The 112,027-nt window shown below is 65.4% G+C and carries 106 protein-coding genes and 1 tRNA gene (1 of these 107 only partly in view); 50 read left to right on the forward strand and 57 right to left on the reverse strand.

Going from position 1 to position 112,027, the window contains the following annotated elements:
* Window positions 1-151: the 5' end (the start) of a DUF7059 domain-containing protein gene (locus M1E07_RS16750; RefSeq protein WP_461187754.1), read on the reverse strand. Its footprint begins 1,511 nt before the window's first position; 151 of the gene's 1,662 nt are visible here — the first part of the coding sequence; it begins with the start codon at window positions 149-151; the stop codon falls past the left edge of the window.
* A 65-nt stretch (window positions 152-216) separates the two neighbouring features.
* Here M1E07_RS16750 and M1E07_RS16755 point away from each other — a divergent pair, with 65 nt between their 5' ends.
* Both M1E07_RS16755 and M1E07_RS16760 read left to right on the forward strand, forming a co-directional pair.
* The gene (locus tag M1E07_RS16755; protein WP_461187755.1) at window positions 217-693 is read left to right on the forward strand and encodes a hypothetical protein; all 477 of its coding nucleotides are present in this window, start codon (window positions 217-219) and stop codon (window positions 691-693) included.
* A 38-nt stretch (window positions 694-731) separates the two neighbouring features.
* Window positions 732-1,304 carry a hypothetical protein gene (locus tag M1E07_RS16760; RefSeq protein WP_461187756.1) on the forward strand — a complete coding sequence of 191 codons (573 nt, stop codon included), beginning with the start codon at window positions 732-734 and terminating at the stop codon, window positions 1,302-1,304.
* A gap of 45 nt (window positions 1,305-1,349) precedes the next feature.
* Here the strand turns inward: M1E07_RS16760 and trhO are convergent, their stop codons facing one another.
* Entirely contained in the window at window positions 1,350-2,243 is an 894-nt protein-coding gene (trhO, locus tag M1E07_RS16765; RefSeq protein ID WP_461187757.1) for an oxygen-dependent tRNA uridine(34) hydroxylase TrhO, read from the reverse strand.
* 135 nt (window positions 2,244-2,378) lie between these two features.
* Between trhO and M1E07_RS16770 the strand changes: the two genes are divergently transcribed.
* Both M1E07_RS16770 and M1E07_RS16775 read left to right on the forward strand, forming a co-directional pair.
* Entirely contained in the window at window positions 2,379-3,071 is a 693-nt protein-coding gene (locus M1E07_RS16770; RefSeq protein ID WP_461187758.1) for a GNAT family N-acetyltransferase, read from the forward strand.
* An 82-nt stretch (window positions 3,072-3,153) separates the two neighbouring features.
* On the forward strand, window positions 3,154-5,529 hold the full coding sequence (locus M1E07_RS16775) for a DEAD/DEAH box helicase (RefSeq protein WP_461187759.1): 2,376 nt from the start codon (window positions 3,154-3,156) through the stop codon (window positions 5,527-5,529).
* A 134-nt stretch (window positions 5,530-5,663) separates the two neighbouring features.
* Here M1E07_RS16775 and M1E07_RS16780 read toward each other — a convergent pair whose 3' ends face one another.
* The 7 genes from M1E07_RS16780 to ssd all read right to left on the reverse strand — a co-directional run bounded on the left by M1E07_RS16780 (window position 5,664) and on the right by ssd (window position 10,922).
* Window positions 5,664-6,020 (reverse strand): Rv3654c family TadE-like protein, encoded by a 357-nt coding sequence (locus M1E07_RS16780; protein ID WP_461187760.1) that lies wholly within the window; start codon window positions 6,018-6,020, stop codon window positions 5,664-5,666.
* A gap of 8 nt (window positions 6,021-6,028) precedes the next feature.
* Window positions 6,029-6,340: a TadE family type IV pilus minor pilin gene (locus M1E07_RS16785; RefSeq protein WP_461187761.1), complete on the reverse strand. Its 312-nt coding sequence runs from the start codon at window positions 6,338-6,340 to the stop codon at window positions 6,029-6,031.
* Window positions 6,341-6,554: 214 nt separating this feature from the next.
* Window positions 6,555-6,905 carry a DUF4244 domain-containing protein gene (locus tag M1E07_RS16790; RefSeq protein WP_461187762.1) on the reverse strand — a complete coding sequence of 117 codons (351 nt, stop codon included), beginning with the start codon at window positions 6,903-6,905 and terminating at the stop codon, window positions 6,555-6,557.
* Window positions 6,906-7,115: 210 nt separating this feature from the next.
* Window positions 7,116-7,739, reverse strand: coding sequence for a type II secretion system F family protein (locus tag M1E07_RS16795; protein ID WP_461187763.1), 624 nt, complete (start codon window positions 7,737-7,739; stop codon window positions 7,116-7,118).
* Window positions 7,736-8,599, reverse strand: a complete 864-nt coding sequence (locus M1E07_RS16800) for a hypothetical protein (RefSeq protein ID WP_461187764.1) — start codon at window positions 8,597-8,599, stop codon at window positions 7,736-7,738. The genes M1E07_RS16795 and M1E07_RS16800 overlap by 4 nt, the downstream gene beginning before the upstream one ends.
* Window positions 8,596-9,861 carry a TadA family conjugal transfer-associated ATPase gene (locus M1E07_RS16805; RefSeq protein WP_461187765.1) on the reverse strand — a complete coding sequence of 422 codons (1,266 nt, stop codon included), beginning with the start codon at window positions 9,859-9,861 and terminating at the stop codon, window positions 8,596-8,598. Before M1E07_RS16805 ends, M1E07_RS16800 begins: the two co-directional genes overlap by 4 nt.
* On the reverse strand, window positions 9,858-10,922 hold the full coding sequence (gene ssd, locus M1E07_RS16810; RefSeq protein ID WP_461190422.1) for a septum site-determining protein Ssd: 1,065 nt from the start codon (window positions 10,920-10,922) through the stop codon (window positions 9,858-9,860). The genes M1E07_RS16805 and ssd overlap by 4 nt, the downstream gene beginning before the upstream one ends.
* A gap of 267 nt (window positions 10,923-11,189) precedes the next feature.
* Here ssd and M1E07_RS16815 point away from each other — a divergent pair, with 267 nt between their 5' ends.
* A complete protein-coding gene (locus M1E07_RS16815; RefSeq protein ID WP_461187766.1) occupies window positions 11,190-12,908 on the forward strand; it encodes a bifunctional 3'-5' exonuclease/DNA polymerase in 1,719 nt (572 codons plus the stop codon).
* 174 nt (window positions 12,909-13,082) lie between these two features.
* Window positions 13,083-13,274: a YegP family protein gene (locus M1E07_RS16820; RefSeq protein WP_461187767.1), complete on the forward strand. Its 192-nt coding sequence runs from the start codon at window positions 13,083-13,085 to the stop codon at window positions 13,272-13,274.
* A 64-nt stretch (window positions 13,275-13,338) separates the two neighbouring features.
* Here the strand turns inward: M1E07_RS16820 and M1E07_RS16825 are convergent, their stop codons facing one another.
* The 3 genes from M1E07_RS16825 to M1E07_RS16835 all read right to left on the reverse strand — a co-directional run bounded on the left by M1E07_RS16825 (window position 13,339) and on the right by M1E07_RS16835 (window position 16,223).
* Window positions 13,339-14,016, reverse strand: coding sequence for an NUDIX hydrolase (locus tag M1E07_RS16825; RefSeq protein ID WP_461187768.1), 678 nt, complete (start codon window positions 14,014-14,016; stop codon window positions 13,339-13,341).
* On the reverse strand, window positions 14,013-14,807 hold the full coding sequence (gene nth, locus M1E07_RS16830) for an endonuclease III (RefSeq protein ID WP_461190423.1): 795 nt from the start codon (window positions 14,805-14,807) through the stop codon (window positions 14,013-14,015). Before nth ends, M1E07_RS16825 begins: the two co-directional genes overlap by 4 nt.
* 66 nt (window positions 14,808-14,873) lie before the next feature.
* Window positions 14,874-16,223, reverse strand: a complete 1,350-nt coding sequence (locus tag M1E07_RS16835; RefSeq protein WP_461187769.1) for a reticulon family protein — start codon at window positions 16,221-16,223, stop codon at window positions 14,874-14,876.
* Between the two features lie 404 nt (window positions 16,224-16,627).
* On the opposite strand from M1E07_RS16835, the gene acs reads away from it, so the two are divergent.
* Window positions 16,628-18,637 carry an acetate--CoA ligase gene (acs, locus tag M1E07_RS16840; protein WP_461187770.1) on the forward strand — a complete coding sequence of 670 codons (2,010 nt, stop codon included), beginning with the start codon at window positions 16,628-16,630 and terminating at the stop codon, window positions 18,635-18,637.
* Window positions 18,638-18,741: 104 nt separating this feature from the next.
* Window positions 18,742-19,530: a DeoR/GlpR family DNA-binding transcription regulator gene (locus M1E07_RS16845; protein WP_461187771.1), complete on the forward strand. Its 789-nt coding sequence runs from the start codon at window positions 18,742-18,744 to the stop codon at window positions 19,528-19,530.
* 11 nt (window positions 19,531-19,541) lie between these two features.
* On the opposite strand, the gene M1E07_RS16850 is transcribed toward M1E07_RS16845, so the two are convergent.
* Window positions 19,542-20,564 carry a LacI family DNA-binding transcriptional regulator gene (locus M1E07_RS16850; protein ID WP_461187772.1) on the reverse strand — a complete coding sequence of 341 codons (1,023 nt, stop codon included), beginning with the start codon at window positions 20,562-20,564 and terminating at the stop codon, window positions 19,542-19,544.
* Window positions 20,565-20,574: 10 nt separating this feature from the next.
* Window positions 20,575-21,780 (reverse strand): Gfo/Idh/MocA family protein, encoded by a 1,206-nt coding sequence (locus tag M1E07_RS16855; RefSeq protein ID WP_461187773.1) that lies wholly within the window; start codon window positions 21,778-21,780, stop codon window positions 20,575-20,577.
* Between the two features lie 209 nt (window positions 21,781-21,989).
* On the opposite strand from M1E07_RS16855, the gene M1E07_RS16860 reads away from it, so the two are divergent.
* The 5 genes from M1E07_RS16860 to aroQ all read left to right on the forward strand — a co-directional run bounded on the left by M1E07_RS16860 (window position 21,990) and on the right by aroQ (window position 28,187).
* Entirely contained in the window at window positions 21,990-22,931 is a 942-nt protein-coding gene (locus tag M1E07_RS16860) for a carbohydrate ABC transporter permease (RefSeq protein ID WP_461187774.1), read from the forward strand.
* A 10-nt stretch (window positions 22,932-22,941) separates the two neighbouring features.
* On the forward strand, window positions 22,942-23,865 hold the full coding sequence (locus M1E07_RS16865; protein WP_461187775.1) for a carbohydrate ABC transporter permease: 924 nt from the start codon (window positions 22,942-22,944) through the stop codon (window positions 23,863-23,865).
* Window positions 23,866-23,916: 51 nt separating this feature from the next.
* The gene (locus M1E07_RS16870; protein ID WP_461187776.1) at window positions 23,917-25,254 is read left to right on the forward strand and encodes an ABC transporter substrate-binding protein; all 1,338 of its coding nucleotides are present in this window, start codon (window positions 23,917-23,919) and stop codon (window positions 25,252-25,254) included.
* Window positions 25,255-25,410: 156 nt separating this feature from the next.
* Complete coding sequence (locus M1E07_RS16875; RefSeq protein WP_461187777.1) at window positions 25,411-27,591, forward strand: alpha-galactosidase; 2,181 nt, start codon at window positions 25,411-25,413, stop codon at window positions 27,589-27,591.
* Window positions 27,592-27,728: 137 nt separating this feature from the next.
* Window positions 27,729-28,187 (forward strand): type II 3-dehydroquinate dehydratase, encoded by a 459-nt coding sequence (gene aroQ, locus M1E07_RS16880; protein ID WP_461187778.1) that lies wholly within the window; start codon window positions 27,729-27,731, stop codon window positions 28,185-28,187.
* Window positions 28,188-28,191: 4 nt separating this feature from the next.
* On the opposite strand, the gene M1E07_RS16885 is transcribed toward aroQ, so the two are convergent.
* The gene (locus M1E07_RS16885) at window positions 28,192-29,376 is read right to left on the reverse strand and encodes a MarP family serine protease (protein WP_461187779.1); all 1,185 of its coding nucleotides are present in this window, start codon (window positions 29,374-29,376) and stop codon (window positions 28,192-28,194) included.
* Between the two features lie 184 nt (window positions 29,377-29,560).
* Between M1E07_RS16885 and M1E07_RS16890 the strand changes: the two genes are divergently transcribed.
* Complete coding sequence (locus tag M1E07_RS16890; protein ID WP_009359192.1) at window positions 29,561-30,238, forward strand: Crp/Fnr family transcriptional regulator; 678 nt, start codon at window positions 29,561-29,563, stop codon at window positions 30,236-30,238.
* Window positions 30,239-30,720: 482 nt separating this feature from the next.
* Entirely contained in the window at window positions 30,721-30,891 is a 171-nt protein-coding gene (locus M1E07_RS16895) for a hypothetical protein (protein WP_461187780.1), read from the forward strand.
* On the opposite strand, the gene M1E07_RS16900 is transcribed toward M1E07_RS16895, so the two are convergent.
* From M1E07_RS16900 to M1E07_RS16910, 3 genes are read right to left on the reverse strand one after another with little or no spacing between them, the layout of a single operon-like run.
* Entirely contained in the window at window positions 30,888-31,799 is a 912-nt protein-coding gene (locus tag M1E07_RS16900; RefSeq protein WP_461187781.1) for an NUDIX hydrolase, read from the reverse strand. The two genes, M1E07_RS16895 and M1E07_RS16900, sit on opposite strands and share 4 nt — an antisense overlap.
* Before the next feature lie 15 nt (window positions 31,800-31,814).
* Window positions 31,815-32,348 carry a RidA family protein gene (locus M1E07_RS16905; protein ID WP_461187782.1) on the reverse strand — a complete coding sequence of 178 codons (534 nt, stop codon included), beginning with the start codon at window positions 32,346-32,348 and terminating at the stop codon, window positions 31,815-31,817.
* Window position 32,349: 1 nt separating this feature from the next.
* Window positions 32,350-32,505 carry a DUF4177 domain-containing protein gene (locus tag M1E07_RS16910; protein WP_159828426.1) on the reverse strand — a complete coding sequence of 52 codons (156 nt, stop codon included), beginning with the start codon at window positions 32,503-32,505 and terminating at the stop codon, window positions 32,350-32,352.
* Window positions 32,506-32,542: 37 nt separating this feature from the next.
* Between M1E07_RS16910 and M1E07_RS16915 the strand changes: the two genes are divergently transcribed.
* The 5 genes from M1E07_RS16915 to M1E07_RS16935 all read left to right on the forward strand — a co-directional run bounded on the left by M1E07_RS16915 (window position 32,543) and on the right by M1E07_RS16935 (window position 39,841).
* Entirely contained in the window at window positions 32,543-34,867 is a 2,325-nt protein-coding gene (locus M1E07_RS16915; protein WP_461187783.1) for a transglycosylase domain-containing protein, read from the forward strand.
* Between the two features lie 4 nt (window positions 34,868-34,871).
* Window positions 34,872-35,819 (forward strand): metallophosphoesterase, encoded by a 948-nt coding sequence (locus M1E07_RS16920; protein ID WP_461190424.1) that lies wholly within the window; start codon window positions 34,872-34,874, stop codon window positions 35,817-35,819.
* Between the two features lie 228 nt (window positions 35,820-36,047).
* Entirely contained in the window at window positions 36,048-37,865 is a 1,818-nt protein-coding gene (locus M1E07_RS16925; RefSeq protein WP_461187784.1) for an ABC transporter ATP-binding protein, read from the forward strand.
* The gene (locus tag M1E07_RS16930; protein ID WP_461187785.1) at window positions 37,862-39,688 is read left to right on the forward strand and encodes an ABC transporter ATP-binding protein; all 1,827 of its coding nucleotides are present in this window, start codon (window positions 37,862-37,864) and stop codon (window positions 39,686-39,688) included. Before M1E07_RS16925 ends, M1E07_RS16930 begins: the two co-directional genes overlap by 4 nt.
* 76 nt (window positions 39,689-39,764) lie before the next feature.
* Window positions 39,765-39,841: transfer RNA gene (locus M1E07_RS16935), tRNA-Pro, on the forward strand.
* Window positions 39,842-39,973: 132 nt separating this feature from the next.
* Here M1E07_RS16935 and M1E07_RS16940 read toward each other — a convergent pair.
* The gene (locus M1E07_RS16940) at window positions 39,974-40,216 is read right to left on the reverse strand and encodes a hypothetical protein (protein WP_461187786.1); all 243 of its coding nucleotides are present in this window, start codon (window positions 40,214-40,216) and stop codon (window positions 39,974-39,976) included.
* Between the two features lie 130 nt (window positions 40,217-40,346).
* Between M1E07_RS16940 and M1E07_RS16945 the strand changes: the two genes are divergently transcribed.
* Window positions 40,347-41,612: a helix-turn-helix domain-containing protein gene (locus M1E07_RS16945; protein ID WP_461187787.1), complete on the forward strand. Its 1,266-nt coding sequence runs from the start codon at window positions 40,347-40,349 to the stop codon at window positions 41,610-41,612.
* A gap of 49 nt (window positions 41,613-41,661) precedes the next feature.
* Here the strand turns inward: M1E07_RS16945 and M1E07_RS16950 are convergent, their stop codons facing one another.
* Window positions 41,662-42,600 (reverse strand): phosphoribosylaminoimidazolesuccinocarboxamide synthase, encoded by a 939-nt coding sequence (locus M1E07_RS16950; RefSeq protein ID WP_461187788.1) that lies wholly within the window; start codon window positions 42,598-42,600, stop codon window positions 41,662-41,664.
* A gap of 1 nt (window position 42,601) precedes the next feature.
* Entirely contained in the window at window positions 42,602-43,918 is a 1,317-nt protein-coding gene (gene purD / locus M1E07_RS16955) for a phosphoribosylamine--glycine ligase (protein ID WP_461190425.1), read from the reverse strand.
* 94 nt (window positions 43,919-44,012) lie between these two features.
* Here purD and M1E07_RS16960 point away from each other — a divergent pair, with 94 nt between their 5' ends.
* From M1E07_RS16960 to M1E07_RS16970, 3 genes are all read left to right on the forward strand, one after another.
* On the forward strand, window positions 44,013-45,581 hold the full coding sequence (locus M1E07_RS16960) for a molybdopterin-dependent oxidoreductase (RefSeq protein ID WP_461187789.1): 1,569 nt from the start codon (window positions 44,013-44,015) through the stop codon (window positions 45,579-45,581).
* 36 nt (window positions 45,582-45,617) lie between these two features.
* Complete coding sequence (locus tag M1E07_RS16965; RefSeq protein WP_461187790.1) at window positions 45,618-46,634, forward strand: asparaginase; 1,017 nt, start codon at window positions 45,618-45,620, stop codon at window positions 46,632-46,634.
* Window positions 46,635-46,712: 78 nt separating this feature from the next.
* Window positions 46,713-47,090: a sterol carrier family protein gene (locus tag M1E07_RS16970; RefSeq protein ID WP_461187791.1), complete on the forward strand. Its 378-nt coding sequence runs from the start codon at window positions 46,713-46,715 to the stop codon at window positions 47,088-47,090.
* 8 nt (window positions 47,091-47,098) lie between these two features.
* On the opposite strand, the gene M1E07_RS16975 is transcribed toward M1E07_RS16970, so the two are convergent.
* Genes M1E07_RS16975 through M1E07_RS16985 form a run of 3 tightly spaced genes read right to left on the reverse strand, consistent with a single transcriptional unit; the run spans window position 47,099 to window position 50,247 of the window.
* Window positions 47,099-47,863 carry an SDR family oxidoreductase gene (locus tag M1E07_RS16975; protein ID WP_461187792.1) on the reverse strand — a complete coding sequence of 255 codons (765 nt, stop codon included), beginning with the start codon at window positions 47,861-47,863 and terminating at the stop codon, window positions 47,099-47,101.
* 59 nt (window positions 47,864-47,922) lie between these two features.
* Entirely contained in the window at window positions 47,923-48,666 is a 744-nt protein-coding gene (locus M1E07_RS16980; RefSeq protein ID WP_461187793.1) for an aspartate/glutamate racemase family protein, read from the reverse strand.
* 12 nt (window positions 48,667-48,678) lie between these two features.
* Window positions 48,679-50,247: an NCS1 family nucleobase:cation symporter-1 gene (locus M1E07_RS16985; RefSeq protein ID WP_461187794.1), complete on the reverse strand. Its 1,569-nt coding sequence runs from the start codon at window positions 50,245-50,247 to the stop codon at window positions 48,679-48,681.
* Between the two features lie 307 nt (window positions 50,248-50,554).
* Here M1E07_RS16985 and aceE point away from each other — a divergent pair, with 307 nt between their 5' ends.
* Both aceE and nboR read left to right on the forward strand, forming a co-directional pair.
* Entirely contained in the window at window positions 50,555-53,320 is a 2,766-nt protein-coding gene (gene aceE / locus M1E07_RS16990) for a pyruvate dehydrogenase (acetyl-transferring), homodimeric type (protein ID WP_461187795.1), read from the forward strand.
* Between the two features lie 83 nt (window positions 53,321-53,403).
* Window positions 53,404-54,033 (forward strand): nicotine blue oxidoreductase, encoded by a 630-nt coding sequence (nboR, locus tag M1E07_RS16995; RefSeq protein WP_461187796.1) that lies wholly within the window; start codon window positions 53,404-53,406, stop codon window positions 54,031-54,033.
* A 3-nt stretch (window positions 54,034-54,036) separates the two neighbouring features.
* Here the strand turns inward: nboR and M1E07_RS17000 are convergent, their stop codons facing one another.
* From M1E07_RS17000 to M1E07_RS17030, 7 genes are all read right to left on the reverse strand, one after another.
* Complete coding sequence (locus tag M1E07_RS17000; RefSeq protein ID WP_461187797.1) at window positions 54,037-54,684, reverse strand: uracil-DNA glycosylase; 648 nt, start codon at window positions 54,682-54,684, stop codon at window positions 54,037-54,039.
* Between the two features lie 78 nt (window positions 54,685-54,762).
* Complete coding sequence (locus tag M1E07_RS17005) at window positions 54,763-55,743, reverse strand: aldo/keto reductase (protein WP_461187798.1); 981 nt, start codon at window positions 55,741-55,743, stop codon at window positions 54,763-54,765.
* 87 nt (window positions 55,744-55,830) lie between these two features.
* Window positions 55,831-58,662 carry a molybdopterin-dependent oxidoreductase gene (locus M1E07_RS17010; RefSeq protein ID WP_461187799.1) on the reverse strand — a complete coding sequence of 944 codons (2,832 nt, stop codon included), beginning with the start codon at window positions 58,660-58,662 and terminating at the stop codon, window positions 55,831-55,833.
* 2 nt (window positions 58,663-58,664) lie between these two features.
* Window positions 58,665-59,585 (reverse strand): FAD binding domain-containing protein, encoded by a 921-nt coding sequence (locus M1E07_RS17015; RefSeq protein ID WP_461187800.1) that lies wholly within the window; start codon window positions 59,583-59,585, stop codon window positions 58,665-58,667.
* Window positions 59,576-60,784 (reverse strand): XdhC family protein, encoded by a 1,209-nt coding sequence (locus tag M1E07_RS17020; RefSeq protein ID WP_461187801.1) that lies wholly within the window; start codon window positions 60,782-60,784, stop codon window positions 59,576-59,578. Before M1E07_RS17020 ends, M1E07_RS17015 begins: the two co-directional genes overlap by 10 nt.
* 176 nt (window positions 60,785-60,960) lie before the next feature.
* On the reverse strand, window positions 60,961-62,481 hold the full coding sequence (locus tag M1E07_RS17025) for an NCS2 family permease (protein ID WP_461187802.1): 1,521 nt from the start codon (window positions 62,479-62,481) through the stop codon (window positions 60,961-60,963).
* Window positions 62,482-62,495: 14 nt separating this feature from the next.
* A complete protein-coding gene (locus M1E07_RS17030) occupies window positions 62,496-62,990 on the reverse strand; it encodes a nucleoside deaminase (RefSeq protein WP_461187803.1) in 495 nt (164 codons plus the stop codon).
* Window positions 62,991-63,394: 404 nt separating this feature from the next.
* On the opposite strand from M1E07_RS17030, the gene M1E07_RS17035 reads away from it, so the two are divergent.
* Window positions 63,395-64,762: an 8-oxoguanine deaminase gene (locus M1E07_RS17035; RefSeq protein ID WP_461187804.1), complete on the forward strand. Its 1,368-nt coding sequence runs from the start codon at window positions 63,395-63,397 to the stop codon at window positions 64,760-64,762.
* Between the two features lie 104 nt (window positions 64,763-64,866).
* On the opposite strand, the gene M1E07_RS17040 is transcribed toward M1E07_RS17035, so the two are convergent.
* Window positions 64,867-65,055 (reverse strand): hypothetical protein, encoded by a 189-nt coding sequence (locus M1E07_RS17040; protein WP_461187805.1) that lies wholly within the window; start codon window positions 65,053-65,055, stop codon window positions 64,867-64,869.
* A 349-nt stretch (window positions 65,056-65,404) separates the two neighbouring features.
* Here M1E07_RS17040 and pucL point away from each other — a divergent pair, with 349 nt between their 5' ends.
* Together pucL and M1E07_RS17050 are read left to right on the forward strand one after the other, a co-directional pair.
* Window positions 65,405-66,313, forward strand: coding sequence for a factor-independent urate hydroxylase (pucL, locus tag M1E07_RS17045; protein ID WP_461187806.1), 909 nt, complete (start codon window positions 65,405-65,407; stop codon window positions 66,311-66,313).
* Window positions 66,314-66,491: 178 nt separating this feature from the next.
* Window positions 66,492-67,997 (forward strand): nucleobase:cation symporter-2 family protein, encoded by a 1,506-nt coding sequence (locus M1E07_RS17050; protein WP_461187807.1) that lies wholly within the window; start codon window positions 66,492-66,494, stop codon window positions 67,995-67,997.
* 85 nt (window positions 67,998-68,082) lie between these two features.
* On the opposite strand, the gene M1E07_RS17055 is transcribed toward M1E07_RS17050, so the two are convergent.
* On the reverse strand, window positions 68,083-68,838 hold the full coding sequence (locus M1E07_RS17055) for an IclR family transcriptional regulator (protein ID WP_461187808.1): 756 nt from the start codon (window positions 68,836-68,838) through the stop codon (window positions 68,083-68,085).
* A gap of 211 nt (window positions 68,839-69,049) precedes the next feature.
* On the opposite strand from M1E07_RS17055, the gene M1E07_RS17060 reads away from it, so the two are divergent.
* Genes M1E07_RS17060 through M1E07_RS17080 form a run of 5 tightly spaced genes read left to right on the forward strand, consistent with a single transcriptional unit; the run spans window position 69,050 to window position 75,413 of the window.
* Window positions 69,050-70,492: a malic enzyme-like NAD(P)-binding protein gene (locus M1E07_RS17060; protein WP_461187809.1), complete on the forward strand. Its 1,443-nt coding sequence runs from the start codon at window positions 69,050-69,052 to the stop codon at window positions 70,490-70,492.
* A 37-nt stretch (window positions 70,493-70,529) separates the two neighbouring features.
* Window positions 70,530-72,128, forward strand: a complete 1,599-nt coding sequence (gene aceB, locus M1E07_RS17065; RefSeq protein ID WP_461187810.1) for a malate synthase A — start codon at window positions 70,530-70,532, stop codon at window positions 72,126-72,128.
* A gap of 3 nt (window positions 72,129-72,131) precedes the next feature.
* Window positions 72,132-73,406 (forward strand): DUF6986 family protein, encoded by a 1,275-nt coding sequence (locus M1E07_RS17070; RefSeq protein WP_461187811.1) that lies wholly within the window; start codon window positions 72,132-72,134, stop codon window positions 73,404-73,406.
* Window positions 73,407-73,417: 11 nt separating this feature from the next.
* Window positions 73,418-74,230 (forward strand): bifunctional allantoicase/(S)-ureidoglycine aminohydrolase, encoded by an 813-nt coding sequence (locus tag M1E07_RS17075; protein ID WP_461187812.1) that lies wholly within the window; start codon window positions 73,418-73,420, stop codon window positions 74,228-74,230.
* 28 nt (window positions 74,231-74,258) lie between these two features.
* Entirely contained in the window at window positions 74,259-75,413 is a 1,155-nt protein-coding gene (locus tag M1E07_RS17080) for a serine hydrolase domain-containing protein (protein WP_461187813.1), read from the forward strand.
* Here M1E07_RS17080 and M1E07_RS17085 read toward each other — a convergent pair.
* Window positions 75,410-76,585, reverse strand: coding sequence for a zinc-dependent alcohol dehydrogenase (locus tag M1E07_RS17085; RefSeq protein ID WP_461187814.1), 1,176 nt, complete (start codon window positions 76,583-76,585; stop codon window positions 75,410-75,412). The two genes, M1E07_RS17080 and M1E07_RS17085, sit on opposite strands and share 4 nt — an antisense overlap.
* A 175-nt stretch (window positions 76,586-76,760) precedes the next feature.
* Between M1E07_RS17085 and M1E07_RS17090 the strand changes: the two genes are divergently transcribed.
* Complete coding sequence (locus M1E07_RS17090; RefSeq protein ID WP_461187815.1) at window positions 76,761-77,012, forward strand: hypothetical protein; 252 nt, start codon at window positions 76,761-76,763, stop codon at window positions 77,010-77,012.
* Window positions 77,013-77,118: 106 nt separating this feature from the next.
* On the opposite strand, the gene M1E07_RS17095 is transcribed toward M1E07_RS17090, so the two are convergent.
* The 3 genes from M1E07_RS17095 to M1E07_RS17105 all read right to left on the reverse strand — a co-directional run bounded on the left by M1E07_RS17095 (window position 77,119) and on the right by M1E07_RS17105 (window position 80,052).
* Window positions 77,119-77,838 carry an HAD family hydrolase gene (locus M1E07_RS17095; protein ID WP_461187816.1) on the reverse strand — a complete coding sequence of 240 codons (720 nt, stop codon included), beginning with the start codon at window positions 77,836-77,838 and terminating at the stop codon, window positions 77,119-77,121.
* Window positions 77,838-78,128 carry a hypothetical protein gene (locus tag M1E07_RS17100; protein ID WP_461187817.1) on the reverse strand — a complete coding sequence of 97 codons (291 nt, stop codon included), beginning with the start codon at window positions 78,126-78,128 and terminating at the stop codon, window positions 77,838-77,840. The genes M1E07_RS17095 and M1E07_RS17100 overlap by 1 nt, the downstream gene beginning before the upstream one ends.
* Window positions 78,129-78,243: 115 nt before the next feature.
* Window positions 78,244-80,052, reverse strand: a complete 1,809-nt coding sequence (locus tag M1E07_RS17105; protein WP_461187818.1) for a glycoside hydrolase family 15 protein — start codon at window positions 80,050-80,052, stop codon at window positions 78,244-78,246.
* 87 nt (window positions 80,053-80,139) lie between these two features.
* Between M1E07_RS17105 and M1E07_RS17110 the strand changes: the two genes are divergently transcribed.
* Complete coding sequence (locus M1E07_RS17110) at window positions 80,140-80,871, forward strand: DUF72 domain-containing protein (protein ID WP_461187819.1); 732 nt, start codon at window positions 80,140-80,142, stop codon at window positions 80,869-80,871.
* Between the two features lie 65 nt (window positions 80,872-80,936).
* On the forward strand, window positions 80,937-82,028 hold the full coding sequence (locus M1E07_RS17115) for an App1 family protein (RefSeq protein ID WP_461187820.1): 1,092 nt from the start codon (window positions 80,937-80,939) through the stop codon (window positions 82,026-82,028).
* 70 nt (window positions 82,029-82,098) lie between these two features.
* Here M1E07_RS17115 and M1E07_RS17120 read toward each other — a convergent pair whose 3' ends face one another.
* Window positions 82,099-83,676 carry a glycoside hydrolase family 1 protein gene (locus tag M1E07_RS17120; RefSeq protein WP_461187821.1) on the reverse strand — a complete coding sequence of 526 codons (1,578 nt, stop codon included), beginning with the start codon at window positions 83,674-83,676 and terminating at the stop codon, window positions 82,099-82,101.
* A gap of 121 nt (window positions 83,677-83,797) precedes the next feature.
* Between M1E07_RS17120 and M1E07_RS17125 the strand changes: the two genes are divergently transcribed.
* Complete coding sequence (locus M1E07_RS17125) at window positions 83,798-85,186, forward strand: AAA family ATPase (protein WP_461187822.1); 1,389 nt, start codon at window positions 83,798-83,800, stop codon at window positions 85,184-85,186.
* 67 nt (window positions 85,187-85,253) lie between these two features.
* Here M1E07_RS17125 and M1E07_RS17130 read toward each other — a convergent pair whose 3' ends face one another.
* The 3 genes from M1E07_RS17130 to M1E07_RS17140 all read right to left on the reverse strand — a co-directional run bounded on the left by M1E07_RS17130 (window position 85,254) and on the right by M1E07_RS17140 (window position 86,652).
* The gene (locus tag M1E07_RS17130) at window positions 85,254-85,631 is read right to left on the reverse strand and encodes a hypothetical protein (protein ID WP_461187823.1); all 378 of its coding nucleotides are present in this window, start codon (window positions 85,629-85,631) and stop codon (window positions 85,254-85,256) included.
* A gap of 93 nt (window positions 85,632-85,724) precedes the next feature.
* On the reverse strand, window positions 85,725-86,147 hold the full coding sequence (locus tag M1E07_RS17135) for a J domain-containing protein (protein WP_461187824.1): 423 nt from the start codon (window positions 86,145-86,147) through the stop codon (window positions 85,725-85,727).
* 79 nt (window positions 86,148-86,226) lie between these two features.
* Window positions 86,227-86,652 (reverse strand): Hsp20/alpha crystallin family protein, encoded by a 426-nt coding sequence (locus M1E07_RS17140; RefSeq protein WP_461190426.1) that lies wholly within the window; start codon window positions 86,650-86,652, stop codon window positions 86,227-86,229.
* A gap of 138 nt (window positions 86,653-86,790) precedes the next feature.
* On the opposite strand from M1E07_RS17140, the gene M1E07_RS17145 reads away from it, so the two are divergent.
* Window positions 86,791-87,111: a MerR family transcriptional regulator gene (locus M1E07_RS17145; protein WP_461187825.1), complete on the forward strand. Its 321-nt coding sequence runs from the start codon at window positions 86,791-86,793 to the stop codon at window positions 87,109-87,111.
* 75 nt (window positions 87,112-87,186) lie between these two features.
* Here the strand turns inward: M1E07_RS17145 and M1E07_RS17150 are convergent, their stop codons facing one another.
* The gene (locus tag M1E07_RS17150; protein ID WP_461187826.1) at window positions 87,187-87,993 is read right to left on the reverse strand and encodes a phosphatase PAP2 family protein; all 807 of its coding nucleotides are present in this window, start codon (window positions 87,991-87,993) and stop codon (window positions 87,187-87,189) included.
* Window positions 87,994-88,129: 136 nt separating this feature from the next.
* On the opposite strand from M1E07_RS17150, the gene M1E07_RS17155 reads away from it, so the two are divergent.
* Window positions 88,130-89,242, forward strand: coding sequence for a DNA alkylation repair protein (locus M1E07_RS17155; RefSeq protein ID WP_461187827.1), 1,113 nt, complete (start codon window positions 88,130-88,132; stop codon window positions 89,240-89,242).
* Between the two features lie 13 nt (window positions 89,243-89,255).
* On the opposite strand, the gene M1E07_RS17160 is transcribed toward M1E07_RS17155, so the two are convergent.
* The 3 genes from M1E07_RS17160 to M1E07_RS17170 all read right to left on the reverse strand — a co-directional run bounded on the left by M1E07_RS17160 (window position 89,256) and on the right by M1E07_RS17170 (window position 92,697).
* Window positions 89,256-91,070 (reverse strand): S8 family serine peptidase, encoded by a 1,815-nt coding sequence (locus tag M1E07_RS17160; RefSeq protein ID WP_461187828.1) that lies wholly within the window; start codon window positions 91,068-91,070, stop codon window positions 89,256-89,258.
* Window positions 91,071-91,234: 164 nt separating this feature from the next.
* A complete protein-coding gene (locus M1E07_RS17165; RefSeq protein WP_461187829.1) occupies window positions 91,235-92,107 on the reverse strand; it encodes an NAD-dependent epimerase/dehydratase family protein in 873 nt (290 codons plus the stop codon).
* Complete coding sequence (locus M1E07_RS17170) at window positions 92,104-92,697, reverse strand: adenylate kinase (protein ID WP_461187830.1); 594 nt, start codon at window positions 92,695-92,697, stop codon at window positions 92,104-92,106. The genes M1E07_RS17165 and M1E07_RS17170 overlap by 4 nt, the downstream gene beginning before the upstream one ends.
* 292 nt (window positions 92,698-92,989) lie before the next feature.
* On the opposite strand from M1E07_RS17170, the gene M1E07_RS17175 reads away from it, so the two are divergent.
* A complete protein-coding gene (locus tag M1E07_RS17175; protein WP_461190427.1) occupies window positions 92,990-93,733 on the forward strand; it encodes a GAF and ANTAR domain-containing protein in 744 nt (247 codons plus the stop codon).
* A gap of 311 nt (window positions 93,734-94,044) precedes the next feature.
* Here the strand turns inward: M1E07_RS17175 and M1E07_RS17180 are convergent, their stop codons facing one another.
* The 5 genes from M1E07_RS17180 to M1E07_RS17200 all read right to left on the reverse strand — a co-directional run bounded on the left by M1E07_RS17180 (window position 94,045) and on the right by M1E07_RS17200 (window position 98,968).
* Window positions 94,045-94,881: an alpha/beta fold hydrolase gene (locus tag M1E07_RS17180; RefSeq protein WP_461187831.1), complete on the reverse strand. Its 837-nt coding sequence runs from the start codon at window positions 94,879-94,881 to the stop codon at window positions 94,045-94,047.
* Window positions 94,882-94,977: 96 nt separating this feature from the next.
* Complete coding sequence (locus tag M1E07_RS17185) at window positions 94,978-95,178, reverse strand: hypothetical protein (RefSeq protein ID WP_461187832.1); 201 nt, start codon at window positions 95,176-95,178, stop codon at window positions 94,978-94,980.
* A 233-nt stretch (window positions 95,179-95,411) separates the two neighbouring features.
* Window positions 95,412-96,596, reverse strand: a complete 1,185-nt coding sequence (locus M1E07_RS17190) for a fatty acid desaturase family protein (RefSeq protein WP_461187833.1) — start codon at window positions 96,594-96,596, stop codon at window positions 95,412-95,414.
* 13 nt (window positions 96,597-96,609) lie between these two features.
* Window positions 96,610-97,707, reverse strand: a complete 1,098-nt coding sequence (locus M1E07_RS17195; RefSeq protein WP_461187834.1) for a ferredoxin reductase — start codon at window positions 97,705-97,707, stop codon at window positions 96,610-96,612.
* Between the two features lie 226 nt (window positions 97,708-97,933).
* On the reverse strand, window positions 97,934-98,968 hold the full coding sequence (locus M1E07_RS17200) for an LLM class flavin-dependent oxidoreductase (protein ID WP_461187835.1): 1,035 nt from the start codon (window positions 98,966-98,968) through the stop codon (window positions 97,934-97,936).
* A gap of 144 nt (window positions 98,969-99,112) precedes the next feature.
* Here M1E07_RS17200 and M1E07_RS17205 point away from each other — a divergent pair, with 144 nt between their 5' ends.
* Together M1E07_RS17205 and M1E07_RS17210 are read left to right on the forward strand one after the other, a co-directional pair.
* The gene (locus M1E07_RS17205; protein ID WP_461187836.1) at window positions 99,113-99,517 is read left to right on the forward strand and encodes a YidH family protein; all 405 of its coding nucleotides are present in this window, start codon (window positions 99,113-99,115) and stop codon (window positions 99,515-99,517) included.
* 4 nt (window positions 99,518-99,521) lie between these two features.
* A complete protein-coding gene (locus M1E07_RS17210; protein ID WP_461187837.1) occupies window positions 99,522-99,857 on the forward strand; it encodes a DUF202 domain-containing protein in 336 nt (111 codons plus the stop codon).
* A 21-nt stretch (window positions 99,858-99,878) separates the two neighbouring features.
* On the opposite strand, the gene M1E07_RS17215 is transcribed toward M1E07_RS17210, so the two are convergent.
* Window positions 99,879-100,277, reverse strand: a complete 399-nt coding sequence (locus tag M1E07_RS17215; protein ID WP_461187838.1) for a hypothetical protein — start codon at window positions 100,275-100,277, stop codon at window positions 99,879-99,881.
* A gap of 56 nt (window positions 100,278-100,333) precedes the next feature.
* Here M1E07_RS17215 and M1E07_RS17220 point away from each other — a divergent pair, with 56 nt between their 5' ends.
* A complete protein-coding gene (locus M1E07_RS17220; RefSeq protein ID WP_461187839.1) occupies window positions 100,334-100,570 on the forward strand; it encodes a DUF2630 family protein in 237 nt (78 codons plus the stop codon).
* Window positions 100,571-100,597: 27 nt separating this feature from the next.
* On the opposite strand, the gene M1E07_RS17225 is transcribed toward M1E07_RS17220, so the two are convergent.
* On the reverse strand, window positions 100,598-101,284 hold the full coding sequence (locus M1E07_RS17225) for a DUF2848 domain-containing protein (RefSeq protein ID WP_461187840.1): 687 nt from the start codon (window positions 101,282-101,284) through the stop codon (window positions 100,598-100,600).
* Between the two features lie 148 nt (window positions 101,285-101,432).
* Between M1E07_RS17225 and M1E07_RS17230 the strand changes: the two genes are divergently transcribed.
* Window positions 101,433-102,818 (forward strand): MFS transporter, encoded by a 1,386-nt coding sequence (locus M1E07_RS17230; RefSeq protein WP_461187841.1) that lies wholly within the window; start codon window positions 101,433-101,435, stop codon window positions 102,816-102,818.
* 71 nt (window positions 102,819-102,889) lie between these two features.
* Here M1E07_RS17230 and M1E07_RS17235 read toward each other — a convergent pair whose 3' ends face one another.
* Window positions 102,890-103,546: a GntR family transcriptional regulator gene (locus M1E07_RS17235; RefSeq protein ID WP_461187842.1), complete on the reverse strand. Its 657-nt coding sequence runs from the start codon at window positions 103,544-103,546 to the stop codon at window positions 102,890-102,892.
* 31 nt (window positions 103,547-103,577) lie between these two features.
* On the opposite strand from M1E07_RS17235, the gene M1E07_RS17240 reads away from it, so the two are divergent.
* Window positions 103,578-104,372 carry a carbon-nitrogen hydrolase family protein gene (locus M1E07_RS17240; protein ID WP_461187843.1) on the forward strand — a complete coding sequence of 265 codons (795 nt, stop codon included), beginning with the start codon at window positions 103,578-103,580 and terminating at the stop codon, window positions 104,370-104,372.
* Between the two features lie 290 nt (window positions 104,373-104,662).
* Complete coding sequence (locus tag M1E07_RS17245; RefSeq protein WP_461187844.1) at window positions 104,663-106,000, forward strand: ammonium transporter; 1,338 nt, start codon at window positions 104,663-104,665, stop codon at window positions 105,998-106,000.
* Window positions 106,001-106,092: 92 nt separating this feature from the next.
* Here M1E07_RS17245 and M1E07_RS17250 read toward each other — a convergent pair whose 3' ends face one another.
* A complete protein-coding gene (locus M1E07_RS17250; protein WP_461187845.1) occupies window positions 106,093-106,719 on the reverse strand; it encodes a PadR family transcriptional regulator in 627 nt (208 codons plus the stop codon).
* A 179-nt stretch (window positions 106,720-106,898) separates the two neighbouring features.
* On the opposite strand from M1E07_RS17250, the gene M1E07_RS17255 reads away from it, so the two are divergent.
* Both M1E07_RS17255 and M1E07_RS17260 read left to right on the forward strand, forming a co-directional pair.
* On the forward strand, window positions 106,899-109,076 hold the full coding sequence (locus tag M1E07_RS17255) for a transglycosylase domain-containing protein (RefSeq protein ID WP_461187846.1): 2,178 nt from the start codon (window positions 106,899-106,901) through the stop codon (window positions 109,074-109,076).
* Window positions 109,077-109,148: 72 nt separating this feature from the next.
* Window positions 109,149-109,754 carry a GNAT family N-acetyltransferase gene (locus tag M1E07_RS17260; RefSeq protein ID WP_461187847.1) on the forward strand — a complete coding sequence of 202 codons (606 nt, stop codon included), beginning with the start codon at window positions 109,149-109,151 and terminating at the stop codon, window positions 109,752-109,754.
* Here M1E07_RS17260 and M1E07_RS17265 read toward each other — a convergent pair.
* Window positions 109,751-110,347, reverse strand: coding sequence for a DnaJ family domain-containing protein (locus M1E07_RS17265; RefSeq protein ID WP_461187848.1), 597 nt, complete (start codon window positions 110,345-110,347; stop codon window positions 109,751-109,753). The genes M1E07_RS17260 and M1E07_RS17265 overlap by 4 nt on opposite strands.
* 137 nt (window positions 110,348-110,484) lie before the next feature.
* Here M1E07_RS17265 and M1E07_RS17270 point away from each other — a divergent pair, with 137 nt between their 5' ends.
* Window positions 110,485-111,009, forward strand: a complete 525-nt coding sequence (locus M1E07_RS17270) for a PaaI family thioesterase (RefSeq protein WP_461187849.1) — start codon at window positions 110,485-110,487, stop codon at window positions 111,007-111,009.
* 124 nt (window positions 111,010-111,133) lie between these two features.
* On the opposite strand, the gene M1E07_RS17275 is transcribed toward M1E07_RS17270, so the two are convergent.
* Complete coding sequence (locus M1E07_RS17275) at window positions 111,134-111,631, reverse strand: SRPBCC family protein (protein ID WP_461187850.1); 498 nt, start codon at window positions 111,629-111,631, stop codon at window positions 111,134-111,136.
* Window positions 111,628-111,978, reverse strand: coding sequence for an ArsR/SmtB family transcription factor (locus M1E07_RS17280; protein WP_461187851.1), 351 nt, complete (start codon window positions 111,976-111,978; stop codon window positions 111,628-111,630). The genes M1E07_RS17275 and M1E07_RS17280 overlap by 4 nt, the downstream gene beginning before the upstream one ends.
* Window positions 111,979-112,027 lie beyond the last annotated feature (49 nt).

Genomic DNA, 112,027 nt, shown 5'->3' on the forward strand with positions numbered 1-112,027 from the left:
AGGCAGATTCGCCGAGAAGCCCGGCTACGCCGCTGAGCGTGTAGTCCACCCGGCGGAGGTCCGCTGCCAGCGCCGTGAGCAGCTCTGGAAGGTCGCTGCGGGGCGCGTCGGGGGTGTTGCCGGCGGTGAACTCATATGGGGATTTAGGCACCGCCCAAGTTTAGTCCGGTGCAGGAGCTGGATAACGGGCCAGGCTGGACGGGGTAGCGTGGAGGTATGCCAACACCGCTTTCCTTCCTTCCGCGCGCCCGGAAGGTGCCCGCCAGCCCGCGGCGCTTCCCGCTTACAGCCTGGGCATCCGCGGGCATGGCGGCTGTGGCTTTGGCGGGTTGCTCGCCCGTGGTCTCCATCGAGAACGCGGACGTTCCGCAGTGGCGTGCCACTGCACTGCCAACAGCCCCTGGCACCGTCATAGACGATGCCGGAAAGATCCTCAACCGGGACCGCATCATTCAGGAGGCGGCCGATGTTCCCGCCGGCCGGTACATCCTGACGGCGACCTGCGAGGGCGGCGGCAAGGCATTCTTTGCGGTGTCCCTGGACGGGAAGGCTGTGGTGGACGCCGGAGCGGCCTGCAACGGCAGCAGGGAAATCACCAAAATCACGTTGCCGCGTTCCGGGACGCTGGAAGTCAGCACCTCCAGCGTGGACTCACCCCTGATCTACGCATACCAACTGACGCCGGCAGAATAGGTATGGCCCGCAGGGGCGCACGGGCTTAAAGTCGGACTATGCCCAGTGTGCGGACGTCCTCTTCGCCTTCTCCGGGGCGGACAGCCCGGGCGCCGCTGGCGCGGAACCCGGCGGCCGCCGTCGTCCTCGGTATTGTGCTGACGGCAGGGCTGACGTTGAGCGGCTGCGAATACACGTACGACGACGGCCGAAACTTGAGCGACGCTGCAGAGGCTGGAGAGACCGTTGCCCCGGCGCCGGTGTTCACCCGGGACCCGCTGCATCGGGAGCCTGTCAGTGAGTCTGAGCTTGCAGCTTGGGTGGCGCGGACCCTGCCGGACACCGGGCATCCGGTGGTTCATGCCGGTGCCGGGCTGCTGGAAGCCGGCGAGGTCCGGACTGAGACAACAGCTGTGGTGGAAACCGGCACCTACGCACTGGCGCTGACCTGCCGAAGCAAGCGGCGGGTGACGTTCACCGTCAAGAGCGACTCACTGACGCTGGTGGACCTGGGGCTGCGGTGCGGGGTCAACCGCGAAAACGTCATCTATCTTTCTGCGGAAACTGCCTTGAGTATCACGGTAGAGGCCAGGAAGGGCGCCAATTACGCCTACCGCCTTCGGCGCCTGTGACGTCCCGCCAGCGGCGGTACTGGTACGTCCCCGGTTTGCGGATTCTCAGGCCGTGCAGCCTTCCGGGCAGCGCAGGGTTTCCGGGCTGGAAGCGCACTCGGCGCAGTACAGGGTAAGGGTGCGGCAGCTGGGGTTGGAGCAGTTCTCGAACTTGCTGGTGGGGGCTGCGCAGCGGGTGCATTCTCCGATGGTTTTGGCGTTCTCGCTGAATTCGAGGTGCATACGCTTGTCGAAGACGTACAGCGATCCTTCCCACAGGCCCTGGTCCTTGAAGGTTTCGCCGTACCGGACAATGCCGCCATCCAGCTGGTACACCTCTTTAAATCCGCGGTTGACCATAAGGCTGGAGAGCACCTCGCAGCGGATGCCGCCGGTGCAATACGTCACCACGGGCTTGTCCTTGAGGGAGTCGTACTTGCCGGACTCGAGCTCCTTGATGAAGTCATGGGTGGTGGCGACGTCCGGCACCACCGCGTCCTTGAACCGGCCGATCCGGGCCTCGAAGGCGTTCCTCCCGTCGAAGAAGACCACCTCCTCGCCACCCTGTTTTTTGGCGTCAACAAGTTCATGCAGCTCTTCGGGCTTGAGGTGCGTGCCGCCGCCCACTACGCCGTTCTCGTCCACCTGGAGTTCGCCGGGCGCCCCGAAGGAGACGATCTCATCACGCACCTTGACACTGAGCCGCGGGAAGTCCTCCGCGCCGCCGTCGGACCATTTAACGTCGACGCCGTGGAATCCCTTGTATTCGCGGGTGGTCTTGACGTACTGCTTGACGGCTCCGATCTCGCCGCCCACCGTGGCGTTGATGCCGTCCTTGGAGATCAGGATGCGCCCGGTCAGCCCCAGTTTCTCGCAGAGCGCACGCTGCCAAAGCCTCACCGCATCCGGATCCGCGATGGGGGTAAAGCCGTAAAAGAGCACAATTCGGTTCAAAGCCACGTATTTAAGGGTACCGGCTTGTTTTCCGGCAGCTGCGTGTCCGCTTTTTCGCGTCCGCCATGCCCGCGCATCACAATTGCATAAGCACCGGGCTTCCCCCTGTTGCTTGTGACCGCGCTGGAATAGTCTCATCCCATGAGCCCGGAAACCATGGTTAATGACATCACTGGCCTTCTCGAAGTATGGGTGGCAGGCTGGGCAGGCTGTCGCGGGTACCGGACATCCTCGGAGGGCCGCTTCCCCGCCGCACTCCGCACTGACACCAGCGGGGAATGGGAATTTTTCGCTTCCGAGCCCACGGATGCCGAATTCGCGGCTTTGGCTGCGAAGACGGCGGAAGTGCCGGCGAGGGTCCTGACCATCCTGACCAACGACATCGCCCGCTATTCCGTCCTTGCCTTGCAGCAAGGGCTGAACGTCACCTCCGACTCGCAGGCCATGATGATTGTGGACATGGAAACCCAGGATGCCGAGGATCCCTGGCTTTCGGATGATGACCTTGCCCTGACAACGTCCGCGCAGGACGGCGTGCACTACGCAGTGGTCCGTTCCGGGGAGACCGTTGCGGCCAGCGGCCGCGTTTTTGTAGTGGGCGATACCGCGGTGTTCGACAAGATCATCACCGAACCGGGATTCCAGCGGCGTGGCCTGGGCAGTTTCATCATGCGGGCACTGGCCGCGCAGGCTTTTGAGCACGACGTCCAAACCGGCCTCCTCCTGGCCTCCCTGGACGGCCAGAAGCTGTATTCCCACCTGGGCTGGACCACCGTCTCGCGCGTGCTGATGCTTTCGGCATCCCATGACGGGGACGATCTGTCCTTGAGCTGACCCGCCTCCCTTGGCGGCACACCCGGTTACCCCTAGGGCGAACCGGGCCTGCTGGTCTGTTGCGGGGTGAAAGAATATTCGGGTGAACCCCCATGACTCGCTGATTCCCTTGCTGGGCCGCGGCCCGGACCCGGAACAGCTCCGTCATGTCCGCACCATTCCCGCCCGCGAAGCCGTTCATGAGCAGTGGCCGGGCTGGGTTCACCCGGATTTGCTGGCTGCTTATGGTTCGCTTGGCGTCCATGCGCCTTACCGCCATCAGGTTGAAGCGGCGGACATCGCCCACGGCGGGGAGCATGTTGTGGTTGCCACTGGGACCGCCTCTGGAAAGTCCCTCGCGTATCAGCTGCCGGCGCTGGATGCCATCCACCGCTCGGAACTGCGGGTTCTCGCCGACCCCGGAAAAATCCACGACGACGGCGCGGTCACCCTCTATCTGTCCCCCACCAAGGCCCTCGCGGCGGACCAGTTGAACGCCATTAGGGCGTTGAAACTGCCCACCGTCCGGGCGGAAACCTACGACGGCGACACCGACCCGGCGTCCCGGCGGTGGATTCGCGACCACGCCAATTTCATCCTGGCCAACCCCGACATGCTGCACTTTGGTATTCTTCCCAACCACGCCTGGTGGGCAGGGTTCTTCCGCCGCCTTCGCTATGTGATCGTTGACGAGGCACACAGTTACCGGGGCGTTTTCGGCTCGCACGTAGCCAACCTGATGCGCCGGCTGCGGCGGATCTGCGCGTACTACGGTGCAGGCTCGGCCTTCCCCGAACCTGTTTTCATCGCGGCCTCAGCGACAGCTTCCGAACCTGACGTCTCCTTCGCACGGCTCATCGGGGCGCCCGTCAAGGCGGTGTCGGAGGATGGTTCACCGCATGGTGCCACCACAGTGGCGTTTTGGGAACCTGCCTTGACCGAGCTGACGGGCGAGAACGGGGCCAAGGAGCGGCGCACCGCTGTCGCCGAAACTGCGGACCTGCTGGCGAACCTGGTGTCAGCGCAGATCCGCACCATCGCCTTCATTAAGTCCCGGCGCGGGGCTGAGACGATCTCGTCCATCACCAAACGCCTCCTGGACGAGGTGGATCCCAGCCTCCCGCAGCGGGTGGCTGCCTACCGTTCGGGGTACCTTCCCGAGGAACGCCGGGCGGTGGAGAAGGCGCTGCGTTCGGGCCGGCTCCTGGGTGTCTCGAGCACCTCCGCCCTGGAGCTTGGCATCGACATTTCCGGGCTGGACGCTGTCCTGGTGGCCGGCTGGCCAGGCACCAGGGCTTCACTTTTCCAGCAGATCGGCCGGGCAGGCAGGGCAGGGCAGGACGCGATCGCGGCGTTCGTGGCCAGCGACGATCCGCTGGACACGTTCCTGGTGAACCATCCGGAGGCCATCTTCGATGTCTCGGTGGAAGCGACGGTCTTTGATCCGTCCAATCCCTACGTGCTGGGACCGCATCTGTGCGCTGCCGCGGCCGAACTCCCGCTCGGTGTCGGCGAGCTTGACCTGTTTGGGAGCACGGCGGAGGGACTCCTTGACCGTCTCGTAGCCCAGGGTTATCTTCGCCGCCGGCCTGCGGGCTGGTTCTGGACCCATCCCCAGAGCGCCGCGGCAATGGTGAACCTGCGCGCCGACGGTGGCGGGCCGGTAAGCATTGTCGATGCTGATACTGGCTCCCTTCTCGGGACGATGGACTCTCCCCAGACCCACTACCAGGCGCACACCGGTGCCGTGTACATTCACCAGGGCGACAGCTACGTGGTGGAGGACCTTAACGAAGACGACCACTGCGTGATAGTCCGCCGCGCCAACCCGGACTACTACACCACCGCACGGGATGTGACGCAGATCGAGGTGCTGGAAACCCAGCGCACGGCCAGGTGGGGCGATGTTTCACTGCACTTCGGCGACGTGAAGGTCACCACGCAGGTGGTCTCCTTTCAACGCAAGGCCCTGATTTCCAACGAGATCCTCGGCGAGGAACCGCTTGACCTTGGCGCCAGGGACCTGTTCACCAAGGCAGTGTGGTTCGTGGTGGACAACCGGTCCCTCACAGCCGCCGGACTGATCGAAGCCCAGTTTCCGGGCGCCCTGCACGCCGCAGAACACGCAGCCATCGGCCTCCTTCCCTTGGTGGCGTCCAGTGACCGTTGGGATATCGGGGGTGTATCAACCGCCCTGCACGCCGACACCGGGGTGCCCACCATTTTTGTGTATGACGGGCACCCTGGCGGGGCTGGCTTTGCCGAACGCGGTTTCGACAAAGCGAAGGTATGGCTGGCCGCAACACGGGACGCCATCAAGGCCTGCGAGTGCGAATCCGGCTGTCCTTCCTGCGTCCAGTCGCCCAAATGCGGGAACAAAAACAATCCGCTGGACAAAGCGGCCGCAATCACCCTGCTCGATGTCCTGCTGAAGGACGCCACCGAGGCCATAGCGATGAGTGCGCAAGCCCAGCGCTGACAGTCAACCCCTCAGCTCAACTCGGGGGGAGCTCCCTCCCCAAAGGCCTTCGCCTGCGCTACGGAATGTCCCTCGCCGCAAGGCCTCCGCCCGCGTTAGGGGAGGTCCTCATGGTACGGGGAAGTTCCTGCCGGCTAAGGGGGAGGTCCTGCCCGGGCGCGGCCGGTTGCTGCACCCAGGATGGTCCTCTCCGTCAGCTCGGTACGAACCTCAAGGGTGTGGCCCTCCCCCTCCGAGCAGCTGAGCACGGCGGCAGCGTGCCGGGCAGCTACTTCAGCAGCAACGGTGCAGGGTTCGCCGTCTGTGACGCCACGCAGCGCGTCCGCCCCGGCGAGCGCAGCAAGATCGGCGGCGGCTGCTGCCCTGCTGGCCATCACGGCCGACTGCGCCAGAAGCAGCAACAGCGCCATGGCCATTAACACCACCAGGGCCAGTCCCGCGGCCAGGACGGTCCCGGATCCGCGTTCCCGGCTGTCCAGGCCATGCCTCATCCGCGCGGTCAACTTGCCGTTGCCGTTTCACTACGGGTGGAAGCACGGGCCGTGAGGGTCCAGGGAATCGAGGCACCAAGTGGGCCGCCTGCCCGGTCCGTGACAGTCACGCTGAGCCACTCTCCCTCGGTTGCGACAACGGCCGATGCTGACGCCCCTGAGAGGGTCCGGACGATCCTTTCCACCGCGGCGGAGTCGTCACCGCGCGCCAAGGCCCGGGCACCCGCACGTGCGCCTTCTTCCAGACGCAGCTGGGTCACACCGGCCGCCGCACCTGCGAGCAGCATGGCCAGCAACAGCAGGACTGCAGGCAGCGTCACGGCGAATTCTGCGGTAACAGCGCCGCGGGATTCCGTTGGCCGCCGACCGCTACCGCTGTCGATGCGGCTGCGGCTGTTTGTGTGGCAGTGGCTGTGACTGTGGCAGCGATCTCCCGGCCCGCGGAAACCTGCCACTCCCGAATTCAGCAAGGGGCCCCTCCAGTGACCTTGACCCGGAGGCAGCCGACGGCGCAGCGCGTCCGGCGCGCGGCGGTCATGGCAAGGCCAGCGCCGTGCGGATCAGATTCAGCAGGAAGCCCCGGACTTCCTCGCTGCGAAGGATGAAGACCAGGAGCCCGGCAAATCCGACAGCCGCGAGAGTCGCGATGGCGTACTCAGCCGTGGCCATCCCTGCTTCAGACCCCACCAGCCGGCGCATGCCCGGACGATTGCGGGCCGCACTTGCTCCGGGGTAGAGCTCCACAACGTTGGCCGGCAGTGAAGGGGTTCCGGCCTGGTGGGCGTACCCGGACTGGGCGCCGTTGAAGCGTCGTTTGGTGTTCGATCGGGCTGCTGCGAGCGCTGCAGTTCCAGCGGCGTAGTGGCGGTCCTGGTTGATGGACATTGGGTGTTCCTTTCTGTGGGCCGGCAGGGTTGCCGGCTGCTTCGACTCTTCCGGGCCCCGACGTGTGCGATAAGGCCCGTACTTGTGTAAGTGGAAAAGTCAGGTCTGTTCCTCGCTGTGGAGGGAAGGAGTGTCCATTTCAGTTCGCCTGTAACCGTCTTCCGGCTGGCACCTATTCCGTTGACATGCTGTTCCGGCTGACGCCACTTCCTACGACGATCCGGACGGCACCAGGGCAAGCAGAACGGGTACAACGCCCAGGCAGATGAAGGCCGGCAGCGAACACAGGCCCAGCGGAACCACGAGCTTCACGCCCAGCGAGGCCGCGCGCTTTTCCGCAGCACGAAACCTTTCGCGGCGGAGCCTGGCGGCCTGGGCATAGAGAATTGCGGACGACGGCGCACCTGTCAGCGCCGCAAACCCCAAAGCGTCCCGCAGCTCCAGGATCTCGGGAAGCCGGACAGCCGAGCTGCGCCACGCAGTTTCCCAGTCCGCTCCGATCGCGAGCGCCGAAACAACCGGCCGAAGGGATTCCCTGTACTGGGTGGAAGCAGACGCGGACACCAATTCGAGTGAGCGCCCAATGCCGGACCCTGCATCCAGCATGGCCGCCACGAGTTCGAGCATCATGGCGGTGTCCTTCAGGCCATCGGGACCCGCCCGGTTCCGCGTCCGTCCGTCCGCGTCCCGCGGGTTGGTGGATGCGGCCCCAGCCTCCTCCGACGCCAGGTTGAGCAGCCGCTTCCGCACGCTGCCCTGGTTCGGACACAGGAGACGGGCTGCAGCCGCCATGAGGAGGAAGAGTGCGATTGCCACAACAAGAGGTTCGGTCATGGCACTCCCGCGCCGGCCGCTGCTGCAACCAGCTTGGCGGACCACACCCTGCCCGCCACGGTCAGCGCAATCCCGGCCGCCAGTGCTGCGAGCCCCAGCGGAGTACTCAGCAGTATGGCCAGCGGGTCCACGCCAAGGGCGATTCCCAGGCCCAGCCCCATAAGCGGAAGCCAGGTCAACAGACTGACGGTGGCTTTGGGCCCGGCCAGGGCTGTCTGCCGGGCGGCGTCGGCGTCGTCCTCCACTTCGAGTTGCCCCGCGAACCTCGTGAGCACGTCGGCCAAGGGGCAGCCGCTTGCTTCTGCGATGTCAAAGCACGCTGCCAGTTCGGACCAAATCCGGAACTCCCGATCGGGCCGCGGAAAGGCTGTGGGCAAGGAACGGCGAATGGCCTCCGATACCGGAGTCCCAGTGCCGGCAGCAGCCCGGGCTGCAGCGAGCATTACGGCCGACCCTCCGGTCAGGCTGCCGGCCTGCATACCTCCCGCTTGTACCCCGCCGGGCGCCGACGGCGGTTGCGGCCCGGAACCAGGCCCGGATACGGGCAGGGCCGCGGACCCGGCTTGAGTGGCAGCGCCGTAGACAAACCACAGCTCGTCCCATAGCCGGGCGGGCGTTCGCCCGCCTTTCAGCAGTGCGGCCAGTTGCTGAACAACGAGAGTCATGGGTACCGCTGACCCGGATGCTGCCACTTTCCTGCCGCCGGGCATGAACCGTCCGAACAGTCCGGGCCAGGCACGACCAGCCATTGCAGGAGCAGAACCGCCGGTTGCGCGGCGGAACCTCGCTGCCGCGCCCTGCGGTGGGCGCAGGACCAACACCGCGGCCAGGACCAGGGCGCCTGCAAGAACAGCGGTCACCGCGGTTCCCCCGGATCGAGTCCAAGCCGGCCGGCGAGGGCAGGCCATCCCGCGCCGGGTACGGGAACCCCTGCATGGGTTTCCAACGCAGGCAGGACCCGCAGACCGTCGGGGCTGTCGTCGATGACGCCAACACAGGTCACTTCCCTGCCGCGGATGGTCCTTTCGACATGGATCACCGCATCCAGCGCGCTGGAGGCCTGAAGCCGCACCCCGTCCGGGCTCAACCCGGCCAGCGCACCAAGTGCCGTGAGCCGCGCCGGAACTGCGGTAGCAGTGTTCGCATGGATGGTTCCGCCCCCGCCGCTATGGCCGGTGTTCATTGCAGTGAGCAGTTCCCGGACCTCAGCACCACGGCATTCCCCGACGACCAGCCTGTCCGGCCTCATGCGCAGGGCCTGCCGGACAAGCTCACCCAGGCCGACTTCCCCGCCGCCTTCAAGATTTCCATGCCGGGATTCGAGGGAAACCACATGCGGATGGACCGGGTTCAGCTCGGAAGCGTCTTCAATAAGGACCAGCCGCTCCTCCGGAGCACAGAGCCCCAGCAAGGTGGACAGCAGCGTAGTCTTGCCGGAGCCGGTGGCGCCACTGATCAGGAAACTCAACCGGCGCTCCAGGACTTTCTCCAGAATGTCCTTGACGAGGGAACCGAAGAGGCCGGCCGCCTGCAGTTCCGCCATAGTGAATACCCGTTCCCGGCGGATCCTGACACTGAGCAGGGTTCCAGCGGTGGATACCGGCGGCAGCACGGCATGGACACGGTAGCCGCCCGGCAACCGCACGTCCACGCAGGGCGAGCCGTCATCCAGTCGCCGCCCTCCCGCCGCAACCAGCCTGCGGGCGAGCGCCCGCAGTTGTGCCTCGTCGGCAAAAGTGACCGGGACGCGTTCGATGCCCCGGCCGCGGTCCACCCAGACGGATTCCGGTGCGTTGACGAAGATGTCCGTCACCGCGGGGTCGCGGGTGAGCTGCTGCAGGGGGCCCAGTCCGTTCAACTCGGCGCTGATCCGCTCCACCGCCGCGAGCGAACCCGCAGTGCCCAGCAACTTGCCGGTGGCTTGTACCGCCGCTGCTACCCGCGAGGGAGTCACCACCCCGGCGTCCGCCATCATGGACTCGCGGACCGATTCCAGCAGTCCCGAGTCCACAGGAAGGCGCGCCTCCCGCCGCGGATCACGGCGCTGGCCCTCAAGGTTCCGGACGCGCCGCCGCAGTCCGTCCGCCGGCACCGCTCCCCCAGGGAAAGGCTGCTGGTTCATCCGGGCTCCCCTGCGGGCAAGTCGTCTCCGAGGGAATCGAGCACCGAGGCAGCAAAATGCCGGACGCTCCGCCGCCTGCCCAGGTCCAGGAGGCGTCCGGACTCCATGGCCGCACCAACACCGCGGAGTTCAGGGACGCGTCCCTGAACGGTAAGCCCAATGGCCTCGGAAATAAGTGTGCCGTCCAGTGCCGCACCCGGCTTGCCCCGCACCAGAAGCCCAGCCTCAACCGGCGGAAACTCCTGCAGCAGCCGTACGGCAGCGACGGCTGCCTTCAGCTGCGCGGGAACCACCATCAGGATGCGGTCGCAGTCCCAGGCATAGGCCTGCAGCGGCCCGGTTCCCCTGCCAATGTCCACAATAACCAGCTCATAGCCGCGGCGGCCGGCATCGAGGACCCCGGCGGTGGTGGCCGCTGCTACGGGAACGGGCTGGTCCCGGCTGGCCGGCCAGGACAGGAACGAGAACCCTCCTGAGACGGGCAGCGAGTCCGATAGCTGGGCGGGATCGATGCTGCCGCGGGCTTCAGAAAGATCGGGCCAGCGCAGCCCCGGGCTCTCTTCCGCGGCAATGGCCAGCTCCAGTCCGCCACCCCAAGGATCACCGTCCACCAGCAGTACGCGCGCTCCCATCCCGGCGGCCGCCTGTGCTATCCAGATGGCGGCTGTGGTGGCTCCCGCCCCGCCGCACCCGCCGGTAACCCCGAGGATGAGTCCACCAGGCCCGGGCGATCGGGAACGGCTCAGGTGGTCGGCGAGCCAGGCGGCGGCATCCGGCAGTACGGCCACCCTCTCGGCTCCGAGCGCTGCAGCAAGATGCCACAGGCTGTCCCCTTCACCATCCAGTCCCACCAGGACAGCCGGTGCCCGCCGCCGGGGCGGCAACTCGCGGATGTCACTTCCCACCAGAACTGCCGCCGCACCCTCCCAGTACCTGCCGCCCTCAAGCGCATCGGCCACAACACGAAGGTGGGCCCCGGCCGCCGCGACAATACGCTCAACCTCTGCCCGCAGGAAAGCGGACGAGGTAACCAGCAGCACCTCTTCGGCACCGTCCGGCAGCCAGGCCCCGGCGCCCCCTCCCACAGTCCCGGCGTAATCCGCGCCCGGTGGGATCTCGTCAGCATCCCGCCGGGACAAGGGCGCGGACCGGCCCGGCTCAGAGTGGGTGTGGGTCAGCTGGTGCCTGCTCATGGAGCCACTGTCCACCGACGGGCCGGCGCGGATAAGGTGACAGCGCCTGTATGTGGACAACCCCGGTTCCAACAGCCCTGTGCAGGAAAGGTCGTCCGGGCACAAGGGCCCACGAAGACAAGGCAGAATTGGAGCATGTACCTCCTGCTGGCCGCCCACCCCCAGGGAGCGGTCCTGCAGGAACTCACGCAGGCCGGCCACCCCCATCCGTCCAATCCGGAACCCAGGCTTGTCCCCGCAAGTGAACTGGCCGCCGTCGTACGTGATCTGGAACGCCGGCCGCAGGGCGGGCAGGTTCCCCGCTGGATCTGGCACCGGACGCAGGACTGGTACCCGTCCCTGCTGGCGTCCGGGGTAGAACTGGACCGGTGCCACGACCTGAGCCTGTGCGCCAACATCCTGGCCCATTCGCAGTTCACCGCCCACACCCCCTACGCCCAGAACGCGGACCAGGTTCCGCTCGATGACCCGCAACAGCCGCCCCGGACCCTGCAGCCACCTCCGCCGCCACCCGAACAGGGCGCCCTTTTCGACGATCCGGACACCGGCACCGGACTGCGGCTTACCCTGCAGGACCTCCGGGAGGAATACGCCGCCCAGCAGACAGCACTGGCGTCCGTCAGCCTGGAGGAAAACCGGCGCAACCGGCTTCAGCTTCTCCTGGCCGCGGAATCAGCCGGCGCCATGATCGCCGCTGAAATGCAGCATGCCGGAGTTCCGTGGCGGGAGGACCTCCACGAGGAGATCCTGGCCGGTTATCTCGGCTCCCGTCCGCCCATGGGCCACCGCCCGGCGAAACTTGAGGCGTTGAACCTGGAACTGCGCGGCCTGTTGAACGCGCCTGCGCTAAACCCGGATTCCCCGCAGGAGCTGATGCGGGCCCTCCACCGGAACGGGATCGAGGTGAAGAGCACCCGGCAGTGGGAGTTGAAGGAATCCAAGCACCCCGCCATCGCCCCGCTGCTCGCCTACAAGAAGCTTTCGCGGCTGCACACAGCCAACGGCTGGGCCTGGCTGGACGCGTGGGTGGCCGGCGGCCGGTTCCGCCCGGAGTACGTCGTAGGCGGCGTCGTTTCGGGCCGCTGGGCGTCCAGGGGCGGCGGCGCCCTGCAGATACCGCGCCAGATCCGCGGCGCCGTCCACGCCGATCCCGGCTACAAACTGATCGTCGCCGACGCCTCCCAGCTTGAGCCCCGGGTCCTGGTGGCGTTGGCAAAGGACTCAACCATGGCCGAGGCTGCCAGGGACCAGGACCTCTACGCGGGCATCGCCGCCAAAGGGTTCGGCGGTGACCGCGCAAAAGCGAAAGTGGCATTGCTGGGTGCCATGTATGGAGCCACCTCCGGTGAAGCCGGGCGCCTCATGCCGCAGCTCGCCAGGACCTATCCCCGGGCCGTGGACTTCGTGGAATGCGCCGCCCGCGCCGGCGAATCCGGCGGAACGGTCACCACCAGGCTGGGCCGCAGCAGCCCGCCGCCGTCGGAACGCTGGTTCCAGAGCCAGCGCTCGTCGTCGGCCGAGGAGCAACGGCGCGCGGAATCAATCGCCCGCTCCAGGGGGCGTTTCACTCGGAACTTCGTGGTTCAGGGCTCCGCGGCAGACTGGGCAGCCTGCTGGCTTGCGGAACTACGACGGCGGCTGCGCACCCTGGGCGCGGACGGTCCGGTCCGGGCGGAACTTGTTTTCTTCCTCCACGACGAAGTGATGGTCCACGCGCCTGAGCACCTGGTGGACGCCTGTATCAAGGCAATCGAGGACGCCGCCAGCGCGGCCAAGTACCTGCTGTTCGGACCTATTCCCGTGGAATTTCCAGTGACTGTGGCAGTGGTGGATTCCTACGACCACGCGAAGTAGGACCTCCTCCGGGACTGGCATCAACGGCCCCGGGGAGCGACATATGTCGAGGAAAGTAACCTACCCGGCAGTAGCTCGCGGGGGCGCCGTGACGCGGGTTACAGTCTTGTGGTGACTGAAAAAGATCGGTCCGAAGGTTGATGCAACGACGCACACCAAGGGGAGGTCCGGCAGATGGCGGGCAGGTTTGAAATTCATCGGGTAGGGGACGAGTCGTACCGGCTTCGGCTGACGGACGGGGAAGGCAATATCGTTGCCGTTTCACCAAACTTCAAGTCCCTCAACACATTGTTGGAGGGCATCAACGCCATGCGGGAGAATGCGGCCACGGGAGTAGTGGTGGATCTGCGCCAGCAGCAGGCCTGACACCAGCCGAGGCCAAGTACGCCGGGCGAAGCCAGGCACCGGACGGAGGCCGGGCACCCGGACCTCAGACACCCATCGGGTGGAACCGGCTCCGGTCCCAGGGCACAGCCCAGCCCAGCTGTTCAAAGAGGCCGTTCAGGACAATCCCGGTAAACCCCCACACCACCACGCCGTTGACCGTGAAAGCCGGGCTGTCAAAAGTCCGCCCGGCCCGGTGGACGGTGGCCATGACCCTGTTGTCCGGATCCAGCAGGTCCCGCACGGGGATGCGGAACACCTGGGCGGATTCGGCATAGTCCACCACATGGACGGGCGACGGCGACCGCCACCACCCGAGTACCGGGGTGACGAGGAAGTTGCTGTGGGCAAGGCCGAGCTCCTGCAGGCTGCCAAGCACCTCCACACCGTCCGAGTCGAGGCCTGTTTCCTCTTCCGCTTCGCGTAATGCAGCCTGTACCGGTGTTTCCCGCGCGTCAATGCCGCCGCCCGGGAACGCTACCTGCCCGGGGTGTGATCCCAGGGTGTGGGCTCGTTCCAGTAACAGCACATCCAGGTCTGCCGGTGCCAGCGGTTTCCCGGAAACTGCCGGAACGTCATCCAGCGCACCGAAAAGCATCAGGACAGCAGCCCTGCGCGCCCGTTGCGCATCAACGGTGAGGGCGGCCCAAAGAGGGTCCGGGGAGGCAGCGGATCCAGTCTCTGCCCTGCGGGCCAAAGCGAGCAGGTCGTCACGTGCGCTCAAGGTGTCCTCTTCTGGGATTCCATCCTGATTTCGGCGGCCCTGTCCGTTTCGGCCAACAGTTGTTGCAGCAGGGCTTCGCTGCCCGGAGCGAGCTCGTACTTGAGCAGCTTGGCTGCCTCGGCGGGGTCTGTCTCGCCCAGGCCATAGCTGGGGCACCAGTTCGCCACGGGGCACGCACCGCAGGCAGGTTTTCTGGAGTGGCACACCCGCCGGCCGTGGAACACCACCCGGTGCGACAGCATGGTCCAGTCCCGCTTCTCGAAAAGCTCGGCGACATCGTACTCGATCTGGACCGGGTCCTCAGACGTTGTCCAGCCGAACCGGCGGGCGAGCCGGCCAAAGTGGGTATCGACCGTGATGCCGGGGATCCCGAAGGCATTGCCCAGCACCACGTTGGCAGTCTTCCGGCCCACGCCCGGCAACGTCACCAGGTCCTCCAGCCGCCCGGGGACCACGCCGTTGTACTCGTCCACCACACGGGTGCACAATGCGATGAGGTTCCGCGTCTTGGCCCGGAAGAACCCCGTGGGCTTGATAATTTCTTCGACAATGGCCGGATCCGCCTCGGCCAGGGATTTTGGGTCCGGGAAACGGGCGAAGAGAAGCGGAGTAATCTGATTGACAGTGACGTCGGTGGTCTGCGCGGACAGGACAGTGGCCACCAGCAGCTCGAACGGGTTGCGGAAGTCAAGTTCCGCGTGGGCATAGGGGTACTTCCCGGCCAATTCCCTGTTGATGCGCCTCGCCCGCCGCTTCAGGCCAAGCATCGACTCCGCGGAGACCACGGGCATGCCTTGAGCAGGGCCGGCGGGTGCTGCCGCTCCGCCGGCCCTTGAAGCCCGGGGCGAGGCCATGTGTTAGCCGCGCTCGATATTGCTGAGGTCGCGCAGCACGCCCAGCCGTCCATCTGTGTGCTGGACCAGGAACTCATGCCCGCGGTCTTCGAGGGCAAGCACCCAGCCACCCGGCTCGATCACAAAAGCCGGGGCCCCGGTGCGGGGATCGAAGGCGGTGCGGTGCTGCGCCACAGCAAACCAGAAAGCCTCGTGGATGGGCTGCTCCTCTGATTCCTCCGGCCGGCTGGAGGGGTCCACCGTTGCCCCGATGGGCTCTTCGGCACGGACCTGCTGGTGCACGGCTGTAGCAGCGGGCGGCTCCCACGTGCCCTGGGCCGCAGGCGCAGCCGTGGCGCCGCCGTCGTGATGGCTGGCAGACTGATTGGCCGCAGCAGCCGAGCCATCCGCCGAGGCGGCAGCAGCACCGGCCGTAGGGACGTCTCCCAGCTGCGTCTCTTCGGCGGCCGGAGCCGCAGAGGGACGGACGACGTCGGCGGCCTGGGTTGCCGGCCCAGGGTCGCCTGCAGAGGTGAACTCGGACACCTCGGGTGCGGTGGAAACTGGGGCAGCACCCGTGGCCCGGGCGCCGGGGACGGTGGAGGCCGTGGGAACCGCCGCAGTTGCGGGCGCGTGGTGGGAGGTGCCGGCCTGCACTGCAGAAGAACCGGCGCCGGTACCGCTGGACAGCCTTCCGCCCGGGGTTGCCTCGGAAGCGGAAGCGGGCACAGACTTGCCGGAGTCTGGCTTGCCGGCCTCAGCCTTCGGTGGCTTGGGTGCCCTCGGCTTCTGGACAGGAACGGCAGCTTCCCGGGCCACCACGTGCGCCGGGGCTTCGGCCCGGCCCTGGAAATCCGGGGAGATGTACGGGAGGAACCGGCCCAAAACCGTCACGGCGAAAAGCACCACAGCGCCGATCAGGGCAACCAGGAGGCTGGGAACGTAGGCTCCAGCCACGGACAGGAAGAAGAAGGCGACGGCGAAGGACGCCACCACAGAAGCGAACTGGTCAATGGACAGCGAACCGATCCGGATCTTCGTGCCCGGCGCCAGTCTCCGCGCGGCAAAGAGTGCGCTCACCGCCAACGGCAGGACGATGCCCAACCCCAGGAAGAAGAGGTTGTTCAGGTTCCACAGGTTGTACCGCCCGCCGAACATGGGGAGCAGGGAAGCGACGAACAGGATGATGGTGGCGGCAAACACAGCCAGGTCGCGGATGGTGAATGGACCCAGCACCGCCTGGTGGGCGTTGGCGCCGCCCTTGACTCCGGTCGCGGCCTTTGGGCTGGCTCCCGAAACCGGGCCGGCGCCGGTGGCGCTGGAGCCTGCTTCTGTGTCGGGGCCGGTTTTCTGGCCGAAGCTCTGCTGGTTCATTCTGTTCTCCTTAGCGTGGCGGCACCGGGCTGGTAACCCGAAACCGTGCCGTCTTACAGCGGTTCCATCCCTTCCCGGGCTCTAGCCCTGCCCGGGAAGGACGGTCCGCAGTGAAGTCACAATTCCATCTCAGCCTAGTCAACAGCCTGACTGATCACTAGCTGGGCATGGCGCAGCAGAGCAGCCGTAGGCGGGGCCGGAAACCATTCATCGCTTAATAAATGCCGTTCGCGGGCTTGTCTGTGACACCGCACACATCCGCTGCCGGCAAGCATTAGTGTTGATCCCGGAACAGCTCTTTGCGGAAGTCCGTGACCAGCCGTTGCCCGGCGTCGTGCAGGCGGCGGAGCCCGGCCCGGCGGCGGATGTCCGCGCAGCAAAGATCAATGAATGATGAGGTTCACATGTCCCAGGACACTTCAAGCTCCATGACCGCCGCTTCCGCAGGTTCCGGGCAGGGCAGCCAGCAGGGCGATGCCTTTGAAAACCTGCTGCACGAGACCCGGGCGTTTCCACCATCTGCCGAGTTCGCCGCTGACGCCGTTGTCACCGCCGGGGAGTATGAAGACGCTGCTGCTGACCGGCCGGCTTTTTGGGCCAGGCAGGCCCGTGAGCTGCTGACCTGGAGCAAGGACTTTGACCAGGCCCTTGACTGGTCCAACCCGCCGTTCGCGAAGTGGTTCGTGGGCGGGGAAGTCAACGCCGCTTACAACGCGCTGGACCGCCATGTGGAGAACGGCCGCGGTGACAGGGTGGCCATCTACTTCGAGGGCGAACCGGGCGATACCCGCACTTACACCTACGCGCAGCTGACGGAAGAGGTGAAGAAGGCCGCCAACGCGTTCGAATCCCTCGGGGTGGTTAAGGGTGACCGGGTGGCGGTGTACCTACCGATGATTCCCGAAGCCGTGATCACCCTGCTGGCCTGCGCGCGGATCGGTGCCGTGCACTCAGTGGTGTTCGGCGGCTTCTCCGCGGACGCTTTGCGGTCCAGGATCGAGGACGCCGAGGCCAAACTCGTGGTCACGGCAGACGGCACTTACCGCCGCGGCAAGCCCAGTGCTCTGAAGACGGCAGTGGACGAAGCCCTTGCCAACGACGGCCACACCGTTCAGAACGTGGTGGTGGTCAAGCGCAACGGCCAGGACGTGGACTGGCACGAGGGCCGGGACCACTGGTGGGCCGACACTGTGGACGCCGCCTCCAACGAGCACGCCGCGGTGGGCCATGATTCAGAGCACCCGCTGTTCATCCTCTACACCTCCGGCACCACCGGCAAGCCCAAGGGCATCCTGCACACCACGGGCGGGTACCTCACCCAGACCGCGTACACCCACAAGGCAGTGTTCGACCTGCACCCGGACACGGACGTGTACTGGTGCACGGCCGACGTCGGCTGGGTCACGGGCCACTCCTACGTCGCCTACGCCCCGCTCATCAACGGTGCCACGCAGGTGATGTACGAAGGCACACCCGATTCTCCGCACCAGGGACGCTGGTGGGAGATCGTGGAGAAGTACAAGGTCTCCATCCTCTACACCGCCCCCACCGCGATCCGGACGTTCATGAAGTGGGGCCGCGAAGTCCCGGACAAGTACGACCTCTCCTCCCTGCGTGTGCTTGGTTCCGTGGGCGAACCCATCAACCCGGAAGCCTGGATGTGGTACCGAAAGGTCATCGGCGGGGACCGGACCCCCATCGTGGACACCTGGTGGCAGACCGAGACCGGCGCGCAGATGATCGCCCCGCTGCCCGGCGTCACCGCAACCAAGCCCGGCTCGGCGCAGGTCCCGCTGCCCGGCATCGCCGTGGACGTGGTGGACGAAATGGGCGAATCCGTACCGGACGGCCACGGCGGCTTCCTGGTGATCCGCGAGCCGTGGCCCGCCATGCTCCGCGGCATCTGGGGCGACCCCGAGCGGTTCAAGGACACCTACTGGTCCCGCTTCGACAATATGTACTTCGCAGGGGACGGCGCCAAAAAGGACGAAGACGGGGACATCTGGCTCCTGGGCCGTGTGGATGACGTGATGAACGTCTCCGGGCATCGGCTCTCCACCACGGAAATCGAATCCGCCCTGGTATCCCACCCCGCTGTGGCAGAGGCCGCCGTCGTGGGTGCAACTGACGAGACCACGGGTCAGGCGGTCGTCGCGTTCGTCATCCTCCGTGGAGACGCCGCCAACAATGGCGACGAAACCGTCCAGGAACTCCGCAACCACGTGGGCAAGGAGATCGGTCCCATCGCGAAACCGAAGAACATCCTGGTGGTCCCCGAACTGCCCAAGACCCGCTCCGGCAAGATTATGCGGCGCCTGCTCAAGGACGTCGCGGAAGGCCGCGACCCGGGCGATGCCACCACCCTCTCGGACCCAACCATCATGCAGCAGATCGCGCAGTCGCTGAGAAAGTAAGCCAAGCAGACGCACGACCGCGGCGCCGCTCAGCCAACGGCCGGGCGGCGCCGTCGTCGTATGCTGGGAGCAGCCCCGCCCCCTGCCCCCGAAGGATCGCCCAGATGCTCGCTGTCGCACGCCACCAGGCTATTTTGGACGCTCTTCAGCGGGAACGGGTTGTCCGGGTTTCGGACCTCGCGCAGCAGCTGGGCGTATCCCTTATGACGGTCCGCCGCGACATCGAAGTGCTGGAAGAGGGCGGCCGCCTGGAGCGCATCCATGGCGGGGCCAAAATCCCGGGCGACACCAGCACGCATGAGCCTGGGTTCGACCTCAAATCCACCCAGTTGACCGCCGAGAAGCGGGCCATCGCCGTGGAAGCAGCCAGCCTGGTTCAGGAGGGCATGGCGGTAGGGCTGAGTGCCGGAACCACCACGTGGGCGCTGGCCAAGGAACTGGCCAACGGGCCCCGGATCACGGTGGTCACCAACTCGGTGCGCATCGCAGACCTGTTCCACCACGGTGCTTCCGCCGGTTCCGCCCGCTTCGCGTCCACGGTGATACTCATCGGCGGTGAGCGCACGCCGTCTGACGCTCTGGTGGGCCCTATCGCCACGGGCGCCCTCAAGCAGCTGCACCTGGACGTGCTGTTCCTTGGCGTTCACGGCATGGATGCCACTGCAGGGTTTACTACTCCGAACCTGCTGGAAGCCGAGACGGACCGGGCATTTGTGGCGGCCGCGCGCAAAACGGTGGTGCTGGCTGACCACACCAAATGGGGGCTGCTGGGCATCAGTTCCATCGCCTCACTGGAGGAGGTGGACGAGGTCATCAGCGATCCCGGCCTTGGCGCCGAAGCGCAGCGCATCCTGCAGGAGCGGGTGGGCCGGCTGCGGCTCGCGGAACTTTAGCCTGGGCGAAGTCAGGGGCAGCCGCAGGATTGCCGGACGTGCAGGGTGGTGTCGAAAATCCGGTGCCGGGGCTTCTCGCCGCGGCTGGCTCCCACCAACGCTGCCACCGCCGCTTCCGCCATGGCGGCAACAGGCTGTTCAACAGTGGTCAACGGTGGCCATGAGTATTCGGACTCGGCGGACCCGTCAAAGGAGGCCACCGCAATCTCGCCGGGGACGGCCAGCCCTGCCTCGTGCACCGCGCGGAGCAGGCCGATCGCCTGCATGTCCGAGGTGGCGAAAATTGCCGTAGGCCGGTTCACCGATGCCAGCAGGCGCTGGCCGGCAAGGTAGCCGCCGGGCCGGGTGAATGCGCTGTACACAATCGGGCCTTCGGGGAGGCCAGCTTCCTGCAAAGCCTCCCGCCAGCCCACCTCACGGCCGTCGGTGGTGCCGGAGACGTTGGTGCCCATGGCCAGGCCGATGTTTTTGTGGCCGTGGCCAATCAGGTGTTCCACGGCGATGCGGGCGCCCGCTGCGAGATCGACGCCGATGCTGTTGAACCCGGGGGCATCCCTTTCCTGGTTCAGCAGCACCGAGGGGATGTCCGCCGTCTCCAGGACCTCCAGGTCAGGTTCAAAGAGGACACTCGCCAGCAGCACGCCGTCCACCTGCCGGGCAGCGAGGTTCCGGATATTCCGCCGTTCCTTGGCGAGGTTTCCGTCCGAGTTGCTCAAAACCAGGGCGTACCCCAGGGCTGCCGCCGCATCTTCCACAGCATGGGAGAACAGGGAGAAGAAGGGGTTGGAGATATCCGGAACTACAAGCCCCAGCGTCTCACTGGAGCCCAGCTTGAGCGCACGGGCGGCCGCGTTGGGGCGGTAGCCCAGGACGCGGATGGCATCCTGCACCTTGGCTTCCGTGACAGGAGCCACCTTCTTGGGCCCGCCGTTGACCACGTAACTGACGACGGCGGTGCTGACGCCGGCATAGCGCGCCACGTCCTTGCGGGTCACGGGTCCGCCTCGCGCCGCCTGCACTGCCGGAGTTGTCATGCTGTCCATGTTAGGTACACATACCCGGAGCATCGCCGAAGTCACGGATGGGGAGCCGCGCGCCCTTCTGAAGGGCGGACTGGTGGGCCACGATTCCCGGGAGGGTAAAGCGGGCGGCCACCCAGGCGTTGACGGGAGGAAGGGTGCCATGGTTGACCGCCCTCACGAAGTCGTCCACCAGGAAGTGGTGGCTTCCTTCATGCCCGTTGGGCGCGCCGAGGAACTCTTCGGGAAGCCGCGTGGGGTCATGGACCGGGGCCAGGCCGGAAACGAAAGCGTCCCTCAGCTCAGGGGCCACGTTGGCCAGTGAGGGGTCGTCCAAGGGAATGCTGGGCCGTGTTTCCAGCTGCTCGGAGATGTCGTGGACGTTCACCTTGTCCTGCCAGACGGTGACTTTAGCCAGTTGTTCGAAACTGGCCTCCGTACCGAAGAAGCGGAATCGTGATTCGCGGATGTGTGAGGGGTAACCGACGCGGCGCATCTCGTTGGTGCGCATCACGCCGCCGTCGTTCAGTTCGAAGAGTGCTGTGGCATTGGAGAAGTCATTGCCGAACATGCTGACGTCCTTGTCGAAGACGCCGTCGTTGCGGTCATCCCTGACCCCGACGCAGCTGACGCTGACTGCGTGGGCGGGAACCGCGCCCAACACTCCCCCTACGGCATGGGTGGGATACAGCATGGGCGGGTAGCTGGCCGTTTCCTTCCAGCGGTCACCTCCGCTGTACTGGTACGCCTCGTAAAAGCCCAGGTCCATGTCATGGACGTAGTCGCCTTCGGTGTAGAAGATCCGGCCAAACTTCCCGGCGGCGTGCTGCTGGCGGGCGTAAACAGTGGCCGGGTTGTAGTAACTGGTCTCGCCCATCATGTACACCAGTCCGGTCTCCCGGACCGCCTCGATGATGCGGGCAATTTCCTCCTCGGTAACAGCCATGGGAACAGCCGAGTAGACGTGCTTTCCGGCCCGGAGCGCCTGCTCCACGAGCGGACCGTGGGTCCACCGTTGAGTGAAGATGGCCACGGCGTCAACGTCGGATGCAAGGAGGTCTTCAAAGCTCGCCTTCGAGCCGGCGAGGCGATACCGGTCCACTGTGTCCGCCGCACGCTCCGGCAGTTCATCCACCACGTGCACGGCGCCGACGCCGGGGTGGAGGTTAAAAAGGTGGGCGAACTGGCTGCCGAATTGGCCTGCTCCTACTACGCCTATGGAGAACGTCATCGTCTGCCTTCCTGAGCTGCGAAGGGGGCGCCGGGCAAGCGCTGTCCCCAAAAGGCCAGTGTGGCAGGCTCATCTACTCGAGTCAACAGGCGAAGTAAAGTTGCAAAAAACCCCTTGGCGCAAAGCCAAGTAGCTCTTGCGGCGGTCCATCTACTCGTGTAGATTGCCTTCCAGTTGTTATCCCCATCACAGTCAGGAAAGGGTCGAAGATGACCACCCTTGCCAAACACTCAAGGTCTGTTTCGCCAGTACCGGATTCTCCGAAGCCGCGCGGCGGCATCCGCCGGTTTGGGGACCTCAGGATCGCACTGCTTTTCATCGCCCCGGCCATGATCGGGTTTATCGTCTTCTACGTTGTGCCAACCATCCGCGGGGTGTACCTGAGCTTCACGGAGTACAACATCCTCGGTGACCCGGAATGGATTGGCCTGGATAACTACACGGCGATCGCCAAGGATCCCCTTTTCTGGAACTCCCTGGCCGTCACCGGACACTACGTCTTCCTCAACATCGTCCTCCAGACGGCACTGGCGCTGGGTATTGCCCTCCTGATGCACCAGGTGGCCAAGTCCACGATTATCCGCGGCGCCCTTCTCCTGCCCTACCTGATGTCCAATGTCATTGCGGCGTTGCTGTGGTTCTGGATGCTGGACTACCAGATTGGTGTGGTGAACCAGTTCATCGAGTGGACCGGGTTCTCCCGCGTCGCGTTCTTCGGGAGCGAGGAGTGGGCGATTCCCACCCAGGCCCTGATCAACACCTGGCGGCACATGGGATACACCGCCCTCCTGATCTTCGCCGGGCTGCAGGCCATCCCTGGCCACGTCTACGAAGTTGCCAAACTGGACGGCGCCTCTGCGTTCCAGACCTTCCGGAAAATCACCATTCCGCTGCTGCGCCCGGTGCTTGTCCTGGTCCTCGTGGTGACGGTAATCGGGTCCTTCCAGGTCTTCGACACCGTTGCCGTGACCACAGCGGGCGGCCCGGTCAACGCCACCCGCGTCATCCAGTACTACATCTACCAGCGGGCCTTCACCGAGTCGGACTTCGGCTACGGATCCGCCATCGCCGTCATTCTTTTCCTCATCCTCGCCCTGGTTGCCTTCATTCAAATGAAGTTCCTCAAGGGCAACGAGTCGGACCTGGACTAAGGAGTCCCGCATGACCACCACCATCAGCGGCGCATCGACGCCGGTCCCCGCCCGCCGTCGGCCCTTCAACGCCCGCCGCGCGGGGGCCTGGGCCCTCCTGGTCCTCGCCATCGCAGTCTCCGTCCTTCCGTTCCTTTGGGTCCTGCGCACGGCGCTGTCCACCAATAACGCGCTTGCCGCAAACGCAGCCAGCCTCATGCCGGCAGAGTTCAGCTTCGGCGCCTTCAAGCGGGTGTTTGGGCTGCAGTCACCGGCGGAAGCCCTGGCAGAGGGCGGATCCGGGGCTGACATCAATTTCTGGCTGTACCTGCGCAACTCGATCATCTTCTCCTCCATCACCACCGCAGGTGCCGTTTTCTTCAGCGCAATGGCCGCCTACGCCTTCGCCAGGCTGCGCTGGAAGGGCCGGAACGCGGTCTTCAGCCTCTTCCTGGGCACCATGCTCGTCCCGCCGATCTTCACCGCCCTGCCCAACTTCCTGCTGATCAAGAACCTGGACCTGCTCAACACCATGCTCGGCATGGTCCTGCCGTACGTGTTCATGACCCCGTTCGCCATCTTCTTCCTGCGCCAGTTCTTCCTGAACATGTCCCGCGAGGTGGAAGAGGCGGCAATGCTCGACGGCGCCAAGCACCTGCGCATCTTCTTCCAGATTGTCCTGCCCAACGCCGCAGCCCCCATCGCCACACTGGCCCTCCTCACCTTCATCGGTCAGTGGAACGAATACTTCTGGCCACTACTGGTGGGATCCCAGGACGACGTCCGCGTCCTCCAGGTGGGGCTCGGCGTCTTCAAGTCCCAGTCCCCGCAGGGCGCGCCTGACTGGTCCGGCCTCATGGCCGCGACCCTCATCTCGGCCCTGCCGGTGTTGGTCCTCTTCGCCGCCTTCGGCAAGAAGATCGTCAATTCCATCGGCTTCTCCGGCATCAAATAAACAACTTCTCCCCCTTGCACTCCCATCCCTTCCCGAACGGAAAGTAGAACCATGAAGAAATCCCTCGGCGCCGTTGCCGTCGCCGCAGCTGTTGCGCTCTCCCTGTCCGCCTGCAGCGGGTCCTCCTCCGAAGAAGCCGCCAAGGGCGAGATCAGCTACTGGCTGTGGGACGCCAACCAGCTTCCTGCCTACCAGCAGTGCGCTGACGACTTCACGAAGGCCAACCCGGACATCACGGTCAAGATCACCCAGCGCGGCTGGGACGACTACTGGAGCACCCTAACCAACGGCTTCGTCGGCGGCACCGCGCCGGACGTCTTTACGAACCACCTGGGACGCTACGGCGAACTGGCCGAAAACAACCAGCTGCTGGCCATCGACGACGCCGTCGAGCAGAACAACATCGATCTCGCCGCCTACAACGAGGGCCTCGCTGACCTCTGGGTGGGCCAGGACGGCAAGCGCTACGGACTGCCCAAGGACTGGGACACCATTGGCCTGTTCTACAACAAGGCCATGCTCGCCAGCGCCGGCGTTACCGAGGACCAGATGAAGGACCTCACCTGGAACCCCGAAGACGGCGGCAGCTACGAGAAGGTCATCGCACACCTCACCGTGGACAAGAGCGGCAAGCGCGGTGACGAGCCCGGCTTCGACAAGAACAATGTAGACGTCTATGGCCTGGGCCTGAACGGCGGCGGTGACTCCTCCGGCCAGACCGAATGGAGCTACCTCACCAATACCACCGGCTGGTCCCACACGGACAAGAACCCGTGGGGCACCCAGTACAACTACGACGACCCGAAGTTCCAGGCGAGCATGGACTGGTTCGCCGGGCTGGCGGAGAAGGGCTACATGCCCAAGCTTGAGACCACCGTCGGTGCGGCCATGGCGGACACGTTCGCAGCAGGCAAATCCGCAATTAACGCCCATGGCTCCTGGATGATCGGCCAGTACACCGGCTACAAGGGCATCGAGGTCGGCATCGCTCCCACTCCCGCGGGCCCGGAAGGTGAGCGCGCGTCGATGTTCAACGGCCTGGCCGATTCGATCTGGGCCGGAACCGAGAAGAAGGACGCGGCCATCAAGTGGGTCGGATACCTCGCCTCCGCTGACTGCCAGGACGTTGTTGCCTCCAAGGCCGTAGTCTTCCCGGCCCTCAAGGCGTCCTCGGACAAGGCCGCCGATGCCTTCAAGGCAAAGGGCGTGGATGTCACCGCTTTCACCGAGCACGTCAGGAACAAGACCACGTTCCTTTACCCCATCACGGACAACACGGCCAAGGTCAAGGGCATCATGGAGCCCGCCATGGACGCCGTCGTCTCCGGCAAGGCACCGGCCAGCTCCCTCACCGCAGCCAACGAACAGGTCAACGCCCTCTTCAAGTAAGCCCTCCCCAATCGGTGGCTGCCTGTGTGGTCGCAGCCACCGGCGCTGGATGCCGTCCCATCCTCCTCGCGGCGGCGGCATCCAGCCACCCCATTTCCCCTCCAGAGCTACCCGTTCCGCGTCACCGGACGCACTGTGAATACCGAAAGAGATCCTATGGACCCCCTCCACCTCCGTTCCGCCGGCACCAGCCTGGTGATCAGCTTTAGCAGCGGGGAGGCCGAGATCATTCATTGGGGCGCGGACCTCGGCAGCACCCTGCCGGACCTCGCCATCCTGGGCGAGCCGATCCCCCATTCCGCCATCGACGCCACCGTTCCCGCCGGTCTCCTGCCCCAGGCGTCCTCCAGCTGGCGCGGCCGTCCCGGCCTCCGCGGCCACCGCATTGCCGACGGCGTCTCCGGGCTGGACTTCTCCCCTCGCCTTCGCACCTTGGCAGCCCGGGCCGAGGGCAACACGGCGGTGATCAGCCAGGGCGACCCGGATGCGGGCATCAGCGTCGAATCCACCCTGACACTGCACGACGGCGGCCTGCTGGAACTGCGCCACACCGTCACCAATGACGGCACCACCCCCTACCAGCTGGACGAACTGGCGACGGTCCTCCCGGTGGCCCCGGACGCCGTGGAACTGCTTGACCTGACCGGCCGCTGGTGCCGGGAAAACCACCCCCAGCGCCGGGCCATCCAGCAGGGCACCTGGGTTCGGACCGGCCGACACGGGCGCACCGGGCACGATTCGTCCCTCCTGCTGGCCGCCGGCACTGCCGGCTTCGGGAACCGCCACGGCAAAGTCTGGGCCACTCACCTGGCGTGGAGTGGAAACCACGAGCAGTTCACTGACACCCTTGGCGACGGCCGCACCATGATCGGCGGGTCGGAACTCCTGGGACCGGCCGAAGTCATCCTCGAGCCGCAGGGCAAGTACACCACGCCAGCCCTGTTTGCCGCCTACTCCGACCGTGGCCTGGACGGCATCAGCGAGGCCTTCTACAGCTGGTTCCGGTCCCGCCCTCACCATGTCCTTCCCGCCGCCGGGGGCGGCAAGCCGCGCCCGGTGGTGCTGAACACCTGGGAAGCCGTCTACTTCGACCACAACCTGTCCACGCTGATCGAGCTCGCAGACTCCGCCGCGGAGCTCGGCGTCGAGCGCTTTGTCCTCGACGACGGCTGGTTCCGCGGACGCCGCGACGACCACGCCGGCCTGGGCGACTGGTACGTGGACGAGTCCCTGTGGCCCAACGGTCTGGCTCCATTGATCGATGCCGTTACCTTGCGGGGCATGGAATTCGGCCTGTGGGTGGAGCCCGAAATGGTCAACCTCGACTCGGACGTTGCACGTGCGCACCCCGAGTGGATCGTGGGCCCGGCAGCCCTCTCCCACAAGGACGGGGGGCGCCTGCCGCTGGAGTGGCGGAACCAGCACATCCTCGACCTGGTCAACCCTGAAGCGTGGCAGTATATTTTCGACCGCATCGACGCCCTCTTGAGTGAAAACAAGATCAGCTACCTCAAGTGGGACCAGAACCGGGACCTGCTGGAGCATGGCCACGGCGGCCGTTCGTCGGTGCACGAACAGACGCTGGCCGCCTACCGGCTGTTTGACGAGCTCAAGAAGGCGCACCCCGGCGTCGAGATTGAAAGCTGTTCCTCGGGCGGCGCGCGCGTGGATTTGGGAATCCTGGAGCGGACGGACCGCATCTGGGCCTCGGACTGCAACGACGCCCTGGAGCGCCAGACCATCCAGCGCTGGACCGGGCTGGTGGTTCCGCCGGAACTGGTGGGCGGGCATGTCGGCCCCACCACCTCGCACACGACGGCCCGCACGCATGATCTGTCCTTCCGGGCCATCACCGCCCTCTTCGGACACTTCGGCATGGAGTGGGATGTCCGGCAGGTCGCCGGCGCGGAGCGGGAGGAACTCAAGCGGTTCATCGCGCTGTTCAAGGAACACCGGGAGCTCATTCACAGTGGCCGGATGGTCCGTGCCGACGTTCCGGACGAGTCTCTGCTGCTGTATGGTGCGGTGGCTGCCGGGTCACCTGAGGCAGGCACGACGGCGGCACTGTTCGCCCTGGTCAGTACCCGCACCACGTTCGCCGAACAGCCCGGCAGAGTCACCATCCCCGGCCTTGAACCGGGCCGGACCTACCGGATGGAGGCGATCTCCCCGGTCCCCGGTGACACCGGTTACGCCCACACGTTCACCCAGATCCAGCCGCCGGCCTGGCTGGCGGACGGGGCAGTAGCCAACGGCCGCTTCCTCGCCGAGGTGGGCGTGCCCATGCCCATCCTCAACCCCGAGCACGCACTGCTGCTTCGCTTCACGGCGCTGTAGCCCCCGCGGGCCAAATAAAGGCTGCCCCGGTGTTTCCCGGTTTTTTATAAGCTGCGGGGAACGCCGGGGCAGTCTTGGTCGCTGACGGGAACCGTAAAAATGCGCGGCAGCCCCGCCCAGGCGATAGATTTGCACGCATGACCGAACCCTCTTCAGCAATCAGCCGCGGCACCATCCTGGTAATCAACGGCCCCAACCTGAACCTCCTCGGAACCCGGGAGCCGGAGAAGTACGGCACTTCCACCCTGGCTGACGTGGAGGACCTTGCCGCCCGGACTGCGGAGGGGCACGGGTTCTCGGCTGAGTGTGTTCAGTCGAACCACGAGGGCGTCCTGCTCGATACCATCCACGCAGCCCGTGGCTCCGCCGTCGGAATTGTCCTGAACGCCGGTGCCTTCACCCACACGTCTGTTGCCCTCCGTGATGCCCTGGCCGCCGTGCAGCTGCCGGCCGTGGAAGTGCACATCACCAACGTGCACCAGCGCGAGGAGTTCCGGCACCACTCATTCCTCTCACCGGTCTGCTCTGCGGTGATCGTGGGTGCGGGCGTGTTCGGTTACAAGCTGGCCATCGACTACCTGGCTGAGGTTCTTTAAGCAGCTACTTCTGGATGCACTGACCCGAGGAAACAGGCGCACTCAATGACGGCGCCTGTGCCGCCACCGGATTGAGGTCGTCCATAGTGATCGCAAAACCCATCTCTGCGTCCGACGTCGCCTTGGCAAAAATCACTCCCGCCACCTGGCCATTGGGTGTCAGCAGCGGACCGCCGGAGTTCCCGGGCTGGACGTTTCCGGCCAGCCGGTAAATCTCTTCAGGCGAGGGGTTGGTGCCGTAGATATCCGGTACCAGCACCGTGGTGATGTCCTGGACGGTGGCCGGCCGGGACTGGAAGGGACCGCCGTGCGGATAGCCTGCGAACGCGGCCGGGCTGCCGTTGGGCAGGTCAGCGCTCAGTGGCAGCGGCTGGGCAGGCAGGTCGTCCACCGCCAGCACCGCGAGGTCATGCCGGGTGTCGAAGTAGACCACCCGCCCGGGCATCGCGCCGCCGTCGGGCATCTCCACGACGGGTTGCGACACGCCCGCCACCACGTGCGCATTCGTTACCACCCGGTCCTGGGAAACAACGAAACCGGTGCCGGTCTGGTTCTGGCCGCACTGGTAAGCCGTGCCGGCAATTCTCAGGACAGATTCGGCCGCCCTGTTCAGGGCCGGGGTGTCGGTACTGGCGTCCGGCACGGGCACTGCCGGGCCCTGGTCCAGTCCCTCAATCAGGGTAGGGATTCCGTTCCCGATGACTGTCGAGCGCAACTGCGCCATGGTGGCTTTCACCGGGTCCGGCGTCAGGCCGTCGATGAAGCGGATGACCCGGGATTCGGCGAGCTGCTGGGAAACAATGGGGACGCCAAGGGAGCTGACGCTGAAGGCCAGCATGGACATAACCAGCGCGGAGACCGCCACGTTGACGGCGCCGCCGACCAGCCGGTCCACGGCCCGGAGGGGCCGGATCCGCACTGCGCCGCGGACCTGCCGGCCAATCATTGTGCCCAGGCCATGCCCCATAACCACCAGCGCGACGGCGGCGGCAATAATGGCGGTCAGCCTCCACCCGGAGTCCTCGACAAAGCCGCTCACGAGGGGAACCGCGAAGAATGCTGCAACGGCTCCTGCAGCGAATCCGGCAATACCGCCCACTGTCACAAAGAAGCCGTTGCGCAGGCCGTAGATCAGGTAGGACAGCAGCGCCAGGATCAGGACCAGGTCCAGGACAGTCAAGCCGACCACTAAGGCTCCTTATAAGCAGTTGTAACCTCATTCTAGTGGCGTAGGCTGACAATCTTCTGTGGGTTCGCTTCCCTGGCGGCGCCCGCCGTTTGGGCGTTTTGGCTGCCAAGTTCGTCACAGAACCTTGAAAATTCTGAAACAATGGCACAAGCGCCACAGCCGACACTTTTATTCAGGAGATTTTATGGACATCGAGGTACTGCGCCGAGCACCACTTTTCGCCACGCTCGACGACGACGCATTCCGTCTGCTGACGGACGAGCTCACCGAGGTGGACCTTTCCCGCGGTGCTTCGGTTTTCCGTGAGGGAGATCAGGGCGACCAGCTCTACTTCATCGTCTCGGGCAAGGTGAAGCTTGGACGCACCTCCCCCGACGGCCGGGAATCCCTCCTTGCCATCCTCGGCCCGGGTGAGCTCTTCGGCGAAATGGCCCTGTTTGATCCCAGCCCGCGCACTGCCACCGCCACCGCAGTGTCCGAGACCCGCCTGGCCGGGCTGAAGAATGAAAGCCTGAACAACCTGCTGCGCACCCGCCCAGAGGTGTCCGCACAGCTCCTGCAGGCCCTGGCACGCCGGCTGCGCCGCACCAACGATTCCCTGTCTGACCTGGTGTTCTCTGATGTTCCCGGCCGCGTCGCCAAGGCCCTCCTGGACCTGGCAGACCGCTTCGGCCGGCCCGCCACGGACGGCGTCCTGGTGGCCCACGAGCTCACCCAGGAAGAGCTGGCCCAGCTTGTCGGTGCCTCCCGCGAGACCGTGAACAAGGCCCTCGCCGAGTTCGTGCAGCGCGGCTGGCTTCGCCTGGAAGCCCGCGCCGTCGTCATCCTGGACATGCAGCGCCTCCGCCAGCGCTCCCGTTAGTCCTCACAGCACAAAGGCCGCCCCAAAGGGGCGGCCTTTTGCGTGCTCAAGCAACGCCCCATCACCTCCCGCAGCTCCCCAAGCAACGCCCCATCACCTCCCGCAGCTCCCCAAGCAACGCCCCATCACCTCCCGCAGCTCCCCAAGCAACGCCCCATCACCTCCCGCAGCTCCCCAAGCAACGCCCCATCACCTCCCGCAGCTCCCCAAGCAACGCCCCATCACCTGGATAGTGATGGCGCGTCAGCCCAAAACCCGCGGAAAGTGATGGCGCGTCAGCCCAAAACCCACGGAAAGAGATGGCGCGTCAGCCCAAAACCCACGGAAAGAGATGGCGCGTCAGCCCAAAACCCCCGGAAAGTGATGGCGCGCCAGCCCAAAACCCGCGGAAACTGATGGCGCGTCGCGGAGTCTGCCAAGGCCCCGAAAGCACAATGCGGCGGTAAAATTGGGCCTAGAGGTGCATGGGAATGTCCATAGCCATGGCTGTTGTATTGATCCTGTTGGGCCTGGCGTCGGTTGCCGCGGCAATCGGCACTGTGGTCCTGGTGATCAAGGACGGCCGCGGGGAGATTCCGCTGGAACCGACCGTCCGGCCGTGGACTGCAGGAAACCTTCCGAGCCGCCCCTACTCCACGCTCCGCCGCATTTAGCGTTCGCGCTGGGGATCCCCCGCCACCATCTTGGCGGCTTCGACTTCGAGCAGCAGCTTCCCGTCTTCTTCCACGAGCTGCGGCTGATACACGTGGGCCTTGCGCTTGTAGCTGAGATAGGCGATGCAGCCGTTGGCAGCCGCCATCTTTTCGAGCATGATTTCGGAACCTGGAACCAGCAGCCCGCCCAGGGTGCGGCCCACAGTGTTTTCCTGGCCCACCTCGTCGCCGAGGTCAGTGGTGTCACGTCCGGCAATGACGTTGGCCGCATTTACCCACCTGCCCCACACCCCCTTGCCTTCCAGCAGCGTGGGCTGCTGGTTCAGTGGCACGGTGGCGGCGAAATAGCGGGTGTCAAACCTGCGGTGTGCAAAGTCCGGGCTGCGCCAGTTCACGAGGGACTTCAGCAGGTCGGTCCGGACGGACAACCCGCGCTTGGCCAGGACCTCCGGAAAGGTCTTTTCCTGCTCGGCCACCGCAAGGCGGGCCCGCATATACTCCGGCGTGGACGTACCCTCGACGGTGCTCGCCATGTCCGCGCCGGCCAGCAGCACGCCGGTTTCCTCGAAGAGTTCGCGGATGGCGCCCAGCACGTGGCGCCGCGCCAGCCCGACGTCGTCCGTTCCCATCTGCTCAGCCCAATGCTGCGGCGAGGGGCCCAGCCAGGCGACGGGGTCGTCGTCGGCTGCGTCGAGGGAACCGCCCGGAAACGCGAGGACCCCCAGCGGCGAGGAGCCGGGCCGGTAGCCCAGCCACGTTTCCAGGCCGGTGGGGGAATCGCGCAGCAGGACAACCGATGAAGCTAGGCGGGCGGCCCGTGGGGTCCGTTCGCCGTGTTCGAGCCAGCTTTGCGCTGCCCCTTCAAGATCCTGAGGGAGTGCAAACAGGCGTCGGGCGAGCTGAGGCAAAGGAAGCGACCGGTCCTAGCTGAATTCTGCGATCAGTTCGACCTCTACCGGAGAGTCGAGCGGCAGCACGGAAACGCCGACGGCGGAACGTGCGTGCTGGCCCGCGTCGCCGAGGACGCGGCCCAGCAATTCCGAAGCACCGTTGATAACGCCGGGCTGTCCGGTAAAGGAGGGGTCGGACGAGACGAATCCCACAACCTTGACAATCCGCGTGATCCGGTCCAGGTCCCCGATGACGCTTTTAACGGCAGCCAGGGCGTTGACGGCGCAGATGGCGGCGTACCGTTGTGCATCCTCAGGGGATACGGTGGGCTCGTCAGCAAAGCCTCCAGTGCCGGCGGAAACCTTGCCTGTGGCTTCGAGTTTGCCGTTGACGAAGGGCAGCTGGCCGGAGGTGTACACATGATTTCCGGAGATCACCGCCGGGACGTAGGCGGCCACCGGTGGGGCAACCTCAGGAAGTGAGATTCCCAACTCGGCAAGCCGCTGCTCAACAGCGGAGATCGGTGCCGCGGCGGTGCCGGAGTGGGCTTCTGCGGAAGCGCTCATGCTACTGCTTCTCCCGCTTCAGGTAGGCAACCAGGCCGTTTCCGTCCGGTCCTGTGACGACCTGGACGAGCTCCCAGCCGTCATCTCCCCACTGGTCCAGGATCTGCTTTGTGGCGTGAATAATGAGCGGAATCGTGGCGTACTCCCATTTGGTCATGAGAGAAAGACTAGTCCTTGCCGGTAAAGTGGAAAACATGGCTCCTCGTAAGAACCCATTATTCGACACTGCCACCACCCTTGGAAAGATCCTAGTCTTCCTTGGCGTGAGTGCGATTTGCGGTGTCCTGGTAGCAGGCCTGCTGGTTCCCGCGGCAGCGGTTTCAGGCAGCGCAGCCAGCGGTTCGATCGACTTTTTCGATACCCTTCCGGCGGAGCTGAAAGTTGATCCGCCCAACCAGACCACCCGGATCCTGGCAGCGGACGGCAGCGAGATCGCCAGCGTCTACACGGAGAACCGCACCAAGGTTGCCCTGGACCAGATCTCGCCGTTTGTGAAGGAAGCTGTCATCGCCGTTGAGGACAGCCGGTTCTACGAACACGGTGGCGTGGATACTACGGGTATTTTGCGTGCAGTGGTCAGCACGGCACGCGGCAACAAGCAGGGCGCCTCCACCATCACGCAGCAGTACGTGAACAACGTCCTCAACTCCAATCTCGCCGCCGAGGGCCGGGATGAGGACATCAAGCTCAACGGCGTGAACAAGGGCGTGGGCGACAAACTCCGCGAGATGAAGCTGGCCATTGCCCTGGAGAAGGAGTTCAGCAAGGAGCAGATCCTTGAGGGCTACCTGAACATTGTGTTCTTCAACCGGGACGCGTACGGCATCGAAGCCGCCTCCCGCTTCTTCTTCAGCACCACTGCAAAAAACCTGACCCTTCCCCAGGCTGCGCTGCTCGCCGGGTTGGTCAACAGTCCGTCCGCGTTCGACCCCATCAACAACCCTGAGAACGCCAAGCAGCGCCGCGACCTGGTGCTGGGCCTGATGCTTAGCCAGGGCAAAATCACCAAGGCTGAGCACGACGCCGCCGTGGCTACTCCGGTGAAGCCCAAGGTGACCCAGCCCAAGCAGGGCTGCGCCTACGCTTCCTCGGCACCATACTTCTGTGATTACGTGCTGCACCTTCTGGAGAACAACCCGGCCTATGGCGCGGATATCAACGAGCGCCGGCGCCTGATCTACGGCGGTGGCCTCACCATCACCACCACCCTGGATCCGAAGGCGCAGGCCACGGCGCAGGAGCAGGTCAACGCGTCCGCCGGGGCCAACCCGGATAAGTGGGGCGCTGCCCTGGTGTCGCTGCAGCCCAACTCGGGCAAGATCGTCTCGATGGCCCAGAACACCACGTTCCTGCCCAACCGGGGTTTCGATTCCCAGCTGAACTTCAACGTGGACAAGTTGGACAAGGACGGCAACGACCTCAACGGCATTGGCGGTTTCCAGCCTGGCTCCACCATGAAGCCGTTCACCTTTGCCCAGTGGCTCAACGAGGGCAAGCCCATGAACACCGTGGTGAACTCCGCCCAGCGTGTTTACCCGGTCGGGTTCCCGTGGCGCAACAGCTGCGGCACGGTCACCGGCGCCTACAGCACCGCCGACAAGAACGCGGGCCTCGATGCCGCCGATGACCTCCAGAACGCCGAACCGCAGTGGTACCGTCCCCTGTCCGTCCTCGAAGGTCTCTACAACTCGATCAACACCGTGACCTTCGCTTCTGCAGCACAGCTGGATTTCTGCGGCATCCAGAAAGTCGTTGACGCAGTGGGCCTGCACGGCGGCCTGCCGTCGGCAGACGGCTCCGAGCCAAACCCGAAGGTGAACATGATGACGCTGGGCAACCTGCTGGGCTCCACGCAGACGTCCCCGTTGACCATGGCCAGCGCCTTTGCCACCTTCGCGAACGACGGCAAGTTCTGCGAGGCCATCGCCATTAACTCCGTCACCGACGCTACCGGCAAGCAGTTGCCGGCGCAGTCCACCAGCTGCCGCGACGCTATCAAGCCCGAAGTTGCACGAGGCGTTAATCATGCGCTGCAGGAAGTCATGAACCGTGGTTCCGGTTCGCTGATCGAGCCGCGGCTCTCTACCCGCACCAGCTTCCCCATCGGCGCCAAGACCGGTACGTCCAACAACAACGGCTCCACCTGGGTTGTCGGGCACACCACGGGCCTTGCCACCGCGGCGTGGTTCGGTGACGCCCTGGGCGCCCAGGGCCGTCCCGGCCAGAACGTCACGGTCAACGGCAAGTTCTACCAGGGCATTGACGGCTACATGATTGCCGGGCCGATGTTCTCTAACTTCATGACCCAGATCGCGCCGGCCTACGGCACGGAGCCCTTCCCGGAGCCCCCAAACGAACTGCTGTACGGCGGCGGCGATTTCACCCGCAGCGCCACTCCAGTCGAACCGCAGGCGGAGGCTCCCCAAGCGCCGGCGCCCGACGCCCCGGCAGCACCTCAGCCCGCCCCCGAGCCGAGCAACAACGGGAACGGCAATCGAAACGGGAACAATGACGATTAACCCGATGACCTCAACCAGTCCATTGGCCAGCCGCGCCCGAACCATCGGGCGCGGCTTTGCCGTCACCGCAGGAGCCGGGACCGCGGCAGGAGTTGCCGCCTTCGGGTATGGCCTATGGGAGAAGAACCAGTTTGTCCTCCGCGAAGAGACGCTGGACATCCTCCCCGCCGGGCAGGCACCGTTCCGCATCCTCCACCTGAGCGACATCCACTTTGTTCCCGGGCAGAAAAAGAAGGCTGCCTGGCTGGAGTCCCTGGCCGGCCTTGAGCCCGACCTGGTGGTCAACACCGGCGACAACCTCAGCCACGCCAAGGCGGTGGACCCGCTCCTGCAGGCCCTTCGCCCCCTCCTGGAGTTTCCCGGCGTCTTTGTCCCCGGCTCCAATGACTACTTCGCCCCCAGTCTGAAGAACCCGGCCGCGTACCTCCGGGGGCCGTCCAAGGCAAAGCCCAAACCTACGGTGCTTGACTGGCCGCGGCTCCGTTCCGGCTTCGGTATGGGCGGCTGGGTGGACCTGACGAACCGTCATCAGTCCGTGGTCCTGAAGGGCATGCGCTTCGACTTCTCAGGCGTGGACGATCCCCACTTGAACCGCGAACGCTACGCGGGATGGCCGCGGGGCACCATCAACCAGAACGCCACCCCCCACCTCAAAGTCGCAGTCATTCATGCGCCTTACCAGCGCGTGCTTGACCACTTCACGGAAGACGGGGCAGACCTCCTGCTCGCCGGCCATACCCACGGCGGCCAGTTGTGCCTGCCTGGCTACGGCGCGCTGGTATCCAACTGCGACCTCCCCACGTGGCGGGCCAGGGGGCTCAATGACTGGCAGAGCAACGGAAGTACGACGCCGGTGAACGTCTCGGGCGGCATCGGCACCTCCCGCTTCGCTCCGGTCCGCATCGCGTGCAGGCCGGAAGCAGTCCTGCTCACCCTCACCTCGCCCAACTAAATCCCTGCCCAACTGAATCCCTTGCGCCATTACTGCGGGCTTCCAACGGGCAGTTTTAGGAGCGCGTACTGATAGGGCATCCGGGGTGGGCAAGCGCTGAGTGCATTGCGGAACGCAATAACTGGCGAAGCTCCGAATGCGGTCCGCCAGCCTGTGAATCGGCTCACGCCATGGCATAGGGTTGTTGCTACGGGAAACTACATTCGTTTTAGAGCTTGAGAAGCGGGCATGGCCAAGCAGACTTCATTTTTTCGATCCATCAGCCGTCTCTACCCCCATGTCCGGCCAATCATTCCCCGGCTTCTCCTGGGCCTTCTGTGTGCACTCCTGGCCAGCGTTGTTGCCCTGGCCATCCCCCAGGTGCTGCGGGTTTTGATCAACGAATCGCTTCAGCCGGGGGGCACCGCGGAAGCAGTCTGGATCCCGGCCGGCGTCATCCTGGTGCTGGGCGTGGCGGAGGCCGGGCTGGTGGCCCTCCGGCGGCAGTTCGTCATCAACCCCGCCACCTCCGTGGAGACCCGGATGCGTGTTTCGCTGTACGGCCACCTGCAGGACCTGACGGTCTCGTTCCACGACCGCTGGGGGTCCGGCCAGCTGCTCTCCCGCGCCATGACGGACCTGAACTTCCTGCGCCGCTGGATGGCCTTCGGCGCCATCATGCTGGTGGTCACTACCCTCACAGTCATCATCGGTATCGCGGTCATGTTCGCCATGAGCTGGCAGCTGGCCCTCATCTTCCTGGCCGCTGCCGTGCCCATCATGGCCTACAGCTTCCGGTTCCGTACCCGCTTCAGCAGGGTGGCACGCCGCAGCCAGGACCAGGCGGGGGACCTTGCCACCACCGTTGAGGAGTCCGTCCATGGCATCCGCGTGCTCAAAGCGTTTGGCCGCAGCCGGGAAGCGCTCGAAAACTTCGAGGAACAAGCCGAAGAACTGCGCCAGACGGAGATTGATAAAGCACGCCAGCAGGCAACCTTCACCATGGTGGTCACCCTGCTGCCCGAACTCGCCCTCGGCGCGGGACTCGTGGTGGGCGTGATGCTGTGCGCCAGCGGCCAGCTGAGCATCGGTGCGCTGGTGGCCTTCTTTGCCACTGCCGCCGTCATCGCCTCCCCTGTTGAATTCTCCGGCATGCTGCTGGCCATGGCACTCACCGCCAAGACCGCCGTCGACCGTCACTTCGAGGTGATGGACTCGGTGAACAGCATCACCAGTCCCCCTGAACCCCGGCGGCCCAGCCAACCAGCTGGTGCGCTCCGCTTCAACAACGCCACCTTTGCCTTCGAGGACGCTCCTGACAAGCCGGTCCTGAAGGAGATCAACCTTGACCTGCGGCCCGGCGAAACGATGGCCCTGGTGGGCATCACCGGAAGCGGCAAGAGCGCCCTGATCCAGCTCGTGCCGCGCCTGTACGACGTCACGGACGGCTCCATCACCATCGACGGCGTGGACCTGCGCGACTTCGACGTGGAGGAACTCCGCCGCATCGTCGCAGTGGCCTTCGAGGACACCACGCTGTTTTCCAATTCCGTCCGCGACAACGTCCTGCTCGGGGCCCCGGTCCGCACGGAATCCGTCCTCGAGGAGGCGCTGGACGTGGCCCAGGCGCACTTCGCATACTCCCTGCCCGAAGGCCTGGACACCCTCATCGGCGAGGAAGGCCTTAGCCTGTCCGGCGGGCAGCGGCAGCGCATCGCCCTGGCCCGGGCCATCGCAGCGCGCCCCCGGGTGCTGGTGCTGGACGATCCGCTGTCCGCCCTGGATGTCCATACCGAGGAACTCGTGGAAACGCGGCTGCGGGCCGTGCTGAAGGACACCACCACACTGATCGTGGCCCACCGGCCGTCCACCGTGGCGCTGGCGGACAGGGTGGCGCTGCTGGAGGACGGGAGCATCACTGCCGTCGGAACGCACACCGAACTATTGGCCGGCAATGACCACTACCGCTACGTCATCGCCAGCCTTGACCAGGAACCGCGGGACCTGGACTCCGAACTGTCGGAGCTCAAAGATGCGGGTATCCAGGCAGAGGAAGTGACCCGATGAGCGCCGCAACCTTTGGTACGGCCAACGAAGACAACGCCCACTTGAGCAAGAGCGACAGCAGGGCCGTACGGCGGCGGTCGCTGGCACTGCTGCGCTCCCTCATCCGGCCTGTCCGGCTGCGGTTCTGGCTGACGATCGCCACCGTGGTCCTCTCCCAGGCCGCGCGTGTAGCGGGTCCGGCGCTCATCGCCTTTGGCATCGACCACTCCCTGCCCGCCCTGCAGGCCGGGAACAACCTGCCTCTGGTGCTCACCGGCGTCGCCTATCTGCTGGCGGCGGTTGCGACGGCGGGACTCACCGCCCTGTACGTCACCTCCACGGCGAAGTTAAGCCAGGCCATGCTGCTGGACCTGCGCCTTCGGGTCTTCCGGCACACCCAGCGGCTGAGCCTTGAGTTCCACGAGAAGTACACGTCCGGCCGCATCATTGCCCGGCAGACCTCCGACCTGGAGGCTCTCCGCGAGCTCCTGGATTCCGGTGTCAGCTCCTTGGCGTCCGGCCTGTTGTTCATGATCTTCACCGCGATTACCGTGTTCGCCCTGGACTGGCGAAGCGGCCTGCTGGTGCTGGCTGCCGGCGTGCCCATGTACTTCCTGGCCCGCTGGTACCAGAAGCATTCCCAGATCGTCTTCCGGGAATCCCGGGTGGTGTCTGCCCGGTTGATTGTGCACTTCGTGGAAACGATGACCGGCATCCGGGCAGTGAAGGCCTTCCGCAAGGAACGGGAGAATGCAGAACGCTACGGGAAGCTCGCGGAGGACTACAGGCTGGTCACCGTCCGCTCCATCAACCTCAACGGCATCTTCCAGCCGGGACTGGTGCTGATCGGTAACGTCTGCGTGGCCGTGGTCCTGCTCTTCGGTGGCTTCCGCGTCCTCACCGGCGATCTTGCTGTGGGTGTGCTGCTGGCGCTCATCCTCTCCACCAAGAGGTTCTTCCAGCCGGTGGACCAGATGGCGATGTTCTACAACTCCTTCCAAAGCGCCCAGGCAGCCCTGGAGAAGGTGTCCGGGCTCCTTGAGGAAGTCCCTACCGTCCGGCCGCCCAAGAACCCTGTCGCACTGAGGAACGCCAAGGGTGCCATCCACTTCGAGGACGTGGCATTCGGCTACGGCGACGGGCCGGTGATAGTCCCCACGCTGAACCTGCACATCCCGGCGGGCCAGACCGTCGCCCTGGTGGGCCAGACCGGAGCGGGAAAGTCCACGCTGGCCAAGCTGATCGCCCGCTTCTACGATGTCTCCTCCGGTTCCCTCACCCTGGACGGCGTGGACCTCCGGAATTTGAGCACCACAGACCTGAGGCGAAACATCGTAATGGTCACCCAGGAGGCTTTCCTGTTCAGCGGTTCCGTTGCTGACAACATCGCCCTGGGCCGGCCGGAAGCGTCCCGGACCGAAATCGAGGAAGCAGCGAAGGCAGTGGGCGCACACGAGTTCATCCTTGAGCTTCCGGAAGGCTACGACACGGATGTCAACAAGCGCGGCGGCCGGGTGTCTTCGGGGCAGCGCCAGCTCATCAGCTTCGCCAGGGCGTTCCTGGCCCGCCCGGCGGTGCTGATACTGGACGAGGCAACGTCCTCGCTGGATATCCCCTCGGAGAGGTTGGTTCAGAACGGTTTGGCGCGGCTGCTGGCGGGTACGGATGCTGCCCGCAGGACCGCACTGATCATCGCACATCGTTTGTCCACGGTAGAGACGGCGGACCGGGTGCTGGTGGTCCACGACGGCCGAATTGTTGAGGACGGATCGCCGGCAGAACTGATCGGTGGTGGTGGACGCTTCGCGGACCTGCACGGTGCGTGGAAGGACTCGCTGGTCTGACCCGCCCCGGCCTGCTGCGGATTTCGCATCAGGGACCAGCATCGGCTATCCTTGTAAAGTTGCTTTTGCAGCGGATCGGGATGTAGCGCAGCTTGGTAGCGCGCTTCGTTCGGGACGAAGAGGTCGCAGGTTCAAATCCTGTCATCCCGACCAAATGAAAGAGGGTCTCCTTACGGAGGCCCTCTTTTGTGTTCCCGGCTGACCGGCCCGCGTCCGCCCGGAAAGGGAAAGGCCCCGGAGCTGATGCTCCGGGGCCTCCCTCGCCTCCTTTGTTGAGGAAGCTGGTTATGCAGGATCGGGCCAGTTACCAATGTACGCGGAGTACGTGGTGTCGGTGGTCTCGGTGTCGGTGGTCCTGTCCTTCTTGTCCTTCTTGACCTTCTGAGACGCAGGATCGGGCCAGTTCCCAATAGCTACAGACGTACCGGAGCTATCAGCAACCGAACCCGCAGACAGGACAGCCGGAGCCGCCGCTGAAAATGCCAGCGCCCCCGCCAGCACGGCGGCGGCAGCAATTTTCTTGAACATATAGGTTCCTCAATACGAGTCGGATTCGTTACAAAGCCAGCACTGTCCTTGTTGACACCCATTGTAAAATGTTTTCCACAGGGACTGTCAAGCATTTGGTTAAAGACTGTCCAGATAAGGAGGACGTCCGGTGGGCAACGGATTCGGAGAGAAGCTCAGGGCGGAGCGGCTCGAACGTGGACTGACGCAGGCCGAACTGGGCAAGGACCTGTATTCACCGAGTTACATATCACTGCTGGAAACGGGCCGGAGGGAACCCACGGCCGAGGTTATAGAGGAACTGGCAAGGCGGCTTGATCTGGCGCCGAAGGCTCTTGAGGCGTGGAGCCAGCCGATCACCGTCAGCGATGCAGAGTATGTCCTTGCGGGCCTGTACGCCCGGCAGGCCTGGGACCTGCGCGATTATCCGCTGGCGGCGAGTCATGCCGCGACGGCAGCGCAAATCGCCCTCGAGGGCAAGAACACCAGCGCCTGGTGGAACATGACCTACATGCAGGCGGAGTGCCTTATGAAGGAAGGCAAGCTGCAGGAATGCCAGCAGATAGTCGAGCGTCTCCTGGAGCACCCGATGGCCACGGAATCAGTCGGTCTGGGTGTGCGGGCCAGGCAGATGCTGGCAGCCCTGTGCCATGGACAGGGCCAGTTGTCCGTAGCAGTTGACCATGCGCTCGAAGCAGTAAAACTTTCCGTTCAGTTGCCGCGGAACTCCACTGTGCTTATTGGAGCCCACCGGATTCTGATCGGGGCGTTGGCCGAGAGCGGCCGTCTGGATGAAGCTTGGAAGTTTTGCCTCGCGCTCTACGAACAAGTGGACGAGCACGCGATGTCCCAACTTGCAGGCGAGGTGGCCTGGGTTATTGGAAACGTCGCCTTTATGCGGCACGACTACTCCGAAGGCGTCAAGCACCACGAGCGGGCGGCGAAACTCCTGTCCCCCGCTAACGACATTGAGCTCTGGGCCCGGTTCAACAAGGCGTCGGCTGCTGTGCGGTTGTCCTCCGGAATTGTTGAGCCCGAGACCCTTTCTTCCATCGAACGGGCAGAGCTTGCGTTCTCCATCGTGGGCGGGACCAAGAGCGATGAACTCGAGGTCGCCTTCATCCGCGCCCGCTGGCTGTACCTGACCGGCGACATTGTTGCCGCCGTCGAGAAGCTCCGTGAACTCCACGCCGAGCGCGACGCCCTCGCCAAGCACACGGCAGGTGAGGTTTCGCTGCTCCTCGGCAAGTCACTGAAAGCGGCGGGCGAATCCGACGAAGCCCTGGTGCACCTCGAGGAAGCCCAAAAGGCCTTCAGTGCGGCAGGAGCGGCTGACCGCGTCCAGCAGGCACTGGACGCCGTCCTGGAAATAAAACTGGCCCAACAGCGGGCAGCAGCTGCCACCAAGGTCAGCTAGGCACCACACCAACCGCCGGGAGCAGCTGGGGCTCCGTCCGGCGAAGGCATCAGGCGAAGGGTCGCCCCGTCAGTTTCTCGTAGGCCTCGACATAGCGGCTGCGGGTCCGGGCGATGACCTCATCCGGTAGCGCCGGCGGAGGCATATCGGAAGCCTTGTCCCAGCCGGATTCGGCCGACGTCAGCCAGTCCCGGACGTACTGCTTGTCATACGAGGGCTGCGCCTGTCCCGGCTGGTAGGTGGCAGCGTCCCAGAACCGTGAGGAATCCGGCGTCAGGACCTCGTCGCCCAGGGTGATGGAGCCGGAGACGGCGTCGTAGCCGAACTCCACTTTGGTATCGGCGAGGATGATGCCGCGTTCGCGGGCAACCTCCTCGGCCTTGGTGTAGATCTCCAACGTGAGCTCACTCAGCCGGCCAGCGATATCGTCGCCCACCATGGAAACAACGGCGTCATACGTGATGTTCTCGTCATGCCCGCCCACTTCCGCCTTGGCCGACGGCGTAAAGATGGCCTGCTCCAGCCGCGAGCCGTCCACCAGGCCCTCAGGCAGCGGAATGCTGCACACAGTCCCCGAGGCCTGGTACTCCTGCAGGCCGGTGCCCGTGAGGTAGCCCCGGGCGATGCACTCCACCGGGAACATGTCCAGCTTCTTGCAGATCATTGCGCGGCCTTCGACAGCCGCCGGCACCCCGTCTTCCACGGTGGAGGCCAGGACGTGGTGTTCCACGTCCAGCTGGTCAAACCACCACAGGCTCAGCTGCGTAAGGATGCACCCCTTGTCCGGAATCTCGCTGGCGAGGACATGGTCGAAGGCACTGATGCGGTCGCTGGCCACCACCAGCACGCAGTCCCGGCCTACCCGCCGGCTGACTGAATCGTCCGCCGGTTCGTAGAGGTCACGGACTTTGCCGGAGTAGACGTGCGTCCATCCCGGCAAGTCCAGGGCTGTGGTATCGAAACCGCGTCCTGCAGAATTCCCGCTCATGCTAAGCCTTCCCCTTCATTACGGGCATCGATCCGGTGGCCGCTGACGATACCCGAATCTCGCCACGGGCGGCCTTGCCGCCGATGTCCGTGCGGAACTGGGAGCCTTCAAGCTGTACCAGCTCCACGCCGTCGTACGCTTTTTCACGCGCCTCCACCAGGTCGCTGCCCAGTGCGACGACCGCAAGCACACGCCCCCCGGCGGAGACAACCTTGCCGTCTTCGTCAAAGGAGGTGCCGGCGTGGATCACGTGCACGCCCTCCAGCGCTTCCACCTTCTTCAGCCCGCGGATCCGGTCACCGGTGCGTGGCGTGTCAGGGTAGTTTTCGGACGCCACGACGACGGCGACGGCAGTGTCCTTCGCCCAGCGCAGCTCTTCTGCCTTGTCCAGTTCACCCTTGGCGGCTGCGAGAAGCAGGGCACCGAGCGGCGTCTTGAGCCGGGCCAGCACGGCCTGCGTTTCCGGGTCGCCGAAACGGACGTTGAATTCGATCACGCGGGTGCCCCGCGAGGTCAGCGCAAGCCCCACAAACAGCACGCCCACGAACGGAGTGCCGCGGCTGGCCATCTCGTTGACCGTGGGCTGGGCTACGCGGTCGATGACCTCCTGGACCAGCCCTTCGGGGGCCCACTCCAAGGGAGTATAGGCGCCCATTCCGCCGGTGTTGGGCCCTTCGTCGTTGTCGAAGATCCGCTTGAAGTCCTGGGCTGGTGACAGTGCCACGGTGTTGTGCCCGTCGCAGAGGACAAAGAGGGAAACCTCGGGCCCGTCCAGGAATTCCTCGATCACCACGGAGCCGCCGGCGTCGAAGCAGGACTGCGCGTGCGCCAGGGCTTCGTCGCGGTTCCTGGTGACCACCACACCCTTGCCGGCAGCGAGTCCGTCGTCTTTCACCACGTACGGTGCGCCGAAGGTGTCCAGTGCCGACGCGGCTTCGTCGGCGTTGGTGGCGACCATCGCCATGGCCGTGGGCACACCGGCCTCGGCCATGATTTCCTTGGCGAATGCCTTGGAGGCTTCCAGCTGCGCGGCCGCCTTGCTGGGGCCGAACACCGGGATCCCGGCATCGCGGACGGCATCCGAAACACCTGCTGCCAGCGGCGCCTCGGGGCCCACTACCACGAGGTCCACGGCGAGCTTGGTGGCCAGGGCGGCGACGGCGTCGGGATCATTGCCGTTGATCTTGTGGGTGGGGGCCAGCTTGCTGATGCCGGCATTGCCGGGAGCTGCATGGACCTCGGACACGTTGGGGTCGGCGAGCAGGGAGCGGACAATGGCGTGTTCGCGGCCTCCGGGGCCGATGACGAGTACCTTCACAGTCACCAAGGGTACTTTGTGCACCCGGCCCGCTCCTAAGCTGTGTCAGCCCCGTCAAAACAATCCCCGGCGCCCTCCGCTCCGAATCTATGGCATGAAAAAGCTTCCGAATTGGCTCAAGGGTCCCACCGCCGCGGCTGCGCTGGCAGGGGTGGTGGCGGCCGCCGTCGTCCTGGCCGTGGCTGAGCTGGTGGGGGCGTTTTTTACTGCCCGTGCCACTCCCGTGGTTGCCCTGGGATCCACCTTCATCGACTTCACGCCGTCCTGGCTGAAGGACTTTGCGATCGCCACCTTCGGAACCAATGACAAAACCGCCCTCTTCGTGGGCATGGGCTCAACCATTGCCGTCCTGGCCTGCGTACTGGGCGTGGTGGCGTACCGGCGCTGGGCGCTGGGGGTTCTGGGCGTCCTGTTCATGGGCGCGGTGATCGTGGCCAGCGTGGTGACCCGGGCAGGCGTAGGGCCGGTGGACGCCATCCCGTCGCTGGCAGGGACGCTCGCGGGCCTGGCCGCCCTGCGGTTCCTTATTGTCCCGCTGTGGAAGGCGAAGGGTTGGCCTGATGCGCCCGTCGAAGCCACCGCGGACAATCCGCGGCCCAGCCGCCGTCGCTTCTTCACGGCAGCCGGGATTACCGCAGCCGCTGCCGGCATCGCTGCCACGGGGGGCCGCCTCCTGAGTGCCGCCCGCAGCAATATCGCGCAGGCGCGGGAGGCGTTGCAGCTCCCCGCGCCGATAAAGGCCGCGGCGGCCGTTCCAGCCGGCGTCCAGTCGCCGGTGCCGGGCCTCGCGCCATGGGTGACGCCCAACGGCGAGTTCTACCGCATTGACACGGCCCTCAGCGTCCCGGAAATCGATTTGGACGAGTGGGAACTCCGGGTGCACGGGCTGGTGGAGGAGGAAGTCCGGCTCACATTCCAGGACCTGCTCGACGCCGACCTCATCGAAGCGCACGTCACGCTCACCTGCGTGTCCAACCCCGTGGGCGGCAACCTCGCCGGCAACGCCAAATGGCTGGGCCTGCCCATCCGCGAGGTGCTGAAGCGGGCGAAGCCCAAGGACGGGGCGGACATGGTGCTCTCCACCTCTATTGACGGTTTCAGTGCCTCCACCCCGCTCGAAGTCCTGCAGGATGACCGGGACGCCATGCTGGCCATCGGCATGAACGGCGAGCCGCTCCCCCTCGAACACGGCTACCCGGTGCGGATGGTGGTTCCGGGACTGTACGGATTTGTTTCCGCGACGAAATGGGTGGTGGACCTCGAAGTGACCCGGTTTGCCGACAGCAAGGCCTACTGGACCGGGCGTGGATGGTCTGAGCGCGGACCCATCAAGACCATGGCGCGCGTGGACGTCCCCAAGTCCTTTGCCAAAGTACCCGCCGGGAAGGTTGCCGTGGGCGGCACCGCCTGGGCCCAGACCCGCGGCATTACCAAGGTGGAGATCCAGATCGACAACGCCGACTGGGTGGAGGCAAAGCTGTCCACGGAAGCGTCCCTGGTGACGTGGCGCCAGTGGTCCTATGAGTGGGACGCCGCACCCGGGCCGCACTACATCAAAGTACGTGCCACCGACGGGTCCGGTGAGGTGCAAACTGACCAGCGGGCCGATCCCGTTCCCGACGGCGCCTCCGGCTGGCAGTCGGTCATGGTCACCGTGGAATAGCGCGGCATCGGGCATGCAGGCCCCTAGACTGGCACCATGCCGCATAATCCACACGCCACCTTCACCGTGGACTCCGCCGTCGAACTGGCCGTGATTGAACGCAGCGGCTTTGTGGAGTCCCGGCACATCGGCTCGGCCGTGCTGCTGGCAGCGGACGGGACAGTGGTCACAGAGCTTGGCGACATCAACACCCCCATCTTCGCCAGGTCAGCCCTGAAGCCGTTCCAGGCACTGGCCTCGATGCAGTCAGGGGTGCCGCTCCGTGGGGCGCAGGTTGCCCTGGCCTGCGCAAGCCATGTGGGCTCGCTGGACCATATGGACGTGGTGTCCGGCATGCTCAAGGCGGCCGGCGTCCGCGAGGACCAGCTGCAGTGCCCGGAGGCCTGGCCGCAGGATGAAACGGCGCGCAACTGGCTGGTGCGCTCCGAGCGCGGCAAGTCCAGGCTGGCGTTCAACTGTTCCGGCAAGCACGCTGCCTTCCTATGGGCCTGCACGGAAAACGGCTGGGATACCCACAGCTACCTGGAGCCCAACCACCCGCTGCAGCAGCGGGTCCGCACGGTCATCGAGGAGTACACGGGGGAAAAGATCGCGCACCTGGGAATCGACGGCTGCGGCGCGCCCGTGGCCGCTGTTTCGCTCAAAGGCCTGGCGCGGGGCTTCTCCCAGCTGGCCAAGGCGCCCGGCGACCAGAGTTTCAGCGCCCGCGCCGCCACCATCGCAACGTCGATGCTCGACTACCCCTGGGCGGTACAGGGCCGCGGCGAAGCCAACACCCTGGTGATGGACGAGCTGGAGGTCATCGCCAAGGTTGGCGCCGAAGGCGTCCTCGCCATGGCAACGCAGCAGGGTGTTTCCGTGGCCGTCAAAATATTGGACGGGAATGTCAGGGCCACCTCGCTGGTGGCCCTGACCCTTCTCGCTGCGGCTGGCGCCGTGGAGATTCCGGGGGTTGCGAGCGTCCTCGAAAAAGTGGTGGAGCCGGTGCTGGGCGGCGGCCGCCCGGTCGGACAGATCCGGCTGGGTCCGGCCGTTTCCGCGCTCCTGGACTGACCGCTTGCCGCCTCCATGGCTGTTCGCGGTACCCTGATTGCCTTTGCCACTGCGTCCCTACCCGAAGGAAGCCGGAACATGCCTGTAGCCCGCCGTCGCATCGACGTTCAAGAAGGCGCCGCGGCGGTGGAGGCGTGGCGGAAAGCCGCGGAGCCGTCGTCGGACGCTCCCGTTCCACGGGCCATCCTGGCTACTGCGGTGCGGTACACGCTGGAGGAAGTCACTGCACGGGCGCCGGGCAATTCCGTGGAGGTGCGGGTCCCGCCCTTCGGTGTCACGCAATGCGTGGAGGGTCCGCGGCATACCCGCGGAACGCCGCCCAACGTCATTGAGTGCGACGCCGCCACCTGGCTGGGGATGGTGACGGGCCGGTTGAGCTGGGCGGAGGCAGTCGCTGCCGGCAAGGTAGCCGCCTCGGGCCTGCGCGCGGACCTCTCGGCCCTGCTGCCGCTGTAGCCCGCGGGTTAGCCGCGGCCGATAAACGGCATGCCCGCAGCAGTGATCACCACGGACCCCACACTCGCCGTCGGCGGCATGTTGGCCATCAGCAGGACGGCACGGGCCGCGTCTTCAACGGGAAAAGTGGGTTCAACCCGGCGGCTGCCGTCCGCCTGGAGTGCGCCCTCGCCCACGCCGATGGTGTCCATAATCTCCGTGGCCGTGTTGCCGATGTCGATCTGCCCGCACGTGATCCCGAAGCCCCGCCCATCCAGCTCAATGCTTTTGGTGAGACCTGTCATGGCGTGCTTGGTCACGGCGTAGGCCACCGTCCGGGGCCGGGGCGAGTGGGCGGAGATGGAGCCGTTGTTGATGATCCGTCCGCCCTGGGGTTCCTGCGCCTTCATGGCCCGGACTGCGGCCCCCGCGCACAGCATGGAACCGGTGAGGTTCACCGCTAGCGTGGCATCCCAGTCCTCCAACGAAATGTCGTCCACGCTCGCCGCCGGCCCGAACACCCCGGCGTTGTTGAACAGCACGTCCACCCGGCCCCACCGCTGGCGAACGGCCTCGAAAAGATGCTCGACGTCGCCGGGCCGGGTGACGTCGCAGGCTGCCACCAGCGCATCAGGGTGGCCTTCCGCCGTCTCCACCAGTTGCGCCTCGCGCCGCCCGGCAAGGGCAACGGCGAAGCCATCAGCCAGGAGGAGGCGGGCCACTGCCCGGCCGATGCCGGAGCCGGCACCGGTGACCACTGCAACGCGCCGCGCCGGGTGCTGGGGTTGATGCAAGCTCTTCTCCTGTTTGCCGATGGCTGCACGGCACTGTGCCCTGCCGGGAGGGTTGCCGGCTAAAGCGAAGCCGGCACCCCTGTGTTGTTCAGCGGCCAGCCTATGACGGTCTTGGGCCGCGGCGCAGCGTAGGTCCGGACCTTGGATGTGGACAGTCGCATGCGGACCAGGGATTCGGCGATGGTCACTGCAGACGCAACACCATCCACCACCGGGACGCCCGCACGCTGCCGGATCTGCTCATCCAGGCCAGCCATGCCGCCGCAGCCAAGCACAATCACTTCAGCTTTGTCCTGGCTTACGGCCAGCATCGCCTGGTTGATGATGGCTTCCACCGCACGCTCGGGCTCCTCCTCAAGTTCCAGGACGGCCATGCCGCTGGCCCGGACTGACGCGCAGCGGGCGTCCAGGCCGGCAAGCTTGAGCCGGTCCTCAATGAGCGGGACGGTACGGTCCAGGGTGGTGACCACCGAGTATTTGTGGCCCAGGAACATGGCTGTGCTGGCCGCTGCCTCGGTGATGTCCACGACGGGTACGTCCAGCAACTCCTGCAGCCCCTCGCGTCCGTGCTCGCCGTATCCTGCCTGGACCACGGCGTCGAACGGCTCCGGGTAACTTGTCACGGCATCCATGACGGCGATGGCCGCCAGATAGCTCTCGAAGTTCCCTTCGCAGGAGTCTGCGCCGAACCGCGGCGTTATACCGACGATTTCCGTGCCGGGAGCAGCGAAGCTGCGCGCTTGGGCGGCGATGGAGTCCGTCATGGACCCGGTGGTATTGACGTTTGCTACGAGTATGCGCATCAAGGTTTCCTCTCAGTGGGTGCTGGCGACGGCGATGGCCTCGCCGTCGCGGTCTTCCAGCCGCTGCGAGCGGTCCGCGATGAAGAAATACACCACGGCTGCGATCCCGGCGGCGAAGAACCACGCGAAGGGTGCCGCTGCCGCCAGGCCCGGGACGAACGCTATGAGGAGTGCCACGACAGCGGCTGGCACCATGGCGATGATCGCCCGGGGGTTGACGCCGTTCCGGTAGTAGTAGGCTCCGGCCCGGGAAGCGGTGTACAGCTCGGGGACGTTGACCTTGCCGCGGCGGATGAGCCAGTAGTCAGCCATAACGACGCCGAACAGCGGGCCGAGGAGGGCACCGAGGCCACCCAGGAAGTACAGGATGACCAATGGGTTGTTGTAGAGGTTCCACGGCAGGATGACCAGTCCGATGACGGCGCTGACGATGGCCGCCTTACGGAAGTTCAGTCGCCGGGGGAACAGGTTGGTCAGGGCGTAGACGGGAGCCACGAAGTTTGCCATGAGGTTCACGGCGATGGTCAGGATCAGCAGGGCGAGGCAGGCCAGGACAAGGAAAAGCGTATTGGGAATGGTCTGGACGATGTCCGAGGGGCTTTCGATGATGGTGCCGTTGATCTTGAACTGCCCTCCTGCCATCACCACAACGATGGCGCCGAAGACCAGCATGTTGATGGGGATACCCCAGAAGTTGCCCCGGACCACGGCCTTTTTGGACACCGCCGAGCGGGTGAAGTCGCAGAAGTTCAGGACGAAGGTGCCGTAAATGGAAACCCACAGCGAGCCGCCGGCAAAGATGGTGAGCCACATTTCCGGCCCTTCCAGGGCGTTGTTGGAGGACCACGCAATGGCGCCGCCCGCCTCGATGAAGATCCAGACGGCGATGGCCGCCATGGTGGCCAGGATGACCGGGCCGGCAAAGGCTTCATACTTGCGGATCATTTCCATGCCGAAGCTGACAATCACCAGCTGGACGATCCACAGGATGACGAATGCGACCCAGCCCAGCGTGGATAGGCCCAGGATGGAGTTTGTGTCCATCGCGGCCAGGGACGGAAACATCGCCACGATCATGACGCGGAAGACGACGGACGCAAGATAGGTCTGGATGCCGAACCAGGCGACGGCCACGGCTCCGCGCAGGAGTGCGGCAATTTGAGCGCCCCTGATCCCGAAGCTGATCCTGCTCATCACCGGGAAGGGAACACCGGTCTTCACACCCATGAAGCCCGAGAGGTTGAGGAGGCCGAACAGCAACGCTGCCCCAATTCCCAGGGCCATCAGGATCTGCCATCCACCCAGGCCCAGGGCGAAAAGCCCGATCGCGAAGGCGTAATTGCCCAGGCTGTGCACGTCATTGGCCCAGAGGGTGAAGATGCTGTATCCGGACCAGCTGCGCCCGGCTCGCTTGGTAGGGGCCAGATCCACGTTATAAAGGGAGGGGCTAATGGCCTGGCCGGATGCTGCGCTGGCCGATTCGCACAAAGCTTCAACGCTCAGGGACGGGTGGGCGGAGGCAACTGACGGCACTGTCAGATCGGGAGCCGCGTCAACGCCGACCGGTGGAGGGGTCTGCATAAGAAGTCTCAATTCTGGGAGGATCCCGCGGTGGTGAGGCCGGCCGGAAGGCCGTTTCTGTTATTCCACATTGCGGAATCAAGATATTGAATAGTGAAATAAGAGTATGACCCACATCACCTCCGGTCAAGGGCCGGGTGTCCTGGCGTCGGTCACAATCCGTCGACAGGAGGCTGCCGGGCCCTCCGGCGTCACAGTGGGCCACGCCATGTTGACCGTTCCGCTCACGCCCTCCTATTCTCATAAAGCAAGAATGTTTTCTCACAATACGAAAACATGAGCCATTCGACGATGAAATGAGGCTCCCGTGGCTGCAGGAGAAGATACCTCCCATATCCTCAGCGGGTTGACTAACCAGCTGCCTGATCGTGATCCGGAAGAGACCGCCGAGTGGGTTGAGTCCCTGGATTCGTTGATCAGGGAACAGGGCACCGAGCGTGCCCAATACATCATGCGGAGCCTGCTGCAGCGTGCCGGTGCGCAGAGCGTCGGGGTGCCGATGGTGACCACCACCGATTACGTGAACACCATCCCGGTGGACCAGGAAGCTGCGTTCCCGGGCAACGAGGAGTTCGAGCGCCGGTACCGGGCGTACATGCGCTGGAACGCCGCGGTGATGGTGCACCGGTCCCAGCGGCCGAACATCGGCGTGGGCGGGCACATCTCCACCTACGCCGGCGCCGCGACCCTGTACGAGGTGGGCTTCAACCACTTCTTCCGCGGCAAGGACCACCCCGGCGGCGGGGACCAGGTCTTCTTCCAGGGCCACGCCTCCCCCGGCATGTACGCCCGCGCCTTCATGGAAGGCCGGCTCGCCGAGGAGGACCTGGACGGGTTCCGGCAGGAAAAGTCCCGGCAGGGCCACGCCCTGTCCTCCTACCCGCACCCGCGCCTGATGCCGGACTTCTGGGAATTCCCCACCGTGTCCATGGGCATCGGGCCGATGAACGCGATCTACCAGGCCCAGTCCAACCGTTACCTGCACAACCGGGGCCTGAAAGACACCTCGGACCAGCAGGTCTGGGCGTTCCTGGGCGACGGCGAAATGGACGAGCCCGAATCCCGCGGCCTGCTCCAGCTCGCCGCGAACGAGAACCTGGACAACCTGAACTTCGTCATCAACTGCAACCTCCAGCGCCTGGACGGACCGGTCCGCGGCAACGGCAAGATCATGCAGGAACTCGAAGCGTTCTTCCGCGGCGCCGGCTGGAACGTGATCAAGGTCGTCTGGGGCCGGGAATGGGATGACCTGCTCACCCGCGACACCGACGGGTCACTGGTGAAGATCATGAACGAAACCCCCGACGGGGACTACCAGACCTACAAGGCCGAATCCGGCGGGTTCGTCCGCGAACACTTCTTCGGCAAGGACCCCCGGACCAAGGACCTCGTCGCGGACCTGACCGATGACCAGATCTGGAACCTCAAACGCGGCGGCCACGACTACCGCAAGGTCTACGCCGCGTACAAGGCAGCCACCGAATTCAAGGGCAAACCCACCGTCATCCTCGCCAAAACCGTCAAGGGCTACGGACTCGGACCACACTTCGAGGGCCGCAACGCGACCCACCAGATGAAGAAACTCACCCTGGACGACCTGAAGAAGTTCCGCGACCACCTGCGGATCCCGATTTCCGATGCCCGGCTGGAGGAGGACCCCTACAGCCCGCCGTATTTCCATCCGGGCCATGATGCCCCGGAGATTGTCTATCTCCACGAGCGGCGCAAGGCTCTCGGCGGCGCCGTGCCTGAGCGCCGGTCCAGCCACGAAGCGGTTGAGCTGCCGGACGCGAAGTCCTACGAGGTGGCCAGTCGGGGTTCCGGCAAGCAGCAGGCCGCCACCACGATGGCTTTCGTCAGGCTCCTGAAAGACCTCATCAGGGACAAAAAGTTCGGGCACCGGATTGTGCCCATTGTCCCCGACGAATCCAGGACCTTCGGCATGGACGCGTTCTTCCCGACCGCGAAGATCTACAACCCCAAGGGCCAGAACTACCTCTCCGTGGACCGGGACCTGGTCCTGGCCTACAAGGAGTCCGCGCAGGGCCAGCTGATCCACCCCGGCATCAACGAAGCCGGCGCCGTCGCGGCATTCACCGCCGCAGGAACCGCCTACGCCACCCACGGCGTGCCCCTGATCCCGGTCTACGTCTTCTACTCCATGTTCGGCTTCCAGCGCACCGGCGACGCCTTCTGGGCAGCAGCAGACCAAATGACCCGCGGCTTCATCATCGGCGCCACCGCAGGACGGACCACCCTCACCGGCGAAGGCCTCCAGCACGCCGACGGCCACTCCCCCCTGCTCGCCTCCACGAACCCGGCAGTGGTCACCTACGACCCCGCCTACGGCTACGAAATGGGCCACATCATCCGCGACGGCATTGAGCGGATGTACGGGGACGCTTCCGACGGCGGCCCTGCAGGTTCCGCTGAAGACCGGAACCTGATGTACTACCTCACGGTCTACAACGAGCCGATCATCCAGCCGGCCGAGCCCGAGAACCTCGACGTCCAAGGTGTGCTGAAGGGCATTTACCGGGTCTCGCCGTCGGACGTTGAGGGCCCCAGGAGCCAGATCTTGGCTTCCGGCGTTTCGGTGCCCTGGGCGCTGGACGCCCAGCGGATCCTCGCCGAGGACTGGGGCGTCTCAGCGGACGTCTGGTCCGTCACGTCCTGGAACGAACTGCGCCGCGACGGCCTCGCCGCCGAGGAAGAAGCGTTCCTCAACCCGGGACAGCCCGCCCGCGTCCCGTTCGTGACCCGGCAGCTCGAAGGAGCCACCGGCCCGGTCGTGGCTGTGTCCGACTACATGAAGGCCGTACCGGACCAGATCCGCCAGTTCGTGCCCAACGAGTTCGCCACCCTCGGTGCGGACGGCTTCGGCTTCTCGGACACCCGAGCCGCAGCGCGCCGCTTCTTCAAGAACGACGCCCACTCCATCGTTGTTAAAACCCTGCAGATGTTGGCGGCGAGGGGTGACGTTGAGGAGGGCGCACCGCAATACGCCATGGACCGCTACAAGCTCCTGGACGTGAACGCGGGCACCACAGGCGGGGCCGGCGGCGACGCCTGACCCGCGATCGATGTGGCAGTTGGCGGCAGTGCCAGGGCGTGGCACTGCTGCCAACTGGCATGTCGCGTGGATAGTGTGAGGCTATGGCGGACACGGACGAGATCAGGACCACGGGTGTGGTCCTGGCCGCCGGGGCAGGAACGCGTCTGGGCCTGGGACCGAAGGCCCTGCTCCCCTACCGGGGCCGGCCGCTCGTGGAGTCCGTCGCCGCAGCGCTGATCGACGGCGGCTGCCGCGAGGTGGTGGTGGTGCTCGGAGCCGGCGCCCCCGACGTCGCCACCACTGCCCGGCTGGACGGGTACCGGACGGTGGTGAACCACGAATGGCAGTCGGGGATGGGCAGTACCTTGTTGCTGGCCAATGCCAGCGCGGACCCCATGGACCATTTGATGGTCGCGCTCGTGGACCAGCCGGGCCTGACACCGCGGATGGTGGGACGGCTGCTGGCAGCACACCGTCCGGGCCGGGTCACCGCAGCTGCTTACGACGCCGGCGCTGCCGCGACCAACAGTGCGGGCGGCAGGCTCCGGCGCGGGCATCCGCTGATCATTGACGCCGGCCTGCGGGCAGCTGTGGCCGAAACCGTGACGGGCGACGCCGGGGCGCGGCGCTTCCTGCGGGACCATCCCGGGCTGGTGGATGAGGTGGACTGCAGCGACCTGTCCACCGGGGAAGACGTTGACACCCCTGGGCAGCTCTTCCTGCTGGGGTAGGAATCAGCGCGCCGTGCCGGCTGCAAGCAGCTCCTCCAGTCCGCGCTTAAAACCGGACCTCCCGCCATGGGAGGGATGCCGGACTTTCGGCACCTCCATGCCGCTGGACAGCAGGCTGCGGTGTGCCACGTTGCCCACGGCCACTGTTGTTCCGATGCTGAACAGGTCCGCCAGCGACTGCCAAAAGGGAGTTCCAAGCCTGGCTTCGGTTATCCGCGGCGTGCGGTTGGACTGGGGCTTCCCGGGCATGTGGGTGTGCCACGGGCACGCGCTCCACAGGAGAGGAAGGAACTGCAGCTCCGCCAGGACCTCCCACATCACCGTTGCGGTGGGCTCGGCTGCCACTCCTGCCGCCTCCTCCGGCACCACGTAACCCTTTCCCGGGCCGAACAGTCCAAAGCTGTTGGCCGGCCCCTGGAACATGGTGCGGTTTGTGAAGGGAACACCAGTGATCCTCATGCCGCGGAAGCCCGGGGCCTCGCCCAGCAGCAGCACCGTGGGCGAGCGGTCCAGCATCTCCTCGAGATAGGTCTCCAGATTGCGCCGGCGCTGGGCGTTTACCGGGACGCTGTGGTCAAAGAAATTGTTGCGCCCTGGCACTGTGGGCACGGCGGAAAGCTGCTTCACAAAGTCGCTGACGGCGTCAGTCACCGGCGCGCTCCCAAGCGTAAGAGAGGCGCCCGGGGTCCCTGTGGCGAGCGCAGTGAGGCATCGGGCAGGCGGCGAACGCTACCAGCGCGGGTGGATGCCCTCGCGGAAGTAGTGGTCGTAGATCCAGCGGACACCGGCGTCGAAGTCTTCACCAATGGCGAGACCCGCCGCGGCGGCATTCGCCGTAGCCTGTTCCACGTTGCGTGCGCCGGGGATCACGCTGGTGACGCCGTCCTGCGCCGCAATCCAGGCGATTGCGGCCTGCGCCGTGCTGGCGCCGGCCGGTACCAGCTGTTCGAACTCCTTGACGGCCTTCAGCCCCAAGTCATAGTCCACCCCCGAGAACGTTTCCCCGACGTCAAAGGAGTCGCCGTTGCGGTTGTAGTTCCGGTGGTCGTTCTCGGCGAACGTGGTTTCCTTGGAGTACTTGCCGGAGAGCAGCCCCGAGGCGAGCGGCACGCGGGCGATGATCCCTACGTTTGCCGCCTTTGCTGCGGGAAGGACCTCGTCCAGGGGCTTGAGGCGGAAGGCGTTGAGGATAATCTGAACAGAAGCGGTGCCCGGGTGGCTGATCGCTTCCAGCGCCTCGTCGGTACGTTCAACACTGACGCCGTAGTTACGGATGGCGCCCTCTGACACCAGGGTGTCCAGGGCGTCATAGACCTCGGCGTTGCTATACACCGGAGTGGGCGGGCAGTGCAGCTGGACCAGGTCAAGGGAGTCTGTGCCCAGGTTCTTCCGGGAGCGGTCCACCCATTGCCGGAAGTTGGCGAGGGTGTAGTTCTCCGGCAGCTGGTCCACGCGGCGGCCCATCTTGGTGGCCACCGTAATGTCGAGTCCAGGGTTGTCCGCGAGGAACTTCCCGATGGCCTGTTCGCTCTTGCCGTCACCGTAGACGTCGGCGGTGTCGAAGAAGTTCACGCCCGCCTCCACGGAGGCCGCCAGGATGGCCTGCGCTTGTGCCGGGTCAACGTGGCCCCAGTCCGCGCCAAGCTGCCAGGTTCCCAGCCCCACGATGGACACGTTCCGTCCGGTCTTGCCTAAAATCCGCTGTTCCATCCCATGACTATATGCAACGATGCAACGCGGGGTCAGTTTAGGCCCGCTGAACGCGCCTAATGGGACATTATGTGACCCCGCGTTGTCCTAGGACAGGAGATGCTCCAGGTTCGGCACCAGCCCCGCCTCCTTGAGTCCCAAGTAGATCTTGTCCCGCGCCATGGGCAGCTGGGCGAAGCGCACGCCGGTCGCGTTCCTAATCGCGTTCGCCAAGGCTGGGGCCACGGGGTTGAAGGGGCTTTCGCTCATGGACTTCGCGCCCAGCGGCCCCATTTTGTCGTTGGTGTCCGCGAAGTACACCTCGCTGCGGGGCACGTCCGCGAAAGTCGGGATGTGGTACTGCCGCAGGATGTCGGTGGTGACCCGGCCGGCGTCGTCAATTACCACCTCCTCATACAGCGCAGCGCCGATGGCCTGGGCAATTCCGCCCTCGATCTGGCCGCGGCACTGGCGCGGATTCACCACCACACCGGCGTCCGCCGCCTGCACGCTTTGCAGGATCTTCAGCTCGCCGGTGCCGCGGTTCACCGCCACCCGGAAGCCGTGCACGTTGAACGCCACAGACCGCGGCGTCCCGCCCCAGCGCCCTTCCGCTGCGAGTTCGACGCCGGCTTCTGCCGCCGCCTGCGCCAGTTCCGCAAGCGACACGGGCGTTCCGTCGCACACGACGGCGTCGCCGTCCAGGACGCAGGCTGAGGCCTGGGTCTGGTGGGTACCTGCCGCAAAGGCGCGGATGCGGACAGCCAGTTCCTCAGCCGCAGCAAGGGTCGCCTTGCCCGCCACCACGGTGCCCGCGGAACCGAAGGCACCGGTGTCGTGCTCGATCAGGTCCGTGTCGGACTGCCGGACTACAACCCGCGTGGCGTTCGTTGACAGCGCCGTGGCGGCCAGTTGGGAGTGGACGGTGGTGGTGCCGTTGCCGAACTCGGCAGTACCGACGTCGGCCTGGTACGTGCCGTCGGGCAGGAGCCGGAGGCGGGAATGGGCAAAGTGCCCGCGCGGCGGCACGGTGTCGATCATGGAGAGGGCGGTTCCCTCCCCGGTGAGCCAGTCCGGGCCGAGTTCGTCCAGCCCGGCGGCGCGGTACCGTTCCCGGCCGCGGGCCAGTGCGTCGCGGACCAGGCTCAGGCACTGGTCCAGCCCGTAGCTGCCGTAGTGGACGTCCTCCTCGGGTTCCGGCTGGGTGGACAGCATCCGGTCGCCCTCGCGCACCATGTTCCGGCGGCGGAATTCGAACGGGTCCATACCGATGCCGGCGGCGAGCTCGTCCATCGCGGACTCAATCGCGAAGATCATCTGGCTGAGGCCGTAGCCGCGGAACGCCCCGGCCGGCACGGTGTTGGTGTACATCGCATGGGCGTCCACTTTTTTGTTCTCACAGTTGTAGACGCTCAAGGATTCGCCGCAGCCGTGGAACATCACGCCGGGACCGTGGTTGCCGTACGCGCCGGTGTTGGTCAGGACATCGAACTCCAGGGCAGTCAGCCGGCCGTCCACGCTGGCGCCGGCCTTCAGCTTGATGGTGAACGGATGGCGGGTGGTAGTAGCGGTGAATTGTTCGGTCCGGGTCAGTTCGAGCTGGACAGGCCGGCCCAGCTTCAGGGCAGCGAGCGCCACGATGTCCTCGGTGAGCACTTCCTGCTTGCCGCCAAAGCCGCCGCCGACGCGGCCGGCCACTACGTGGACCTGCTCTTCCGGAAGCCCGAAAACCCGGCACAGCGTCCGGCGCACCAGGAACGGGACCTGGCTGGACGTGCGCACCTGCAGGCGCCCCCCGCCGTCGACGCTAGCGATGGCAGCATGCGTCTCCAGAGCGACATGCTGGACGCGCTGGGTGCGGTAGGTCTGTTCGTGGATGAAGTCAGCTGCGGCAAACCCTTCGGCCACGTTGCCCAGTTCCGAGTGGAGCTCGGCCACCACATTGCGTTCCGGCCGGGAAATGCGCGACGCCGGTCCGTCCTTCTCTCCGTGCACCAGCGGCGCGCCGGGCATGAATGCGTCCTGCGGCGAGAACACCGCGGGCAGTTCCCCGTACTCCACATCCAAAGCCCGCACACCTGCTTCGGCGGCGGCTACTGTTTCGGCCACCACCGCGGCGACGCGCTGGCCCCGGAACCTCACCACGTCATCGAGCACACGGGTATCATCCGGGTCATCGGTGAACAGTTCGTGCTGGGCCGTGGAGAACAGCTGCTCCGGGGCATCCCGGTGGGTCAGAACGGCCACCACGCCGGGGACCTGCAATGCAGCATCGGTGTTGATGGACAGCACGCGTGCATGGGCATGCGGCGAGCGCAGGAGCTTAAGGTGGAGCAGGCCCTGGAGCTGGTCTGCAGGGCCGTCCAGCGTGTAGCGGACTGCGCCGGTAACCACCGCCCGGCTGGCGGGTGCCGGGACGTCGTCGCCCAGCTGCCCCGGCTCTGGATCCGGCTGACCTTTCCCGGCGATCCCGGATCCCTGTCCCTTCGGGTCCGGGTGCCCGGCATGCCCGCAGACGGCGTCAGAGATGGCACGGTATCCGGTGCAGCGGCAGAGGTTGCCCTTGAGGTTGCGGGGCAGGTTCTCCTTCTGCTCGTCGTCGAAGGTCGCCGCCGTCATGACCATGCCCGCCGTGCAGAACCCGCACTGGAAGCCCTGCCGCTCCATGAACCGCTGCTGCACGGGGTGCAGGTCCGCCCCGCCGCCGGCAGTTGAAGCCAGTCCTTCGATGGTGGTCACCGCGTGTCCCTCGGCGCGGACAGCAGGATAGATGCAGCTGTGCACGGGAGTTCCGTCCACATGCACCGTGCATGCCCCGCAGTCGCCGCCGTCGCAGCCCTTCTTGACGCCCAGGTTGCCCTGCTCCCGCAGGAAGGTGCGCAGGCACTGCCCGGGGCGGGGTGACGCGTCCGCGGGGGTTCCATTGATCTCGATGGCCATGCTCAGGCCCCTTCCTGCTGTGCGTAAAGTCCACGGTCTTTCGGCGGCCAGAAGTCGCCGGAAACCCGGAGGCCGGGCGCCCCTTCCGGGGCAGCGAGTTCGGCGCGGATTTCCTCGGCCAGGCGGTATGTCATGTCCCGGCGCCAGACCGGCAGGCCGTGGATGTCATCGTGGTAGAGGTCGTTGGGAATCGCTGCGGAAATTGCGGCGGTCAGCACGTCGGCGTCGGGAAGCCCGTCGAAGTGCAGCTGCACGGGCCGTTTGGTGGCGGCGGTGACAGTGAGCACCAGCCGGGTTCCGCCGTCGAGCCTTCCGATCAGCAGCGCTCCGGACCTGCCCAGGTTGCTCAGCGACAGGCGGCGGAACGCCACCCGGGAGGCAAGGGCCGACGCCGGGAGGTGGACGCTGCGCAGCAGCTCGCCCGGTGCCAGGCAGTTCTTTGCGTCCCCCGTGACGAATTCCGTCACCGGGACGGTGCGGCTTGTGCCGCCGGGGCCCAGGATGGTGGCGCTGCCGTCCAGGCCGGCACACAGCGAAATTACGGGCCCGGCGGGCAGTGAGGTGCACAGGTTGCCGCCCACGGTGGACATGTTCCACACCTTGAAGGAGGCAACAAAGGAGTCGCAGCACGGCCGGACCAGGTCCAGGGCCGGCCAGCTGCGGCCTGCTGCCGCCGCAGAGCCGGGAAGGCCATAGAGGTCAGCCACAGTACAGGTGGCAGCCAGCTCGATCCCGTCATCGCTGACGATGACGGGCGTCCAGCCCGCGTTGCCGAGGTCCAGCAGCCGTTTCAGCGGCTCGGGGCCAAACGCGAAGCTGCCGTAGGAGAACAGGACGGTGCCGCCGGCCAGCCAGGCGTCGCCGTCGCGCCATTCCGCGGGGTCGGTGGTGGGGACCACCGCCTCGATGGTGTTCATGTCCATGCGATCTCCTGCTGCAATGAGTGGGTGGGCGCCGGTTTGGCGGCGCGCTGCTGGTGGATGGGGCCGGAGGTTTCACGCAACGGCTGATGGGACGCGGCCGGATTTCGGGCGGCAATGATTTCGGCCAGGACGGAAACCGCCACTTCGGCCGGAGTGACGGCGCCGAGGTCCAGGCCCAGCGGCGAGTGGAGCTGGGCGATCCGTTCGGGGCGCACGCCGCTGTCCAAAAGTGCGTTCACGCGCTGGACGTGGCTCCGCCGGGACCCCAGGGCTCCGATGAAGGCAACGTCCAAACCCAGCGCAGTTTCCAGCAGGGGAACATCGAACTTCGGGTCGTGCGTGAGGACGCAGATCACCGTCCGGGCGTCCACGCGTCCCGCCGCCGCTTCTGCTGCGAGGTAATGGTGGGGCCAGGCGGTTACCACCTCATCCGCAATGCCGAACCGTGCCTGCGAGGCAAAGGCCGGCCGGGCATCCACCAGGGTGACGTGGTAGCCAAGCGGTTTGGCGGCCGGGAGCAGCGCGGCACTGAAGTCGTTGGCGCCGAACACCAGCATGCGCGGCGGCGCGAGCCGGGACTCGACCAGGAGGGTGGCTGCGCCGGTGCACAGGCCCGGCCCGGCCAGGTGCAGCACACCGGTGGCGCCGCTGCGCAGGAAGGACTCGAGCTGCACGATGCGGGCATGGCCAACAGGGGGATCTCCAGGAAGGTCCAGCAGCGCGCGCAGCTCCGGATGGTGGGACACGTCTGCAGCGGCCGGCTGGGAGATAACGACGGCGCCGCTGCCGCCGGCGTCGAGCCTTCGGACCAGCGCTACCGGTTCGTCTGGCCTGCAGGTCGCCAACTGCAGCAATGCTGCCGCCAGCCGGCAACCGTCCTTCACGTTGGCCGGTTCGATGTGCACGTCCAGCTCGCCTCCGCAGGTGAGCCCGACGGCGAACGCATCTTCCGCGCTGAAGCCGAACGTCTCGAGGCGGGTGACGCCGTCGTCCATGGTTTCCAGCGCTGCCGACACAACGGCGCCCTCCACGCAGCCGCCGGAGAGGCTGCCCAGGACGGCGCCGGCTTCGGACACAAGCATGGTGCTGCCGACGGGCCGCGGGACGGAGCCGCCGGCCCGCACGATGGTGGCCACCGCGAAACGCTGTCCGGCCAAGGCCGGAGCCCAGCCGGTTAGTGAAGGTATCAGGTCAAGCATGGCGGCACTCCTTCTTCCCGCGCTGCGGTGGTGTCCATATTGTCGTTCCTATCGGGGAGCCGGGCCAAGCTTTTGGCCTGCCCAGGGGGAAATCGCTGCCGGTCCGGGCATCCACCCCCGGGTTATGGGTGCGGATGCCCGGACGGCGAAGCAAAAGGTCCGAAAGAAAGGTGCGGTCAGGCGCCCAGCAGCAGGTTGATGGGGCCGCGGGCGAAGTAAACCAGGAACCCGGCGCTGACCACCCACATCAGCGGGTGGATTTTCTTCGCTTTCCCGGAGGCCGCGCCGATGATGGCCCAGCTGATGAAGCCCACGCCGATGCCGTTGGCGATGGAGTAGCTCAGCGGCATGGTGACGATGGTGAGGAATGCGGGCAGTGCAACGGTGAACTTGCTGAACTTGATCTCCCGGATCTGTGCCATCATCATCGCGCCCACCACCACCAGGGCAGCGGCTGCCACCTCAAGCGGAACCACGCTGGTGAGCGGCGTCAGGAACATCGAGCCGAGGAACAGCACCCCGGTCACCACCGACGCCAGGCCGGTCCGTGCTCCCTCGCCGATGCCGGCGGCGGAGTCGATGTACACGGTATTGGAGGAGCCCGAGGTTGCGCCTCCTGCCACGGCACCGATGCCTTCGACGATGAAGGCGGACTTCAGCCGCGGGAAGGTTCCGTCCTTGTGGGCCACGCCGGCGCTCTTGGCCAGGCCGGTCATGGTGCCCATGGCGTCGAAGAAGTTGGTGAACACGAGGGTGAACACCAGCATGGTGGCGGCAAGCCCGCCGATCCGGCTGAAGGCTCCGAACAGGTCGAACTGTCCCACCAGGCCCAGGTCCGGGGCGGACACCAGCTGGCCGGAGAGTACCGGGGTGTTCAAGTGCCAGCCGCCGGGGTTGGTGTCGCTGGCCGGGCCGATCTTCAGCACTGCTTCGACGACGGCGGCCAGGAAGGTGGTGGCCACGATGCCGATCAGCAGGCCGCCCTGGACTTTGCGGGCCACGAGGATGCCCATGGCCAGCAGGCCGACGACGAACACCAGCGTGGGAATTGAGGTGATGGAGCCGCCGTTGCCCAGCTGGACAGGCGGGCCCCCCGCCGTCGCCTTAACGAAACCCGAATCCACGAAACCGATGAAGGCGATGAACAGGCCGATGCCCACGGTGATGGCGGCCTTCAACTCTTTGGGGACGGCCCGGAAGATGGCGGTGCGGGCACCGGTGATACCGAACAGCACGATCAGGATGCCGTTGATCACCACCAGGCCCATGGCCTCCGCCCAAGTGACCTCCTGGATGACGGAGACGGCCAGGAAGGAGTTGATGCCGAGTCCGGCGGCGAGGCCGAACGGCAGGTTGGCGATAAGCCCGAAGAGGATGGTCATCACGCCGGCGGTGAGCCCGGTGACGGCACCCACCTGCGCGGCGGAGAGCCAGCCCCCGGCGACGTCGGTGGGGGCGTTGCCTGCGCTGAATCCGCCAAGGATCAGGGGGTTGAGGATGACGATGTAGGCCATGGTGAAGAAGGTGACCAGGCCGCCGCGGAATTCCCGGGCAAGGGTGGAGCCGCGCTGGGTGATTTGGAAGAACCGGTCAAGGAAGGAGTTCGACGCCGGAGGCTGCGGAGTGCCTGACGCCGGCTTGGGGGTGCGGGTGGTTGGAGCCGAATGCTCCTCGTGGGAATTGTCCAGGATGGTCATGTCAGCCGCCGGGCCTAGTAGTCGATCCTGGTGTCGAGTGTGTTCCAGGTGTTGAACGGTTCCAGCGGGGCAGGGCCCTGCGGGTTGTCCAACTCCAGCTTCGACACCGGCATCAGGGAGTTCCTGTCCTGGTTTTCGAAGTATTCGTAGAAGACGGCGTCGTCAAAGCCCACGGACGCGGCATCGTGCCGGTCTGCGGCGAAGACCACCCGTTCCACCCGGGCCCAGAGTGCGGACGCCAGGCACATGGGGCACGGCTCGCAGCTGGTGTAGAGGACGGCCCCGGTGAGGTCGAAGGTGCCGAGTTCGCGGCAGGCCGTGCGGATGGCGGTCACTTCGGCGTGCGCGGTGGGATCATTGTCCGCGGTGACCCGGTTGACGCCGTCGAAGGTCCGGCCGTCAGCCGTGACGATCATTGCTCCGAAGGGTCCCCCGCTGTTCAGGACGTTGGCCGTGGCCAACCTGATGGATCTGGCCAGGAATTCTTCGGCCGTGACGGTGGTACTCATGATGCGACTCCCTTTGCCGGGAAGCCTGAAGTCCGTTGCAGGACCAGTAGAACCAGTGCGAACGGTTACCAGGCTTCAGCATGTGCTGTGAAGGTTAAGTTGCGCCTGGTAGATAGCTTCCCGAAGTCCGGGTGCCCGCCTTTGGCAAGATCGAGATTAGCACTCGATTGTGGGCCGCGCCATAGTTTTCTGGAAACTTAATTTCGCAATGTGAAATCTACGTTTCGCGGTGCTCACAGCTGCAGTCACAATTGCAGTCCGTTGACGCCGGACCGGGCCGCGCCCTAGCCTAGGTCCCAGCCGCGCTGCCGTTGAGCACTTCTGCTCGCCGGCCGGCCACCTGGATCAGCAGACAGGGCCCACTGAGCTGGCATGAACACCACTGCACTCAGACAAGGACCGCCATGACGCCATCCATCGCATCCGCTTCCCGCCTGTGGATCAAGAATCCGCAGGGGGCTTTGACGGCCAATCACCTGGACGCCTCGGGCGGGCTCGTGGTCAGCGGCGGAGTCATTGTGGAAGTACTCGCCGCCGGGCAGGAGCCTTCCGAAACCTGCAACGAGGTCTTCGACGCCGGCAGCCACGTGCTGCTGCCGGGCCTGATCAACACGCATCACCACTTCTACCAGACCCTCACCCGCGCCTGGGGTCCGGTGGCGAATGCCCCCTTGTTCCCGTGGCTGCAGAACCTGTATCCGGTGTGGGCCCGGCTCACGCCCCGGGACCTGGAACTGGCCACCACCGTGGCGCTTGCGGAGCTCCTGCTCTCCGGCTGCACTACGGCCGCCGACCATCATTACCTCTTCCCGGGCGGCCTTGAGAATGCGATCGACATCCAGGTCGAGGCCGTTCGCCGGCTGGGGATGCGGGCCACCCTCACGCGCGGGTCCATGACGCTGGGAACGGACGACGGCGGCCTGCCGCCACAGTCCACCGTGCAGGATCCGGAGGTGGTACTGGCCGACAGCGAACGCCTGGTGGGCCAGTACCACGAGCGCGGTGACGACGCGGTCATACAGATTGCCCTGGCGCCGTGCTCACCCTTCTCCGTCACCAAGGAGATCATGGCCGAAAGCGCAGCCCTCGCGGAGCAGCTGGACGTCCGGCTGCACACCCATCTGGCCGAAACTTTGGATGAGGAGGACTTCTGCCGGGAGATGTTTGGGCTGCGGACCGTCGACTACCTGGACAGCGTGGGCTGGCTGACGGACCGCACCTGGCTGGGCCACGGCATCCATTTCAGCGACGCCGAGATCGCCAGGCTGGGAGCCGCGGGCACCGCCGTCGCGCATTGCCCCACCTCCAACATGCGGCTGGCGTCCGGCACTGCGCGCGTTCTGGACCTGGAGGACGCTGGAGTCCCCGTGGGGCTGGGAGTGGACGGCTCGGCGTCGAACGATGCTTCAAACATGATCCTGGAAGCGCGCCAGGCGCTGTACCTCCAGCGGCTGCGGTACGGCGCGGACGTTCCGGTGGAGCGGGCGCTGGGCTGGGCCACCCGCGGTTCGGCCGCCGTGCTGGGCCGCCCCGGTCTGGGCCAACTCGCCCCCGGGATGCAGGCGGACCTGGCACTCTTCCGGCTGGATGACCTGCGCTTCTCCGGCAGCCACGACCCCATCGCTGCGCTCCTGCTGTGCGCCGCGGACCGGGCGGACCGGGTGATGGTGGGCGGCCAGTGGCGCGTGGTGGATGGGCAGATACCCGGACTGGATATCGCCGGACTCATTGCGGATCACTCTGCGGCGGCGCGGCGGCTGGTGAACGGGTAGGGCCGCTTTCCGTTTCGACGGTTCCCTGCCCGGACGACGATTCGAATCATCGAGCGGGCAGGGAACCGTCGAAATGGCGGTGGGCCGCTACACCGCCAGCGCTGTCAGGACCGCTGGCCGCCAAAGCCGGGCAGGCCATGGATCCAGCGTGAGAAGCGTCCCGGAATATGGTCCCGGTCAGCCGGCAAGTAGAAGTCGGGGTCCGTCCCGCCGCCAAGGGGAAGGTAGAACTCCTGGACCGAGGGTGCCGCCGTTTGCGCCGGTGCGGCCTGCGTGCTGTCCTGCTGGTACATCTGATCCTCCTTCAAGGCTGGGGTAATTCCGCAAGGTGGAAATTACTTTTTGGTATATGAAATAGCTTAGGGTGCCGCCCGAGTCTCCGTCAATGGTCCCGGCGCCACCCGGTCACAAACTGAATTTTCGTTTTGTGATGTACACCACCGGATTCGCAGGGTACGCTGAATGTCAATTCGTGGTGTAAGTCACGTAACCTGGGAGCAGCAGGCAGGGTCGTAATGAGCTGGCATCAATGGATGCCGGCTCTTTTTTGTTGGGTCGGCACCACCGGAAACGCGCTTGAAACACGCGCTTAATCACAATGATGGAACCTATGTTCCACATACCGGAAGTTGGGAACAGACCATGAGCAGCAAGATCATCCTCGGCGAAAACCAGTACGGAAAGGCCGAGGTCCGGGTCGTCAAGATCACCCGCGACACCGACCGCCACGAAATCGAAGACCTGAACGTCACCTCGCAGCTGCGGGGAGACTTCTCCGCGGCCCACCTCGAGGGCGACAACGCCCACGTGGTGGCCACCGACACCCAGAAAAACACCATTTATGCCTTCGCCCGTGACGGCGTCGGATCCCCCGAGGCGTTCCTGCTTCGGCTCGGCGGGCACTTCACCTCCAGCTTCGACTGGGTCACCGGCGGCCGCTGGGAAGCCGAGTCCTACAGCTGGGACCGGATCCAGGCCCACGGCACGGAGCACGACCACTCCTTCGTGCGCAACGGCCAGGAAGTCCGGACCGCTGTCCTGGTCAGGGACGGCGCAACCACCCACCTCATCTCCGGACTCAAGGACCTGACCGTCCTCAAGTCCACCCAGTCAGGCTTCGTGGGCTACCCGAAGGACAGGTACACCACCCTGCCCGAAACCACCGACCGCATCCTGGCCACTGATGTCTCGGCCCGGTGGCGGTTCAAAACCGGAACCGATTTCAGCGCCCTGGACTTCAACAAGAGCTACGACGACGTCAAGGGACTTTTGCTTGAGGGCTTCACGGAGAAGTACTCCCACGCCCTCCAGCAGACCCTGTTCGATATGGGCACCAAAGTCCTGGAAGCCCACAGCGAAATCGATGAGATCAAGTTCTCGATGCCCAACAAGCACCACTTCCTGGTAGATCTCTCGCCGTTCGGCCTCGACAACCCCAACGAGGTCTTCTTCGCTGCCGACCGCCCCTACGGCCTGATCGAGGCCACCGTCCAGCGTGATGACGCCACCCCGGCGGACATCGCCTGGTCAGGCATCGCCGGCTTCTGCTAAACCCCAGCCACCTCCCCGGTCCGGAGTTTTTGGACAGGGATACAAGGGCCTCATCGCCCCTGAAGTCCCATTACGTGTCCAAAAACTCCGGATCCGGCCGGATTCCTTCCCGCACCACCCGTTAGCCAGACCCCGTTAGCCAGACAATGTCGTCTGCCATGAACCAAGAAAGTCTGCCATGAACATCAGAAAGAAACCGGCCGCCGCAGTCGCCGGAAAAGGCCAGCATTCAGCCCGGCCTGAGGACCAGCGCCTCCCCATCGCCAGCACTTTCGCCTACGGCTTCCAGCACGTCCTTACCATGTACGGCGGGATCATTGCCCCGCCGCTGATCATCGGCGCCGCAGCCGGCATGTCCTCACAGGACATCGGCCTGCTGATCGCCGCCTGTCTCTTCGTCGGCGGACTCGCCACCATCCTGCAGACCATCGGCGTGCCGTTCTTCGGCTCCCAGCTTCCACTGGTGCAGGGCGTCTCCTTCGCCGGCGTCTCCACCATGGTGGCGATCGTCCACGGCGGCGGTGGAATCCAGGCTGTTTTTGGATCCGTTATTGCGGCGTCCCTGATCGGCCTGCTGATCACGCCGCTGTTCTCGAAAATCATCCGATTCTTTCCGCCGGTGGTCACCGGAACCGTCATCACCACCATCGGGCTTACCCTCATGCCGGTGGCGGCCAACTGGGCCATGGGCGGCAATAACAAAGCGGAAAACTACGGCAGCATGGCCAACATCGGCCTCGCTGCTGCCACCATGGCCATCGTCCTGCTCCTGAGCAAAGTCGGCAGCGCCGCAATCTCCCGCCTGTCCATCCTGCTTGCGATGGTCCTCGGCACCCTGATCGCCTTTGCCTTCGGCATGGCCGACTTCTCCAAGGTTGCCCAGGGCGAGATCGTCGCCTTCCCCACGCCGTTCGCCTTCGGCCCGCCGGTATTCGAGATCGCCGCCATCATCTCCATGCTCATCGTCATCCTGGTGACCCTGACCGAGACGTCCGCGGACATCATCGCCGTGGGTGAGATCGTGGGCACCAAGGTCGATTCAAAACGCATTGGTGACGGCCTCAGGGCGGATATGATCTCCAGCGCCATCTCGCCGGTCTTCGGCTCGTTCACCCAGAGCGCGTTTGCCCAGAACGTGGGTTTGGTGGCCATCACCGGCGTCAAGAGCCGCTTCGTGGTCAGCGCCGGGGGCCTGATCCTGGTGATCCTCGGCCTGCTGCCGGTCCTGGGCCGCGTGGTCGCAGCGGTGCCCACGCCTGTGCTCGGCGGGGCCGGCGTCGTACTCTTTGGAACGGTGGCCGCGAGCGGCATCCGCACCCTTTCCAAGGTGGAGTACAAGAACAACATGAACCTGATCATTGTTGCGGCATCCATCGGGTTCGGCATGATCCCCATCGCGGCTCCCACCTTCTATGACCAGTTCCCGTCCTGGTTCGGCACCATCTTCCACTCCGGCATCAGCTCCGCCGCCGTGATGGCCATCCTGCTGAACCTGCTGTTCAACCACCTCAAGGCCGGCAACTCGGAGAACCAGTCCGTGTTTGTGGCCGGTACCGAACGCGTTGTCCGGGAAGAGGACCTGAAGTGCCTCGCCGACGGCGACCGCTTCGAAGGCGGCAAGCTCATCGACTGTGACGGCAAGGAAGTCCCTGTCCAGTCAGCCGAGAAGGCGTCAGACCACTAACAACAAACGCGAGATGACAGTTCGCGGCAATGTCCCACACGGACACTGCTGTGAACTGTCATCTCGCGCGTTAAGAACGGCGGACTCAGGTTCGGTTCAGCTCCAAAGAAATGGCCTCGGCGGCTTCGCGGAGGATTGGCACGGCCTTGTCGGCGAAGTTCCCGTCCACCCGCGACACGGGGCCGGAAACCGAAATCGCGGCGGGGGTGGGGGCGTTAGGCACAGCCATGGCGAAGCAACGGACACCGAGCTCCTGCTCCTCCTCGTCAATGGAGTAGCCGCGTTCCCGGATGAGCTTGAGATCGGCCAGGAGGTCCTCGACATCGCCGATGCTCTTCGGCGTGGGCGTGGGCATCCCGGACCGGGTGACAATGCCACGCACAGTATCGTCATCGAGCTGGGCCAGGATTGCCTTGCCGACGCCGGTCGCGTGGGTATGGGCGCGCCGTCCCACCTCGGTGAACATGCGCATCGAGTGCAGCGACGGCACCTGCGCCACGTAGATCACCATGTCCGAGTCGAGCACGGCCATGTTGGAAGTCTCGCCGAGCCTGTCCACCAGCGTTTTCAGCTGCGGACGGGCTACTGCGCCGAGCTGCTTGTTGGCTCCCTCGCCCAGCCGGATGAGCCGCGGGCCCAGGGCGTACCGCCGGTTGGGGAGCTGGCGGATGTAGCCCAGCGACACCAGGGTGCGCAGCAAGCGGTGGATCGTGGGCAGCGGCAGGTCGGTGGAGGAGGACAACTCGCTAAGGGTAACGTCCCCGCCGGCGTCAGTGATCAGTTCCAGCAGTTCGAAGACGCGCTCAACGGATTGGACGCCACCTGCGGCTTTTTCAGCCATGTACCAGTCTCCTGTGGGCTCGGATTCCGACAAGTCTTATCCGCATCGTGAAAAGAGTTGCCCTAATGCTCTCAAGATACAGCACTGGTCCGGCGGAAGCGATGAAGGGCCGGAGGGGCTTGTAATTCCATGAAGTAGATAATAATATCCATAATACGAAAACATTCCGATCACGTAGCTGCCCGTACCGGGCCCAACAGGAGGACATTCAATGGCGAACCCCAGCCCCGGAAATTCGATTACCCTGCGCGTGGAAGCACCGTCCAGCTTCAGTGCAACCAGCGAGCTCGCCGCGGCCGTAGGTGCCGCCGGCGCCGCCATCACCGCCCTGGACGTCAGCGAGTCCCACCACGAGACCCTGGTTGTCGACGTCACCTGCAACACCACCGACGACGAACATGCAGGCAGGGTCAAGGATGCCCTCAACGCGCTCGACGGCGTCACGGTCCAGCACGTCTCGGACCGCACCTTCCTGATGCACCTGGGCGGCAAGCTTGAAGTCGTCCCCAAAGTGGCCCTGCGCAACCGCGACGACCTCTCCCGCGCCTACACTCCCGGCGTCGCCCGCGTCTGCCTCGCCATCGCCGAGGACCCGGCAGCGGCCCGCAACCTGACGGTCAAGCGCAACACCATCGCCGTCCTCACCGACGGTTCAGCCGTCCTGGGCCTGGGCAACATTGGCCCGGCCGCCGCCCTGCCGGTCATGGAAGGCAAAGCCGCGCTGTTCAAGCAGTTCGCCAATGTGGACGCCTGGCCGGTCTGCCTGGACACCCAGGACACCGAGGAAATCATCATGATCGCCAAGGCCATGGCCCCCGTCTACGGCGGCATCAACCTGGAGGACATCGCCGCCCCGCGCTGCTTTGAGATTGAAAAACGCCTGCGCGATGAACTCGACATCCCCGTCTTCCACGACGACCAGCACGGCACCGCCATCGTCACCCTGGCCGCCCTGGTGAACGCGCTCCGTGTTGTGGGCAAGAAGCTGGATGAGGTCCGGATTGTGGTTTCCGGCGTCGGGGCCGCAGGTTCCGCCATCATTCAACTCCTGAAGGCACAGGGCGCCCGGCACATCGTCGCCGCCGGCCGCTCGGGTGCCATCCACGCCGGTGAGACGTACAGCGACGAGCACCGCAGCTGGATCGCGGCCAACACCAACGAGGAAGGCTTCGCCGGCACCCTGCACGAGGCGCTCGTGGGTGCGGATGTGTTCATCGGCGTCTCCGCGCCGCACGTGATCGGCGAGGAGCAGGTGGCTGCGATGGCAGAGAACGCCATTGTGTTCGCCATGGCCAACCCGACGCCGGAAATCGATCCGGTCATCGCCTCCCGGCACGCCGCCGTGGTGGCCACCGGCCGCAGCGACTTCCCCAACCAGATCAACAACGTGCTGGCTTTCCCGGGCTTCTTCCGCGGCCTGCTCGACGCCGGAGCCTCGGACATCACCCCGGAGATGCTGGTGGCCGCCGCGGAAGCGATCGCCAACCGGGTAGCTGACGATGAGCTCAATGCCAGCTACATTATCCCCAGCGTCTTCGATCCCCACGTGGCCGCCGATGTTGCCTCAGCCGTTGCCGCTGCCGCCCACAACGCAAAGGTGGCAACCGCAGCTGCGGCAGCACCGGCACCCGAAGCCGCCCTGGCCAGCGCCTGATTCACCGCCTGACTTCAGTACAAGGAAAGGACCAGAAATGGCCATCACTGTCACAGACCCCCGGCCCATCGAGCGCGCGGAGGAAATCCTCACCCCCAAGGCCCTGGCTTTTGTGGAGGAGCTGCACACCCGCTTCGCCGGCACCCGCAACGAACTCCTGGCAGCCCGCGGCGCCAAGCGCCAGCGCGTAGCCGAAACCGGAAAGCTGGACTTCCTGCCGGAGACGCAGGACGTGCGCGACGGCGACTGGAAGGTTGCGCCCGCACCCGCACCGCTGCAGGACCGCCGGGTGGAGATGACCGGGCCGGCCTCACCGGCAAAGATGGCCATCAACGCATTGAACTCCGGCGCCAAGGTGTGGCTCGCGGACCTCGAGGATGCCAGCACACCCACCTGGGGGAACGTCATCGACGCCATCCTGAACCTCCGCGACGCCGCCCAGGGCACGCTCAGCTACACCTCGGCCGAGGGCAAGGAATACAAGCTCCGCAGCGGTGCACCGCTCGCCGTCGTGGTCGCCCGCCCCCGCGGCTGGCACATGCAGGAGAAGCACCTGCTCATCAATGGCCAACCTGCCGTGGGTGCGCTGGTGGACTTCGGCCTGCACTTCTTCCACGTGGCCAAGCAGCTGGTCCTCAACGGGCAGGGCCCGTACTACTACCTGCCCAAGATGGAGAGCCACCTTGAGGCACGGCTGTGGAATGACGTCTTTGTCTTCGCCCAGGATTACCTGGGGCTGAACCAGGGCACCGTCCGTGCCACGGTGCTGATCGAGACCATCCCGGCGGCCTTTGAGATGGACGAGATCCTGTACGAGCTGCGGGACCACGCCTCCGGCCTGAACGCCGGCCGCTGGGACTACCTGTTCAGCATCATCAAGTACTTCCGCGACGCCGGCGAGGAGTTCGTGCTCCCGGACCGCGCCTCTGTGGTGATGACCGCGCCGTTTATGCGCGCCTACACCGAACTGCTGGTCAAGACCTGCCATCAGCGCGGCGCCTTCGCGATGGGCGGCATGGCGGCCGTCATCCCCAACCGCCGACACCCCGAGGTCACCGAGGCTGCCTTCGCCAAGGTCCGCGCGGACAAGACCCGCGAGGCGAACGACGGCTTCGACGGCTCCTGGGTGGCGCACCCGGACCTGGTCCCAACGTGTCGTGAGGTGTTTGATTCGGTGCTCGGCGGCAAGCCGAACCAGCTGGACAAGCAGCGCCCTGAGGTTGCCGTCACTGCTGAGCAGCTGCTGGACGTGGCCTCCGCCGAGGGCCAGGTGACCGAGTCTGGCCTGCGGCTCAACCTGTACGTAGCCATCGCCTACACCGCCGTATGGCTGTCCGGGAACGGCGCCGTGGCCATCCACAACCTGATGGAGGACGCCGCCACCGCGGAAATCTCCCGCTCCCAGGTGTGGCAGCAGATCCGCAACAAGTCCGTCCTCGCGGACACCGGCAACACCGTCACCCGGGAACTGGTGGAGCGGATCCTCGGCGAGGAAACCGAGCGGCTGCGCACGGAGGTCGGTGACGAGGCCTTCCGCCGCTACTACCAGCCGGCCAGCGAACTGATCGCGGACATCTGCCTTTCCGAGGACTACACGGACTTCCTCACCACCCCGGCCTACGAACTGGTGGGCTGAGACATGGCAGGACCCAAAACGTCGCTGTCCCCGGTGGACCTGGCGAACATCGACGGGCAGCTGGCCGCCACGGACCGCCTGCTGGAGCAGAATTACCCGGGCGACGACGGCTCCCGCCAGCCTGTCCACACCGTGTACGTGCCCGCGGACCGGTTTACGGCGTCGTTCGCTGCCGGCTGGGGTGCGGAGGCGCTGGCGACGGCGGAGGCGCACGGCGGCCTGGAAAACCTGGGCGCGCTGCTGGGCCAGGATGCCGGCCTGGCGGAAGCGGTTGCCTCCCGCGTCGCAGCCAAGCTCGCCATTGAACCGATTGAGGACCTCCGGCTGGATTTCGAGGACGGCTTCGGGGAAAGGGGCGACGACGCCGAGGACGCCGCCGCGGTGACGGCGGCTTCCACTGTGGCCGCCGCCGTCGCTGCCGGTTCCGCTCCCCCGTTCATCGGGATTCGGTTCAAGTGCTTCGAGGCGCCCACCAGGGCCCGCGGGCTGCGCACGCTGGACCTGTTTGTTTCCGGCCTCGCTGCAGCCGGCGAACTGCCCGAGGGACTGGTCCTGACCCTGCCCAAGGTCACCACCGTGGCACAGGTGCAGGCGATGGACTACGCCGTCTCACGGCTGGAGGAAGTGCACTCGCTTCCGGCCGGGCGGCTCCGCTTTGAGGTCCAGGTGGAAACCCCGCAACTGATCCTCGGGCCCGAGGGCACGTCACCGGTAGCGCAGCTGCCGCATGCCGTGCCCGGCCGGATCAGCGGCCTGCACTACGGCACCTACGACTACTCGGCGTCGCTGCAGATTTCCGCCGAGTACCAGTCCATGGAACACCCGGTGGCGGACTTCGCGAAGGAAGTCATGCAATTGGCCGTGGCGGGCACCGGCATCCGGCTCTCCGACGGATCCACCAACATCATTCCGGTGGGCGACAACGTGGAGAACGCCTGGCAGCTGCATGGCCGGCTGGTCCGGCGGTCGCTGGAACGCGGCTTCTACCAGGGCTGGGACCTGCACCCCGCCCAGCTGCCCAGCCGCTTCGCCGCAACCTACGCCTTCTACCGGCAGGGACTGCCTGCGGCCGCTGCCCGGCTGCGGAACTACGTGGAGCAGACCGAAGGCGGCGTGATGGACGAGCCCGCAACGGCCCGGGCGCTGGCAGCGTTTGTGCTGCGCGGCGTCCAGTGTGGCGCCGTTGGTGCCGATGAAGTCCAGGCGCTCGCCGGCGTCGGAATCCCCCAACTCACTGCACTGGCGCATCCGCGGCTGTCGCAGACCACTTCGAAGTAAGGACCCAAACCATGGGCAAGTACTACTCCCCCACCGGCGGGCTCCCGCCGCAGACCCACCTGACCACCGAACGGGCCATCGTCACCGAGGCCTACACGGTCATCCCCAAGGGCGTCATGACCGACATCGTGACCAGCAACCTGCCGGGTTTCAGCAACACCCGCTCGTGGATCATCGCCCGCCCCATCTCCGGCTTCGCCACCACGTTCTCCCAGCTGATTGTTGAGATCGGCCCGGGCGGCGGCGCGCCCAAGGCCGAATTCGAGGCCGGCGTGGAAGGCGTCGTTTTTGTTACCCGGGGCAAGGTCAGCCTCACCCTCGACGGCGAACTGCACCAGCTGGAGGAAGGCGGTTACGCCTACCTGGCCGCCGGTTCGGAGTGGGGCCTGGAGAACGTCTCCGACGACGTCGTCTCCTTCCACTGGATCCGCAAGGCCTACGAGCGCCTTGAGGGTTTTGAGGCCAAGTCGTTCGTCACCAACGAAAAAGACGTTGAGCCGACGTCGATGCCGGACACCAACGGCGCCTGGAAGACCACCCGCTTCACGGACTCCGGCGATCTGGCCCACGACATGCAGGTGAACATCGTGACGTTCCAGCCCGGCGGCGTCATCCCGTTCCCCGAAACCCACGTGATGGAGCACGGCCTGTACGTCCTGGAGGGCAAGGCCATGTACCTGCTGAACAACGACTGGGTGGAAGTGGAGGCCGGCGACTTTATGTGGCTGCGCGCCTTCTGTCCGCAGGCCTGCTACGCCGGTGGCCCGGGCGAGTTCCGCTACCTGCTCTACAAGGACATGAACCGCCAGGTCCGCCTCACCTGATTGCTCCCCAAGGGGGAAAATGGGTGCTATGGGCACAACCCCGGGCCGCGCGTGGAAGCGGATTGCCGCCGCCCTGAGCGCGGTTTTGCTGGTAACCTCCTCGGCCGGCTGCATTGACAACCCCCGGCCGCCGGACCAGGAAAAACCCGCCGCCTTCACCCTTTTGGAGGCTTTCAGTGCCCGGATGCTGGAGGAAGGGGCCCCTGCGGTCTTGATCGCAGTCCGGAACAGTGGCCAAACGTGGACGCATGCGGTCGGTGTCCGCAGCCTCGAAGCGGGTAAACCTGCCACGGTTGCCGATCCCATCCATGTCGGCACGATCACCGAAACCTTCGTTGCTGTCTCAGTGATGAAGCTGGTCGAGGAGGGCAAGCTCGACCTGGATGCACAGGTCAGCGGCTACCTTCCTGAATTCGGGAGGGTACTGCATCCTCCCGAACCGGTCACCGTACGCCAACTCCTGACCCATGAGTCAGGCATCCCCGATTTCTCCATTCCCCTGCTGGCCTCCGGGAATTGGGAGGAGACAACGGGCCGGCCGCTCAGCCTGGAGCAGCAGCTGGGCTTGGCCGCCGCCGTGCCGTGGGACGGCCGGCTGGCGCGGATCTTCGACTATTCCCGCTCGAACTACGCGGCTCTTGCGCTGATTGTTGAACGGCTCCGCGGCCAGGGGATCGGGCAGGTCCTGGCTGAGGACATTGCCGGGACCTTAGGCCTGAAAGCAACCCGGCTGGGCGGCTCCGCGCCAACAGACATGGTTCACGGCTACGTCACCGTGGAGGGCACGCGCCGGGACGTCAGCATGCCGGCCTGGCAGGAGGAGGCGCCCGCCACCGGAGCCGTATCCACGGTGGAGGAAGTGAACAGTTTCTACGCCGCGCTGCTGCAAGGCACCCTGCTTTCGCCGGAAAGTGTGACTGCCATGAAGGGTGGCTACTCACAGTATTACGGCTTTGCCCTGCGGCGATGGAACAACACCTGCAACAACCGTTTCTACTACGGCCTTCCCGGTGACACCGACGGCTACGGCGTGATCGCCGTGGCCAGCGAGGACGGCAGCAAGCAGCTTGCTATTGCCGTCGCCTACCCGCCCGCGCCGCCAACCCTCGAGCTGAACCCGTTGATCTACGACATGCAGGACGTGGCCCAGGAAGCACTGAACAGCCTGTGCGAGGCAAGCTAGGGGTTGAGGACCACCTTGATGCAGCCGTCTTCCTTCTTCTGGAACTTTTCGTACAGGGCCGGCGCGCCTTCCAGCCCGGAGCGGTGGGTGACCAGGTCCATCACACCCAGCGGATCGGCGTCGTCCTCCACAAGGGGCAGCAGGTAGTCCGTCCAGTGCCGGACGTTGCATTGCCCCATCCGCATTTGAATTTGCTTGTCGAACATCATGAGCATGGGCATGGGGCTGGCCTGGCCGCCGTACACACCGCTCAGCGACACTGTTCCACCGCGGCGCACGGCGTCAATGGAGGTGTGCAGCGCCGCCAGCCGGTCCACACCGCCGGTCTCCATCGCTTTCTGCGCCAGCTTGTCCGGCAGGAGGCCGAGCGCCTGGTGCGCGAACCCCGCGAGCGGCGAACCGTGGGCTTCCATGCCGACCGCGTCAACCACTGCGTCCGGGCCCCGCCCGTCGGTCATCTCGCGCAGTTCGTCCGCCACTCCCTTGCTGTAATCGAGCGTTTCCACCCCGTGCCGCGCGGCCATGTCGCGCCGCTCCGGGACCGGGTCCACGCCGACAACCCGGAAACCGCGGTTGACGCCGATCCGGGCGGAAAACTGCCCTACCGGCCCCAAACCAAAGACTGCCAGCGTGCCGCCGGGCGGGACGTTGGCGTATTCCACCGCCTGCCAGGCTGTGGGAAGGATGTCAGAGAGGAAGAGGTACCGTTCGTCCGGAAGCTCGGTTCCCACCTTCAACGGGCCGTAATCGGCATGCGGCACGCGCAGGTACTCGGCCTGCCCGCCGGGGACGGAACCGTAGAGCTCGGAGTAACCGAAGAGGGCAGCGCCGGAGCCTTTGTCCTTGACCTGCGTGGTTTCACACTGGGACTGCAGGCCCTGACGGCACATGTAGCAGTGGCCGCAGGCAATGTTGAACGGGATCACCACTCGGTCGCCCTTGCGCAGGTTGGTGACGGCGCTTCCCACCTCTTCCACGATACCCATCGGCTCGTGGCCGATCACGTCGCCCTTGTGCATGTACGGACCCAGCACTTCGTACAGGTGCAGGTCCGATCCGCAGATGGCCGTGGAGGTGATTCGGACAATGGCATCCGTGGGCTCCTGGATCACCGGATCGGGTACCTCTGCCACACTTACCGAGCGCTTTCCCTGCCATGTCAGTGCTTTCACGATTCGCCTTTCCTGGAAGTTTTTCGCTGCAGTCGGGGCTCGCCGCCCGTGCTTCGACGCTATCGGTTCCTGCAACAAAAAGTAAGCAGGCTGACTAAAATCCTTGTCGTCCCGGCCTGCGGCTTCTAGCGTAGGAAGAGCCACACCCGCAGACCACCACGAGTGAAAGAGGAACATGATGTCGCTCTACCAGCCCGAACCGGTTGAAATCTCCACGCGCATGCGGCCCGGAGAATGGACGGAAGAGAGCCTGGAGCAGCTCGTGGCCACCTACCGCGAGCGGATTATGGAAATGGGGGCAGGCGCGTCGGACGTGGTCACGGACATTGAGCGGGGCGATGACGGCTCGGTGCGGGTGGCGGTTTCCTGGGACAAGCCCGCCAACGAGGGTGATGAGGACACCGTCGCCGGCGGCCAGACGCTGTGACACTCGGCAGCCTGGATTACGACGACGGGTGGCTGGCAGGGGCCGCGGCGTCAGGAAGTGGGCGTCAGGAAGTGGGCGTCAGGAAGTGGGCGTCAGGAAGTGGGCGTCAGGCGTTAGGGCCCGGCGAGAGGAGCCTGCCGATGGCGCTTGAGGTGAGGTTCTCCAGCAAGTGGCGTGGGCCTTCGTAGACTTCCACCGCGCCCGCATCGCGCAGCTCGCCTGCACTGACCCCGCCGCAGGTGACCGCGATGGCCGGCATGCCCAGGGCAGCCGCGGCCTTCATGTCCCACACGGCATCCCCCACGAAGAGGGCGTCCGCCGCCTTCACTCCAATGGCCTCCAGCGCTGCTACGAGGATGTCCGGGGCAGGCTTGCTTTCCTTGGCGTCATTGGCGCTGGTGGCGGCATCGATGAAGGCATCAGCATCCAGCGTGGCCTTCATGACCTGAAGATCCTGCGTGCGCGCGGAGGAGGCGAGCGCAACCGCCAGGCCGGCCGCATGGCATTGCGCCAGCAAATCCTTCGCTCCATCGAAGGAACGCAGGGCCGGCCAGTGGGAGGCATAGAGGGCGCCGTGGCTGGACCTGATGTCAGAATCAAGGGAACGGTCGCGGTCTTCCGGCAAGAGGCTGTCCACCAGGCGGTCGCCGCCCATGCCCACAAAATGGTGGATGGACGCCATCGGGATGTCGTAGCCGTACTGCCGGAACGCTCCCCACCACGCAATGGTGTGGATGTACGAGGAATCGATCAGCGTACCGTCAACGTCAAAGAGGATCCCCTGAAGGCGCCCGCCGTCAGGGGACCCAATTTCCTGCGGCGCCATCAGCTGACCGCTGCCCGCCTGGCCTCGGGCGTTTTCCTGGCGCGGGCCGCTTCCTCCTTGGCGCTATTCACGGGGCGCATGCGCTCCCGGATCACGGTACCGGCGCCGTCGTGGCTCTCGTCCCTGATGAGGCCCGTCCCGGCGATTTCCCGGGCCATGGCCACTCCGGCAACCGCCGCCCTTTTCGTGGGAAAGGTCACCGAGATGGCCATCAGGTTCCCGGCTCCGTCCATCATCCTGACCCTGTAGCCGCCGTCAGGCGCGTCCACGAGCTCGAAATACCCGGCCATTGCAATCACTCCTCTTCAGTCACGGCACTGCGCTTTTTGGGAGCACTCCATGAAGTGTTAGTAAGTATACTTATCTATTCTGCGAAGGAGAAGTCCGGCCCCTGCACGCGCCGCCTCAGCGCGCTGCCGCCGTTTCCGGCGGAATGGGGGTGTCACTTCGCCGAACCGTATCCTGATGCAGCTCCAGAGCGCTAGTCACAAGGGCGAAGTGGCTGAAGGCCTGGGGCGTATTGCCCAGTTGACGGCCCGCCCGGACGCCCCATTCCTCACTCAGCAGGCCCACGTCGTTGCGCAGCCCAAGGAGGCGTTCGAAGAGTTCCCCGGATTCCTGGTGGCGGCCCGCGCCCAGCAGCGCCTCCACCAGCCAGAAGGAACAGGCAAGGAAGACGCCCTCATCACCCGGCAGGCCGTCGTCGCTCTCGGCCGGGCGGTACCGGAGCACAAAACCGTCCTCGGTCAGTTCCCGCTGGATGGCTTCTATGGTTCCGATGACGCGGGGGTCGTCAGGGGGCAGGAACCCCACGCGCGGGATCAGGAGCAGGCTGGCGTCAAGCTCCGGGCGGCCATAGGACTGCACGAAGGTGTTCCGGCGGGCGTCGAATCCGTTGGCCATCACATCCCGGTGAATGGTGTCCCGGAGTGTCTCCCAGCGCTCTACCGGCCCGGGCAGTCCTGAGTCGCGGACACCCTTCACCATCCGGTCCGCGGCAACCCAGGCCATCACCTTGGAGTGGGTGAAGTGGCGGCGGGGACCCCGCATTTCCCAGAGCCCGTTATCAGGCTGGTCCCAGATGGTCTCGAGATGCTCCATCAGTGCCACCTGCACGTCCCACGCCTCATCCGAATGCGTGAGCAGTGAGTTGCGCGTCAGGGCCAGGCAGTCCAGCACTTCCCCCCACACATCGAGCTGGAGCTGTTCGGCCGCGCCGTTGCCGATGCGCACCGGGGATGAGTTTTCGTAGCCCTTCAGCCAGGGCAGCTCCATCTCGGGCAGGCGGCGTTCGCCGTGGATGCCGTACATGATCTGCAGGTCTGCTGGATCACCGGCCACGGCGCGCAACAGCCAGTCCCGCCATGCGGCGGCCTCAGCCGTGTACCCGGCGGCCAGCAGCGCCTGGAGCGTCATGGTGGCATCGCGCAGCCAACAGTAGCGGTAGTCCCAGTTGCGGGGGCCGCCCAGCTGTTCGGGCAGCGAGGTGGTCACAGCCGCCACAATGCCGCCCGTTGGTGCGTACGTGAGGGCCTTCAATGTCACGAGGGACCGGACCACCGCTTCCTGGTACCTGCCCTCCACGGTGCACTGCGAGGCCCAACCGCGCCAGAACGCAAAGGTGGTGCCCAGCACTTCTTCGGCATCGACGGTGTGCGGCCGCCCCACATGGCTGGGCGCCCAGGTGAGGACAAAGGGGACCCGCTCCCCCGCGTTGACGGTGAAGTCGCTGACGGTGTGCATGTTCTCGCTGTGAAGCGGGGCCGGGGTCACGAAGTAGACGGCGTCGGGGCCGGCGATGGCGTGCAGGCCGTATTCGTCCCGTCGTACCCAGGGGATGATGTGGCCGTAGTCGAACCGGAGGATCAGTTCGCCGCGCATCTTGACACTTCCGCTGACGCCTTCGACGATCCGGACAATGTCTGCCACCGAGTCCCGGGGCGGCATGAAGTCGATGACCCGCACTGTTCCTTCGGGGGTTTCCCACTCCGTTTCCAGGATGAGGCTGCCGTCCCGGTACCCCCGGCTTGTGCAGGGTCCTCCGCTTGCGGGCGCCAGGAGCCAGCGGCCGGCGTCGGGCGTGTCCAGCAGTGCGTTGAAGCACGCGGGGGAATCGAACCTGGGAAGGCAGAGCCAGTCGATGGAGCCTTCTTTGTTGACCAGCGCCCCTGTATGGAGGTCACCGACAACCGCATAGTCTTCAATTCGCGCCATGAACTTACCCTGCCACAGCCGGGCCCGAAGCGGACCGGGCAGAGGGGTGTAGCCTCAAAAGAACGGCAGCAGTCACCGGAGGCGTACATGGCAGTCCATATCGGCACCTCCGGATGGAGCTACAACCACTGGGAGAACGTCCTCTACCCACCGAAGCTGCCGGTCAAGGACCGTCTCCAGCATTACGTGGCACGCTTCGGTACCGTCGAACTCAATGCCAGCTTCTACCGCTGGCCCCGGGATACCACCTTCGCAGGGTGGAACCAGCGACTGCCGGCCGGCTTCAGCATGTCCGTCAAGGCCCCCCGCGGCCTGACCCACGCTCGAAAACTGTACGAGCCCGAGGTGTGGCTGGAGCGCATTACGCGGTGCTGGCACGAACTCGGCGATAAACGGGCTGTCCTCCTGGTCCAATTACCGCCCGGCATGGAACGGGACGACGCCCGGCTGGATTACTTCCTGGCCGCGGTCCCTGACTGGATCCGCGTCACCGTGGAGTTCCGGCACCCCAGCTGGGACTGCCCGGAGGTGTTCGCCCTGCTGGAGCGCCACCGGGCTGCCTACTGCATCATGAGCGGCGCCAATCTTCCCTGCATCCTGCGAACCACAGCGCCTTTCGCCTATGTCCGGCTGCACGGGCCGGACCACCAGCACCTGTACGCCGGCTCCTATTCCGATGCGGACCTGCAGTGGTGGGCGGACCGGATTCGGGAGTGGTCCGCCAACGGCATGGACGTTTTCGCCTATTTCAATAACGACGGCGAAGGCCACGCCGTGCGGAACGCCGAGACCCTGCGCAGCATCCTTGGAGAAGGCTGACGTCATACGCGTCCGCGGGGCCAGCGTTCTCCTCCGACGGCGCGGCCCTGTGGCAGAGTGGAGCCATGGACACGGCTCCGAAAAATTCGTCAGAGAAAACAGCGCACACACCGCTCCCGGACGCGCTCTCGGGAAACCAGGTGTTCCGGCTGGCACACCGGATCTCCGATACCGCGAACTCGGTGCGGATCCGGCTGGCTAAGCGCTGGAAGTTTGCTGCCCAGACCATCGCCTACCAGGGCTACGGCTCCACCAGCCAGGTCCGCATCCTGGGGCGGGTCCTGCTGACCCAGAAGCCGCTGCCGGGGAGCAAAGCGGAGCATGCGGCGCAGAACGGCAACCAAAACGTCCGCGGCTGGCGCGCCTTCACCAGCGTGCCCCTGCAGTTCACCGACGTCGAAATCACCATCGGCGATGTTGTCACCCATGTCCGGGCGGACCGTGGCGGGCTGATTGACACGGAGGTGAACGTCCAGCTTTCACCGGGCTGGCACACGGCCGTCCTCCGGGCGGAAGGAACAGAACCTGTGGAGGCCCGGATCCGGGTCATCGCGCCGGATGTGAAGTTCGGGATCGTCTCGGACATCGATGACACCGTGATGGTGACGGCCCTGCCCCGGCCGTTCCTGGCCCTCTGGAACACCTTTGTCCTGAGTGAGCGGGCACGCATGGCCACCCCCGGCATGGCCGTGCTGATGGATCGGCTGACCATAGAGCACCCGGACGCGCCGGTGATCTACCTGTCCACGGGGCCTTGGAATGCGGCCCCCACGCTGGCCCGCTTCCTGACCCGCAACATGTATCCGTCCGGCGCCCTGCTCCTCACGGACTGGGGCCTGACGCAGGACCGCTGGTTCCGCAGCGGCCAGGACCACAAGCTTCGCAACCTGGCGCGCCTGGCCAGCGAGTTCCCGGACATGCGCTGGCTCCTGATCGGCGACAACGGCCAGCACGACGAGGCGATCTACTCAGAATTTGCGCAGGAGAACCCGAACAGGGTTGCCGCCATCGCCATCCGGCAGCTGTCCGTCAGCGAGTCAGTGTTCGCCGGCGGCCACTCGGAGGACGGGGACCACACCACATCCCAAGTCCCGTGGATCTACTCCCCGGACGGTGCCGGCATGGCCAAGCAGCTCACTACCCTGGACGTCCTCTAGAAGCCGGGCCGGGAACTGCGCGCCCTCACGGACCACACTCCCCGGCCCCGACCCGTCCCGCCGCGAACTCCTAGGCGCTGGCACTCAAAGGCGCCACGCCGTCGTCGGGCGCTTCGGTATCAAGAACCTCCGTGTCGAGATCTTCCGCATCGGGAACATCGGACGCTGCTGCCTGCGCAATGGCCACCTCAGCCGCGAGGGCAAGGTCGCGCTCCTCGATCAGTTCCTGGTACCAGAAATAGGAGGCCTTGGGTGTCCGCTCCAGGGTCTCCCGGTCAACGTGGAGCAACCCGAAGGGCTGGTTGTAGCCGGCGGACCACTCAAAGTTGTCCATGAGCGACCAGACGTAATAGCCGCGCAAATCGATGGACTCGGCGTCACCGCCCGGGGCGGTGGCCCGCAGCGCTGCCTCAAGGTGGTCCGAGAGGTATTTCAGGCGGCGCTCGTCAGGGATAAACCGGGTGTTGGTGGACTTGTCCCGGACGATGATGTCCTCGAAGCTGGCTCCGCCCTCGGTGAGGATGACCGGCGGCAGGTTGGGGTACCGTTCAGCCATTTCCTTCAGGGCCACCGCCATGTACTCGGGCTTGACCGGCCAGCCGTAGGAAGTGATGTCCGCTTCCGGCCAGGTCTCCACATGGAAGGGCGTTCCGCCGCTGCCTGCAGCGCTGAGGTCGCTGCCCATCGCCTCGGCCATACTCGCCGGCACAGCACCGCCGCCCGGCCCGACAGCCACCTTGGTGGGCATGTAATAGTTCAGCCCGTAGAAATCGAGCGGCTGGGAGATGATTGCCATGTCCTCGGGCGGGTGCTCAAAGGAGCTGAAGAACTTGGCGGCGCGGATCAGGTCCGGATACTTTCCGGTCAGCACGGGGTCCGCGTAGAGCCGGTTCTGCGCCAGATCCATCAGACCCGCGCTGATGTAGTCCAGCGGGTTGATGGAGTTCGGCAGCATGGGCGAGTAGACGTTTGTCATGCCGATTTCGCCGGGAACGTTCGCCGCCCGCAGGGCTTGCACGGCAAGCCCGTGGCCCAGCAGCTGGTGGTGGACGGTGGGGAAGGCATTCAGGACGAGCTCCTGGCCGGGCGAGTGCAGGCCGAGCGAGTATCCGTTGGTGCTCACGGTGGCGGGCTCGTTGATGGTCACCCACCTCGCCACCCTGTCGCCGAACGCCTCGGCAAGGATGCCCGCGTACTCCCCCAGCCGGTAGGCGGTGTCGCGGTTCATCCAGCCGCCCGCCTCGTCCAGGGCCAGGGGCGTGTCCCAGTGGTAAATCGTGGCCATGGGCGAGATTCCCTTGGCGAGGAGTTCGTCCAGGAGCCGGTCGTAGAAGGCAAGGCCCGCACGGTTCGCAGGTCCGCTGCCGGTGGGCTGGATGCGGGGCCAGGCGAAAGAGAACCGGTACGAGTCCACGCCCAACTGCTTCATGTGGGCAACGTCCTCGGGCATTCGGTGATAGTGGTCGCAGGCTGTGACCGGGCTGTGGTCCTCGACGATGGCCCCGGGCTTGGCCGAAAACACATCCCAGCCTGCAGGGCCACGGCCATCCTCATCCAGCGCGCCTTCGATCTGGAAGGCTGCGGTGGCCACTCCCAGGGTGAACCCCGGCGGGATGAGGGCGGCGAGGTCCTTGGCGGAAATATGCATTGAATAAACCCTTACTACGGACAGGACGGTCCCCGCTGAGTCCTTGAACCCGTTGGGAGGTCAGGACCATATCCTCGCATGATTCCCCAGCTGCTGGTGAGCGTGCTGCTAGGGTCTGGGAATGGATGAAAAACTGGGGAAGTTCATCGACAATTTTGCTGATCTGGTGCAGCTGGCACAGGCCCGCAGCCACAAACGCCAGGCCGGGGCGCAGCTGCTGGATACCCTGACCGGGCACCTCGGCCTGGCTGGTGAAGACGTCGCCGTAGTGGAGGAACAGATCCCGCCGCACAGGTTCGTGGATGCAGACATCGTGATGGCCGGGCTCGCCGCTTTGGATCCGGAAAGCCGGCTGGTGGGGGTCGGCGGCGGCGGCCAGCGGCACCACCAGTCGTTGAGCGACATGCTTCAGCAGTCGCAGGCTTTCCCGCAGTTCCCGCTGGCCCAGCCGGATTACATCAACCTGGCCGTGGGGCCGGATGCCCAGCGCCAGGCGGTGGGCTTCGGGCTGCGTCTTTTGACGTACGACGGCGGCCGGCTGGCTGTCCTGCAGCGCGCGGCAGATCCGCGCTCCGGGCGGCAGACCGCCTCCCTCGAGGTGGCGCCGGAAAACACCGCAACGGGGGCAGCGTTTTTGGCCGAGTACCGGCGGCGGATGGACAGCCAGAGCGTGCTCAAGGGGCAGGTCGTCTCCCTGACCATGGGTGAGTTCGGGCCAAGCAGCGGCGGGGTTACCTTCCATCACCGGCCGGACCTGCAGGGGCCGGAAGTGATCCTTCCGGCGGGCCTCCTGCAGAAGGTGGCGGGCCACGCCGTCGGCATAGCCGCTCACCGGGAGTCCCTGAAGCGCCACGGCCAGCACCTCAAGCGGGGCGTCCTGCTGTATGGCCCGCCCGGGACCGGCAAAACCCATACCGTGCGGTATCTGCTGGGCCAGAGCGAGGGCACCACCGCCATCCTGCTCAGCGGCGGTTCCCTCGCCCGCATCTCGGAGGCGGCACGGATGGCACGGGCCCTGCAACCGTCGATGGTGGTGCTGGAGGACTGCGACCTCATCGCGGAGGACCGGAGTTTCGGCCACGGGCCGCAGCCGCTGCTCTTTGAAGTCCTGGATGCCATGGACGGCCTGGATAACGACGCCGACGTCGCCTTTGTCCTCACCACCAACCGGCCGGACATGCTGGAGCGTGCACTGGCACAACGGCCCGGTCGGGTGGATCTCGCCGTGGAGATCCCGTTGCCTGCGCTCAATGAGCGGGTTGAGCTCATCCGGCTTTATGGCCGCCATGCCGGTTTCAGTCCCGACGCCGTGGCTGCCGCCGCTGAACGTACGGACGGAACCACAGCCTCCTTCGCCCGTGAACTGGTGCGCCGGGCCGTGGTTGCGGCAGCCCTTGGGGACGTGCCAGTCTCTGACTCCCACTTGGCAACGGCCGCGGAAGAGCTGCTGGGCGACGCCGAGTCCCTGACCCGGAGCCTGTTGGGCAGCGGGGCCGCCGGAACTGTTTGACGGCGACCTTGTTGTTCGCGGCGCCCGGCTTCCCGGCTCACTGGTCCCCGAACTCACTGGCCGCGGCTCACTGGTCCCCGAACAGGAATTCCTTTGCATGTGCGACGGCCTTGCGGAAGGCATCGTTCCGGAGCGTCACCAGGTGCTCCGTATCGCCGTCGGCCGGTTCGAGGTATCCGGTGTACCCCGGCCGCAGGACCCAGATGTCTCCCGCGGGCGGGAGATAGAACACACCGAAAGACCGCTGCTGCCTTTCGTCGTTCGTCCATACCGGCACCACTGCCAACGCCGCGCCGGTTGTGGGGTTGATCCACTGGGCACGGGGAAGGGGTTCCTCATGGGCTTCCGGGTCCAGGAACGGCGCGGTGCCTTTGCCCCACCGCTGTTCGAAACGCTCGTGGAACACCGGCATCAGGTGTGAATCGTAACGGCGCCAATCGCTCATACAGTTCTCCGCCTTTCAAAACGGTGGCCGGCGTGGGATCTTCCGGGGTTGCCTGGCCCCGGCAAGCAGTCCGGCAGGCCGGGATGTCGGCAGCTAGGCCCAGGGACCGCTTTCCCAGTGCACGGGGGTGACTCGGATCGTGTTCCCGGGAAAGCCGGCCGGATACTGGATCTTCCTGACCGGGATGTCCGTCCCGGTCCGGGATGCCGGTGCTGTGCGGGTTGCCGGTTTTGCCTCGACTTCACGGTCGTAGGCCGCCCGTCGGGCAGGATCATGCAGGACGGCAAAAGCCTGCATGATCCGCAGCAGCTCCGCCTCAGCCGGCGCTGCGCCTGCACCGGCATCAACCTTTTGCGCCCCGTTCTGCAGCCCACTCTGCCCGCCCGCGGATGCCCTCCCGCCACCCATGTCCGGATGGTGGCTGCGCATCAGGGCCCTGTAGGCGCGCGAGATCTGCTGCGGGGTGGCCTCGTGCGGGACCTGCAGGGTGGCGTAATAATCCGGGGTCTTGCCCATGTCAGTCTTCCGGTCAACAGCTGCAGTGCGGGGGGCGGTGCAGGGCAACTGCCGTTACCCTGCACCCTGCCTTACTGGCCTAGGTTCCGATCTGCTGCATCTGGCCCTGCTGCGTCTCAATTTCGATCTTGCGGGGTTTGGCCTTTTCCGCCACGGGGATTTGCAGCGTCAGGACGCCTTGGTCGTAGCTGGCCTTGATGTTGTCCGTGTTCAAGGTGTCCCCCAGGATCAACTGTCGGCTGAAGACGCCGCGGGGACGCTCGGAGGCCACCAGCTCCACATTGGGCTGGGTGGGATCCTGGCGTTCCGCCCGGACCGTGAGGACATTGCGCTCAACGTTCAGGTCCAGCGAATCGGGCTTGACGCCCGGAAGATCGAATGCCACCACAAACTCCCCGTCCTCCTGCCAGGCATCCATGGGCATCACGGCCGGGCGGGCGGCGGTTCCCAAGACCTGCTGCGCGAGCCGGTCCAGCTCACGGAACGGGTCCGTGCGCATCAACATCATTTCCTACTCCTTCAGCTCGATTTAGATGTTGGATCGGTGCCGCATCCACCTCCTAATTTATGGTGGTGGATGTAGATTTTTTATAGCACCCGTGGGACACTGGGGCAAGGCTTACCGCAAATTTCTGGAGAACTGATGGCAGGGCAGGAAGCACGACGGGCGCCGGCGCCTGCAAAGGGACGCGCACTGTATGCCATCTCTGTTGCGGCGAAGCTGGCAGGCACAGGCCAGCAGAACATCCGCCTCTATGAGACGCGGGGCCTGCTGACGCCGTCGCGGACTTCGGGCGGCACGCGGCAGTACAGCGATGCGGACATCGCAGTGCTGCTGCGGATCGGGGAACTCCTGGAACAGGGCCTGAACCTCGCCGGGGTAGCCAAGGTGCTGGAACTCGAGGAAGCCAACGTCAAGCTCCATCTGGCGCTCAAGCGCGCCCGGTCCCGGCCGCCGGCCTGAGTGATTCGCGGCGGGGAGAGGACAGCCAAGGTGGCCCCTCCGTCCAGATGCCCTGCCGGCTGTTTTGCGGCCGGTTCAGTCGCGCGGCGCGTCCGCCTTGGACAATTCGCCGGTGATCCGTTCGCCTGGAACCCTCGCCGTGCGCCACGTATCCAGGGCGATAACTCCGCCCAGGATGACCAGGGACAGCGAAAGCGATGCGAGGGCATCGCTGAGCCAGTGGTACCCCAGGTACAACCTGCTCAGCGCTGCAAGCACAATCCCGATCCCCGCCCCCATGAACCCGAACACGGCAGCCCGCCGGTTGCTGCGCCGGGAGTAAATCAAAAAGGCCCCCACCAGCAGGAAGTCGCATGCTCCCAGGACATGGCCGGACGGGAACGAAAAGGTGTGGTCTATGCCGAAAAGCATCTGATCCACCGGGGGACGCGACCGCCTCACAATCTGGAGGATGATCTGCGAAATGATCACCCCGGTGAGCATCGCGGACGCCAGCAGCACTGGACGCCAGGCATGCTTCGCCGCGAAACCCCAGGCCACAACCACCACCAGGACGATGATGGGGAGGGCAATGGGGCCGAAGACCACGGCCAGGAAGATCATGACCACCGTAAGGATTTCGGACCTCAGCCCGAGCAGCCAGTTCCGGGCGGGGCCGTCTGCGGCGGACAAGCCATCGGCCTGCACCACGCTGATCAGGGTGGCCAGAAAGAGCGCCAACCCGGCCGCCACCAAAATGACGGCTGCCCCGTACAGGCGGCGCCGGTCGGCCGGATCCACGTAGCGCTCCTCCACCACGAACTTGTCGTGGAAGGCTTGCCATCGGCCGGCACTTTTCCCGCTCGCTCCGGAGCCTGCTGTTCCCTGCTGTCCCACCGCCACGTCCGTCCCTCGGTAGTGAAGTTTGCCTAGGGTGAAGATTATCCCCGCTCGGCATCATTGGCGGCAGCCGGGCGCCATTATCGAGGTTGGGGTTGGCTGCGCCGGAATCGTCCTACCCTGGAGGTAGCCTGACTGCATGGGCGTCATGAACGAACTGATCGATCCTCCGGGCATTGCGGCGCTCACCCGTATCCTGACGAATGGCGCACCAGCAGTGCAATGGAAACAAACGGGTGCCGCCGCATCGCTGCTTGGTGACCTGAACCTGCGCGCGCGGACTGATCTGGTAGCCGAGGCCCTTGTGGCTGACATCAGCACGGGTCCCATCCCGGGATATACGACGGCGTCCGTCAGTTTCCGGGCGGCATTGGCAGTTCCGGAATTTACCGGCTGGGTCCTGTGGCCGGTTTCGGAGGCGGCCGTCACCCTCGCCCTCGCTTCAGGTGAAGCTGAGGACTTCGACGACTGCCTGGCGCTGCTCGCCGAACTGACGCCCAGGCTCACCGGGGAATTCGCCGTCCGCCGCCTCCTTGCCAGGAACCCGGACCGGGCCCTGGCAGCGATCCTGGGATGGACGGCCAATCCCGATGAGCACGTCCGCCGCCTCGCGAGCGAGGGCACGCGGCCCTACCTGCCGTGGGCGGTGCGCGTCCCTGCCCTCACCCGGCGGGCCGAAGCTACCCTGCCCATCCTCACTGCCCTCTACCGCGACCCGTCCGAATACGTTCGGCGTTCGGTCGCCAACCACCTGAACGATCTCGCCCGGCATGCGCCCGATGCCGTTGTGGACACAGCCCGTCAATGGCTCTCGGCGGCGGACGGCAACACTGGGTGGGTGGTCCGCCACGGGCTCCGCACCCTGGTCAAGAAAGGACATCCGGGCGCGCTGGCCCTGCTGGGCTTCGCGCCTGCGTCGGTGGCCGTTACCGGGCCGCGCCTTGACCGGGAAATCCTCTCCGTGCCGGGTGAATTGACGTTTGCCTTCGAAATTGCGAACACCGGCACCGAGGACGTGCGCCTCGCGGTGGACTACCTGGTTCACTACCGCAAGGCGAATGGGAGCCAGTCGGCGAAGGTCTTCAAAATTTCAACCCTGACCCTGGCCCCGGGCGAGAGCAGGAGCCTGTCCAAGCGCCACGCGTTCAAGCAAATGACTACCAGGGTGCACCATCCGGGACTGCACGCACTGGAGCTTCAGATTAACGGCACCGTGCATGGGCGCACCGAGTTCCTGCTGGAGATGGCGTAGTTCCTGCTTTGGCCTAGAACGAACCGGTGGTGAACTGCCAACTCCTGCCGGCGAAGGGGTTTCCGGCAATGTCACGCACCCCGGCGCTGCCGCCGGTCACCGTCACGGTGTACTTGGTCTTCGCGGTGAGGGCCTGCTGGGGGTCCAGGATCCACTGGTTGGTGGTGCCGTTCCGGGACACGGCCGCCGGCACCACTGCGCCGGTGGCGGCATTCTTCACCGTGAAGGTAGTCCCGTTGACTCCCTGGACGGGCTCGTTGAAGGTAACGCTGATGTTGTTGGTCCGGCGCACCAGCAGTGCGTTGCTGCCTGGGGTGGAACCGGTGACTACGGGCGCGGGGCCGGTAAGAAAGCTCCAGCTGGAGGACGCCAGCGGTGTTCCCGCACCGTCGCGGATGGCGGAAGGGCCGCCCACCAGCATGGCCGTGTAGCGGGTGTCCGACGTTAGGCCGCCAGCCGGGTCCAAGGTGGCGGTGCGGGTGGTGGCGTTGTAGGTGACGGTGGCAGGAACGGTGCCGCCGGCCGCGTTCTTTAGCACAAACGTCCCGGTGGTGACGCCTTGGACGGCGGCACTGAAGGTGGCCGTCACATTGGTTCCTGTTGCCACCGCTGCTGCGTTGGCTTTCGGGGCAGTGGCGGTGACAGTGGGCGCCGGCGCAGTGGGAGCCGGGGCGGGTGCCGGAGCAACAGCGGCGGCAAACAGCAGCCGGTTGGGCGTGCCGCTGGCGGCTCCGGTGACCACTCCGGCGGTGGCGTTGGACACCAGCGCGCCCGCTACCTGGGCCGGCGAGAGTGCGGAATTCTGGGAAAGCAGTATTGCCGCTGCCCCGGCCGCGTGGGGAGCAGCCATGGAGGTTCCGGACATGGACACGGTGGCGGTGGCGGAGGTGTGGTGGGTCGAGGTGATGCCCACACCGGGGGCATAGAGGTCCACGCAGGAACCGAAGTTGGAGAAGGCCGCCTGCCGGTCAGCGGAATCGCTGGCAGCCACCGTTACTGCTCCGGGGACGCGGGCTGGAGAACTGCCGCAGGCATCCACGGCGGAGTTGCCGGCGGCAACCACTGCAGTGACGCCGTCGTTCATGACAGCCTGGATGGCAGCGTCCACGGCGGAACTGGCCGCGCCGCCAAGGCTGAGGTTAACCACTGCCGGCGTCCCGGCTATGTGGTGGGCGGCGACCCATTCCAGGCCCGCCACCACGTCGGAGTCGAAGCCGGAGCCGTTGCAGTCCAGCACACGCACCGGCACCACAGTGGCGGCCTTGGCCACACCGTAGGTGGCACCGGCAATCGTTCCGGCCACGTGGGTGCCGTGTCCGTTGCAGTCGCTGGAACCCCGGCCGTCAGCGACGCCGGACCAGCCGGCTGCCACCCGGCCGCCGAAATCGGTGTGCGAGGCCAGGACGCCGGTGTCCACCACGTATGCGCTGACGCCTGCTCCGGATGCCGTCCAGGAGTAGGACCCGGACAGTGGTAGGGGCCTCTGGTCCACCCGGTCCAGGCCCCAGGGTGCGGGCTGCTGGGATGCGGAGAGACTGACGGGTGCGTCCACTTCCACCGAGACCACACGGCTGGACCGTGCCAGCGCTGCTGCCTGTGCGGGTTTGGCGGTTACGACGGCGCCACGGACAGCGTGGGCAAAAGTACGGCCGACGGCGAGCCCTTGCGCGCGCAGTCCTGCCGCCTCTGCAACCACATCCGTATTGGGCGCGTACTGGACGATGTAGCGGCCCGTTGCACCGGCATCAGCAGGCGGAACTGCCGACGCCGGCACGGAAGCGGTAGAAAGGGCGACGGCGGAAACCAGCACTGCTGCGAAGGGCAGCACATAGGGTGGAGTGCGAATTTTGGGGTCCTTGCTTTGGCGTGGCGGGCTGCACGGGCAGTATTTTCATCCGCCCTACCAAAAGACTAGGACTCCTTTCACACCGAAACGGGGTTTTTGCAGGATCCTGCGCAAATCCTGAGACTCCTGCGCATCAACTATGCAGGTTAAGTGGTGGCGCCTGCCGCGATGTCCGTCCGGTGGTTCCGCCAGGAGTATTCGGGCTCAAAACCGAGCAGGCGCCTGGCCTTCTCAATGGACAGCATGGTTTCGTGCTCACCCAGGTCCTTGGTGACCTTGACGGCGGGGAACACCTCCGCAGCCAGTTCCGCGCTGGCCCGGCTCATCACCGTATCCGCGTTGGCAATGATGTACGCTTCGAACCCCGGCCTGGCGTTTTCGAGGGCGCGGACCACGGCCTGCGCGCCGTCGCGGCCGTCGATGTAGCTCCAGAGGTTCCATTTCCGCAGCGAGGCGTCGGCGTCGAACGCGGGGAACCTGTCGTAGTCCTCAACGTCCATGACATTGGAAAACCGGAGCCCGGAGATGCTCAGCTCCGGATCCCACCGCGTCAGCTCCACCGCCATCTGCTCCTCGAGGTGCTTGACCAGCGAGTAGGTGCTCTCCGGCCGCGCGGGGTACTCCTCGTCCACGGGAATGTAGGGCGGGTCGACGTCGAACGGCAGCCCCAGCACCGTCTCGCTGGAGGCGTACACCACCTTCTTGATTCCTGCCCGCCGGGCGGCCTGGAAGACGTTGTAGGTGGCGAGCATATTGTTCTCGAAAGTGGCCGCGTCGGGGATGATGCCGGGCGCGGGAACGGCGCCGAGGTGGACCACTGCGTCGAACCCGCCGTGGCGGTCGTCCAGGCCCAGCAGGACATCCACCACCTGGCCGTAGTTGCGCAGATCCACAACCACCAGGCCGGGATTCCGCTCCCCCGCGCGGTCCAGGTTGAGCACCTGGTGCCCGTCGCCGGTCAGCCTGCGCAGCACGTGCCGTCCCAGCTTTCCGCTTCCTCCGGTTACTGCCACCCTCATGCGTGTTCTCCTTTGCCGTTGATAAAGCCTTCGACGGCGGCGATCGCATGTTTGGTGATGTCGCCGGGATCGCCGCTGCCGTTCACCGGCACCAGTACACCCCTGCCTGCGTAAACTGACACGACTTCGTGCGTCTCGCGGTGATAGAGGTCGAGGCGGCGCCGGAACACGTCCACGGTATCGTCCCTGCGGCCCTCGTCCTTGGCACGCCGCAGCATCCGCTGTTCCAGCTCGGCGTCGGGGGCCCGGAGCTCTATGACTGCATCGATGCCGTGCCCCTGCGAGGAAAGCATATTGTCGAGTTCGATCACCTGGGGTGCGGTGCGCGGGTAGCCGTCCAGGAGAAAGCCGGCCTGGACATCAGCGTCCAGGAGCCGGTCCTTGACCAGGGCGTTGGTGAGGTGGTCCGGTACGAAGTCGCCGTCGTCGAGGTACTTGGCAGCTGCATTGCCCAGTTCCGTCCGGCGGCTGACGTTGCTCCGGAAGATTTCACCTGTGGACACTGCGGGAACGCCGAAGTGCCGGGCCAGGTGTTCCGCCTGAGTTCCCTTGCCGGAGCCGGGCGGACCGATGATGAGCAATCTGGTCATGTTTCTGTCCCTCCATAGCGCAGCTGCCGCTGGTTCCGGGTACGCCGCCGGCAGCGCCGGCGCGTGCCCCATTCTGCCGGTAAGGCCCGGTCCGGCGCCAGCGTCCGCGGACCGGCGGGCCGTAGGGATGACGTTTCCCGGCCCCGGAGGATGTATATACTTCTGGATATCGGTTTAGCAGCAGGCCGTTGGAAAGTTCGTCGATCCAGCGAGCATTGCCGCCTTCCGCCCGTAGGGATTGGACCAGGCATGTACCTGCTCGTTTTGACCTGAGCGAATGGCACAAAAAACCGTGGCCAGCGAGTCAACCGCAAAAACTGATACATCCATTACTGAGCACCTGCATGAACTTGTCCTCAACAGCTCCGATGTTGAGGACTTCCTTAACGAGCTGGCGCAGGTGTCCGCCCGCAATCTTTCCGAGCCCGGCGACGAGATCCTGTGCGCCATCACCCTGTTGCGGCAGCGGAAGGCCGCCACGGTGGCCAGCAGCAGTCCGGCCGCCGAAGCCGTTGCACGGCTTGAGTACGAGTTCAACCAAACGCCCAGCATGACGGCCTCCACCATGCAGGAGACCGTCCAGGTGCCGGACATCCGGGACGACGGCCAATGGCCTGACTACTCCGCGGCGTTGCTGGGCGAGGGCGTCCGCTCCGTCCTGGCGCTGCCCTTCCAGCTGGAAGGCGAAACCAAAGCTGCGTTGCTGCTGTACTCGGGCCGCCCCAACCGTTTTGAATCACGCGTGCTCGAGTTCGCCGAGGACTTCGTCAGCCAGACCTCACTCGCGCTCCGACTGGCTGTCCGCTTTGCCCATTTCAGCGAGAGCGCGGCCGACCTGCGGGCCACCCTGGAATCGCGGACAGTGATCGATATGGCCGTGGGCATCATCATGGCCCAGAACAGGTGCAGCCAGCAGGACGCCTTCGAGATCCTTAAAACAGCGTCCAGCACCCGCAATTCCAAGTTGCACGATGTTGCCACGGCAGTGGTCAACTCCCTGGGCCAAGGCCCGGCACGCACCCACTACGACGGGTAACAGCACCGCGTGAGGCCTCTTCGTCGACGGCGGCGCCACCCGCCGTCGACGATATGGCTGATTTGCCCGTCAGGAAGGCAAGGCGAGTACACCGCTGCCCAGGGCCCCGGCGGCGGTGGCGGTGGCGGCAGACCGCGCTGGTAACCCCAACGCCCCATCACCTCCTGCAGGTATCCACCCAACGCCCCATCACCTCCTGCAGGTATCCACCCAACGCCCCATCACCTCCTGCAGGTATCCACCCAACGCCCCATCACTTCCGGCGGCGGCGGATTCCCGCCGTCGCCGGAAGTTCCTGCGTTAAGCGCAGACTACTTGGCGAGGAAGCGCAGCAGGACTTCGTTGACCTCTGCGGCGTGGGTCAGGAGCAGGCCATGCGGGGCACCCTCGATCTCCACATACTCCGCGCTGGGCAGGGCCTTGGCGAACAGCCGCCCCGTGGAATCAATGGGAAGGATGTTGTCCGCGGTGCCATGGAGGATCAGCGCGGGAACGTCGATCTTGGGAATGTCGTCGCGGAAGTCGGTGAGCCACGTGGGCTGGGCTGCAACGGATGCAGTGGCTCCGGCACTGGCAGCGGTGTTCCAGCTGGCGGTGACGGCCTCCTGGCTGAGGCGCGGAGTGCCCAGGAACGTATCGCTGTTGTAGAAGTTCTTGAAGAACTCGGTGAAAAAGGCGTACCGGTCTGCAGTTACAGCCTCGGTCAATCCGTCGAAAACCTCCTGCGGAACGCCGTCAGGGTTGTCATCGGTCTTCAGCAGGAAGGGTTCGAGGGATCCGAGGAAGGCTGCCTTGGAAACCCGGGCGGAGCCGTAGGTGCTCAGGTAGCGGGCCACTTCGCCGGTGCCCATGGAGAAGCCGACCAGTACAGCGTCGCTCAGGTCCAGGGTGGTCAGGATGGTGTTGAGATCGGCAGCGAAGGTGTCGTAGTCGTAGCCCTGCGTGGTCTTGCTCGATTTGCCGAAACCGCGGCGGTCGTACGTGATGACCCGGTAGCCAGCCTCGAGGAGGGCAGCGGTCTGCTTCTCCCAGGAGCCGCCGTCGAGTGGGTAGCCGTGGATCAGCACGACCGGCTGGCCCGAACCGTGGTCCTCGTAGTAAAGCTCGATGTCAGTGCTGTTTTCGGTTCCAACGGTGATGAGAGCCATCGCGGCGGGTCCTTTCGAGACTGTGGGATCGGTGCGGGCCGAGGCAGTGCAAGGCCCGCGCAGTTCCTACTCTAGGGTGGTCCGCCGTGCGGCGCGTTACTGGGACGGCTGCGGAAGCTCACAGTTTATTTGCGGGTTGGCGCCCATGTAGTTCAGGGGGCCCGCTGCGATGGTGATTGCTATCGTCCCGGCTTGCGCACAGGTACCCGGCGCTCCCCCGAAGTAGCCGCGCTGCCAGGCGGCCACACCGCCAATGATCAGCCAGATGACAACAAGGGCTCCGAGTATCCGCATCATTCCTCCATTGCCGCGGCGGCTGTGGGTTCAATTATGCGGCGCCGGCACGAAAAGTGAGAGGGCGATCGAAGAATGTCCCCGAAAGGTGATAGAGCGTCGGGGAAAAGTGTGCGGAACGTGATAGAGCGTCCGGGAGAAACAGAAATGCACCTCCGGCGCCGGGGTTGGTTCCCGGTACCGGAGGTGCATTCGGACTTCTGAATCAGGCGTTACTTAAATGGGTGGTGCTTCGGTCAGGCCGTGGCCGGCTTACCCGGCAGGGCCAGCTTGAAGACCTTGGCCCAGGACGAGCCCACCTGCTTGAGCAGCGGACCGGTGGTGTACTTCAGGCCGTAACGCTGGCAGATTTCACGGACCCTCGGGGCCACCTCGGCGTACCGGTTGGACGGCAGGTCCGGGAAGAGGTGGTGCTCAATCTGGTGCGACAGGTTGCCTGTCATCAGGTGCATGAACTTGGAACCGGAGATGTTGGCGGACCCGATCATCTGGCGGACATACCAGTCACCGCGGGTTTCGCCTTCCACCATTTCCTCCGTGAAGGTGTCGGTGCCTTCGGGGAAGTGGCCGCAGAAGATGACGGCGTGAGCCCAGACGTTGCGGACGGCATTAGCGGTGATGGTGCCGTAGAGGGCCTGCTTGCCGGATCCGGTGAGCATGGCGACGGCGGGGGTGGCGGCGTAGTCCTTGGTGAACTGCGTGACCACCTTCTTGCCCAGGGCCTTGAGGTCCTTGAGCAGGGCTTCCTTGGACTTGGTGCCTTCCTTGTACTCGGTGAGCTCAAGGTCGTAGATGGCGATGCCCCACTCAAAGACGGGAGCCAGGATGGCGTTGAACAACGGGTTGGCCAGATTGATGGGCTTCCACGGCTGTTCTTCGTCCATACGCAGGAGGTTGTACCCGACGTCGTTGTCCTTGCCCACCACGTTGGTCCAGCGGTGATGCAGGTCGTTGTGAGTGTGCTGCCAGGAGCGCGACGGCGTGACGAAGTCCCACTCCCAGGTGGTGGAGTGGATGTCCGGGTCCCGCATCCAGTCCCACTGCCCGTGCAGGATGTTGTGGCCCAGCTCCATGTTCTCGAGGATCTTGGCCAAGCTCAGCAGGGTGGTGCCCGTAACCCAGGCGGCCTTGTTCTTGCTGACCAGCAGTGCGGCGCGGCCGGAAATCTCCAGGCCGCGCTGGATCTTGATCATGCGGCGGATGTACGCGGCATCCTCCGCGCCGCGCTTGGCCAGGACCTCGTCGCGGATCGCGTCGAGTTCGCGTCCAAGCTCGGCCACCTGCTCGTCGGTCAGGTGGGCGGCAGCGGGAGGCCGGACCGTGGGGCTGCCGGATTCCGCCAGCTTTCCGGGGCGCGTCCTTGACCCTCCGGTGGAACTGCCTTCGGCGGGGGTGGGCTTGCTGCGTGTAATTACAGACATACCGTGGTGCTCCTCAGATTTCGAGGTTGACGGGTCCGGCGGCTGCCGAGACACACGTTTGGATCAGTTGGCCGGGTTCGCCATGGACTTCCCCGGTGCGAAGGTCCCTGACCTGGCCGGCCAGGAGAGGCGTGAGGCAGCTGTGGCAGATGCCCATGCGGCAGCCGCTGGGCATCAGCACCCCCGCGTCCTCGCCTACGTCGAGCAGAGGCGTGTCGCCGTCGGCATCCACCTCACGGTCGGACGCTTCGAAGGTGACCAGTCCGCCGTCGTGCCCCACACCCCCGGCGAAGGTGGTGTTGAAGCGTTCGATCATCAGGTTGCCGGGATCGCCGGCTACCGCAATGTCCGAGCCGGGCGCGGCCGTTGTCAGGGCTGCCTGCTTCCACAGGGCCTCGGCGTCGTCCAGGAAGCTGTCCGGGCCGCAGGCGTAGGCGGCGCGTTCCTTCCAGTCCGGGCAGATTTCGTCCAGCTGCGTGGTGTTGGTCAGGTCCATGCGGCCCTGCTCGCCCGTGAACCAGTGGGCCAGGCGGAAGTTGGGGAACTGGTCTGCCAGCTCGGCAAGTTCTTCGCGGAAGAGGCTGTCACCGGGGGTGCGGGCCGAGTGGACCAGCACGACGTCGGCATCCGGGCGCCGCGGAACAAGCGTGCGGATCATGGACATCACCGGGGTGATGCCGCTGCCCGCCGTCACCATCAGGAGGGGCCGGGGGTGCTCCGGGAGCACGAAGTCGCCCTGCGGGGGCGCCAGGAAAAGGACGTCGCCCGGGCGGGTGGTCCGCACGAGCGTGCCGGAGACCGCGCCGACGTCGGTGACCGTAATGGCGGGATCCTTGCCGGCGGGGGCGCTGAGGGAGTACGACCGCCAATGGCGGACGCCGTCCAGTTCGACCCCAATGCGCGCCCACTGGCCGGCCAGGTGGGAATGCCACCCGCGGCCGGGCCGGAAGAAGATGGTTGCAGACTGCGCAGTCTCCTGCACTACCCGGGTGACGACACCACGGAGCTGCCGCGCAGAGTAGACGGGGTTGAACAACGCTAGGATGTCCTCCGGCGCCAAAGGCGTAGTGAGGACAGAGGCCGCTTGGGCCAGCTGACGTAGCCGGATCATGCGATAAAGCCTAAAACGGCGCGGGCCATATTTCTCTCTCTCCGTCATATGACCGTTCCGCAGTCACGCTGTAATGGTGCGCTAAGCCCCCAAGCCGCACTTTAAGAGTAACGGCTGCAGTCTGCGGAAGGTTCCCCACATTTCAGTAAGCATGCTTAGTATACCGCGGACCGGCACGGCAGGAGACATTTACGCCGCGGCCGCCTTCGTTGCGCCACACCGTGGATCAGGATTCGGCCGGACTCCACCCGAGCGCAGGCGCAATGTAGCTGGCGACGTTTCCCAGGAGCTTGGCATTGAACTCGACGCCGAGCTGGTTGGGCACGGTGAGCAGCAGGGTGTCCGCCTCCTGTACCGCCGTGTCCGCGGCGAGTTCCTCCGCCAGGACGTCCGGCGCGCCCACATAGCTTTTCCCGAAGCGGGCAGTCAGTCCGTCGATAACGCCCACCTGGTCCCGGCCGTCCCGCAGGGCACTGCCCGCAAAGTAGCGGCTGTCCTCCCCATCCACGATGGGAAGCACGCTGCGGCTGACTGAAACGCGGGGGGTGTGCTCATAACCAGCTGCCGCCCAGGCGTTCCTGAACAGCCTGATCTGCTCCGCCTGGAGTTCATGGAAAGGTACGCCGGTGTCCTCGGTCAGGAGAGTGGAACTCATCAGGTTCATGCCCAGCTCCGCAGCCCAGACGGCCGTCTTCCTGCTGCCGGCTCCCCACCAAATGCGCTGCGCAAGGCCCGGTGACTGCGGCTGGACGGGCAGGAGTCCGGCGGCACCGCCGGCGTAGCGGGGATCCGCTTCAGCCACCCCGGCACCACTGATGGCTTTCCGGAAATAGGCTGTGTGCCGGCGTGCCATATCAGCGTCCGTTTCCCCCGGCTGCGGATGGTGGCCGAACACAGCCGCCCCGTCCCGCGCCGGCTCGGGCGAACCACGACTGATGCCGAGCTGGAGCCTGCCGCCGCTGATGAGATCGGCCGCGGCGGCGTCCTCTGCCATATACAGGGGATTTTCGTAGCGCATGTCGATCACACCTGTGCCGATTTCGATCCGGCTTGTCCGCGCACCAATGGCCGACAGCAGCGGGAATGGCGAGGCCTGCTGCCGGGCGAAGTGGTGGACGCGGAAGAATGCCCCGTTTACCCCCAGTTCCTCGGCGGCGACTGCAAGGTCGATGGCCTGGAGGAGGGCATCCCCTGCAGTCCGGGTGCGGGAACCCGGGCCCGGTCCCCAATGGCCGAATGAAAGGAATCCGATGCGCTCCATACCTGCCCTCACCTCGCCGGCACTCCCGGCATTTCCCGCTGTCATGGCCCGCACACGCTTCCGGACCGATTGCCTACCGTTAAGGCAGTCTAATCGGGCGGGAGGGGCCGTGGCCGGGGAAAGGCCGCTGGCTAAACTGGCACCGTGACTAACAGAGAGCAGCACGCCAGCGCCGATACGCCGGCGTCGCGCGGGAAGATCGCCGAACGGTTGCTGCCCGGCGGCGAGGAACCGGACCCCCGGTTCACACTTGCGAACGAACGCACATTCCTTGCCTGGATCCGCACTTCACTGGCGCTCCTGGCTGGCGGCATCGCCATTGAAGCCTTCACCGAGGACCTTTTCCTGGAGCCCGTCCGCAAGGGCCTGGCAGTGGTCCTGCTCCTGCTGGGCATGCTGCTGAGCGCCGGCTCTGCGGTGCGGTGGCTGCGGGTGGAACGAAGCATGCGGAACAGGGCGCCGCTGCCGCTGCCGCTTATTGTCCCGCTGCTCGCCGGGGCAGGGGCGCTGGCGGCCGCCGTCGTACTGATCTTTATCCTCTGGCGCTGAACCGGTGCCCAGCTACCACCCCGCCGGCGGTCACGGGGATCCGGGCCTCCAGCCGGAGCGAACCACTCTGGCCTGGGGCAGGACGATGATGGCCCTGCTGACGGTCAGCGCGATCTTCCTGCGCTGGCTTCCGGTCCACGGGCTGCCCATCCTGCTGCTGTTCGCCGTCTCGGCCGGGGCAGCCGGGGCGATTTACTTCACGCAGCGCCACCGCTACCGCGCCAGTTCTCGCGGAATCACCAAGGAAAATGTCGACGCCGACATCACCGCAGTGCTGTGGACTGCTTTTGCAGGGGTCGCGTTGGGCGGCCTCGGCATCGGCGTGATCCTCACCGGATAACCGGTTGCTGGTATTTCCGCCCTAGAACATTGGCAGCACAAAGCCCGCGAGCAGGGCAAATGCGCCGATCCCCGTAAGGCAACGGCCCAGCACAGCCGCTGTCTTTCCCGCCTCTTCCGGAGCCGCCATCTGCCACTGGGTGGGCCGCTTGGGATGGTAGTAAATGGGGAGCGTATCCCCCACCGCGAGGTCCTTGATGTCGTGCGGTGACATGGGCGCATGGTGCACCTGGTACTTCCGGTCGAACCAGCGGAAACCCACCCCGGTGTTGTCCGAATACACCACGGCATCGGCCACGGCCCATGGGTGCACAAAGCGGCGCAGGAAGCCTGTGTAGAACAGCAATGCCAGCCCGGCGGGCAGGCACAACCAGGTGAGCATTTCCAGGATTGGACCTGCCATATCAAGCACGGTGGGCATGATTCTGATGGTACAGGCGTACGCTGAGGGAGACGTTTCCGGCGGAAGGGGTAGACATGAACGACGAAGATCTTTTGGCCCGCATCCAGGCCCTTGTGGAGGAGGAACACACACTCCGCGGGGATGCCGGCGACGGCCAGGCGCCGGACCAGGGCAGGCTCAAGCAGGTGGAAGAAAGGCTTGACCAGGCCTGGGACCTGCTGCGCCAGCGCAGGGCCAAAGCGGAATCAGGCGAAAACCCCAACGAGGCTGAAGCCCGGCCGGTAAGCGAGGTAGAGGGCTACAAGCAGTAGCCCTCTACCTCGCTTACGTCTCTGCCGTCAGCCGATCGGTTCGGGCATTTGCTCCACCACGTACTGGACGTCCACGGACAACCCCGTGACAGGATCTGCCATTTCCACCTTCCAGCTGCGGGCGAACTGGTTTACGCCACCGGTCATGGCCACGGTGCCGGAGATGAGCACAGTGCCGGGCTGGTTCAGGCCCCGTTCCGCCAGTACTTCCAGCCAGTAGTCCGGGGTCAGCAGCGCCTCCAGTGAACTGTCCTGGATGAGGGTGTCCGGAGTCTCCCCCTCGCCTACCCAGCCCTTCAGCGTGATCCTGTCGAGGTGGTCACGCACATCGTCAAGCCGCCATGCCTTCCGGCCCAGGACGTCCGGGCTCGCGTTCTTGCTCCACGCCACGCCATGGACTTCAAGCTCCCGGTCCGTATGGTCACAGGCCACCGTCAGCAGCACGTCGTCGTCCGTGATCACCAGCGCCCATTCCGCCTCGCCGGACGTCCGTCCATGCTGCACGCGCACTTCGGACACCTGCTGCGCCAGATAAGGCGACACCGGGTAGAGGGCCGGGGTTGTTGCCGGGCCGGGGACGCCAAGCTCCGCAAGTTCGGCAATGTGCGCCTGGACTTCCTCCTGCTCGCGACCCGCATATCCCGCGTTGAGAAGGTGCCTGACCTGTACGTCCCTGGCGCTGCCATCGGGTAGTTCAAAGCTGAGTACCGCCATGGTGGATCCATCCTTTTCGTGTGCTGCGGGAAAAAAATTAACAAACCGGAAACCGGAAAGGGTCGCCATGTACAACCAGTATGCGTAATGTATACAATATACGCCAGCATGACCGGCGTCACCATTAGAGACCACAGTGGAGGACACCATGAGCAACTCTCCCGCTCCGGCTCCGGGCGCAGCGCCGCACCCGCCGATCCACCCCAAGGGCTTGTACAAGGCCTTTGCCGCCAGCCTCACCGGAACGGCCCTTGAGTGGTACGACTTCGCCGTCTACTCAGCAGCTGCCGCCGTTGTATTTCCCCTCGTCTTCTTTCCCGCTTCCGACCCTCTGACGGGCACCATCCTCGCGTTCTCCACCTACGCCGTGGGCTACGTGTCCCGGCCGGTAGGCGGCATCATCTTTGGCCGCCTGGGTGACCGGATCGGACGCAAGAAGGTGCTGGTAACCACCCTGATGATCATCGGCGTGGCCACGGTGTTGATTGGTGTCCTGCCGGGCTACGACAGCATCGGCATTACGGCGCCCATCATCCTGGTGCTGTTACGGTTCGCGCAGGGCGTTGGCGTCGGTGGCGAATGGGGCGGCGCCGTCCTGCTCTCCAGCGAATACGGCGATCCGCACCGTCGTGGATTCTGGGCCTCCGCCGCTCAGGTGGGTCCGCCCGCCGGCAACCTCCTGGCCAACGGCGCACTCGCAGTCCTGACCGTGATGCTTACCGAGGAGCAGTTCCTGAGCTTCGGCTGGCGCATCGCGTTCCTGGTCTCCGCACTGCTGGTCGCGTTCGGCCTCTGGATCCGGCTCAGGCTCGAGGACACCCCTGTCTTCAAGGCCATCGCCGCCCACGGTGAGCAGCCACACGCCCCCATCCGGGAGGTGTTCGCCCATGAACTGCGTCCGTTGATCGCAGCCATCCTTTGCCGCGTGGGCCCGGACGTCCTGTACGCGCTGTTCACGGTTTTCACCCTTACCTACGGCATCCAGGTCCTAGGTTACGAGCGCAACCAGGTGCTTACCGCCGTCCTGGTCGGTTCGGCGTTCCAGCTCTTTATGATCCCGCTGGCCGGCGCTGTTTCGGACCGCTTCAACCGTCGCTTGGTCTACGGGCTGGGCGCGGTGGTGGGCGCCGTCTGGACGTTCATTTTCTTCGGCATCCTTGGGGGCAACAACCAGCCGATGCTGATCATCGGCATCGTCCTGGGGCTTGCGGCGCACTCCTTTATGTATGGACCGCAAGCGGCCTTCATTGTGGAGCAGTTTTCCCCGCGGCTCCGCTCCACCGGAAGCTCCCTCGCCTACACCTTTGCCGGCGTGATCGGCGGTGCCATCGCTCCGCTGATGTTCACGGTGCTGCTATCGCAGTTTGGCACGTGGGTGCCGGTGGCCATCTATGTTGCCATCGCTTCGGCCGTCACACTGATTGGCCTCGCCATGGGCCGCGATAACAACACGGTGGAGGACCAGGACTACCGGTTGCTGCTGGAAGGTGCCGGACAGGCAAAACCCGCCTCCGGCGTCGGCGATTCGCGCTGACTTGCCGGGGAGTTTTGTCCACATGAGTGTTCAGCTGGCCTGCAGCCCGTCATCGCGTGGACAAAAGCTCCCTAGGTCCGGAGCAGGAGGTCCCGCGTTACAGCGAGGTGATGATCAATCGCCTTCTGGGCCTGGGTTTCGTCGCCGGATACCAGGGCGTCGAGGATACCCTGGTGTTCAGCGCACACGGCCTGCCGGCGGCCGCCGGTCCGGAACAAAGCGGAAACTCCCACCAGGATCTGGCGGACATGGAGTTTGCTGTACGTCCGGGAGATAAGTTCATTGCCGGCCGCATCAATGAGCTGCTGATGGAAGAGAGTATCCAGCCGGATGAACTCACGCGCGTCCTCAGCCTCCCCGGTGTCCGGAATCCGGGCCTGGAGGTCCAGGGTTTCCTGCAACAGTGCGGCGGGGACACGTTTTTCGGCGATCACCAGCCGTGCCGCGTGGCTCTCCAGGACGCCACGGAGTTCCATGAGTTCAGAAATTTCCCTGCCGGTGACGGGTGGGACGTAGGCGCCGCGTTGCGGAATGAGCTCAACCAGCCCGTCCGAGACCAGGAGCAGCAGTGCTTCGCGGACCGGAGTGCGGGAGACACCGATCTCGGCAGCGAGTTCCTGTTCGTTGAGGAAGCGGCCTTGAAGCTCCGGGTCGATCAGGACGTTTTCACGCAGGTGGAGGTATGCCTTTTCCCGCCCGGACGCCGCCGTTCCTGCCGTTTTTGCCATACATTATGTATACAACAGATTGGAGCACCCAATGCGTCTAGCAGTCGCCCAAATCATCAGCAGTGCAGACCCTGCTGCCAACCTGGAGCTGATCCGGGACTACGCCACCCAGGCCAAAAACGCCGGCGCCGAGCTTGTTGTGTTCCCCGAGGCAGCCATGCGCGCGTTCGGGAATTCGCTGAAAGACATTGCCGAACCTCTGGACGGTCCATGGGCTGAAAAGGTCCGTGCCGTATCCAGGGAACTGGACCTTGCGATCGTAGCGGGAATGTTCACTCCCGGAAAGGACGGCCGCGTCCGCAACACCCTGCTGGTCACGGGCCCCGGAGTGGATACGTCCTATGACAAGGTGCACCTTTTCGACGCCTTCGGTTTTGCCGAGTCCAAGACCGTGGATGCGGGCACCAACCCTGTGACCTTCGAAATCAACGGCACAGTGTTTGGCCTGGCCACCTGTTACGACGTCCGCTTCCCCGCCCTGTTCACCGCCAATGCCCGCGCCGGCGCACAGGTCAACATCGTCTGCGCCTCCTGGGGTGCCGGCGAAGGCAAAGCGGAGCAGTGGGACCTCCTGGTCCGGGCACGGGCACTGGACAGCACCACTTTCGTGGTGGCCTGCGGCCAGGGTGATCCCGAGACCATCGGAGCAGGCCCGGCGGGAACCGCCCCTACAGGCATCGGCCACAGCGCCGTCATCACTCCCTTGGGATCAGCGGTGGCCGCCCTGGGCGGAAAGCCGGAACTCGCCGTCGTCGACATCGACCCCTCGGTGGTGGACGAGGTACGCACCAAGCTCCCCGTACTGGCGAACGCCCGCCAGTTCTGATCCTTCGGAAGGGGTTGCCGGCGTTTCTCACCTTCCGCCCGTCGACTTTCCGCCCTGCCACAAGCCGGAAGGCTGAAGTTACGCGCCCTTCTTGCCTCCTCGGATGGCAGCCGTTTACACGGCTGAAACATTTCCGACACGGGGACTTCACAGCGCCGCTGTTTCTGTAACGCGAGTGCAACTTTCAGGGCCATTTCCCGAAACACGGAACCCGGAAGATGGACGGCGGGGGAAGTGCGAGGGCCGGCAAGTGCGCCCCGCTTCGAGGCGCAACGCGAAGGGACCCGCAGGTGGAAATCACTGCGCAACATGTCTGGCTGATGATTTCAGCCGCGATGGTACTGCTGATGACGCCCGGGCTCGGCCTCTTCTACGGCGGCATGACGCGTGCCAAAGCAGCACTGAACATGATCATGATGAGCTTCATTTCGGCCGGAATTGTTGGCGTGGTCTGGGTTCTCTGGGGCTACTCCATGACAACAGGCGACGGCGTCCTGGGCCTCTTTGGCAATCCCTTCGCCAGCTTCGGGCTGCAGAACCTGATGGGTTCCCCGGACCTGATCAAGGCCGGGTACAGCGCCACCTTCGCCATCATCACCGTGGCGCTGATCAGCGGTGCCATTGCCGACCGCGCCAAGTTCGGCGCCTGGGCAGTGTTCGTTCCCGTGTGGGTCACGGTGGTGTACTGCCCCCTCGCCTACATGGTCTGGGGCGGCGGCCTGATGAGCGCCGATGGAGCCATCACCGCTGTCTTTGGGCAGGTCATCGACTTCGCCGGGGGCGCAGTTGTGGAGATCAGCTCGGGCACCGCTGCCTTGGTCCTGGCACTGATCGTGGGTCAGCGGCACGGTTTCGCGAAGGACCCCAACCACAGGCCGCACAACGTCCCGTTTATTATGCTGGGGGCCGCCATCCTGTGGTTCGGCTGGTTCGGCTTCAACGGCGGAGCGGCGACGACGGCCGAACAGGCCGGCCTGATCTGGGTCAACACCCTCGTCACTCCGGCCGCGGCGATGCTCAGCTGGCTGGTGACCGAAAAGATCCGCCACGGACATCCCACTTCGCTCGGAGCCGCGTCCGGTGTGGTTGCCGGCCTGGTGGCCATCACTCCGTCCTGCGCCAACATCAGCCCTGTGGCCGCCATCGGCCTGGGCCTGGTGGCCGGGGCGGCCTGCGCGATTTTCGTGGACCTCAAGTACCGCTTCGGGCTGGATGATTCCCTCGATGTTGTGGGGGTCCACCTGGGAGCGGGACTTATTGGAACCCTGGCACTTGGCTTCATTGCCCTTCCGGTGGAGGGAGAGGGCGGCGGACTGCTCTATGGCGGCGGTGTCCAGCAGCTTGTGGCACAGTCCGTGGCCGTGGTGATTACGCTGCTGCTGTCCGGTGTCGGCACCCTGGTCATTGGCCGCGCCATCAACAAAACCATCGGGTTCCGTGTCAGCCGCGAGGCAGAGACCGCCGGCGTTGACCTGTCCGAGCACGCCGAGAGCGCTTACGCCTTCGGGGAAATAGGTGCCGGCTTCAACCCTGCAGGCCACCCGGCCCCGCTGTCCCCCGCGGCTTCGCACTCCCCCGCGGTCAAGAACCTGGCCGGGCAGCGGGCCAAGGAAGACTCCTTCGCCTGAACTGCTGATCGATCCGGGCCCCGGACCCCCTGGTGAGCTGACGCCCGGCCACTTAACCGGTCCCGCTCCCGGGAACCGGCCCGGCCCGCAGGTCAGTCGGCCAGGATCTTGTAGAGAGCCCGCCGGGTCTCGTCCAGCGTCTCGATGGCAGCGGCCCGCTGCTCCTCCGTGACACCGGTGCGGAACTGGTGGATAACGCCCATCAGTTTCCCGATGCTCTGGTGGAAGTCCTTGTCCGGGCTTTCAGGACCGGAGTCCCAGGCGTTTTCCAGTTCCTCCGCATGCTCTGCCACCCAGGCCCTTCCGGCATCCGTGAGCGTGAACTCGGTTCCGCGGCCTTCGCTGAGCGCCGTGATAAGTTCCTCGTCCACCAGCTGCTGCAGCGTGGGGTAGATCGATCCCGGGCTAGGGCGCCAGGCTCCACCGGTCTTCTCAGCAATCGCCTTTATCAGACCGTAACCGTTTGAAGGCGCTTCGGCCAGGAGCGAAAGGATGGCGGAGCGGACGTCACCCCTGCTTGCCCGGCGAGGGCCGCGCCCAAAACCGGGTCCAAAGCCAGGGCCAAAGCCGGGTCCAAACCCGCCTCCGAATCCTGCCCCAAAGCCAGACCCGAAGCCGCCCCCGCGGTGTCCGTGCGGTCCCCGCCTGCCGCGGCCGCGTTCGAAGCGGCCCCTGCCGGAATGCGATCCGGAAATATCATCATGAGAAATGCCCTTCATCGTGGCATTCTCCTTTCGTTTTCTTAGTCGTCACTGATGTACTCAGCGATAGTTAACGATATGTCGCTAACTATCGCTCGTCAAGATAAGAATTCATCAAATCATGACCTTCCGTCCTCTGGATCGCCGCTCGGGGGCGGCGTATCCTTTTGGCACTCTTCGAGCTTGAGGGCTGAATAATGGTGAAGGAAAAGAAGCGCAGGCGCGGCAACGGTTCTCCCTGGGGAAGGTTCCTGGGATTCATCGCGGCGAGCGCTATGTGCGGCGTGCTGGCCGCCAGCCTGGTTGTGCCGTCTGTTGCTGCCGCGGGCTACGGTGTCAGCACGTCCATTGACTTTTTTGAAGGCTTGCCGGAGGAGCTCACCGTCCGGCCGCCGTCGCAATCCACCAAGGTCCTTACCTCCGATGGCAAGACGATCGCGACGTTCTATGCCGAGAACCGCGTCAGGATCCCGCTGGACCAGATGTCCCCTTACATCAAAGACGCCGTTATTGCCATTGAGGACAGCCGGTTCTATGAACATGCAGGCCTTGACCCGCAGGGCATCCTCCGTGCTGTGGTAAGCAACCTGGCAAAGGGCGACCAGCAGGGGGCGTCTACCATCACACAGCAGTACGTCACCAACGTGCTCAATGAGGCAAAGCTGTCCCAGGAACGACCGGACGAGGTGGTCCTCAGCGGCCAGAAGGACTTCGGGGACAAGCTGCGGGAGATGAAACTGGCTGTTGCCCTGGAGAAGAAGTTCACCAAGGAACAGATCCTTGAGGGCTACCTGAACATCGTGTTCTTCAACAGCGACGCCTACGGCGTGGAAGCTGCAGCCCGCTACTTCTTCAGCACCCGCGCGAAAGACCTGAACCTTCCCCAGGCCGCACTGCTGGCTGGCTTGGTGAACAGCCCCACGTTCTATAACCCCGCCCTCAACCCGGACAAATCGGTTGTCCGCCGCAACCAGGTGCTTGGCGAGATGCTCCGCTTGGAGAAGATCACCCAGGGTGAACACGACGAGGCCGTTGCCAGCCCCATCGAGCTGAAAATCAGCCCGCAGCGGCAAGGTTGTGCCAACGCCAGCATGGCGCCGTATTTCTGCGATTACATCTCGCACCTCATACTAAACAACCCCGCGTACGGGCCCACGGAGAAGGAACGGGAGAGAAAGCTTTACCGGGGTGGCCTCACCATCACCACAACATTGGACAGCAGGCTGCAGGCCGCAGCCCAGTCACAGGTAAACGGAACCGCGGGTCGAAACCCCGACCGCTGGGGGGCCGCCCTGGTGACCGTACAGCCCGGAACCGGCAAAATCCTTGCGATGGCGCAGAACACTGTGTTCCTGCCCGAGCGGGGTAAGTTCGATACCCAACTCAACTTCAACGTGGATGCCAAGGATCCGCAGGGCAATGACCTTAACGGTGCCGGCGGGTTCCAGACCGGGTCCACGATGAAGCCGTTTACGTTTGCCGAATGGTTGAATGAGGGCAAGCGGCTCAACGCGGAGGTGGACGCGTCGAGGCGCGTCTACCCGGTAGGGTTCCCGTGGCGGTCAAGCTGCGGAAAGGTGTTGGGCGCCTACAGCACAGCCCAGAACAACCCTGAACTGGGCGCGGCAGATGACCTCCAAAATGCCGAGGGGGGCTTCTACCGGAAAATGGCGATCAACTACGGCCTCTACAACTCCATCAACACCGCTACCTTCGCTTCCGCTACACAGCTGGACTTCTGCGGCATCCAAAAGATGGTGGATGCCGTGGGCTTGCACAACGGCCACGACGGTTCCCCAATCAACATGCACCAGCTGGGCAACCTTCTGGGCGCCACCAATGTGGCACCGCTCCACATGGCGAATGCCTTTGCCACCTTCGCCAATGACGGGAAGTACTGTGCACCCATCGCCCTGCTGAAGGTTACTGACGCCGCCGGCCGGAAGCTTGCAGCGCAGCCCTCGGAATGCCGGAACGCCGTGAAGCCCAACGTTGCCCGAGGCGTGAACTCCGTGCTGCAAGACGTGATGAAGGTTGGCTCGGGTGTCTGGATCAAGCCCAAGGTCCACGACAAGGTTCCCGTGGCAGCGAAGACCGGCACTTCAAACAACAACGGAGCGACCTGGGTAGTTGGCTACACCAGAGGACTGGCCACCGCCTCCTTCTTTGGCGACGCACTGGACGGCCAGAAACGCTCCGGCCAGAAGGTCACCATCAACGGGACCTTCTACCCCCGCCTTGACGGCTACATGATCGCCGGACCGCAGTGGGCCAAATACATGGTGAAAGTGGCTCCGCTGTATCCGGCGGCCCCATTCCCAAAGCCTCCCCGGTCCATGTCGAAGCCCGGCACTCCGTCCACCCCAAGCCGGTAGCCTTTCCGCCGCTGCCGTGAATGAACGCCCCCGAATGCTGCCCAACTCTACCTATCTGGCAGGATTGGCCGGGTGAAAAGCCTCGAAACCGAGCGGCTGGTCCTCCGCCAGTGGGAGCCGGAGGACGCCGACTTTGTGCTGGACCTCTACTCGCGTTGGGAGGTACAGCGCTTTATCGGGAACCATCCACAGGTGATGAGGGACCGTGCCGAAGCCGAGGACCGCATCCACACTTGGCGGAACCTGCATCAGCAGCCAATGGCCCACCCCATCCACGCTATCTGGGCCGTCCAGCTCAAAGGCCCAGCCCGCTTCACGGGCTCCACCCAAGAAAAAGCCGCAGCCCAACCGGGGTCGCCCGCACCTCTCGTTGGGACCCTGCTCCTGAAATCCATTCCGGCGTCGGGCGGGACCCTGCCGCTCCAGCCCTCGGGCGACACGGAGATCGGCTGGCACTTCCACCCCGACCACTGGGGAAACGGCTACGCAACAGAGGCAGCCGCAGCGGCCCTCGCCTACGCTCTGGACAGCGGGCTGGAGAAAATAGTGGCAGTCACGGCCCCGGCCAACACGGCGTCGCAAAAGGTTTGCCTGCGCATCGGCATGACCCATCGCGGCCAGACCGGCAGGTACTACAACTCCACCTGCGAGCTATTTGAGGCAGCAGCACCCCGCTAGCCCGTCCCCTTCCACAGCCGGCGCCACCACGAACGGGGCATTTCCGGCTCGGGCGCGGCCTGCGGAACCTGGGAGGCGGCCCGGCGCCCGCGCCACCGCCCCACTTCCTCCTCCACGTCCCGCGTCTTCGTGATGACCGGCGGGCCGCCCTGGAGCTGGCGCCGCGCATCGATAACCCGGCGGTTAAAGTCCTGCAGGATGTCGCGGACCTGCTGCTCCGTGTAATGCGCATCGAGCTTGGCGTCCAGCTCGGCGTCCTCTGTGCGGAGCAGGATAGCCGCCGGACCCAGGCCGCTGATGTTTTCGCGCTGAATGAGGCCCTTGACCCACCAATCGGGGTCGTACGACTCCCCCAAGCCCGGAATCGGTTTGCCAGCGTACTTGAGGTTGTCGAACTTCCCGTGCGCCATCGCATCCCGGACGAGGTACTCGGCCCTGGCGGCATCGCCCACCTTCCGGCGCTTCTCCCGCTCCTTTTCGTCCAGGGCGTCGAGCGCGGCTTCCTCCGCGGCGCTGATGCCGGCTCCCCGGTAGGACCGGACTTCGGCAGCACGCTCCAGCCGCTTCCGGAAGTCCTCCGCACCGCTGCCCATTTGCTGCCACCGCCTTACCGTGGAATCATCCTTTCTTCCAGTATTCAGAAGCTTTTCGTCCGGTTCAACGCCAGCCTGAATTCCAGAATCCTGCGAGGCTTAAGCTGGACCCGGGCCGATCAAAGAGGGAGCAGTCCATGGATGCCACGGGATCAGCAGAACGGGCGGAAACCTTCAGCTGGACGGATCCCCGGGTCGGGCTGGAACACCTCGCGCGCATGTCCGGGCTGGAGTACCTCTCCGGCATGCGGGACGGGACGATTCCGCGTCCGCCCATGGCAGCCCTGATGAATCTGACCCTCGTGGCGGTGGACTCAGGGCAGGTCGAGTTCGAATGCCGGCCGGCTGAAGCTCACTACAACCCGCTGGGCCTGGTGCACGGCGGCTTGGCATGCACGCTCCTGGATACGGTTGTGGGATGCGCCGCCCACAGTACTTTGGCAGTGGGGTTCGGCTACACCTCCATTGACCTTTCGGTCAGCTACCTGCGGCCCATCACCTTGAACCATGGCATGCTTCGGGCTGAGGGCGAGGTGGTCAAGCAAGGCCAGCGCGTCATCTTTGCCGAAGGACGCATCTTCGGCCCGGCCGGCGAGCTTCTGGCCACGGCCACCAGCTCGCTGCTTGTTATTTCCGCGGGTGCTCCGACGCGGGTGCCATGAGCGGACGCCCGTAGCCGACGCCGTCCTGGACCCCCGGTTCCGCCGATGTCCCAACCCAAAGCGGACGACGGCGGGAGGTCCCGTCGTCGTCCGCCTCCACTATGGTGTTGGGCAAGTTTGCCGCTCAGGCGGTGGCGTGTTCTGAGAGGATGGCGTCGATCTGGCCGATGGCCTCCCTCATGCCTTCCTCCATGCCCATCTGGACCATCTGCTCCATCTGTTCTTCGCTCTCGAAGGTGGAGAGGATGGTCATCCTGGTGCGGTCGCCGAGGCCCTCCAGGTTGACGGACGCGCGGGTGGTCCCCATGGCCTCAACGGGCTGGCCGTCGTCATCGGCAAATCCGTCGTCGAATGCAAGCCTCTTGGGGCCGTCGACAGCGGTGAAGCGCCACCAGCCGCGGGCCTTTTCACCCTCGGGACCGGTCATGTAGTAGCTGGCCTGCCCGCCCGGGCGGAAGTCGAATTCTTCAAAGGTGGCGGGCCAGGTGGGCGGGCCCCACCAGCGTTCCAGCTGGCGCGGGTCTTCCCAGATCTGCCAGACGCGCTGGACGTCCGCATCGAATTCTGCGATCAGTGTGAAGCTCAGCGCTTCAAGATTCTTGGTGGAACTGATAACGGTCATTGCAGAACCTTTCCTTGTCCTTCAGTCAGGATGTCGGCGATCCGATCTACGCGCTGCCGCCAGATCGCCTCGTACTCATCGAGCAGCAGCCGGGCTTTCTGCAGCCCTTCATGACTACCCCGCACTATCTGCTCCCTTCCGCGTTTCTCCTTGGTGACCAGGGATGCGCGCTCCAGCACCGCTACATGCTTTTGGACTGCGGCGAAACTCATGGCGTAGAGGGCCGCGAGACCGGAGATGGTGTATTCACCCACGGTCACACGCCGGACGATGTCCCGGCGGGTGGAGTCGGCGAACGCCTGGAAAAGGCGGTCAAGTTCGGTTTCGCGGAGCTGATCTACAACCATTTGGTTGTACGATAGTCCCGCTGGCGGCAGGTGTCAATGCTTCTTCGCT

The organism is Arthrobacter sp. Z4-13 (genome assembly GCF_054792705.1).

What these genes read in the sequence shown, in the direction of transcription:
- M1E07_RS16755 (WP_461187755.1), top strand. Translation starts at nt 217, where the DNA reads ATGCCAACACCGCTTTCCTTCCTTCCGCGCGCCCGGAAGGTGCCCGCC.
- M1E07_RS16760 (WP_461187756.1), top strand. Translation starts at nt 732, where the DNA reads ATGCCCAGTGTGCGGACGTCCTCTTCGCCTTCTCCGGGGCGGACAGCC.
- M1E07_RS16770 (WP_461187758.1), top strand. Translation starts at nt 2,379, where the DNA reads ATGAGCCCGGAAACCATGGTTAATGACATCACTGGCCTTCTCGAAGTA.
- M1E07_RS16780 (WP_461187760.1), bottom strand. Translation starts at nt 6,020, where the DNA reads ATGAGGCATGGCCTGGACAGCCGGGAACGCGGATCCGGGACCGTCCTG.
- M1E07_RS16790 (WP_461187762.1), bottom strand. Translation starts at nt 6,905, where the DNA reads ATGTCCATCAACCAGGACCGCCACTACGCCGCTGGAACTGCAGCGCTC.
- M1E07_RS16795 (WP_461187763.1), bottom strand. Translation starts at nt 7,739, where the DNA reads ATGACCGAACCTCTTGTTGTGGCAATCGCACTCTTCCTCCTCATGGCG.
- M1E07_RS16805 (WP_461187765.1), bottom strand. Translation starts at nt 9,861, where the DNA reads ATGAACCAGCAGCCTTTCCCTGGGGGAGCGGTGCCGGCGGACGGACTG.
- M1E07_RS16815 (WP_461187766.1), top strand. Translation starts at nt 11,190, where the DNA reads ATGTACCTCCTGCTGGCCGCCCACCCCCAGGGAGCGGTCCTGCAGGAA.
- M1E07_RS16820 (WP_461187767.1), top strand. Translation starts at nt 13,083, where the DNA reads ATGGCGGGCAGGTTTGAAATTCATCGGGTAGGGGACGAGTCGTACCGG.
- nth (WP_461190423.1), bottom strand. Translation starts at nt 14,807, where the DNA reads ATGCCCGTGGTCTCCGCGGAGTCGATGCTTGGCCTGAAGCGGCGGGCG.
- M1E07_RS16835 (WP_461187769.1), bottom strand. Translation starts at nt 16,223, where the DNA reads ATGAACCAGCAGAGCTTCGGCCAGAAAACCGGCCCCGACACAGAAGCA.
- acs (WP_461187770.1), top strand. Translation starts at nt 16,628, where the DNA reads ATGTCCCAGGACACTTCAAGCTCCATGACCGCCGCTTCCGCAGGTTCC.
- M1E07_RS16845 (WP_461187771.1), top strand. Translation starts at nt 18,742, where the DNA reads ATGCTCGCTGTCGCACGCCACCAGGCTATTTTGGACGCTCTTCAGCGG.
- M1E07_RS16850 (WP_461187772.1), bottom strand. Translation starts at nt 20,564, where the DNA reads ATGACAACTCCGGCAGTGCAGGCGGCGCGAGGCGGACCCGTGACCCGC.
- M1E07_RS16855 (WP_461187773.1), bottom strand. Translation starts at nt 21,780, where the DNA reads ATGACGTTCTCCATAGGCGTAGTAGGAGCAGGCCAATTCGGCAGCCAG.
- M1E07_RS16860 (WP_461187774.1), top strand. Translation starts at nt 21,990, where the DNA reads ATGACCACCCTTGCCAAACACTCAAGGTCTGTTTCGCCAGTACCGGAT.
- M1E07_RS16865 (WP_461187775.1), top strand. Translation starts at nt 22,942, where the DNA reads ATGACCACCACCATCAGCGGCGCATCGACGCCGGTCCCCGCCCGCCGT.
- M1E07_RS16870 (WP_461187776.1), top strand. Translation starts at nt 23,917, where the DNA reads ATGAAGAAATCCCTCGGCGCCGTTGCCGTCGCCGCAGCTGTTGCGCTC.
- M1E07_RS16875 (WP_461187777.1), top strand. Translation starts at nt 25,411, where the DNA reads ATGGACCCCCTCCACCTCCGTTCCGCCGGCACCAGCCTGGTGATCAGC.
- aroQ (WP_461187778.1), top strand. Translation starts at nt 27,729, where the DNA reads ATGACCGAACCCTCTTCAGCAATCAGCCGCGGCACCATCCTGGTAATC.
- M1E07_RS16890 (WP_009359192.1), top strand. Translation starts at nt 29,561, where the DNA reads ATGGACATCGAGGTACTGCGCCGAGCACCACTTTTCGCCACGCTCGAC.
- M1E07_RS16895 (WP_461187780.1), top strand. Translation starts at nt 30,721, where the DNA reads ATGGCTGTTGTATTGATCCTGTTGGGCCTGGCGTCGGTTGCCGCGGCA.
- M1E07_RS16905 (WP_461187782.1), bottom strand. Translation starts at nt 32,348, where the DNA reads ATGAGCGCTTCCGCAGAAGCCCACTCCGGCACCGCCGCGGCACCGATC.
- M1E07_RS16910 (WP_159828426.1), bottom strand. Translation starts at nt 32,505, where the DNA reads ATGACCAAATGGGAGTACGCCACGATTCCGCTCATTATTCACGCCACA.
- M1E07_RS16915 (WP_461187783.1), top strand. Translation starts at nt 32,543, where the DNA reads ATGGCTCCTCGTAAGAACCCATTATTCGACACTGCCACCACCCTTGGA.
- M1E07_RS16920 (WP_461190424.1), top strand. Translation starts at nt 34,872, where the DNA reads ATGACCTCAACCAGTCCATTGGCCAGCCGCGCCCGAACCATCGGGCGC.
- M1E07_RS16925 (WP_461187784.1), top strand. Translation starts at nt 36,048, where the DNA reads ATGGCCAAGCAGACTTCATTTTTTCGATCCATCAGCCGTCTCTACCCC.
- M1E07_RS16930 (WP_461187785.1), top strand. Translation starts at nt 37,862, where the DNA reads ATGAGCGCCGCAACCTTTGGTACGGCCAACGAAGACAACGCCCACTTG.
- M1E07_RS16940 (WP_461187786.1), bottom strand. Translation starts at nt 40,216, where the DNA reads ATGTTCAAGAAAATTGCTGCCGCCGCCGTGCTGGCGGGGGCGCTGGCA.
- M1E07_RS16950 (WP_461187788.1), bottom strand. Translation starts at nt 42,600, where the DNA reads ATGAGCGGGAATTCTGCAGGACGCGGTTTCGATACCACAGCCCTGGAC.
- M1E07_RS16960 (WP_461187789.1), top strand. Translation starts at nt 44,013, where the DNA reads ATGAAAAAGCTTCCGAATTGGCTCAAGGGTCCCACCGCCGCGGCTGCG.
- M1E07_RS16965 (WP_461187790.1), top strand. Translation starts at nt 45,618, where the DNA reads ATGCCGCATAATCCACACGCCACCTTCACCGTGGACTCCGCCGTCGAA.
- M1E07_RS16970 (WP_461187791.1), top strand. Translation starts at nt 46,713, where the DNA reads ATGCCTGTAGCCCGCCGTCGCATCGACGTTCAAGAAGGCGCCGCGGCG.
- M1E07_RS16980 (WP_461187793.1), bottom strand. Translation starts at nt 48,666, where the DNA reads ATGCGCATACTCGTAGCAAACGTCAATACCACCGGGTCCATGACGGAC.
- M1E07_RS16985 (WP_461187794.1), bottom strand. Translation starts at nt 50,247, where the DNA reads ATGCAGACCCCTCCACCGGTCGGCGTTGACGCGGCTCCCGATCTGACA.
- nboR (WP_461187796.1), top strand. Translation starts at nt 53,404, where the DNA reads ATGGCGGACACGGACGAGATCAGGACCACGGGTGTGGTCCTGGCCGCC.
- M1E07_RS17005 (WP_461187798.1), bottom strand. Translation starts at nt 55,743, where the DNA reads ATGGAACAGCGGATTTTAGGCAAGACCGGACGGAACGTGTCCATCGTG.
- M1E07_RS17010 (WP_461187799.1), bottom strand. Translation starts at nt 58,662, where the DNA reads ATGGCCATCGAGATCAATGGAACCCCCGCGGACGCGTCACCCCGCCCC.
- M1E07_RS17015 (WP_461187800.1), bottom strand. Translation starts at nt 59,585, where the DNA reads ATGGACATGAACACCATCGAGGCGGTGGTCCCCACCACCGACCCCGCG.
- M1E07_RS17020 (WP_461187801.1), bottom strand. Translation starts at nt 60,784, where the DNA reads ATGCTTGACCTGATACCTTCACTAACCGGCTGGGCTCCGGCCTTGGCC.
- M1E07_RS17025 (WP_461187802.1), bottom strand. Translation starts at nt 62,481, where the DNA reads ATGACCATCCTGGACAATTCCCACGAGGAGCATTCGGCTCCAACCACC.
- M1E07_RS17030 (WP_461187803.1), bottom strand. Translation starts at nt 62,990, where the DNA reads ATGAGTACCACCGTCACGGCCGAAGAATTCCTGGCCAGATCCATCAGG.
- M1E07_RS17035 (WP_461187804.1), top strand. Translation starts at nt 63,395, where the DNA reads ATGACGCCATCCATCGCATCCGCTTCCCGCCTGTGGATCAAGAATCCG.
- M1E07_RS17040 (WP_461187805.1), bottom strand. Translation starts at nt 65,055, where the DNA reads ATGTACCAGCAGGACAGCACGCAGGCCGCACCGGCGCAAACGGCGGCA.
- pucL (WP_461187806.1), top strand. Translation starts at nt 65,405, where the DNA reads ATGAGCAGCAAGATCATCCTCGGCGAAAACCAGTACGGAAAGGCCGAG.
- M1E07_RS17050 (WP_461187807.1), top strand. Translation starts at nt 66,492, where the DNA reads ATGAACATCAGAAAGAAACCGGCCGCCGCAGTCGCCGGAAAAGGCCAG.
- M1E07_RS17055 (WP_461187808.1), bottom strand. Translation starts at nt 68,838, where the DNA reads ATGGCTGAAAAAGCCGCAGGTGGCGTCCAATCCGTTGAGCGCGTCTTC.
- M1E07_RS17060 (WP_461187809.1), top strand. Translation starts at nt 69,050, where the DNA reads ATGGCGAACCCCAGCCCCGGAAATTCGATTACCCTGCGCGTGGAAGCA.
- aceB (WP_461187810.1), top strand. Translation starts at nt 70,530, where the DNA reads ATGGCCATCACTGTCACAGACCCCCGGCCCATCGAGCGCGCGGAGGAA.
- M1E07_RS17070 (WP_461187811.1), top strand. Translation starts at nt 72,132, where the DNA reads ATGGCAGGACCCAAAACGTCGCTGTCCCCGGTGGACCTGGCGAACATC.
- M1E07_RS17075 (WP_461187812.1), top strand. Translation starts at nt 73,418, where the DNA reads ATGGGCAAGTACTACTCCCCCACCGGCGGGCTCCCGCCGCAGACCCAC.
- M1E07_RS17080 (WP_461187813.1), top strand. Translation starts at nt 74,259, where the DNA reads ATGGGCACAACCCCGGGCCGCGCGTGGAAGCGGATTGCCGCCGCCCTG.
- M1E07_RS17090 (WP_461187815.1), top strand. Translation starts at nt 76,761, where the DNA reads ATGATGTCGCTCTACCAGCCCGAACCGGTTGAAATCTCCACGCGCATG.
- M1E07_RS17095 (WP_461187816.1), bottom strand. Translation starts at nt 77,838, where the DNA reads ATGGCGCCGCAGGAAATTGGGTCCCCTGACGGCGGGCGCCTTCAGGGG.
- M1E07_RS17100 (WP_461187817.1), bottom strand. Translation starts at nt 78,128, where the DNA reads ATGGCCGGGTATTTCGAGCTCGTGGACGCGCCTGACGGCGGCTACAGG.
- M1E07_RS17105 (WP_461187818.1), bottom strand. Translation starts at nt 80,052, where the DNA reads ATGGCGCGAATTGAAGACTATGCGGTTGTCGGTGACCTCCATACAGGG.
- M1E07_RS17110 (WP_461187819.1), top strand. Translation starts at nt 80,140, where the DNA reads ATGGCAGTCCATATCGGCACCTCCGGATGGAGCTACAACCACTGGGAG.
- M1E07_RS17115 (WP_461187820.1), top strand. Translation starts at nt 80,937, where the DNA reads ATGGACACGGCTCCGAAAAATTCGTCAGAGAAAACAGCGCACACACCG.
- M1E07_RS17120 (WP_461187821.1), bottom strand. Translation starts at nt 83,676, where the DNA reads ATGCATATTTCCGCCAAGGACCTCGCCGCCCTCATCCCGCCGGGGTTC.
- M1E07_RS17125 (WP_461187822.1), top strand. Translation starts at nt 83,798, where the DNA reads ATGGATGAAAAACTGGGGAAGTTCATCGACAATTTTGCTGATCTGGTG.
- M1E07_RS17130 (WP_461187823.1), bottom strand. Translation starts at nt 85,631, where the DNA reads ATGAGCGATTGGCGCCGTTACGATTCACACCTGATGCCGGTGTTCCAC.
- M1E07_RS17135 (WP_461187824.1), bottom strand. Translation starts at nt 86,147, where the DNA reads ATGGGCAAGACCCCGGATTATTACGCCACCCTGCAGGTCCCGCACGAG.
- M1E07_RS17140 (WP_461190426.1), bottom strand. Translation starts at nt 86,652, where the DNA reads ATGTTGATGCGCACGGACCCGTTCCGTGAGCTGGACCGGCTCGCGCAG.
- M1E07_RS17145 (WP_461187825.1), top strand. Translation starts at nt 86,791, where the DNA reads ATGGCAGGGCAGGAAGCACGACGGGCGCCGGCGCCTGCAAAGGGACGC.
- M1E07_RS17155 (WP_461187827.1), top strand. Translation starts at nt 88,130, where the DNA reads ATGGGCGTCATGAACGAACTGATCGATCCTCCGGGCATTGCGGCGCTC.
- M1E07_RS17165 (WP_461187829.1), bottom strand. Translation starts at nt 92,107, where the DNA reads ATGAGGGTGGCAGTAACCGGAGGAAGCGGAAAGCTGGGACGGCACGTG.
- M1E07_RS17170 (WP_461187830.1), bottom strand. Translation starts at nt 92,697, where the DNA reads ATGACCAGATTGCTCATCATCGGTCCGCCCGGCTCCGGCAAGGGAACT.
- M1E07_RS17180 (WP_461187831.1), bottom strand. Translation starts at nt 94,881, where the DNA reads ATGGCTCTCATCACCGTTGGAACCGAAAACAGCACTGACATCGAGCTT.
- M1E07_RS17185 (WP_461187832.1), bottom strand. Translation starts at nt 95,178, where the DNA reads ATGATGCGGATACTCGGAGCCCTTGTTGTCATCTGGCTGATCATTGGC.
- M1E07_RS17190 (WP_461187833.1), bottom strand. Translation starts at nt 96,596, where the DNA reads ATGTCTGTAATTACACGCAGCAAGCCCACCCCCGCCGAAGGCAGTTCC.
- M1E07_RS17195 (WP_461187834.1), bottom strand. Translation starts at nt 97,707, where the DNA reads ATGATCCGGCTACGTCAGCTGGCCCAAGCGGCCTCTGTCCTCACTACG.
- M1E07_RS17200 (WP_461187835.1), bottom strand. Translation starts at nt 98,968, where the DNA reads ATGGAGCGCATCGGATTCCTTTCATTCGGCCATTGGGGACCGGGCCCG.
- M1E07_RS17215 (WP_461187838.1), bottom strand. Translation starts at nt 100,277, where the DNA reads ATGCCCACCGTGCTTGATATGGCAGGTCCAATCCTGGAAATGCTCACC.
- M1E07_RS17220 (WP_461187839.1), top strand. Translation starts at nt 100,334, where the DNA reads ATGAACGACGAAGATCTTTTGGCCCGCATCCAGGCCCTTGTGGAGGAG.
- M1E07_RS17225 (WP_461187840.1), bottom strand. Translation starts at nt 101,284, where the DNA reads ATGGCGGTACTCAGCTTTGAACTACCCGATGGCAGCGCCAGGGACGTA.
- M1E07_RS17230 (WP_461187841.1), top strand. Translation starts at nt 101,433, where the DNA reads ATGAGCAACTCTCCCGCTCCGGCTCCGGGCGCAGCGCCGCACCCGCCG.
- M1E07_RS17235 (WP_461187842.1), bottom strand. Translation starts at nt 103,546, where the DNA reads ATGGCAAAAACGGCAGGAACGGCGGCGTCCGGGCGGGAAAAGGCATAC.
- M1E07_RS17240 (WP_461187843.1), top strand. Translation starts at nt 103,578, where the DNA reads ATGCGTCTAGCAGTCGCCCAAATCATCAGCAGTGCAGACCCTGCTGCC.
- M1E07_RS17250 (WP_461187845.1), bottom strand. Translation starts at nt 106,719, where the DNA reads ATGAAGGGCATTTCTCATGATGATATTTCCGGATCGCATTCCGGCAGG.
- M1E07_RS17255 (WP_461187846.1), top strand. Translation starts at nt 106,899, where the DNA reads ATGGTGAAGGAAAAGAAGCGCAGGCGCGGCAACGGTTCTCCCTGGGGA.
- M1E07_RS17265 (WP_461187848.1), bottom strand. Translation starts at nt 110,347, where the DNA reads ATGGGCAGCGGTGCGGAGGACTTCCGGAAGCGGCTGGAGCGTGCTGCC.
- M1E07_RS17270 (WP_461187849.1), top strand. Translation starts at nt 110,485, where the DNA reads ATGGATGCCACGGGATCAGCAGAACGGGCGGAAACCTTCAGCTGGACG.
- M1E07_RS17275 (WP_461187850.1), bottom strand. Translation starts at nt 111,631, where the DNA reads ATGACCGTTATCAGTTCCACCAAGAATCTTGAAGCGCTGAGCTTCACA.
- M1E07_RS17280 (WP_461187851.1), bottom strand. Translation starts at nt 111,978, where the DNA reads ATGGTTGTAGATCAGCTCCGCGAAACCGAACTTGACCGCCTTTTCCAG.